The 115,343-nt window shown below is 48.0% G+C and carries 100 protein-coding genes, 7 tRNA genes and 2 rRNA genes; 56 read left to right on the forward strand and 53 right to left on the reverse strand.

Features of this window, described 5'->3' with window-relative positions:
• The 6 genes from rrf (at position 1) to ACKX2L_RS00030 (ending at position 4,158) form a co-directional block, all read left to right on the forward strand.
• Positions 1 to 117, forward strand: a 5S ribosomal RNA gene (gene rrf, locus ACKX2L_RS00005).
• Between the two features lie 6 nt (positions 118 to 123).
• Positions 124 to 197 (forward strand) — tRNA-Ile (locus ACKX2L_RS00010).
• A 48-nt stretch (positions 198 to 245) separates the two neighbouring features.
• A tRNA-Ala gene (locus ACKX2L_RS00015) sits at positions 246 to 318 on the forward strand.
• 300 nt (positions 319 to 618) lie between these two features.
• Positions 619 to 3,518 (forward strand): 23S ribosomal RNA (locus tag ACKX2L_RS00020).
• Between the two features lie 143 nt (positions 3,519 to 3,661).
• Positions 3,662 to 3,734, forward strand: a tRNA-Trp gene (locus ACKX2L_RS00025).
• Positions 3,735 to 3,927: 193 nt separating this feature from the next.
• On the forward strand, positions 3,928 to 4,158 hold the full coding sequence (locus ACKX2L_RS00030) for an HPr family phosphocarrier protein (RefSeq protein ID WP_497551926.1): 231 nt from the start codon (positions 3,928 to 3,930) through the stop codon (positions 4,156 to 4,158).
• Between the two features lie 95 nt (positions 4,159 to 4,253).
• On the opposite strand, the gene ACKX2L_RS00035 is transcribed toward ACKX2L_RS00030, so the two are convergent.
• Entirely contained in the window at positions 4,254 to 5,246 is a 993-nt protein-coding gene (locus ACKX2L_RS00035) for a LacI family DNA-binding transcriptional regulator (protein ID WP_497551925.1), read from the reverse strand.
• Between the two features lie 257 nt (positions 5,247 to 5,503).
• Here ACKX2L_RS00035 and ACKX2L_RS00040 point away from each other — a divergent pair, with 257 nt between their 5' ends.
• The 6 genes from ACKX2L_RS00040 to ACKX2L_RS00065 all read left to right on the forward strand — a co-directional run bounded on the left by ACKX2L_RS00040 (position 5,504) and on the right by ACKX2L_RS00065 (position 13,796).
• Positions 5,504 to 6,778, forward strand: coding sequence for an extracellular solute-binding protein (locus tag ACKX2L_RS00040; RefSeq protein WP_497551924.1), 1,275 nt, complete (start codon positions 5,504 to 5,506; stop codon positions 6,776 to 6,778).
• A 75-nt stretch (positions 6,779 to 6,853) separates the two neighbouring features.
• Complete coding sequence (locus ACKX2L_RS00045; RefSeq protein ID WP_497552364.1) at positions 6,854 to 8,278, forward strand: carbohydrate ABC transporter permease; 1,425 nt, start codon at positions 6,854 to 6,856, stop codon at positions 8,276 to 8,278.
• Complete coding sequence (locus ACKX2L_RS00050; protein WP_497551922.1) at positions 8,275 to 9,123, forward strand: sugar ABC transporter permease; 849 nt, start codon at positions 8,275 to 8,277, stop codon at positions 9,121 to 9,123. The genes ACKX2L_RS00045 and ACKX2L_RS00050 overlap by 4 nt, the downstream gene beginning before the upstream one ends.
• 2 nt (positions 9,124 to 9,125) lie before the next feature.
• Positions 9,126 to 10,859 (forward strand): glycoside hydrolase family 13 protein, encoded by a 1,734-nt coding sequence (locus ACKX2L_RS00055; RefSeq protein ID WP_497551921.1) that lies wholly within the window; start codon positions 9,126 to 9,128, stop codon positions 10,857 to 10,859.
• Positions 10,860 to 10,887: 28 nt separating this feature from the next.
• Positions 10,888 to 11,073, forward strand: a complete 186-nt coding sequence (locus ACKX2L_RS00060) for a carbohydrate-binding module family 20 domain-containing protein (RefSeq protein WP_497551920.1) — start codon at positions 10,888 to 10,890, stop codon at positions 11,071 to 11,073.
• Positions 11,074 to 11,240: 167 nt separating this feature from the next.
• A complete protein-coding gene (locus ACKX2L_RS00065) occupies positions 11,241 to 13,796 on the forward strand; it encodes an ATP-dependent DNA helicase (RefSeq protein ID WP_497551919.1) in 2,556 nt (851 codons plus the stop codon).
• Here ACKX2L_RS00065 and ACKX2L_RS00070 read toward each other — a convergent pair.
• Positions 13,759 to 14,667: a LysR family transcriptional regulator gene (locus ACKX2L_RS00070; RefSeq protein WP_497551918.1), complete on the reverse strand. Its 909-nt coding sequence runs from the start codon at positions 14,665 to 14,667 to the stop codon at positions 13,759 to 13,761. The two genes, ACKX2L_RS00065 and ACKX2L_RS00070, sit on opposite strands and share 38 nt — an antisense overlap.
• An 856-nt stretch (positions 14,668 to 15,523) precedes the next feature.
• Between ACKX2L_RS00070 and ACKX2L_RS00075 the strand changes: the two genes are divergently transcribed.
• The 3 genes from ACKX2L_RS00075 (at position 15,524) to carB (ending at position 24,115) form a co-directional block, all read left to right on the forward strand.
• Positions 15,524 to 19,354: a phosphoribosylformylglycinamidine synthase gene (locus ACKX2L_RS00075; protein WP_497551917.1), complete on the forward strand. Its 3,831-nt coding sequence runs from the start codon at positions 15,524 to 15,526 to the stop codon at positions 19,352 to 19,354.
• A 380-nt stretch (positions 19,355 to 19,734) separates the two neighbouring features.
• A complete protein-coding gene (locus ACKX2L_RS00080; protein WP_497551916.1) occupies positions 19,735 to 20,904 on the forward strand; it encodes a carbamoyl phosphate synthase small subunit in 1,170 nt (389 codons plus the stop codon).
• Positions 20,897 to 24,115 (forward strand): carbamoyl-phosphate synthase large subunit, encoded by a 3,219-nt coding sequence (gene carB, locus ACKX2L_RS00085; RefSeq protein ID WP_497551915.1) that lies wholly within the window; start codon positions 20,897 to 20,899, stop codon positions 24,113 to 24,115. The genes ACKX2L_RS00080 and carB overlap by 8 nt, the downstream gene beginning before the upstream one ends.
• Positions 24,116 to 24,128: 13 nt before the next feature.
• Here the strand turns inward: carB and ACKX2L_RS00090 are convergent, their stop codons facing one another.
• The gene (locus ACKX2L_RS00090; protein WP_497551914.1) at positions 24,129 to 25,283 is read right to left on the reverse strand and encodes a transglutaminase domain-containing protein; all 1,155 of its coding nucleotides are present in this window, start codon (positions 25,281 to 25,283) and stop codon (positions 24,129 to 24,131) included.
• 319 nt (positions 25,284 to 25,602) lie between these two features.
• On the opposite strand from ACKX2L_RS00090, the gene ACKX2L_RS00095 reads away from it, so the two are divergent.
• The 8 genes from ACKX2L_RS00095 to ACKX2L_RS00130 all read left to right on the forward strand — a co-directional run bounded on the left by ACKX2L_RS00095 (position 25,603) and on the right by ACKX2L_RS00130 (position 30,810).
• Positions 25,603 to 25,675: transfer RNA gene (locus ACKX2L_RS00095), tRNA-Val, on the forward strand.
• A 65-nt stretch (positions 25,676 to 25,740) separates the two neighbouring features.
• Positions 25,741 to 25,814 (forward strand) — tRNA-Met (locus ACKX2L_RS00100).
• Between the two features lie 53 nt (positions 25,815 to 25,867).
• Positions 25,868 to 25,940: transfer RNA gene (locus ACKX2L_RS00105), tRNA-Val, on the forward strand.
• Positions 25,941 to 25,972: 32 nt separating this feature from the next.
• A tRNA-Met gene (locus ACKX2L_RS00110) sits at positions 25,973 to 26,046 on the forward strand.
• A 145-nt stretch (positions 26,047 to 26,191) separates the two neighbouring features.
• Positions 26,192 to 27,877 (forward strand): GspE/PulE family protein, encoded by a 1,686-nt coding sequence (locus ACKX2L_RS00115; protein ID WP_497551913.1) that lies wholly within the window; start codon positions 26,192 to 26,194, stop codon positions 27,875 to 27,877.
• A gap of 36 nt (positions 27,878 to 27,913) precedes the next feature.
• Positions 27,914 to 29,017 carry a type IV pilus twitching motility protein PilT gene (locus tag ACKX2L_RS00120; protein ID WP_497551912.1) on the forward strand — a complete coding sequence of 368 codons (1,104 nt, stop codon included), beginning with the start codon at positions 27,914 to 27,916 and terminating at the stop codon, positions 29,015 to 29,017.
• On the forward strand, positions 29,014 to 30,231 hold the full coding sequence (locus ACKX2L_RS00125; RefSeq protein WP_497551911.1) for a type II secretion system F family protein: 1,218 nt from the start codon (positions 29,014 to 29,016) through the stop codon (positions 30,229 to 30,231). The genes ACKX2L_RS00120 and ACKX2L_RS00125 overlap by 4 nt, the downstream gene beginning before the upstream one ends.
• 132 nt (positions 30,232 to 30,363) lie before the next feature.
• A complete protein-coding gene (locus tag ACKX2L_RS00130; protein WP_497551910.1) occupies positions 30,364 to 30,810 on the forward strand; it encodes a type II secretion system protein in 447 nt (148 codons plus the stop codon).
• A gap of 130 nt (positions 30,811 to 30,940) precedes the next feature.
• Here ACKX2L_RS00130 and ACKX2L_RS00135 read toward each other — a convergent pair whose 3' ends face one another.
• On the reverse strand, positions 30,941 to 31,180 hold the full coding sequence (locus tag ACKX2L_RS00135) for a hypothetical protein (protein ID WP_497551909.1): 240 nt from the start codon (positions 31,178 to 31,180) through the stop codon (positions 30,941 to 30,943).
• Between the two features lie 382 nt (positions 31,181 to 31,562).
• Between ACKX2L_RS00135 and ACKX2L_RS00140 the strand changes: the two genes are divergently transcribed.
• From ACKX2L_RS00140 to ACKX2L_RS00210, 15 genes are all read left to right on the forward strand, one after another.
• Entirely contained in the window at positions 31,563 to 32,015 is a 453-nt protein-coding gene (locus ACKX2L_RS00140) for a pilin (RefSeq protein ID WP_497551908.1), read from the forward strand.
• A gap of 34 nt (positions 32,016 to 32,049) precedes the next feature.
• Positions 32,050 to 32,547 (forward strand): type IV pilin protein, encoded by a 498-nt coding sequence (locus ACKX2L_RS00145; RefSeq protein ID WP_497551907.1) that lies wholly within the window; start codon positions 32,050 to 32,052, stop codon positions 32,545 to 32,547.
• Between the two features lie 54 nt (positions 32,548 to 32,601).
• The gene (locus ACKX2L_RS00150) at positions 32,602 to 33,120 is read left to right on the forward strand and encodes a prepilin-type N-terminal cleavage/methylation domain-containing protein (RefSeq protein ID WP_497551906.1); all 519 of its coding nucleotides are present in this window, start codon (positions 32,602 to 32,604) and stop codon (positions 33,118 to 33,120) included.
• Between the two features lie 20 nt (positions 33,121 to 33,140).
• A complete protein-coding gene (locus tag ACKX2L_RS00155) occupies positions 33,141 to 33,731 on the forward strand; it encodes a type IV pilin protein (RefSeq protein ID WP_497551905.1) in 591 nt (196 codons plus the stop codon).
• A gap of 188 nt (positions 33,732 to 33,919) precedes the next feature.
• Positions 33,920 to 34,453, forward strand: coding sequence for a type IV pilin protein (locus ACKX2L_RS00160; RefSeq protein WP_497551904.1), 534 nt, complete (start codon positions 33,920 to 33,922; stop codon positions 34,451 to 34,453).
• 50 nt (positions 34,454 to 34,503) lie between these two features.
• Complete coding sequence (locus ACKX2L_RS00165) at positions 34,504 to 34,815, forward strand: hypothetical protein (RefSeq protein ID WP_497551903.1); 312 nt, start codon at positions 34,504 to 34,506, stop codon at positions 34,813 to 34,815.
• Between the two features lie 46 nt (positions 34,816 to 34,861).
• A complete protein-coding gene (locus ACKX2L_RS00170; protein WP_497551902.1) occupies positions 34,862 to 35,320 on the forward strand; it encodes a GNAT family N-acetyltransferase in 459 nt (152 codons plus the stop codon).
• A 230-nt stretch (positions 35,321 to 35,550) separates the two neighbouring features.
• The gene (locus ACKX2L_RS00175; RefSeq protein ID WP_497552365.1) at positions 35,551 to 37,710 is read left to right on the forward strand and encodes an HD-GYP domain-containing protein; all 2,160 of its coding nucleotides are present in this window, start codon (positions 35,551 to 35,553) and stop codon (positions 37,708 to 37,710) included.
• Positions 37,711 to 37,820: 110 nt separating this feature from the next.
• Complete coding sequence (locus ACKX2L_RS00180) at positions 37,821 to 38,783, forward strand: alpha-hydroxy-acid oxidizing protein (protein WP_497552366.1); 963 nt, start codon at positions 37,821 to 37,823, stop codon at positions 38,781 to 38,783.
• Between the two features lie 256 nt (positions 38,784 to 39,039).
• Positions 39,040 to 39,882, forward strand: coding sequence for a type IV pilin protein (locus tag ACKX2L_RS00185; protein ID WP_497552367.1), 843 nt, complete (start codon positions 39,040 to 39,042; stop codon positions 39,880 to 39,882).
• 36 nt (positions 39,883 to 39,918) lie between these two features.
• Positions 39,919 to 40,896, forward strand: a complete 978-nt coding sequence (locus ACKX2L_RS00190) for a type IV pilin protein (protein WP_497551898.1) — start codon at positions 39,919 to 39,921, stop codon at positions 40,894 to 40,896.
• Between the two features lie 438 nt (positions 40,897 to 41,334).
• Positions 41,335 to 42,024, forward strand: a complete 690-nt coding sequence (locus tag ACKX2L_RS00195) for a type I restriction-modification system subunit M N-terminal domain-containing protein (protein WP_497552368.1) — start codon at positions 41,335 to 41,337, stop codon at positions 42,022 to 42,024.
• A gap of 181 nt (positions 42,025 to 42,205) precedes the next feature.
• Positions 42,206 to 42,670 (forward strand): hypothetical protein, encoded by a 465-nt coding sequence (locus tag ACKX2L_RS00200; RefSeq protein ID WP_105305024.1) that lies wholly within the window; start codon positions 42,206 to 42,208, stop codon positions 42,668 to 42,670.
• 48 nt (positions 42,671 to 42,718) lie between these two features.
• Positions 42,719 to 42,880, forward strand: coding sequence for a hypothetical protein (locus tag ACKX2L_RS00205; protein WP_167836627.1), 162 nt, complete (start codon positions 42,719 to 42,721; stop codon positions 42,878 to 42,880).
• A 13-nt stretch (positions 42,881 to 42,893) separates the two neighbouring features.
• Positions 42,894 to 43,130: a cytochrome C gene (locus ACKX2L_RS00210; protein WP_105305025.1), complete on the forward strand. Its 237-nt coding sequence runs from the start codon at positions 42,894 to 42,896 to the stop codon at positions 43,128 to 43,130.
• A gap of 93 nt (positions 43,131 to 43,223) precedes the next feature.
• Here the strand turns inward: ACKX2L_RS00210 and ACKX2L_RS00215 are convergent, their stop codons facing one another.
• The 9 genes from ACKX2L_RS00215 to ACKX2L_RS00255 form a co-directional block, all read right to left on the reverse strand.
• The gene (locus tag ACKX2L_RS00215; RefSeq protein ID WP_105305026.1) at positions 43,224 to 44,810 is read right to left on the reverse strand and encodes a recombinase family protein; all 1,587 of its coding nucleotides are present in this window, start codon (positions 44,808 to 44,810) and stop codon (positions 43,224 to 43,226) included.
• Positions 44,789 to 46,576, reverse strand: a complete 1,788-nt coding sequence (locus tag ACKX2L_RS00220) for a recombinase family protein (protein WP_497552369.1) — start codon at positions 46,574 to 46,576, stop codon at positions 44,789 to 44,791. The genes ACKX2L_RS00215 and ACKX2L_RS00220 overlap by 22 nt, the downstream gene beginning before the upstream one ends.
• A gap of 50 nt (positions 46,577 to 46,626) precedes the next feature.
• The gene (locus ACKX2L_RS00225; protein WP_167836628.1) at positions 46,627 to 46,797 is read right to left on the reverse strand and encodes an SHOCT domain-containing protein; all 171 of its coding nucleotides are present in this window, start codon (positions 46,795 to 46,797) and stop codon (positions 46,627 to 46,629) included.
• The gene (locus ACKX2L_RS00230; RefSeq protein WP_497552370.1) at positions 46,794 to 47,213 is read right to left on the reverse strand and encodes a helix-turn-helix domain-containing protein; all 420 of its coding nucleotides are present in this window, start codon (positions 47,211 to 47,213) and stop codon (positions 46,794 to 46,796) included. Before ACKX2L_RS00230 ends, ACKX2L_RS00225 begins: the two co-directional genes overlap by 4 nt.
• Before the next feature lie 90 nt (positions 47,214 to 47,303).
• A complete protein-coding gene (locus tag ACKX2L_RS00235; protein WP_497552371.1) occupies positions 47,304 to 49,286 on the reverse strand; it encodes a DNA polymerase in 1,983 nt (660 codons plus the stop codon).
• 75 nt (positions 49,287 to 49,361) lie between these two features.
• Positions 49,362 to 49,625 carry a hypothetical protein gene (locus tag ACKX2L_RS00240; protein WP_441486425.1) on the reverse strand — a complete coding sequence of 88 codons (264 nt, stop codon included), beginning with the start codon at positions 49,623 to 49,625 and terminating at the stop codon, positions 49,362 to 49,364.
• Between the two features lie 18 nt (positions 49,626 to 49,643).
• The gene (locus tag ACKX2L_RS00245) at positions 49,644 to 50,204 is read right to left on the reverse strand and encodes a DUF2815 family protein (RefSeq protein WP_105305031.1); all 561 of its coding nucleotides are present in this window, start codon (positions 50,202 to 50,204) and stop codon (positions 49,644 to 49,646) included.
• A 2-nt stretch (positions 50,205 to 50,206) separates the two neighbouring features.
• Positions 50,207 to 51,340: a DUF2800 domain-containing protein gene (locus ACKX2L_RS00250; protein ID WP_331347904.1), complete on the reverse strand. Its 1,134-nt coding sequence runs from the start codon at positions 51,338 to 51,340 to the stop codon at positions 50,207 to 50,209.
• Positions 51,330 to 51,653: a hypothetical protein gene (locus tag ACKX2L_RS00255; RefSeq protein ID WP_497552372.1), complete on the reverse strand. Its 324-nt coding sequence runs from the start codon at positions 51,651 to 51,653 to the stop codon at positions 51,330 to 51,332. Before ACKX2L_RS00255 ends, ACKX2L_RS00250 begins: the two co-directional genes overlap by 11 nt.
• Before the next feature lie 526 nt (positions 51,654 to 52,179).
• Between ACKX2L_RS00255 and ACKX2L_RS00260 the strand changes: the two genes are divergently transcribed.
• Entirely contained in the window at positions 52,180 to 54,321 is a 2,142-nt protein-coding gene (locus ACKX2L_RS00260; protein WP_497552373.1) for a diguanylate cyclase domain-containing protein, read from the forward strand.
• Positions 54,322 to 54,428: 107 nt separating this feature from the next.
• On the opposite strand, the gene ACKX2L_RS00265 is transcribed toward ACKX2L_RS00260, so the two are convergent.
• The 37 genes from ACKX2L_RS00265 to ACKX2L_RS00445 form a co-directional block, all read right to left on the reverse strand.
• A complete protein-coding gene (locus ACKX2L_RS00265; protein ID WP_497552374.1) occupies positions 54,429 to 55,397 on the reverse strand; it encodes a GH25 family lysozyme in 969 nt (322 codons plus the stop codon).
• Positions 55,398 to 55,514: 117 nt separating this feature from the next.
• Positions 55,515 to 55,784, reverse strand: coding sequence for a phage holin family protein (locus ACKX2L_RS00270; RefSeq protein ID WP_066647697.1), 270 nt, complete (start codon positions 55,782 to 55,784; stop codon positions 55,515 to 55,517).
• 4 nt (positions 55,785 to 55,788) lie between these two features.
• Complete coding sequence (locus tag ACKX2L_RS00275; protein ID WP_135358250.1) at positions 55,789 to 56,115, reverse strand: hypothetical protein; 327 nt, start codon at positions 56,113 to 56,115, stop codon at positions 55,789 to 55,791.
• A gap of 14 nt (positions 56,116 to 56,129) precedes the next feature.
• Complete coding sequence (locus ACKX2L_RS00280; RefSeq protein ID WP_497552375.1) at positions 56,130 to 57,665, reverse strand: hypothetical protein; 1,536 nt, start codon at positions 57,663 to 57,665, stop codon at positions 56,130 to 56,132.
• Positions 57,665 to 58,462: a hypothetical protein gene (locus ACKX2L_RS00285; protein WP_331347910.1), complete on the reverse strand. Its 798-nt coding sequence runs from the start codon at positions 58,460 to 58,462 to the stop codon at positions 57,665 to 57,667. Before ACKX2L_RS00285 ends, ACKX2L_RS00280 begins: the two co-directional genes overlap by 1 nt.
• A 21-nt stretch (positions 58,463 to 58,483) precedes the next feature.
• On the reverse strand, positions 58,484 to 60,082 hold the full coding sequence (locus tag ACKX2L_RS00290; protein WP_497552376.1) for a discoidin domain-containing protein: 1,599 nt from the start codon (positions 60,080 to 60,082) through the stop codon (positions 58,484 to 58,486).
• Between the two features lie 10 nt (positions 60,083 to 60,092).
• Entirely contained in the window at positions 60,093 to 62,897 is a 2,805-nt protein-coding gene (locus ACKX2L_RS00295; protein WP_497552377.1) for a hypothetical protein, read from the reverse strand.
• A 15-nt stretch (positions 62,898 to 62,912) separates the two neighbouring features.
• Positions 62,913 to 63,281 (reverse strand): hypothetical protein, encoded by a 369-nt coding sequence (locus tag ACKX2L_RS00300; RefSeq protein WP_178262707.1) that lies wholly within the window; start codon positions 63,279 to 63,281, stop codon positions 62,913 to 62,915.
• Positions 63,282 to 65,933 (reverse strand): phage tail tape measure protein, encoded by a 2,652-nt coding sequence (locus ACKX2L_RS00305; protein ID WP_497552378.1) that lies wholly within the window; start codon positions 65,931 to 65,933, stop codon positions 63,282 to 63,284.
• Between the two features lie 57 nt (positions 65,934 to 65,990).
• The gene (locus ACKX2L_RS00310) at positions 65,991 to 66,149 is read right to left on the reverse strand and encodes a hypothetical protein (RefSeq protein WP_497552541.1); all 159 of its coding nucleotides are present in this window, start codon (positions 66,147 to 66,149) and stop codon (positions 65,991 to 65,993) included.
• Between the two features lie 8 nt (positions 66,150 to 66,157).
• Positions 66,158 to 66,532: a hypothetical protein gene (locus ACKX2L_RS00315; protein WP_066647718.1), complete on the reverse strand. Its 375-nt coding sequence runs from the start codon at positions 66,530 to 66,532 to the stop codon at positions 66,158 to 66,160.
• A 15-nt stretch (positions 66,533 to 66,547) separates the two neighbouring features.
• Positions 66,548 to 67,183: a major tail protein gene (locus ACKX2L_RS00320; protein WP_066647720.1), complete on the reverse strand. Its 636-nt coding sequence runs from the start codon at positions 67,181 to 67,183 to the stop codon at positions 66,548 to 66,550.
• 1 nt (position 67,184) lies between these two features.
• Entirely contained in the window at positions 67,185 to 67,502 is a 318-nt protein-coding gene (locus ACKX2L_RS00325) for a hypothetical protein (RefSeq protein WP_497552379.1), read from the reverse strand.
• Positions 67,502 to 67,873, reverse strand: a complete 372-nt coding sequence (locus ACKX2L_RS00330; protein WP_497552380.1) for an HK97 gp10 family phage protein — start codon at positions 67,871 to 67,873, stop codon at positions 67,502 to 67,504. Before ACKX2L_RS00330 ends, ACKX2L_RS00325 begins: the two co-directional genes overlap by 1 nt.
• Positions 67,870 to 68,202 (reverse strand): phage head closure protein, encoded by a 333-nt coding sequence (locus tag ACKX2L_RS00335; protein ID WP_178262715.1) that lies wholly within the window; start codon positions 68,200 to 68,202, stop codon positions 67,870 to 67,872. Before ACKX2L_RS00335 ends, ACKX2L_RS00330 begins: the two co-directional genes overlap by 4 nt.
• Positions 68,202 to 68,471: a head-tail connector protein gene (locus ACKX2L_RS00340; RefSeq protein ID WP_066647728.1), complete on the reverse strand. Its 270-nt coding sequence runs from the start codon at positions 68,469 to 68,471 to the stop codon at positions 68,202 to 68,204. Before ACKX2L_RS00340 ends, ACKX2L_RS00335 begins: the two co-directional genes overlap by 1 nt.
• A 69-nt stretch (positions 68,472 to 68,540) precedes the next feature.
• The gene (locus ACKX2L_RS00345) at positions 68,541 to 69,737 is read right to left on the reverse strand and encodes a phage major capsid protein (RefSeq protein ID WP_497552381.1); all 1,197 of its coding nucleotides are present in this window, start codon (positions 69,735 to 69,737) and stop codon (positions 68,541 to 68,543) included.
• Between the two features lie 13 nt (positions 69,738 to 69,750).
• Positions 69,751 to 70,599: a head maturation protease, ClpP-related gene (locus tag ACKX2L_RS00350; protein ID WP_497552382.1), complete on the reverse strand. Its 849-nt coding sequence runs from the start codon at positions 70,597 to 70,599 to the stop codon at positions 69,751 to 69,753.
• Entirely contained in the window at positions 70,523 to 71,860 is a 1,338-nt protein-coding gene (locus ACKX2L_RS00355) for a phage portal protein (protein WP_066647736.1), read from the reverse strand. The genes ACKX2L_RS00350 and ACKX2L_RS00355 overlap by 77 nt, the downstream gene beginning before the upstream one ends.
• Before the next feature lie 17 nt (positions 71,861 to 71,877).
• On the reverse strand, positions 71,878 to 73,485 hold the full coding sequence (locus tag ACKX2L_RS00360) for a terminase large subunit (RefSeq protein ID WP_497552383.1): 1,608 nt from the start codon (positions 73,483 to 73,485) through the stop codon (positions 71,878 to 71,880).
• Between the two features lie 105 nt (positions 73,486 to 73,590).
• Positions 73,591 to 73,863 (reverse strand): DUF7678 domain-containing protein, encoded by a 273-nt coding sequence (locus ACKX2L_RS00365; RefSeq protein ID WP_497552384.1) that lies wholly within the window; start codon positions 73,861 to 73,863, stop codon positions 73,591 to 73,593.
• Positions 73,864 to 73,997: 134 nt separating this feature from the next.
• The gene (locus ACKX2L_RS00370; protein ID WP_441100587.1) at positions 73,998 to 74,228 is read right to left on the reverse strand and encodes a hypothetical protein; all 231 of its coding nucleotides are present in this window, start codon (positions 74,226 to 74,228) and stop codon (positions 73,998 to 74,000) included.
• Between the two features lie 64 nt (positions 74,229 to 74,292).
• A complete protein-coding gene (locus ACKX2L_RS00375; protein ID WP_497552385.1) occupies positions 74,293 to 74,727 on the reverse strand; it encodes a DUF7698 family protein in 435 nt (144 codons plus the stop codon).
• Between the two features lie 126 nt (positions 74,728 to 74,853).
• The gene (locus tag ACKX2L_RS00380; protein WP_497552386.1) at positions 74,854 to 75,033 is read right to left on the reverse strand and encodes a DUF5049 domain-containing protein; all 180 of its coding nucleotides are present in this window, start codon (positions 75,031 to 75,033) and stop codon (positions 74,854 to 74,856) included.
• Positions 75,030 to 75,254, reverse strand: a complete 225-nt coding sequence (locus ACKX2L_RS00385; protein WP_178262722.1) for a DUF4314 domain-containing protein — start codon at positions 75,252 to 75,254, stop codon at positions 75,030 to 75,032. Before ACKX2L_RS00385 ends, ACKX2L_RS00380 begins: the two co-directional genes overlap by 4 nt.
• On the reverse strand, positions 75,251 to 75,961 hold the full coding sequence (locus ACKX2L_RS00390) for a virulence protein (RefSeq protein ID WP_497552387.1): 711 nt from the start codon (positions 75,959 to 75,961) through the stop codon (positions 75,251 to 75,253). Before ACKX2L_RS00390 ends, ACKX2L_RS00385 begins: the two co-directional genes overlap by 4 nt.
• A gap of 110 nt (positions 75,962 to 76,071) precedes the next feature.
• The gene (locus ACKX2L_RS00395) at positions 76,072 to 77,322 is read right to left on the reverse strand and encodes a site-specific DNA-methyltransferase (RefSeq protein ID WP_497552388.1); all 1,251 of its coding nucleotides are present in this window, start codon (positions 77,320 to 77,322) and stop codon (positions 76,072 to 76,074) included.
• Positions 77,323 to 77,904: a P27 family phage terminase small subunit gene (locus ACKX2L_RS00400; RefSeq protein WP_066647753.1), complete on the reverse strand. Its 582-nt coding sequence runs from the start codon at positions 77,902 to 77,904 to the stop codon at positions 77,323 to 77,325. It lies immediately after the preceding gene.
• Between the two features lie 108 nt (positions 77,905 to 78,012).
• Positions 78,013 to 78,384 carry an HNH endonuclease gene (locus ACKX2L_RS00405; RefSeq protein WP_497552389.1) on the reverse strand — a complete coding sequence of 124 codons (372 nt, stop codon included), beginning with the start codon at positions 78,382 to 78,384 and terminating at the stop codon, positions 78,013 to 78,015.
• Between the two features lie 165 nt (positions 78,385 to 78,549).
• On the reverse strand, positions 78,550 to 78,978 hold the full coding sequence (locus tag ACKX2L_RS00410; RefSeq protein ID WP_497552390.1) for a DUF722 domain-containing protein: 429 nt from the start codon (positions 78,976 to 78,978) through the stop codon (positions 78,550 to 78,552).
• Positions 78,975 to 79,193, reverse strand: a complete 219-nt coding sequence (locus ACKX2L_RS00415) for a hypothetical protein (protein ID WP_066647761.1) — start codon at positions 79,191 to 79,193, stop codon at positions 78,975 to 78,977. The genes ACKX2L_RS00410 and ACKX2L_RS00415 overlap by 4 nt, the downstream gene beginning before the upstream one ends.
• Positions 79,180 to 80,550: an SNF2-related protein gene (locus ACKX2L_RS00420; protein ID WP_497552391.1), complete on the reverse strand. Its 1,371-nt coding sequence runs from the start codon at positions 80,548 to 80,550 to the stop codon at positions 79,180 to 79,182. Before ACKX2L_RS00420 ends, ACKX2L_RS00415 begins: the two co-directional genes overlap by 14 nt.
• Positions 80,547 to 80,837 (reverse strand): VRR-NUC domain-containing protein, encoded by a 291-nt coding sequence (locus ACKX2L_RS00425; RefSeq protein WP_066647764.1) that lies wholly within the window; start codon positions 80,835 to 80,837, stop codon positions 80,547 to 80,549. Before ACKX2L_RS00425 ends, ACKX2L_RS00420 begins: the two co-directional genes overlap by 4 nt.
• A complete protein-coding gene (locus ACKX2L_RS00430) occupies positions 80,834 to 81,355 on the reverse strand; it encodes a hypothetical protein (protein WP_497552392.1) in 522 nt (173 codons plus the stop codon). Before ACKX2L_RS00430 ends, ACKX2L_RS00425 begins: the two co-directional genes overlap by 4 nt.
• 263 nt (positions 81,356 to 81,618) lie before the next feature.
• Positions 81,619 to 83,970: a virulence-associated E family protein gene (locus ACKX2L_RS00435; protein ID WP_497552393.1), complete on the reverse strand. Its 2,352-nt coding sequence runs from the start codon at positions 83,968 to 83,970 to the stop codon at positions 81,619 to 81,621.
• Positions 83,967 to 84,299 carry a DUF7768 domain-containing protein gene (locus ACKX2L_RS00440; RefSeq protein ID WP_066647773.1) on the reverse strand — a complete coding sequence of 111 codons (333 nt, stop codon included), beginning with the start codon at positions 84,297 to 84,299 and terminating at the stop codon, positions 83,967 to 83,969. The genes ACKX2L_RS00435 and ACKX2L_RS00440 overlap by 4 nt, the downstream gene beginning before the upstream one ends.
• Positions 84,300 to 84,369: 70 nt before the next feature.
• Positions 84,370 to 85,005: a hypothetical protein gene (locus tag ACKX2L_RS00445; protein ID WP_497552394.1), complete on the reverse strand. Its 636-nt coding sequence runs from the start codon at positions 85,003 to 85,005 to the stop codon at positions 84,370 to 84,372.
• A gap of 438 nt (positions 85,006 to 85,443) precedes the next feature.
• Between ACKX2L_RS00445 and ACKX2L_RS00450 the strand changes: the two genes are divergently transcribed.
• The 17 genes from ACKX2L_RS00450 to ACKX2L_RS00530 all read left to right on the forward strand — a co-directional run bounded on the left by ACKX2L_RS00450 (position 85,444) and on the right by ACKX2L_RS00530 (position 109,707).
• Positions 85,444 to 86,358 carry a hypothetical protein gene (locus ACKX2L_RS00450; protein ID WP_497552395.1) on the forward strand — a complete coding sequence of 305 codons (915 nt, stop codon included), beginning with the start codon at positions 85,444 to 85,446 and terminating at the stop codon, positions 86,356 to 86,358.
• 4 nt (positions 86,359 to 86,362) lie between these two features.
• Positions 86,363 to 87,022 carry a hypothetical protein gene (locus tag ACKX2L_RS00455; RefSeq protein ID WP_497552396.1) on the forward strand — a complete coding sequence of 220 codons (660 nt, stop codon included), beginning with the start codon at positions 86,363 to 86,365 and terminating at the stop codon, positions 87,020 to 87,022.
• A 40-nt stretch (positions 87,023 to 87,062) separates the two neighbouring features.
• Positions 87,063 to 87,314, forward strand: a complete 252-nt coding sequence (locus ACKX2L_RS00460) for a helix-turn-helix domain-containing protein (RefSeq protein WP_497552397.1) — start codon at positions 87,063 to 87,065, stop codon at positions 87,312 to 87,314.
• 7 nt (positions 87,315 to 87,321) lie between these two features.
• Complete coding sequence (locus ACKX2L_RS00465; RefSeq protein ID WP_497552398.1) at positions 87,322 to 89,598, forward strand: AAA family ATPase; 2,277 nt, start codon at positions 87,322 to 87,324, stop codon at positions 89,596 to 89,598.
• 78 nt (positions 89,599 to 89,676) lie between these two features.
• Entirely contained in the window at positions 89,677 to 91,779 is a 2,103-nt protein-coding gene (locus ACKX2L_RS00470) for a type I restriction-modification system subunit M (protein WP_497552399.1), read from the forward strand.
• A 10-nt stretch (positions 91,780 to 91,789) separates the two neighbouring features.
• A complete protein-coding gene (locus ACKX2L_RS00475) occupies positions 91,790 to 93,034 on the forward strand; it encodes a restriction endonuclease subunit S (protein WP_497552400.1) in 1,245 nt (414 codons plus the stop codon).
• Complete coding sequence (locus tag ACKX2L_RS00480; protein ID WP_497552401.1) at positions 93,031 to 96,069, forward strand: type I restriction endonuclease subunit R; 3,039 nt, start codon at positions 93,031 to 93,033, stop codon at positions 96,067 to 96,069. Before ACKX2L_RS00475 ends, ACKX2L_RS00480 begins: the two co-directional genes overlap by 4 nt.
• Before the next feature lie 15 nt (positions 96,070 to 96,084).
• Positions 96,085 to 98,493: an AAA family ATPase gene (locus ACKX2L_RS00485; RefSeq protein ID WP_497552402.1), complete on the forward strand. Its 2,409-nt coding sequence runs from the start codon at positions 96,085 to 96,087 to the stop codon at positions 98,491 to 98,493.
• Positions 98,490 to 99,578, forward strand: a complete 1,089-nt coding sequence (gene mcrC / locus ACKX2L_RS00490) for a 5-methylcytosine-specific restriction endonuclease system specificity protein McrC (protein WP_497552403.1) — start codon at positions 98,490 to 98,492, stop codon at positions 99,576 to 99,578. The genes ACKX2L_RS00485 and mcrC overlap by 4 nt, the downstream gene beginning before the upstream one ends.
• 72 nt (positions 99,579 to 99,650) lie before the next feature.
• Entirely contained in the window at positions 99,651 to 101,054 is a 1,404-nt protein-coding gene (locus ACKX2L_RS00495) for an HsdM family class I SAM-dependent methyltransferase (protein ID WP_497552404.1), read from the forward strand.
• Positions 101,051 to 102,133 (forward strand): restriction endonuclease subunit S, encoded by a 1,083-nt coding sequence (locus ACKX2L_RS00500; protein WP_497552405.1) that lies wholly within the window; start codon positions 101,051 to 101,053, stop codon positions 102,131 to 102,133. The genes ACKX2L_RS00495 and ACKX2L_RS00500 overlap by 4 nt, the downstream gene beginning before the upstream one ends.
• Before the next feature lie 33 nt (positions 102,134 to 102,166).
• A complete protein-coding gene (locus ACKX2L_RS00505) occupies positions 102,167 to 105,319 on the forward strand; it encodes a type I restriction endonuclease subunit R (protein WP_497552406.1) in 3,153 nt (1,050 codons plus the stop codon).
• 228 nt (positions 105,320 to 105,547) lie between these two features.
• On the forward strand, positions 105,548 to 106,045 hold the full coding sequence (locus tag ACKX2L_RS00510) for an SHOCT domain-containing protein (RefSeq protein WP_497551892.1): 498 nt from the start codon (positions 105,548 to 105,550) through the stop codon (positions 106,043 to 106,045).
• Between the two features lie 245 nt (positions 106,046 to 106,290).
• Positions 106,291 to 107,340 (forward strand): DUF4236 domain-containing protein, encoded by a 1,050-nt coding sequence (locus tag ACKX2L_RS00515; RefSeq protein ID WP_497552407.1) that lies wholly within the window; start codon positions 106,291 to 106,293, stop codon positions 107,338 to 107,340.
• A gap of 506 nt (positions 107,341 to 107,846) precedes the next feature.
• Complete coding sequence (locus ACKX2L_RS00520) at positions 107,847 to 108,422, forward strand: GNAT family N-acetyltransferase (protein ID WP_497552408.1); 576 nt, start codon at positions 107,847 to 107,849, stop codon at positions 108,420 to 108,422.
• Positions 108,423 to 108,464: 42 nt separating this feature from the next.
• Complete coding sequence (locus ACKX2L_RS00525; RefSeq protein WP_497552409.1) at positions 108,465 to 109,277, forward strand: TIGR02452 family protein; 813 nt, start codon at positions 108,465 to 108,467, stop codon at positions 109,275 to 109,277.
• A gap of 166 nt (positions 109,278 to 109,443) precedes the next feature.
• Positions 109,444 to 109,707, forward strand: a complete 264-nt coding sequence (locus ACKX2L_RS00530) for a GTPase domain-containing protein (protein ID WP_497552410.1) — start codon at positions 109,444 to 109,446, stop codon at positions 109,705 to 109,707.
• On the opposite strand, the gene ACKX2L_RS00535 is transcribed toward ACKX2L_RS00530, so the two are convergent.
• From ACKX2L_RS00535 to ACKX2L_RS00545, 3 genes are all read right to left on the reverse strand, one after another.
• Positions 109,704 to 110,783 carry an IS30 family transposase gene (locus ACKX2L_RS00535; protein ID WP_497550437.1) on the reverse strand — a complete coding sequence of 360 codons (1,080 nt, stop codon included), beginning with the start codon at positions 110,781 to 110,783 and terminating at the stop codon, positions 109,704 to 109,706. The two genes, ACKX2L_RS00530 and ACKX2L_RS00535, sit on opposite strands and share 4 nt — an antisense overlap.
• A gap of 257 nt (positions 110,784 to 111,040) precedes the next feature.
• Positions 111,041 to 113,674, reverse strand: a complete 2,634-nt coding sequence (gene ppdK / locus ACKX2L_RS00540) for a pyruvate, phosphate dikinase (protein ID WP_497551214.1) — start codon at positions 113,672 to 113,674, stop codon at positions 111,041 to 111,043.
• 186 nt (positions 113,675 to 113,860) lie between these two features.
• Positions 113,861 to 115,234: an MATE family efflux transporter gene (locus ACKX2L_RS00545; protein WP_497551213.1), complete on the reverse strand. Its 1,374-nt coding sequence runs from the start codon at positions 115,232 to 115,234 to the stop codon at positions 113,861 to 113,863.
• Between the last annotated feature and the right edge of the window lie 109 nt (positions 115,235 to 115,343).

Below are 115,343 nucleotides of genomic sequence, written 5' to 3' on the forward strand. Positions count from 1 at the left end.
CTGGTGGCGATGCGGCTTGGGGGAACACCCGTAAACATCCCGAACACGACGGTTAAGCCCGAGACGGCCGAAAGTACTATGCTGGAGACGGCATGGGAGGATAGGTGGCTGCCAGAATCAAATGGGCTTGTAGCTCAGCTGGTTAGAGCGCACGCCTGATAAGCGTGAGGTCGGAAGTTCGAGTCTTCTCAAGCCCAGTACCCGAAAGGGAGACCTGTCGGGAGAACATTAGAAAAAGTAAATATGGGGATGTAGCTCAGTTGGGAGAGCACCTGCCTTGCAAGCAGGGGGTCGAGAGTTCGAATCTCTTCATCTCCACTGGATCGAAAGATCCTGATGTGTACCTTGAAAACTTCATATAGATAAGAAAAGATATCGTCATAAAGAAGATTTTAAGAAGACGAAAGTTTTATTAAGATCTGAAGTATGACACAGACATCCGAGAACAAACAATAATGTAAACCGAAGATCTTTTTTAAGGAATCAGGGAATTGACGAAAGTCAAGGAAATGATTTTTTAAAGAGATCGGGAACTGTGAATTGTTAACGCTATAACAGAAAGCAGTTCCGTCATAAGGAAACGATAAGAGAGATCTTATTTAAAGACTTATGAAAACCGATCAAGCAAAAAAGAGCGCAGGGTGGATGCCTAGGCACTAAGAGCCGAAGAAAGACGTGATAAGCTGCGAAAAGCCACGGGGAGCTGCAAATGAGCTGTGATCCGTGGATATCTGAATGGGGAAACCCGCCATGAGAAACTCATGGCACCGTTTACTGAATCCATAGGTAAACGGAGGGAACCCGGTGAACTGAAACATCTAAGTAGCCGGAGGAAGAGAAAGAAACATCGATTTTCCAAGTAGCGGCGAGCGAACGGGAAAGAGGGCAAACCGGAGCGCGTGCGTTCCGGGGTTCGGACTGCATTTATCATTTCAAACGCGAGCAGAACGGTTTTGGGAAAGCCGGCCGAAGAGGGTGAGAGCCCCGTAAGCGAAGCGAGAGAAAGAGAGCAGGATCCAGAGTACATCGAGACACGAGAAACCTTGATGGAATAAGCGGGGACCACCCCGTAACCCTAAATACTCCTTAGTGACCGATAGCGCATAGTACTGTGAAGGAAAGGTGAAAAGGACCCCGGGAGGGGAGTGAAAGAGAACCTGAAACCCTGTGTTTACAAGCTGTGGAAGTACGATCATTGCGACGTACGACCGCGTACTTTTTGTAGAACGGTCCGGCGAGTTACGTTCACTGGCAAGGATAAGGGCAATGAAAGTCCGGATCCGAAGGGAAACCAAGTCTAAAGAGGGCGAAAGAAGTCAGTGGAGGTAGACCCGAAACCGGGTGACCTATCCATGTCCAGGTTGAAGTTGCCGTAAAAGGCAGTGGAGGACCGCACACACATCCGTTGAAAAGGGTGGTGATGAGGTGTGGATAGGGGAGAAATTCCAATCGAACCCGGAGATAGCTGGTTCTCCTCGAAACAGCTTTAGGGCTGTCCTCACGTATGTCCCATGGAGGTAGAGCACTGAATTTCCGCAGGGGCGTCAAAGCTTACTAAAGAATATCAAACTCCGAATGCCATGGAGATGAAGCGTGGGAGTCAGACTGCACGAGATAAGTTGAGTGGTCAAAAGGGAAAGAGCCCAGACCGCCGGCTAAGGTCCCAAAGTGCGTGTTAAGTGGGAAAGGATGTGGGATCTCGAAGACAACTAGGATGTTGGCTCAGAAGCAGCCAAGCATTCAAAGAGTGCGTAACAGCTCACTAGTCGAGAGGTTCTGCGCCGAAAATGTACCGGGGCTAAAACACGACACCGAAGCCGCGGGATGTAATTTATTACATCGGTAGAGGAGCATTCTTATGTTAGAGAAGCCTGACCGAAAGGACAGGTGGAGAGATAAGAAGAGAGAATGCCGGAATGAGTAGCGAGAGAAAGGTGAGAATCCTTTCGGCCGAATATCTAAGGATTCCAGGGTAAAGCTGATCTGCCCTGGGTAAGTCGGGGCCTAAGGCGAGGGCGAGAGCCGTAGTCGATGGACAACAGGTTGAGATTCCTGTACCTTAGTAAAACAGAACTGTGGGGACGCAGGGTAAAGATGCGAGCCGGGAATGGAGAGACCGGTCGAAGCGCCGAGGGAGGCAGCAGGGAAAACCGCTGCAGGATCTTGAAGCGTGAAGGGAGCGAAATCAAAGTAGCGAAGCGCAAGGATACACTGCCGAGAAAAGCCGCTATTGTTTTTACTAAGCCCGTACCGTAAACCGACACAGGTAGATGAGGAGAAGATCCTAAGGCCGACGGAAGAAGCATTGTTAAGGAATTCGGCAAAATGACCCCGTAACTTCGGGAGAAGGGGTGCCATCCTCCGGGATGGCCGCAGAGAATAGGCTCAAGCAACTGTTTAGCAAAAACACAGGTCTATGCGAAACCGAAAGGTGAAGTATATGGGCTGACGCCTGCCCGGTGCTGGAAGGTTAAGAGGAGAGGTTAGCGTAAGCGAAGCTTTGAATTGAAGCCCCAGTAAACGGCGGCCGTAACTATAACGGTCCTAAGGTAGCGAAATTCCTTGTCGGGTAAGTTCCGACCCGCACGAAAGGCGTAATGATTTGAGCACTGTCTCGACAATGCATCCGGTGAAATTGAAGTACCAGTGAAGATGCTGGTTACCCGCGCCAGGACGGAAAGACCCCATGGAGCTTTACTCCAGTTTGGTACTGGGATTCGATACTGCATGTACAGGATAGGTGGGAGGCGAAGAATTAAGAACGTCAGTTTTTAAGGAGCCGATGTTGGGATACCACCCCTGCAGTATTGGATTTCTAACCTGCGGCCGTAAACCGGTCGGGGGACAATGCCAGGCGGGGAGTTTGACTGGGGCGGTCGCCTCCGAAAGGGTATCGGAGGCGCTCAAAGTTTCCCTCATAATGGTTGGAAACCATTAGAAGAGTGCAAAGGCAGAAGGGAGGCTGACTGCGAGAGCGACGGTTCGAGCAGGTACGAAAGTAGGACTTAGTGATCCGGTGGTATAAAGTGGGATTGCCATCGCTCAACGGATAAAAGCTACCCTGGGGATAACAGGCTTATCACTCCCAAGAGTTCACATCGACGGAGTGGTTTGGCACCTCGATGTCGGCTCATCGCATCCTGGGGCTGCAGCAGGTCCCAAGGGTTGGGCTGTTCGCCCATTAAAGCGGTACGCGAGCTGGGTTCAGAACGTCGTGAGACAGTTCGGTCCCTATCCGGCGCGGGCGGAGGATATCTGAAGGGAGCTGGCCCTAGTACGAGAGGACCGGGCTGGACGGACCACTGGTGTATCAGCTGTCTACCAAAGGCATCGCTGAGTAGCCAAGTCCGGAAGGGATAAACGCTGAAGGCATCTAAGCGTGAAGCCCCCCCTGAGATGAGATATCCCGTCCATTAAGGACATAAGATCCCTTGAAGAGTACAAGGTAGATAGGTCAGAGGTGGAAGTGCCGTAAGGCATGGAGCTGACTGTTACTAATCGATCGAAGGCTTGATCAAGAAGGTTTACGACTAAGTTGGAAGGACAATCTTTTCTCGTTTGATCCGAAGGGTTAAACGGGGTCTCAATCCTAACGGATTGAGACCAGTCACGATTTCGAAGAAATCGTGACAAGCTATATGAAGTTTTGAAGGAACGATAGAGGGCTATAGTTCAGTTGGTAGAACGTTGGTCTCCAAAACCAAATGTCGAGGGTTCAAGTCCTTCTGGCCCTGTTAACCGGTGAGGTGATTCACCGGTTATTTTTTTGAAACAATTCGATAAATGGAAACTGTTTTTCTTGAAATCGTTTCCAAAACGTGTTATATTATTGCCCGGTGCGACGATTGATTATATCAACGTACTGTAATATATGTGGCAGTGGACATTCTTTATCTTCGTTCCAAGCTGCCGAAAGGAGTTCTATTTATGAAGAAATTTACTATTATGCTGAATTCAGCTGAAGATGCACAGGAGTTTGTAAATGCTGCTTCCCAGTGTAACTTTGATATCGATCTGTATAGCGGAAGCATTGCATTAGATGCCAAGTCCCTTCTCGGAGTACTGACAATGGGAACCAAACGGCTCCTTCAGGTTGTAGCCCAGAAGAGAGATGCAGAATTTGAGAGAGCTGCTTCGAAGTTTATGGTTGCTGCCTGATTTTTCAGAGTTGCAAGGATTAAAATTTTTTATCAAGCTTTTAATAGCCAGTGCCTTTTAAAGCACTGGCTCTTTGTATTTGAAGAAGATATACCTTAGATGATTTCCGGTAGAGTGGAATAGCTTTGAATCATTAAGGTTGGATTATTGATCTTGCGAATGATCATTTCGCCGACTTGTATTCCGAGTTCATAAACATTTATGTCTATAACGTCCGGACGTGGATCCAGAATTGTGGTATACGGATAGATATCAAATGTTAGGAATACAATTTCATTGGATTTTTCGTCTGAAAGTTCCCGAAGTGCTCGAGCTGCACCAACTGCAAGCGTGTTGTTTTCGGTTACAATTGCCTTGGGAATAGTTGATCTATTCAAAAATTCTTTTGTAGCCTGATACGCCATTTCCCACGATGAATCTGTATAAGCTACATCTGTTGTTTGAAGAGAGTATCCATTATGTCTAAGATACTTTCGAAATCCATTTTCACGCTCTTTTGAAATGAAATCAGTTTTTCGACCAGCTATAAAAACGGCAGGGAGAGCCTTGCGCTTAATCAGGTAAGCAGCAGCATGCTGGCCTGCCAGTGCGTGGTTTGTGTCGATCCAGCAGAGACGATTATCAAAGTCCGGATGACCGATAACGATATGTGGGAACTGATGATCAACAATCAAGTTTGCAACTTTTTGATTTATTACAGATCCGTGTATTACAATTCCATCGGCACTTTTTTCTTTAATAATGTTCTCTATTGTTTCATTAGGATGATCTTCGTTAGAAATATCCATAAGAGTCATGGTATAGCCATTCTTGGCAAGACTGGAAAATACACCGCACATGATGTCGAATAAATGTGGATTTTGGTACGCCGCTCCTCTTTTTAAATCAGATAGGTATATGACGTTATGCGTATTACCACGTGCAAAATTTACTGCTCTGGCATTAGGAGTGTAGCCAAGCTTTGTGGCAGCATCTTGAACCCGATCAACTGTTTCTTGTGAAATCGTTTTCCAATGATTCATTACTTTTGATACAGTTGAAATAGATACTCCCGCTTCTCTTGCAACATCGCGAATCGTAGCTTTCATAGTCAATCATACTCCATTAGAACACTTCATTTACTTAGATAACTATATCATAATAGTGCATATGAAACTTGCACAAAATCAAATTTTTGGTATAGCGTTTTCCTAATAAACATGGATGTAAAATTGGTTTATTCATTGACTCCTGTAAAACTGCGGTTTTATAATCAGACTTGTTAGGAAAACATGCAAGAAATAAGGAAAATTTTCTTGCATCCGCATTGGAAAACTGATGTTTTATTATGAGGAGGAAGTTGAGAATGAAGAAGAAACTATTAAGCCTTTTGCTTGCCGTTTCTATGGTAGGAACTTTAGGAGCATGTGGCAAAAACAGTACAGATAATACTGCTGCAAAGCAGAAGAAGACGTCTAAAGATCCGGTCCAATCTTTGATTGATAATACAAAGGGACCGGTAAACCTTACTCTCTGGTGCTCAGAGACAGATCAATATCAGTCTGTTATGAAAGAAATCACCGAAGACTTCAAGAAAAAGTATTCGAAGGTTAATTTTAACATTACGATTGGGTCTGAGTCTGAGGCAAATTGTAAAGATGATGTATTAAAGGATGTTGAGGCAGCAGCCGATGTTTTCGTTTTCCCGGATGATCAGCTGCAAGGTTTGGTAGATGCGGGTGCTTTGCAGAGTGTAGATGCAAGCTATACCTATGATCCGAAAAAGACGAATTCAAAGCAGACGGTTAAAGCTGCATCTGTCGATGGTAAACTTTATGCTTATCCTATGACAGCATCCAATGGATATTTCTTGTTCTATGACAAAAATGTTTTTTCCGATGATGATGTAAAAACCATGGATGGGCTTTTGAAAAAAGCAGGAGAGTCCGGAAAGACCGTTGGTATGGAGGCAAGCGGTGCCTGGTATCTCTATAGTTTCTTCAAAGGCGCAGGCTTGGATATGACCATGAATAAGGATGGTTCAAATTCCTGTAATTGGAACGCAACGGACACAAAGTACAAGGGCTCTGATGTTGCTAAAGCAGTAACGGATATTTGTAAAAATAGTGCTTTTGTGAATTGTAAAAATGAAGATGCTCAGGCCTATGCGTTGGATGGCAAGATGGCAGCAGATGTTAATGGTACCTGGGCATCAGAAGCTTTCAAAAAAGCTTATGGAGATGGATACGCTGCTGCAAAGCTTCCGACTTATACGGTAAACGGCGATCAAGTTCAAATGGCTTCTTTTGCCGGCTATAAATTTGCAGGTGTTAATGCGTATTCTAAGCAGACCGGATGGGCCATGCTTCTCGCTGAATTTATCACAAATCAGGAGAATCAGACAAAGATCTTCAATGCAACCGGTGATGGCCCTGCGAATATTGAGGCTGTGAAAGGAGCATCCTCTCCTGCATTGGATGCCTTGGCTGCACAGTCACCATATTCATCCCTTCAGCGAGTAGGTAATGCTTATTGGGATCCGGCCGCATCTTTGGGTGAATCCCTGGTAGAAGGTAATTATTCAGATGCACAGAAGTTGTTGGATGACGCTGTAAAGGGAATTTGCCAAAAGGCTCAGTAACAAAAATAATTTGAAATTTAATCAAAGCTGCGGAAAGAAATTTCCGCAGTTTTGATTAATAAGGATGGGGGACATATGAAGAAAGCAGTGACCGGGCTAAAAGATTATTTCTTGCATTTTGGTAAGGCATTTGCTAATGGAGATATTTGGACAAAAATGTCTGTCCTTCTTATGGGAGCCGGACATATTCGAAATGGACAGATATTCAAAGGTGTACTGGTACAGGCTGTTCAGATCATATTTTATTTGTTTACTGTACAGGTTACATTAAAATATTTGCCCAAATTGAGTACTTTAGGTACAGTGCAGAGAGAGGAACAATTTGATCCTCTGACAATGACTAAAACGGTGAATCACTATGACAATTCGCTTTTGATCCTTTTATTCAGTCTCGTAGGCATTGTACTTACTGTCATATTTATCCTGTTCTTTATCCAGAATGAGAAACATATTTATCAGGTACAAAGAAACAGAGAAGCGGGAAAACATATTAATAATTTCAGGGAAGATTTGAAGGAACTGATTAATGGTAAGTTCTATATCACTCTCCTAGGTCTTCCGGCGATCGGAGTCTTATTAGTAAATATTATCCCTATTTTATTCATGATTTGTATTGCATTTACAAATTATGATAAAAATCATCAACCCCCAACCTATTTATTTACCTGGGTGGGATTGAGTAATTTTAAAACGCTCTTTACTACAAGTATTACAGATTCATTTGGATATGTTTTCGTAAGAATACTTCTTTGGACTTTCATCTGGGCTTTCTGTTCCACATTTACAACTTATTTCGGTGGGATTTTTCTAGCCAAATTTATCAATGATAAGCGTACTCACTGGCAAAAAATGTGGCGGTCTTTATTTGTTATAACGATTGCAATTCCGCAATTTGTTTCTCTGCTTTTGGTTGGTAAAATGTTTAGCAACCATGGGATAGTGAATGCTTTCTGTAATACAAGCGGGCTAACTGGCTTTCTACAGAATATAGGTTTGGTGTCACGTGGCCTGAATTATGTACCGTTTTTGTCAAAGCCAATCTGGGCGCATATCATGGTGATATTAATAAATATTTGGGTCGGAGTTCCATATCAGATGTTGTCTGCTACAGGAATTTTGATGAATATTCCTCAGGATCAACTCGAAGCCGCTAAGATTGATGGCGCCAGTGAGAGGCAGATTTTCTGGAAAATAACAATGCCCTATGTACTGTTTGTGACTGGACCGAGTTTGTTGACGGCTTTCATCGCAAATATTAATAACTTCAATGTGATTTACCTTCTTACTACTGATTTTACGACTACTAACATGAAGTTTGCGAATGCAAATGCCAAAGAAGTAGATCTCCTTGTAACATGGCTTTTTAATTTGACAAACAACTATTCGAATTTCAAGATGGCTTCCGTTATAGGAATTTGCTGCTTTGTGATTTGCGTCTTTTTGACTTTGATTAATTTTGCCAGATTCATTCGGGATAACAGAGAGGAGGAATTTCAATGATTTCCAAAAAGGTTGTGAGACCAATCCTCAGGCATCTGGTTTTAGGAATGCTTGCCTTGCTTTGGCTGATACCGATCATTTGGTTATTTGTTACCTCATTGTCTGCTTATAAGGGCATCAATACGATGCATTTTTTTCCGACAGAATGGTCTCTGGGTAACTATTATCAGTTATTTTTTCGGCCGGATACCGTAGCTAATTTTCCTGCCTGGTTCCGAAATTCTATGATTATAGGTGTTTTTACCTGCCTGATCTCAAGTGCATTTGTATTAATGACAGCATATGCATTTTCATGCATGAGATTCCGTGGTAGAAAGCAACTGATGAGCTTTTCCATTATTCTCGGAATGTTTCCGGGTGTTCTATCTATGATTGCAATCTACTTTGTAATGAAGATGATTGGACTGACAAATAGTATTGTAGGTTTGATTCTTATTTATTCTGCGGGATCGGGTCTTGGATTTCTGATTTTAAAAGGATTCTTTGATACTATTCCGTCATCGCTGCGTGAGTCAGCAAAACTAGATGGAGCATCAGAGCTGACAATCTTTTCTGTCATTGTTATTCCTTTATCGAAACCAATGATTGTATACACAGTAATCAATTCTTTTTTGGCACCTTGGATGGACTTTGTTATGGCTCAGTTAATGATTCGATCCAGAGATCCTCGTGATTGGACTGTGGCAATGGGATTATACAATCTGGTTCAGAAGTCTTTGGTTGGTAAATACTTCTCACTGTTCTGCGCGGGCGGCATTGTGGTTGCTGTTCCAATTTCTATTCTTTTTGTTATCATGCAGAAATTTTATGTGGAAGGCGTTACAGGAGGAGCAGTGAAAGGATAATTATGAATTATAGTGCAGTATGGCATCAGCCGATTTCAAAAGATGCTTATATCAATTCAAATGGATATTTGACGATACGCCTTTCTGCTGCAAGGGGAGATTTAGAGAGTTGTGTGTTATTTTTTGGCGATAGAGTATGCCCGAGGAAACCAATTGAAATGACCCCCATTTCTATGGAATTAGTAGCGAGTGACCTGCTTCGCGATTACTATGAAGTTGAAGTGGTTTCAGATTATACCAGAATTTGCTACTATTTTGAGCTTTGTGATCGAAAAAGAGAAAAAATATATTTTTGTGAATATGGTTTTTCGAAAGAAATTGATTTCGATCGGACACAGTTTTTCCAATATCCTTATCTTCATAGAGATGATGCACTTCGTTTCCCTGAGTGGTCGAAAAATATGGTCATGTATCATATTTTTCCTGACAGTTTTGCTTCTGGTAGACGTGAGATTTCAAAACAAGGAAAAAGGATTGACCTAGGTAATGGCCTGGTCTCCGAATGTCGGAATGGAGGTACATTGCAGGGGATCATTCAAAATATGGATTATATTCGAAATCTTGGAATTACTTGTATATACCTTAATCCGATTTTTAAGGCAGCCTCCTATCACAAATATGACACGATTGATTATAAACAGATAGATCCTTGCATTGGGACAATAGAGGAATTAAAAGAACTGGTCAGAATCTGTCATAAGTCAGGTATCCACGTCATTTTGGATGGTGTATTTAACCATTGTGGAAGCGGATTTTTTGCCTTTCAAGATTTACTCAAGAATGGATTGGATTCAAAATATCGTGATTGGTTTTATAGAGTGGAATATCCCGTATCTTTTACAGACCCTCCTAATTATGAAACCTATGCCTATGTCAAGGAAATGCCAAAGCTTGACACGTCAAATCCTGAGGTTTTGCAGTATTTTTGTGAGGTGGGTCGATACTGGATCCGCGAAGCAGATATCGATGGATGGCGCTTAGACGTGGCCAATGAAATTAATCATAACTTCTGGAGGGAGTTTCGCAGGGCAATTCATGAGGAGAAAGAGGATACTTTTCTAATCGGAGAGATCTGGGAGGATTCGACGGTATGGTTGAGAGGTGATCAATTTGATTCGACTATGAATTATTCTTTTTGCTACAACTGCAGGGAGTTTTTTGCGAAAAACACAATTCAGGTATCGGAGTTTGATGCAAAAATGCAGCACATGTTTATGCGGTATCCTGATATGGTGATGAAAGCACAAATGAATTTTCTGGACACCCATGACGTTCCGAGATTTTTAAGTTACTGCAATGGAGACAGGCGGAAATTAAAACTAGCTGCATTTTATATGTTTTGCACCGAAGGCATACCATCTGTCTTCTATGGCGATGAATTGGGATGTCAGGGGGTTACTGAGGCTGAGTACAGAATGCCAATGCCATGGAACAGAATACAGTCTGAAGAATACCAATTTTACAGATCTTTGATTCATTTGCGAAATGAACATAGAGCGCTATCTGAAGGAATATATCGGACAATTTTATGTGATGATTCGACTGGCATCTACGCATTTATCCGTAGAAATGATGAAGAGACACTATTAGTTGTAATTAACAACAGTAATAAAAAAGAAAGATTTCAATTACCAAGGAATCTTCAGAGTAAGAAATGGGAGGCGTTGTTTCTAAAGACTGTAGAAATTGGCTTGTTAGATGCTTACAGTGGGAATATTTATAAATTGGAGGCATAGCATGAAAAAAGAAGATTGGGACTGATTCTTGCAAGCACCAGGAAGTTGCACAAATGATCCTAATTGGAAGGTAAAAGTTAAGCTTCCCCAAAATAAAGATATAGAGTTCAAAGCAATCAAGAAAGATGGTTCAGGTCATGTGGTATGGGAAAGCGGTAGCAACCATACTTTGCATGTAAAACAAGGTCAAAATAGCTATTCATTTGACTGGTAACCTGATCTTATCTCATATACCCTTCAAAGACCAGGGCAAACCAATGCCCTGGTCATTTTCTGACTTAAAATAGGACATTACGCACTGGCTTTTTTCTAGGAATCAAGCAGTCATTTCTGTATCCTTGTGCTATCATAACTATTATGAATACGCAAATGGATGCACAAATGGATGCACAAACGAGGCCTGTCCTCCATATTTCTGTTCGGAATCTCGTGGAATTTCTCCTCCGCTCCGGGGACATTGATGATCGTACCGGTTCTCAGGATCCCTATAAGTCCATGCAGGCCGGGAGTCGGATCCATCGGAAGATCCAGAAGAGCATGGGATCGGATTATCATGCCGAGGTACCGCTTTCCATCATCCGCTCCTTCGGTGATTATGACCTGATGATCGAAGGCAGAGCAGATGGAGTCTTTATGAATGAGGAGATCCCTTATGGCATCGATGAGATCAAAGGCGTTTACCTGGATCTCGACGCTATGCAGGAACCCATACCTGTCCATCTGGCCCAGGCGAAAGTCTATGCCTATATCATCGGCCAGGCCAATCAGCTTTCTTCTGTTTTTGTCCGGATGACCTATTGTAACCTGGACACCGAGGACATCCGTCGTTTCGAGGAGGACATCTCCTTCGAGGAGCTCAATACCTGGTTCTCGAATCTGATCGACTGCTACAAACGCTGGGCCGACTTCCAGATCCATTGGAAGAAGACATCTCTTCAGTCCATCCATGACATGTCTTTTCCTTATAAATATAGACCCGGCCAGCATCACCTGATCGGGTCGGTTTATCATACCATTTTAGAGAATAAGATCCTTTTCATCCAGGCACCGACCGGTTCGGGCAAAACCCTGGCAACCATATATCCTGCCATCAAGGCAGTGGGAGAGGGGCTAGGCGAGCGAATCTTTTATTTAACGGCAAAGTCTGTCACCAAGAAAGTTGCCATCGATACGATCGAACTCCTTTCCAAGGGCGGTTATCGGGGTAAGACCGTAGAATTGACTGCCAAGGACAGGATCTGTCCTTTAAAAGAGCGCTCCTGCAACCCGGACGACTGTCCCTATGCACTGGGACATTTCGACCGCGTCAATGATGCTGTCTATGAATTTCTGACCGGATCCGACCTCTTCACCAGGGAAAAGATTCAGGAATATGCCATCGAGCGCAAGGTTTGTCCATTTGAGTTTAGTCTGGACCTCTCTTCCTGGTGCGACAATATCATCTGTGACTATAACTATGTCTTCGATCCCACAGCTTATCTCAAACGCTTTTTCGGCGAGGGCGAGCGGGCCAATGCCATTTTTTTGATTGATGAAGCCCATAATCTGGTGGACCGGAGCCGGACCATGTATTCAGCGACTCTTGTCAAGGAAGACCTCCTCCATATCAAAAAGATCCTGAAGAACCGGGCCAAAAAGGTTTGTACCCAGCTGGATCGGGTCAACCGGGCGATGCTGGAGTGGAAGAGGGATTGCGAGAAAGTCCTTCTCCTGCCTGAGATCGATGCCTTTACCTTCAAATGCATGAATTTGGCCTCTGAATTGGAAAAATTCCTGGAGAAGCGGATCTCTTTCCCGGAACGGGATGAAGTGGTCGAATTCTATTTCAATCTGAGGAATTTTCTGGACAGGACCGAGGAAATGGACGAGCGCTACCGGATCTATTGTGACTACGGTGAAGACGGGACCTTTCGCATCCATCTCTTTTGTATGGACCCCTCCAGACAGCTTCAGACCCGGCTGGACCGCTCCAAAGGAACGGTCTTCTTTTCAGCGACATTCCTGCCGGTCCGCTATTATAAAAACCTGCTCTGCACCGAGGAAAATCCCTATGCCGTCTACGCAGAGACCGTTTTCCGCCGGGACCAGTCCTGCATTCTGATCGGGACGGATGTCACAAGTCGTTACAGAGAACGCGGGGATCATATTTATTTGCGCTATGCCCTATATTTAGCCGCAATGGTCAAAGCAAAGCCCGGGAATTATATGGCCTTCTTTCCTTCCTACCGTTTTCTGGAAAATGTATACCAGGCCTTTCTTCTTCATTGTCCGCCGGGCCTTCTTACGATCGCACAATCCTCCGGTATGGGGGATTCAGAGCGGGCAGAATTTCTGGCCAATTTTGAGGAAGATCATCCTTCGGGACTTCTGGGCTTTTGTGTCATGGGCGGGCTCTTTTCGGAGGGGATCGATCTGACTTCGGACCGCCTGATCGGGGCGGCTATCATTGGCACCGGCCTGCCTCAGGTCAATATCGAGCAGAATCTTCTGAGGGATTATTTCGATCAGGCTGAGGAGACCAGGCAGGAAGGCTTCTCCTATGCCTATGTCTATCCGGGCATGGCCAAGGTCCTCCAGGCAGCCGGCCGCGTCATCCGAACCGAAGAGGACCGGGGTGTCATCCTCCTTCTGGACCAACGCTTTCTCTGGAGTGACTATAAAAAAATTCTCCCCAGAGAGTGGGGAGAAATCGAGACTTGTACTGTGGATACGGTGGGAGGACAGCTGGAGAATTTCTGGAAGCAGGTGGAAGAGGAGGATCCCGGGCTTTCTTCAGATTCGGCAGTAGAAAAACCCGGTCCTGCTCCAGATTCAGCAGTAGAAAATCCCGGTCTTGCTCCGGATTCTGCAGTAGAAAAACCCGGTCCTGCTCTGGATTCTGCAGGAGACGATTCCACGTTTATCCAAGATTCGGAAGTAAGCCTAAAAAAGCTTTGACAGAGGCATTCTGAGGCAGGTTGGGATCTGCTGCGGCAACGATGCGGCGGGCCGGAATTGTCTCGGTGAGAGGAAGAATCTTCAGGTTGTGCTTGTCCTGCATGCTTTCTTCCTCCCGCTCCCGGATGCAATAGTCCGGAACGAAGGAGATGCCAAGGCCGATCCGTGACAAGTCGATCAGAAGGTCATTACTGGACAGGCGGACATCCGGGACAAGCTCCAGCTGGTGCTTTAAGAAAAGCTTGTGGAGATAGTCGCTGGTGGTACTTTTCCGGTCCAGCATGAGAAGGGGATATTCACTGACCTGTTTTAAGGTCATGGGCTTGTCCGGGAAGGAAAAGAAGTTCGGATTTCCGATGAAGACATCCCGAAATTCTGCGACCGACTGGGTGATGCAGGACGGTGAGAGAGAAGCATTGGGGTAGTTTACGAGGATGAGGTCTACATTTCCCTGCTCGAGAAGCTCGACACAGCCGAAGGAGGTGGCATTGGTGATCCTGATCGGCACCTGGGGGTAGGCTTTATGGAACTGCTCGAGGTAAGGTACCAGGAAATAGCGGCAGATCGTGTCGCTGGCACCGATGTGGAGCTGGCCGAACTGCATGGCAGCGTCGTCCGACAGGGTCTCCTCGCCGCGGTGGATGAGGTTGATCGCAGGTTCGATGTGCTTCATCAGAAGCTCGCCGGCCGGCGTCAGGCTGACTTTCTTCGTGGTGCGGTAGAAGAGGGGTTGGCCCAGCTTTTTCTCCAGGGTCTTGATGGACTGGGAGACCGCCGACTGGGAAATATAGAGCGCCTTGCTGGCTTCCGAGAAGCTCAAGGAAGATGCAACATAATAGAAGACCTTGTACAGTTCGTAATTTACGTCCATGTGAAACCTTTCTTATTCTTTCTTATTTAAACTTTAAACCTCTTTTTTTTTAAACTTTAAACCTCTTATTTACGATAGCGCCAGTCCGGGATTCAAGTGCAATTATCGTAATACAGCCTGAATTTCAAAATCGCGATAGTGAAAGCAGCCACTTACTATCGTAAAAAACAAAGTCAGCTTGTATTACGATATTTCAAGCAAAAAAGCCGCCTTTTCGAGGCCATTACTATCGTATTTTGAAAATTTTCCTTCTATTACGATAATTTGTCCGCCATGCGTCCCTGCTAAGTAGTGCCAGACCGGGATTCAAGTGCAATTATCGTAATACAGCCTGAATTTCAAAATTACGATAGCGCCAGACCGGGATTCAAGTGCAATTATCGTAATACAGTCTGAATTTCAAAATCACGATAGTGAAAGCATCCACTTACTATCGTAAACAATAAAGTAAGCTTGTATTACGATATTTCAAGCAAAAAAGCCGCCTTTTCGAGGCCATTACTATCGTATTTTGAAAATTTTCCTTCTATTACGATAATTTGTCTGGCATGCGTCCCTTCCGGCATGCGTCGCCAAGTGTCGCCATGTATCGCCATGTGTCGCCATGCATCCCTGCTAAGGATTGTTTGCATGTCCTATATTTGTCCGCCATGCGTCCCTGCTAAGGATTGTTTGCATGTCCTTTGCATGTATTATATTAGTAACAATAATATAATACAAGGTATCATATAAATTCAACTTATAAATTGATTTATTATTAATAATTTCTTCCCCAACTTTTTCTGTGCTATACTTTAGAAACAGATGGGTTAAAATCCCACCGCGTATCTGATAATAGAATCAATGGAGGTAAGCCATGGGGAATGTCAGACGTATTTATGTAGAGAAGAAACCGGCATATGCAGTCAAGGCCAAAGAGCTGATACAGGAATTCAAGAATTTCCTTGGAATCACGGATGTCAAGGCCATTCGGGTCCTGAATCGTTATGACATCGAGAATATCTCAGATGATACTTATCGGAAGGCCATCCGGACCATTTTCTCCGAGCCGCCGGTCGACGACGTCTATGAAGAGACCTTTTCTTACGAAGGACGAACCTTTTCCGTGGAATCCCTTCCGGGCCAGTTTGACCAGAGAGCAGACTCCGCTGTTCAATGTGTAAAGCTTCTGAAAGAAGATGAGGAGCCGGTCATTAAGACCGCTATTACCTATGTCATAGAAGGTGATATTTCTGAGGAAGAGTTTGCTGCCATCAAAAAGCACTGCATCAATCCGGTCGACTCCCGAGAGACCGGCTTAGACAAGCCTGAGACCCTCCGCGACAATTATAAAGAACCGGAAGATGTGAAGATTCTGACCGGTTTTAAAGACATGGCAGAGAAGGATCTGAAGGATCTCTTTGATTCCCTGAATCTCGCCATGACCTTCAAGGATTTCCTTCATATTCAAAATTACTTCCAAAATGACGAGAAGAGGGATCCGTCGATGACGGAAATCCGCGTGCTCGACACCTACTGGTCCGATCACTGCCGTCATACGACCTTCTCTACCGAGCTTACCTCCGTGAAATTCGACGAGGGCTATTACAGAAAGCCGATCGAAGAAACTTTCCAGGATTATAAAGACACCTTCAAGGTTCTTTATAAGGATCGAAACGATAAATTCGTTTGCCTCATGGACATTGCCCTGATTGCAGCCAAGCGCCTCAAGGCCGAAGGCAAGCTGACCGACCAGGAGAAGTCCGATGAGATCAATGCCTGCTCTATTGTAGTCCCGGTCAAAGTGGACGGCAAAGAAGAAGAATGGCTGGTCAATTTCAAAAATGAGACCCATAATCATCCGACCGAAATCGAGCCCTTTGGTGGTGCAGCCACCTGTCTGGGCGGCGCGATCCGGGATCCTCTGTCCGGCCGTACCTATGTCTACCAGGCCATGCGGATCTCCGGCGCAGCCGATCCGACCGGCTCCGTGAAGGACACCCTGGAAGGAAAACTCCCTCAGAAGAAACTGGTCCGTGAGGCCGCTCACGGTTATTCTTCCTATGGAAACCAGATCGGTCTGGCCACCGGCTATGTTCATGAGATCTATCATCCGAACTATGTCGCAAAGCGGATGGAACTTGGCGCTGTCATGGGCGCCGCACCCCGGAGAGCCGTTCAGCGATTGAATTCCGATCCCGGCGACCGCATCATCCTGCTCGGCGGCCGGACCGGCCGTGACGGAATCGGCGGCGCAACCGGTTCTTCCAAGGCCCACAACACCCAGTCAACCGCAGAATGCGGCGCTGAGGTCCAGAAGGGCAATCCTCCGACCGAGCGTAAGATCCAAAGGCTTTTCCGCCGCGAGGAAGTTTCCTATATCATCAAGAAATGTAACGATTTCGGCGCCGGCGGTGTCTCTGTTGCCATCGGCGAGCTGGCTCCCGGTCTTCGGATCAACCTCGATAAGGTACCAAAGAAATACGCCGGCCTGGACGGCACCGAGCTTGCCATCTCCGAATCCCAGGAGCGGATGGCTGTTGTTGTCGCTCCGGAAAATGTAGACCGATTCTTAGCCTATGCAGCAGAAGAGAATCTGGAAGCAGTCGAAGTTGCAGTCGTAACAGAAGTGCCCCGGATGATCCTGACCTGGAGAGGAAAAGAGATCGTCAATATGTCCCGCGCCTTCATCGATACCAACGGCGCTCACCAGGAGACCAAGGTCGAAGCCGAGATGCCGCGCGTCGAGGACAATTTCTTTGAGACCGAGACCATCGAAGCCGTAAGAGATGCTTTGGATGCCGATGATATCAAGGCCGCCTGGCTTTCAACGCTTTCCAATCTCAATGTCGCATCTCAAAAGGGCCTGGTCGAGATGTTTGACGGTTCCATCGGAGCCGGTTCTGTCTACATGCCTTATGGCGGTAAGTACCAGCTGACGGAGACCCAGTCCATGGTGGCAAAACTCCCGGTCGGAGAGCACAAGTGTGATGCCGTCACCATGATGGCCTATGGCTATGATCCCTATCTCACCAGCTGGAGCCCTTACCACGGCGCCCAGTTTGCAGTCCTTTCTTCTCTGTCGAAGATCGTGGCAGCCGGTGGTGATTACAAGAAAGTCCACTTTACCTTCCAGGAATTCTTCCGCAGGATGTCCGAGGACCCCAAGCGCTGGAGCCAGCCTTTCTTAGCCCTCCTCGGCGCTTACCGGGCACAGATCCGGCTGGGTCTGGCTTCCATCGGAGGCAAGGACTCCATGTCCGGAAGCTTCAATGATATTGATGTTCCTCCGACTTTGGTTTCCTTCGCTGTTGATGTTGCAGATGAACATGATATTATCACTCCGGAATTCAAGGCGGCAGGTGACAGGATCGTTCTCTTCCGTCTGGCTCATGATGAGTACGACCAGCCGGATTTCGACCAGGCCATGAAAACTTATGATAAGATTCATGAACTGATTCAGAAGGGCATTATCGTATCGGCCTATGTTGTGGAGGGTTACGGTCTGGCAGAGTCCCTGTCCAAGATGGCTTTCGGTAATGGCATGGGCTTTACATTAAATGCAGACCTTCCGAAAGAGATGCTTTTCCGCCCTTACATCGGAGAGATCGTGGCAGAACTTGCACCGGGCCATGAAGATGCCCTGGAAATCCTGCCGGATGGAGTGGTGGTCTCCCATGTCGGAGAGGTCACAGACGATGGAACCTTCAGCTACGGATCGGTCAAGATCTCTTTGGCAGAGGCAGTATCTTCCTGGAAGAAGCCCCTGGAGAAAGTCTTCCCGACCATCGCAGTCGATGGAAAAGAAGCTGTCGATTCGCCTTTGTATGATGTGAGAAGGAATGCGGCATGCCCGGATTCCAATCAGGAAAACATTGGTAAGGTTTATATTTGTAAGCATAAGGTTGCAAAGCCGAAAGTCTTCATTCCGGTCTTCCCGGGAACCAATACCGAGTACGATTGCGAAGCTGCTTTCGACCGGGCCGGAGCAGAGGCCCACTCGATCGTCTTCAGAAACCGCAATGCCGAGGACATCGTCGAGTCTGTCGATGCCTTCGCCAAAGCAATCCGCGAATCCCAGATCGTCTTCTTCCCGGGCGGTTTCTCGGGCGGCGACGAGCCGGAGGGATCCGCAAAATTCTTTGCAACGGCTTTCCGGAATGAGAAGATCAAGGAAGAGATCCAAAAACTCCTGGATGAGAGGGACGGCCTGGCACTTGGAATCTGTAACGGTTTTCAGGCCCTGATCAAGCTCGGATTAGTGCCTTACGGCGAGATCCATACCCAGAAGGCGGATTCTCCGACCCTGACCTATAATACGATCGGCAGACATATCTCCAAGGAAGCTTACTTAAGAGTGGTTTCGAACAAGAGCCCCTGGCTGATGCAGGCCAAGCTCGGCGGCGTCTATGTGAATCCCGCCAGCCATGGCGAAGGCCGTTTCGTTGCCAATGAAGAGTGGCTGGACAAGTTGTTCAAGAACGGACAGGTTGCTCTCCAGTACTGCGATCCCGACGGCAACGTCTCCATGGATGAAGAGTGGAATATCAACGGATCCTATCGCGCGATCGAAGGCATCACAAGTCCGGACGGCCGGATCCTTGGTAAGATGTGCCACAGCGAGCGCCGCGGCGACCATGTTGCCATCAATATCTACGGCGATCAGGATCTGAAGATCTTCGAGAGCGGAGTAGAGTACTTCAAATAATAAGGGTATAGAAAAAGAAACATCCCCGCCGGTTTACTCGGCGGGGATCTTATGATATTATTTTATAAGTTTAGGTTCTTTTTTGATTAAAGTAAGGGCATATTAAAAAGAATAGGCTTCTATATTAGCATGTCCTGTCTATAAAGACAAGATTCTGATTGCATTTTTTTGTGAACAAAATAAAATTATGAATATTAATTCCATAATTCAGCAATATGTTCTATAATGCGTATAAATATACATACGCCAGGCAATGACTTTATTGCAGCCAAGCAATCACTTTATAGCAACCAGATAAGCAATCAAGTACAGAAGCAGGCAAATAAGCATACAGGCATCCAAGCACAAAAAGACATGCACAAAAAGAAAGGAAAGCGTCCATGAAAGCATTTCTGATTCTGGAAGACGGGACGGTCTTCACCGGGAAAAGCATAGGCTCGACCCGGGAAGTGATCAGCGAGATCGTCTTCAACACCTCCATGACCGGTTATCTGGAGGTCCTGACCGATCCGTCCTATGCCGGTCAGGCGGTCACCATGACCTATCCCCTGATTGGAAATTATGGAGTGACGGACGATTATGAGTCGGAGAGATCCTGGGTCGACGGTTACATCGTCCGGGAGCTTTCGCGGATTCCTTCCAATTTTCGCTGCCGGGGCAGTCTGGAAGACTTCCTCGTAAAGCAGGATATCCCTGGCATCGCCGGCATCGACACCCGGGCCCTGACCAAGATCCTTCGGGAAAAGGGCACCATGAACGGCATGATCACAACCAATGCAGACTATAAGCTCGAGGAAGTCCTTCCTAAGCTTCGAGCCTATGAAGTCGGCGACGTTGTCAGTCGTGTCACCTGCACGGAGAAATATAAACCAAGCGAACCTGTCCTTCAGTCGCCTTACCTTCATCTCGGTGGTTATCAGAGCGAGATCCTGGGCTATGAAGGAAGAGAGGGCGAACCCTATCGGCCGGGCAAAGGCTTATCGGTTGCCCTGATGGATTTCGGCGCCAAGAGAAATATTGCAAGAGAGCTGATCTCCCGCGGCTGTCAGGTGACCGTTTATCCGGCCCATACGTCGGCAGAAGAGATTATAGCTTCCAAACCGGACGGCATCATGTTATCGAACGGCCCCGGAGATCCCAAGACCTGCACCGATATCATTGCCAACGTGAAGAAACTCTATGACAGCGGTCTCCCGATTTTTGCCATCTGCCTGGGCCATCAGCTCATGGCACTTGCAACCGGCGGCGACACCTATAAGATGAAGTACGGCCACCGGGGAGGCAACCATCCGGTCAGAGATGAAGAGACCGGCAGGGTCTATATTTCTTCCCAGAACCACGGCTATGCCGTCGATCCGAAGACGATTGATCCGGAAATTGCACTGCCTGCTTTCAGCAATGTCAATGACGGCACCAATGAAGGATTACGGTATCAAAAGAAACCGGTCTATACCGTTCAGTTCCATCCGGAAGCCTGCCCGGGACCTCAGGACAGCGGCTTCCTTTTCGACCGCTTTATTAAGATGATGAGAGGAGAAAAGAATGCCTAGAGATAACAGTATCAAGAAAGTCCTTGTCATCGGATCCGGCCCCATCGTCATCGGTCAGGCGGCGGAATTCGACTACGCAGGCACCCAGGCCTGCCGTTCCCTCCACGAAGAGGGCGTTGAGGTCTGCCTGGTCAATTCCAACCCGGCGACCATCATGACGGATAAGCAGATCGCAGACGAGGTTTATATCGAGCCTCTGACCGTGGAAACTCTGGAAGAGATCATTCGGAAAGAAAAGCCCGATTCCGTGCTTCCGACCCTGGGCGGCCAGGCCGGGCTGAACCTCGGCATGGAACTTTCGGACAACGGCTTCTTAAAAGAGCAGGGCGTCCGCCTGATCGGAACCAGCCGCGACACGATCTTCCGGGCGGAAGACCGTCAGGCCTTTAAGGACACCATGGAGAAGCTGGGTGAGCCTGTCGCTCCCTCCAAGGTCGTTCATAATATCGAAGACGGCGTTCGCTTCACCAATACCATCGGCTATCCGGTCGTTCTCCGTCCGGCCTATACCCTGGGCGGTTCGGGCGGAGGCATCGCTCACAACGAGACCGAGCTTCGCACCATCTTAGAGAATGGTCTTCGTTTGTCCCGTGTCCATGAAGTTCTGGTAGAGCGCTCTATCGCCGGCTGGAAGGAAATCGAGTATGAAGTCATGCGGGATTCCAGGGGCAACTGTATCACCGTCTGCAACATGGAAAATATAGACCCTGTCGGCGTTCACACCGGTGATTCGATCGTTGTGGCTCCCTCCCAGACCCTGGGCGACAAGGAGTACCAGATGCTTCGGTCCTCGGCCCTTCGGATCATTACAGAACTTGGTATCACCGGTGGCTGCAATGTGCAATATGCCTTGAATCCGGATTCTTTCGAATACTGCGTCATCGAAGTCAATCCAAGAGTTTCTCGTTCCTCTGCTCTGGCATCCAAGGCGACCGGTTATCCCATCGCCAAGGTTTCCGCCAAGATCGCCCTGGGCTACACGCTGGATGAGATCCCCAATGCCATCACGGGTAAGACCTATGCCAGCTTTGAACCCATGCTGGACTACTGTGTGGTGAAGATCCCCCGTCTGCCTTTTGATAAATTCATCACGGCGAAGAGGACATTGACCACTCAGATGAAGGCAACCGGCGAAGTCATGAGTATCTCCAATAATTTCGAAGGTGCCCTGATGAAGGCCATCCGGTCTCTGGAGCAGCATGTGGACAGCCTTCGAAGCTATGATTTCACCAAGCTTTCCATGGATCAGCTGGAGGACCAGCTTCGTGTCGTCGATGACCGGAGGATCTGGGTCATCGCAGAAGCTCTGCGCCGCCATGTTCCCAAGGAACATATTCATGCCCTGACCAAGATCGACCTCTGGTTTATTGATAAGATCGATATCCTGGTCGGCATGGAGTATCGCCTGGGATCCGAGCCTATGACAGAGGAGCTCCTTTCAGAGGCCAAACGGATGGAATTCCCGGACAAGGTCATCGGAGAACTTTCCGGCAGAAGCGAAGAGGAGATCCATGACCTGAGAAAGAAGTGGGGCATTCTGGCCGGCTTCAAGATGGTCGATACCTGTGCAGCTGAGTTTGAGGCCACAACGCCTTATTATTATTCCGTCTTCGGCTCGGAAAACGAAGCCATTGAGACCAATGACAAAAAGAAGATCCTGGTTTTAGGATCCGGTCCCATCCGGATCGGCCAGGGCATCGAGTTCGATTTCTGCAGCGTACACGCCACCTGGGCCTTCGCCCGGAGAGGTTATGAGACCATTATTATCAATAATAATCCGGAGACGGTTTCGACCGACTTTGATATTGCGGATAAGCTTTACTTCGAACCCCTGACGGCAGAAGATGTGCAGAATGTTGTCGATTTCGAGAAGCCGGATGCGGCGGTTGTCCAGTTTGGCGGACAGACTGCCATCAAGCTGACCCAGGATCTCTTGAAGATGGGTGTGCCCATCCTCGGGACCAAGGCAGAGGATGTCGATGCGGCGGAAGACCGGGAACTCTTCGATGAGATCCTGCAGAAGACCGGCATTCCCAGAGCTTCCGGCGGAACCGTCTATACGGCAGAGGAAGCAAAAGAAGTCGCTAACCGGGTCGGCTATCCGGTCCTGGTTCGTCCTTCTTATGTCCTGGGCGGTCAGGGCATGCAGATCGCATTCAATGACGCTGAGATCGAAGAATTCATCGGCATCATTAACCGGATCGCTCAGGATCATCCGATCCTGGTCGACAAATATCTGCAGGGAAAGGAAGTTGAGGTCGATGCGGTTTGCGACGGCAAGAATATCCTGATCCCCGGTATTATGGAGCATATCGAACGGACCGGTATTCATTCCGGCGATTCGATCTCTGTCTATCCGGCACCGACCATCGGTGATGATATTAAAAAGAAGATCGCCAGGGATACCGAGCTTCTGGCTCAGGCACTTCATGTCAAGGGCATGATCAATATCCAGTTCATTGTGATGGATGGAGAAGTTTATGTCATTGAGGTCAACCCGCGGTCTTCCCGTACCGTACCTTACATCAGTAAGGTGACCGGCATTCCGATCGTCGATTTGGCCGTTCAGGTCATGCTGGGAAAGACTATTCAGGATCTTGGCTACGAGCCGGGGCTCCAGCCGGAAGCGGACTATTTTGCAATCAAGATGCCGGTCTTCTCTTTCGAGAAACTGCGGGATGCAGAGATCGCCATGGGACCGGAAATGAAGTCCACAGGCGAGTGCCTGGGGATCTCCGGGAATTTCGAAGAAGCGCTATATAAGGCCTTCCTCGGAGCCGGGGTACGTTTGCCGAAATATAAGAAGATGATCATGACCATCAAGGATCAGGACAAAGCCGAAGCAGTCGGTGTCGCAAAGCGCTTTAAGAAGCTTGGCTATACCATCTATGCGACCCGGTCCACGGCCCGTTATCTGAATGAGCACGGGGTCGATGCCCTCTGGGTCAACAAGCTGGATCAGGAATCGCCGACCGTGATGGATCTGCTCTTAGGTCATAAGATCGACCTTGTCATTGATATCCCGACCCAGGGACACGGCGACAAGACCCGTGACGGTTTCAAGATTCGCCGAACCGCAATCGAGACCGGTGTCTACTGCATTACCGCTATCGATACAGCAAATGCTCTGGCCCGCGCCCTGGAAACTGCCATTGATCAGAGAACCTTAAGCACGATCGATATTGCTAAGGTACAGACGAGAGGAAAGTAGTTTATTCATTGGCTTATTCATTGGCTTCTTTGATAAAGACGTGATCCTGGTTGATCGCCTCGGGGGACAGGAAATAGGTATCCCGCATCTTTCCCGAGGTGATCGTTCCGCCACTGTAGCGATTCCCGCAGTCCCAGGTGACATCCAGGGGATAGTAGATGCCATCGATTTGAACCAGATTCCAGGCATGGTTGACCCGGTGGAGCGTATTGTCCTGGGAACTGTTGACACCAATGCCATTCACCTGCAGGCACGTAATGCCCATGGCATTTAGAATATCAGCCGTCCAGCGGGCGTAATTCTCACAGATCCCCCGCCGGCTCTCCCAGGAAGCTTTGTCATCGTCGATGAAATTTTCCTGGGTGGGTGAGGCTGCCAGGTCCTCATCATAGGAGAAATTCTGACAGATATAGTCATGAATTGCTCGCACCCTGTCCGTGGCAGACCTGTTCGTGGCACCGGCCTGAGACAGGATCTCATTGCCAACTTCCCGGAAATAATCCTTATGCTCGGATCGCATGGCATCCGGATCAGACGGAATTCCCTGATTGACAGCGGAGAAGTCCATGAACTGATAGCCCTGGCCTGTGAAGATGACAGGCGGCACTGTGATAAGATCCCTGTCACCGGGCAGATAGATCACATATTGGTTTAAAATGACGCCGGGCGAAGTAAGTTTTATCTGATTACTTCCCTGGCCAACGGTGATCGAACCATTATTATTTGCTTCCGAAACGGAATGGATTTCACATCTTTTTGCAGAGGCAGAGGAGTGGCTGGCGGATGTAACGGACAGGATATCTCCGGAGATGGTGAGCTCGGCCTCACCGGCAGAAGACTCCACGACGGTCTGACTTTTTCCTGAGAGATAGGAGAGGAGATCATAATCCGTCTGCATAACTTGATTCCGCCGGGCATTTTTCTCCAGCATGACCTGGCCCAGAGAGGAAAGGGATTGGACCGTTTCCTTCGTCTGCTGATCGACCAGGAGCTTTTCGGACAGGCTGCTGCCGGTTTTCTGAAGCAGGGCCTGGACATTCTGAGGCAGGATCAGATAGATCTGCCGGGAAAAATTGGAAACAGAGCCATAATGACCATGGATCAGAAGGATCAGGGCCAGAATGACGATAAGTAATTTGAAACTGTGATGTCTTTTATGTCTTTTCATGGAATTAACTCTCTTTGAGATTGACTTTCCTGCCGCAAATGGTTTGAAATTGGAAGCCTGTTAAAATTGGAAGCCTCTTGAAATTGAAAGCCTGCCATGGACAGGCTAGGGATGACAGGCTAGCCAAAATAAAGCCTGCCATGGACAGACAGGCTAGCCAAAATATAGCATAAAAGAAGCGAAGACTCCAGCAGATTCTGGCAAGGGCAGAATCAGAGATGGCAGGATTTGCCAAAAAACTTTAAAAAAGTAGTTGACACGCCTCGGCGGTTTTAGTATTATAAATTTCAGCTGTTGATTCGAAATATTTTCAGCTTATGGAATCTTAGCTCAGCTGGGAGAGCATCTGCCTTACAAGCAGAGGGTCATAGGTTCGAGCCCTATAGGTTCCACTAAGGATGAGATTCCTCATGGAATCCATTCATTATATTACATTGCCGAGAGGCATGTAATGTTTGGCGAAGTAGCTCAGCTGGCTAGAGCACGCGGTTCATACCCGCGGTGTCGAGAGTTCAAGTCTCCCCTTCGCTACTTGCAGAATAATCTGCATTGGATTTTGAAAATATCATAATCCAAATGAAAATGGGATCTTAGCTCAGCTGGGAGAGCATCTGCCTTACAAGCAGAGGGTCATAGGTTCGAGCCCTATAGGTCCCATTCTTTATGTCTATAAGACATAAAGTACATATGGCGAAGTAGCTCAGCTGGCTAGAGCACGCGGTTCATACCCGCGGTGTCGAGAGTTCAAGTCTCCCCTTCGCTAGCGTAGACATCACTCAGAAAGAGTGATGTCTTTTTTTTGCCTTCAAATAATGCTATGATATGAAAAATACTATGATATGAAAAATGCTATGATATGAAAAACACTATGATATGAATAACTGATTCATTCTATAAAGAGGAACCCTATGAAGAACAAAAAACTGGGAGAGATGCTGATCGACGCAGGTATTCTGCAGCCGGAAGAACTGGACCGCGCACTGCAGGACCAGAAGACCTCCGGCAAAAGACTCGGTCAGGTTTTGATCGACAACCACTATATCACAGAAGAAGACCTGGTCACCACATTAAAGAACCAGCTCGGTATCGGTTTTGAGGATCTGAACACCACCAAATTCGACCCTTCCGTTGCCAAACTTGTGCCCAAGGCCGTCGCTGTCAAGAACCGGGTCGTACCGGTCCGCATGGATCATGACAAGCTCGTTCTTGCCATGGAAGACCCCATGAACTTCAACGCGACCGAGGAAGTGCGTAAAATCACCCGCCGCCGGATCATCCCGGTCATCGCCTACTCCACAGCCATCACCCGTGCCCTGACCGCCCTCTACGAGAATGAGGGCGCCAACCTCGCTATCCAGGAGATGCAGGAAGAAAGGAATGTTACACTGGGGGAGATCGCTCAGCAGGCGGAGGCGAATGACACCGACCTGAATGCTCCGACCGTCAAGCTTGTAAATTCCATCCTCGAACGAGGCGTCGGCGACCGGGCATCCGACATCCATATCGAGCCCCGCGCCAGCCAGATGGTTGTCCGCATCCGTGTCGATGGCCAGATGAGAGAGATTCTGACCATTCCAAAGGACCTGCAGAATGCCGTCATTTCCCGGCTCAAGGTCATGTCCGATATGAATATCACCGAGCACCGGATCCCCCAGGACGGCCGTGCCGTCTACCGTTCCTCCAATGGGGAAAAGGTAGACCTCCGTCTCAGTTCCCTGCCTACGATTTTCGGAGAAAAAATCGTCATACGAATTCTCTGGCGGGACGAATCCAGACTCAACCGGGAAGGCATCGGCATTACCGAAAGAGATAATGCCAAGTTTGACCGGATTTTAAAGAACTCCTCCGGCATGATCCTGATTGTCGGCCCCACCGGATCCGGAAAGACTTCCACCCTCTATACCATGATCCGAGAATTGAACAAGCCTGAGGTCAATATGATCTCCCTGGAAGACCCGGTCGAGTTCCAGATGGATGGCGTCACTCAGGTCGCCATCAATGAAAAAGTCGGCTTGACCTTCGCATCCGCCCTTCGTGCCTGCCTGCGACAGGACCCCGATATCATCTGTGTCGGAGAGATTCGAGACGGCGAGACCGCTGAGATTGCCCTTCGGGCCGCTATGACCGGACATCTGGTCCTGTCCACCATCCATACCGAGGATGCGGTATCCGCAATCGACCGTCTGAAAGACCTGGGCATGGAGCCTTATCTGATTGCCGGCTCCATTCGAGGCATTATTTCCCAGCGCCTGGTTCGGACGATTTGTCCCAACTGCCGCGAAGAGATCCAGCCGGATCCATATCTCGTGGATCTGGCAGGGATCAAACATCCGGAGACCATGCATTTCTATAAAGGGGCAGGCTGCCCTCAGTGCAACAAGGGTTACCGCGGCCGAATCGGTGTTTTCGAGATCTTGACCATGGATTCCGACATCCGAGACGCCATCGCATCCGGAGCCAATGGAACCGAACTTCGGAAAAAGATTACAGCTGCCGGTGACTTTACTTCCATGATGACCAATGCCATCGGACTGGTCAATGAAGGCCGAACCACACTGGATGAAGTCATCCGAACCGTAGCAACCATTGATTAATGTAATAATGTAATAAAGACAGGTGGATCAGACGATATGAAATCAATCGAAGAACTCATCCGCACAGGAAAAGCCGCCGGCGCAAGCGACGTCCACATCGCGGCTAATGTCCCGGTCAAGTACCGGATCGATGGCCAGCTGACCAATCTGGATCCCGATATCATAAGCCCCGACGACTGCGAAAACTATGCAAAAGAACTGTCCGGAAGAAATTATGACAAGATCAGGGACATCGGCGAGTGGGACGGATCCGATACCATAGCAGGAGAGCGGATCCGTATCAACGCCTTCCGCGCAGCCGGCCATGTCTCCCTGGCCCTTCGAATCCTGGCTGACCATATCCCGGAGCTCGACAGCCTGGGACTTCCGCCCGTAGTCAGTAAATTCTCAGCTTGGGAAAAGGGCATTGTCTTAGTCACCGGCGAGACCGGATCCGGTAAGTCCACAACCCTTGCTGCGATTTTAAACCAGATCAACCACAGCAGGAGAGAGCATATCATTACTCTCGAAGACCCGATCGAGTATGTCTACCAGCCCGACCTCTGTCTCATCAATCAGCGGGAGATCGGCACAGACACCGAGAGTTACGCCAACGGTCTCCGCGCCATCCTCCGGGAAGATCCGGACGTCATCCTGATTGGTGAGATGCGGGATACCGAGACCATGGAAACAGCCATGACCGCAGCTGAAACCGGCCATCTTGTTTTCGCAACACTCCATACCAATTCCGCCGTCGACTCGGTCGACCGAATCGTCGGCTCCTTCCCGGCAGACAAGCAGCCCCAGATCCGGATGCAGCTTTCGACCACCTTAAAAGCAGTCCTTTCCCAGCAGCTCCTTGTCAAAAAGGGCGGCAAAGGCCGTGTCTGCGCCTGCGAAGCCATGATCGTAAACCAGGCCATCAAGAACCAGATCCGCGAAGGCAACACTCCGCAGATGCAGTCCTCCCTCCTGTCATCCGCCGACATCGGAAGCCTGACCATGGATAACTGTCTGATCAACCAGGTAAGACAAAATCTGATCGATCCGGAGACCGCCATTGCCGCAGCCTTTGATCCGGATTTTGTTGAGAGAAATGTAGGCCATCCCGTTACTTCGCATGTCATGCCTCAAACATCCGTGAAGAGGAGATTTATATGAATACTTACCGCTACACCGGTCTGTCCGAAGGCGGAGCCAAGATTTCAGGCGTCATAGATGCCGTTGACGAATTCGCCGCCGTAAGTCAGATCAAACCAACCTGTCCGGTCATTACAAGTATCCGGGAAGTGAAGGAAGCCAGCGGACCCTTCGCCTTCCTCTTTACTGATATCGGCGGAAAGAAAATGAACCAGAAAGCACTGTCTGTCATGTGCTCTCAGTTCTCCATTATCTTATCCTCCGGTGTCCCCATTGACGATGCCATGCGGCTGGTTTCCACTCAGACCGAGGACAAAGTCTTGAAGAAGATTCTTATGCGGTCTGCGGAAGACATCAGCCATGGAAGCTCCGTCGCCGATGCCTTTGTGAAAAACGGTGCCAATCTGCCCCAGCTCTTTATCGAGACCGTCCGGGCAGGAGAAGTCTCCGGTACCCTGGTCCATTCCTTTCAGACCATGGCAGAATACTATGAGAAAGCCTATAAGATGCGGCAGAAGATCCGGACCACCATGACCTATCCGATCTTCGTACTGATCATCGCTGTTGTTGTTCTGATCATCGTGATTGGATTCGTTATGCCGACCTTCACCCGGATCTTCGAAGGCTTGAATGCAAACCTTCCTGCGCCGACCGTTGTTTTGATCAATATCTCCCACTTCTTTGCCAAATGGTGGTGGGTCATGGCAGCTGTGATCGCAGGACTTCTGCTTGGCCTACATTTCTGGAAGAAATCAGAGAGCGGGAAAGAGAAGTGGGCACAGTTCGTTCTCCATGCGCCGGGCATCGGAAAAATCAATAACCTCCAGGCCTGTACGGAATTCTCGTCGACCATGTCAGCCCTTTTGAGCTCCGGCATGAGCGTGGCGGATTCGCTGGAAATCACTTCAAAATGCATGACCAATGAGTACCATAAGAGGAATGTATTCAGCATGGTCGAATTGATCCGGACCGGACATACCCTGGGTGAAGTCATGAAAAGCAAGGGCTATTTCCCGGACGTTTTGAATGAAATGACAACCGTCGGCGAAGAGACCGGTGAGCTGTCGAAAACGCTGAAAGTTATCGGCGACTACTACAGTAACGAGTACGACTATGCAACCCGGCAGGCTCTTGCAAAACTGGAACCCGCTCTTCTCATCTTTCTGGCGATCTTTGCCGGATTTATTGTTATCTCTCTGTATCTGCCGATGTTTACTATGTATAATAATATGTAATGAGGATCCGGAAATGAAAAAAAACTTAAAAGTGTAATTCATAGTAGCATTTTTTGTGAATCCGTATTATTATGTTATTAGGATTTATTATCAAAAAGGCTTCAGATTATCTGAACCGAAGGAGGAAAAAATATGTTGAAACTGATTCAAAAGAGAAACAATAAGAAAGGCTTTACCCTTGCTGAGTTGTTGATCGTCGTAGCAATCATTGCTGTGCTGGTAGCGATCTCGATTCCGATCTTTACATCGCAGCTTAGGAAGGCCAAAGTGTCAACTGATCTAGCCAATATTAGGGCTGCTAAAGCTGCTGCGGCATCGGAGTACTTAACATCGGATCAAACCGGAACAATTAGCTATAACTACGATGCAGCCAAAGGCGTAGTTTATCAGAGTACGGATTCCGCACATGGAGCAGCTACCATAGAAGCTTATGGTAAGACAACTGATCCAAAAACTGCCGATGGATTTGCATCAAATGATGATAAAACTCATGTAGGCAAGATTGTTCAAATTACTATTACAGGTGAAGATAAAAACAATGCAGAAACGACGTATAGCTGGACAGAGGGCAAACAATAAGTGATGCTCTTTTCGTAACGGCATTATTAATTTGCATATTGAAAGACAGAACTGTATTATTGCAAAAGCCTCCATCATGACGATGGAGGCTTTGTTTCCATTATTCATGTGTAAACCTAATTGCCATCAGTTAAAATGTAGCTGAATATTCAGTAACCGTACCATCTTTGTCCAGTATTACTGTCCACGTCTTGGCAGTTTTATCACCAAGAGCAGTGCTATTAACTTTGGTCTCTATTTTCCAAGTAGAAATATCGGTTGAAGTTTTTGTTTCAAGTCCAGGTGTGCCAGCTGTACTGTCTTTTGTAGCGGTTTCCTCATTATAGGAAATATCTTCATCAGGCGCTGCTGTGTCCGCATAATCAAGCATGTACTGCGTAGTAGCAACCGCATACGCAGCTCTAGCGTTTGCCTGTTTAGTTGCTAGCCTTGCTTTCTTTAGCCCGTCTTGTAAAGATCGGAATCGAGATGGCCATCAGAACACCCCTGAGGCATATATTCGTGTAACCTGCTCTGTACTATTACGCGCGCCGTTCCATCGCTTGTAATGACCCTGGACTATTGCGCAGAATGAGGCCATTTTCCGCAGATTTCGGAACCTGCGTGCGTAATATAAGAATGCGGTTCATCATCCCATAGGGAGACGACTAGGATGGACCACCTGACCTGCAATTTACAACATGCACATTTACGCGTAATAAGGTCGTTTTCCGCAATTTTAAGAACCTGTGGGCGAGAGGGAGTGATGCTCTATGAAAAAGAATAAGAAGGGTTTTACATTAGCGGAGCTACTGATCGTTGTTGCCATAATCGGAGTACTCGTGGCGATATCCATCCCAATCTTCAATAATCAGCTTCGGAAGGCTCGACTTGCAACCAATCAGGCAAACGCAAGAGCAGCTTATGCGGCATGGGTGGCCATGTTTTTTGATCAAGGGATGCCTGTGAGAGCAGATAGTACATATTATAGATATGATGCAACGACTGGCAAAATCCAATACTATGGTCCGACCCGAGCCAGAAATTTTGGCGCTACAGTCTGTACTACAGAAATATCGCATCCAAATACAGATATTTCGTCTTGGAATACAACAACAAAAGTCGGTGTTTATTATGATTTAGGATCAAGAGTTTGCAAGTATTGGCAGATACAAGTTAAGAATGGGAAAGTAATCGCATATTATGCGTATACAACACCTGAATGAAACTTTTAAAAGCAAATTATAAAGGAGTATCGGTATGAAGCACAGAGCCAGAAAACAGAATAAAGGCTTCACCATTGCTGAGCTCCTCATCGTGGTCGCCATCATTGCTGTCCTTGTCGCAATATCCATCCCGATCTTTACCTCCCAGCTTAGAAAAGCGAGAGTTGCAGTAAACCAGGCAAATGCGAGAGCGGGAGAGGCCGCGGCGTATGCTGCATATCTCGAGGATCCTTCTTTCTATATCATTGCGTATGATATACGCTCTGGCAAGGTTGCAAAATCGAAAAGTACTAATAATGTACAGATAACGACAGAGTTACATATTAATGGCACTTATAGTCCTGAATATAATATAGTTCCCACTGATATTTCGTTATGGAATGTCAATACTGCTTTGGAGCAAAATGACGATTATAAGTTTGGAGATTATTATTTCTACCGCTACATTTATACATTCGATAATAATGGATCCATTACAAAGATCCAGGCGAACGATAACTACAAATCGAACCCATCGGATCCATACTGTTAGAATAAATCCGGTGATACAGTACTGATCTATATCAAACGGAAGGAGTGATGCCCAATGAACAAGAATAAGAAGGGCTTTACATTAGCGGAGCTCCTGATCGTGGTTGCCATCATTGGAGTACTTGTTGCAATATCCATCCCGATCTTTACCGCCCAGCTAAAGAAAGCTAGACTTGCCACAAACAAGGCAAACGCGAGATCTGCTTTATCTGCAGCGATGGCTGAGTTCATTGATGCACCGGAGGACGCTAAGGAAAAGACGATAGCGAACAAGTCACTACATATGTACTTCAGGTACGATACCGCAACAGGGAAATGTGCTTATCTGGGAGTCAGTGACACGAGCCCATTTAAGGGAACGGTTTATAATAGCTTTGCAAACATAGGGTATAAACCTGACAATAATGGCCTAGGTATAAGTGATGTTTCAAAATGGGATGAGAATACAACAAGCCAAGTAAAATATGATGCGAAACAACATCCTAATACCGTCCTCACCGACCGAACTTACCGTTATTGGGATGTTGCCATGCAGGGAGATGGAACTTTCCTAGCAATCGTATGCTTGTGGTAATGAAAGGCAGGCGTTTGTAGATGAAGGAAAAACAGAATAATAAAGGCTTCACCCTTGCGGAGCTCCTGATCGTGGTTGCCATCATTGCTGTTCTTGTCGCAATATCCATCCCGATCTTCCATGCTCAGCTTAGGAAAGCAAGACTTGCTACGAATCAAGCAAATGCAAGAGCCGCGTTTTCTGCTGCAGAAGCGACATATCTGGATTACGTCGCGAGGCATGGAAGCGTTCCAAAAAATACAGATTCAGGCGATGATGCTGTTACATACACGTATTTTCCGGCAGCTGGGAAGGGAATTTTAAATTTCAAAATTTGTAATGGTCAGTGGATTCAGGGCAATGTAAATGAACCAGACTATATAAAGGTTTCCACAAATATTGACATATCCAGTTGGACGGTAGATACGATTCTCAGCGATGTTAATGTGATCGGTGATAAAGTTGAGACGATCTGGACAATTCATATGGACCCATCAAATGGACAGATCAAAGGATACTATTGTGCTGGTGCTAGACCTGGTGCGTATGGCTACGACGACTATAAAAGTATTGTAAATACATTATCCAGTGGAGGAGACATATCAAAGTGGCAACAAGAGAATACACGATGAGAGATAGATGAAGAAAGGTTACAAGGACCTAACACTCCTTGGTCTATTTATCGTGACAGACATCAATTTGAGCGCTTGTCGTCACCAGTATTTCAATGATCAGTTTAGGGAAGAAAGAATGAAAATAGGGGGAAGCAAGATTATAGAAGCAAGATTATAGCAAGATAGCGACCGGAGGTGAACACAACATGAGAAGAGAAGACAACAAGGGATTCACTCTTGCGGAACTTTTAATCGTAGTAGCAATAATTGGAGTGCTCGTTGCAATATCCATCCCGATCTTCAGTAAGCAGCTGGAGAAGGCAAGGGACGCAACATCGGTGGCAAATATCAGGAGTGCATATGCTGAGGCGATGACAGCAGCCATAGATTATAACGGAAAAAAGCTTTCTGCGAATAGAATCACGGAAACATCCAATGGCATAACTATGGATCTAATTGGGACGAATGGCGTTGTGACGGCGGTAGTGGTCCATGCGGTCTATCTGCATAGCAAGTCTGCAAATAACTGGAGTGGAATGGCTAGCAACCTTCCCTTTTATAATCTGCTTTCGTCCAAATCTAACTATGAACCCGATTCAGCCAATCATGCTGACTTAGGCAATTACGATGGATACTATAATATATATTTTTATTTATACTCAAAGGACCTAAGCGGACAGTTAACAGGTGTTTACATCGATAAGCAAAAGCGAGATGCTAAAGGAAATACTGTGAAGTAACCATAAACACAATGCTTATCAGATTAAATATATAAAGGAAGTACACGATAATGAATTTAGAAGATTTCACAGATAAAGAACAGAAACAAATCGACGCTGGCCTTTCCACCGCTGAGATCAGTAATAAAGAGGCCGCTGATAAGATTCTTGCCCTCGTCCCACAGGAGTGGATCAAGAAGATCCCTTTCTTCGTGAGAAAGCACGCAACGACGAAAACCATCGAGCGGATCGCCAATCAGTATCCTGAGCTGTATGCAGTCGCAAAGAACCCGGGAGAACTGCCGGAAAAAGAGCGTGAAGAGCTTCGAACGATCATCACGGATATCTTCAAAGAGAAGATGAACAAGCACAATATCAAGTAATAATTCTGATTGTAACCCGGACTGCATACGCATATGGAGGACACTTATGATTTCTGCTCAAATGAATGGCTTCCATGTTCGTTCCTTCGATGCCTTAACGACGCATGAGCTTTATGAAATACTAAGAGCCAGGGCTGATGTGTTTGTGGGAGAAGAGAAGATCCTTTATCCGGATGCGGATGGACTTGATTACAACAGCCTTCACGTGTTTAGTACCGATTCCACGGGCTTTGTCACAGCATACCTGCGGATGTTCTCGAAGGAAGATGAGCCGGGAACGGTTCAGATGGGACGAGTGCTGACAAGGGTCCATGGAACAGGAGCCGGAAGGAAACTTTTGAATGCCGGGATCCAGGCGGCAAGGGAATGCCTGGATGCAAGAGAAATATACGTCGAGTCGCAGAAGCATGCAGAAGGGTTTTATGCGAAGGCAGGCTTTAAGGCGACTTCTGAGGATTTTATTGAGGCAGGAATCCCACATGTTCAGATGCGCCTTATGTTTTAATGATTGGATTGCTTGCCCTTCTATCCGAGAAGATGAGCAGGGACAACGTAAACCACGACATAAACGTCAGCGTCAGCAGCAATATAAACCACGTCATAAGCACCAACGTCAGCAACAACATAAACCACGACAAAAGGACCAAGGTCAGCTATAATATAGAAAACAACATTAACTAAACATTAAATATGACGCCTCTTGTTCAGCACGATATCACTATTGAGGTTTGAACTATGAATAAACGCCTCCTCGAGAAAACTGTACGCTGGATCCTGTACGTGATGCTGATGGTCACGGTTTTGACTGCCCTTATTGCGCTTGTTGACAAGAGGACCGGTTCAGAGACAACAGCGGCAGATGCACCAGTCTCAGAAGCCCCTGTCGGATCTTTTGAAAGCACTGCCTTTAATGAAGGCTGGGTGATGACGGAAGGTGGGAAGGACAGGACAATCACTCTTCCCTATCGGGAAGCCTCCATACACTCCAAAGAGCTGACGATCAGAAATACCTTGCCTTCCGATCTCAAGGATGGTATGAGCCTCATCACATTCTCCTCTATGGCGGACATCTACATTCGGATCAATGGAGTGCTCCGGGAATCCTATTCCTCGGAGACCATGAAGAATATGCCCTATTTCATTCCGAGCGCCTACAACGTCGTTGAACTCACGAGAGAAGACGCAGGAAAGGAGATCTCGATCACGGTTGTGCCAAAGGCAAGTATCAACCTGAATGAGGTCTACTTTGGCTATGGCAATAATGTGTGGTTCAGAATCGTAAGAAATAATGTGGCGAAGATCGCCATCGCATTTGTGGTGATCATTCTCGGCATTATTCTGGCGATAACATCTAGAATCATGCAGCGCATATCGGCAAGCGCCGAGGCGGGCTTCTTCCTTGGCCTCTTCATGGTCGATTTCGCAACATGGATTTTCAGCGAGTCGGAACTTCGTCAGCTGATATTTCAAAGACCTTCCATGTCCCAGTATTTTGCATACTGGGCAATGGAACTGTTTGCTCCGCTTGCTGCCACTTATTTCGATGCGGTTCAGCACAAAAGACATCATAGGGCCTATTCCATCATTATCACGCTGTCTACGCTGCAGATTATTGTCAACGTAGTGCTGCATTTCACAGGCTTACTTGAGTTTTACCAAACAATGGCTGCATCGCATGTGTGGCTTGCCATTGGAATTATTCTGACCGCTGTCAATGTGATCCGGGATATACAAAGCGGTATGATACGGCAATACCTCGCAACGGCAATAGGGATGATCCTCCTTCTGTTCACGGGTGTCTTTGAGCTTGTGCTCTTCTACAGAGTACGTTTCTACAGCTTAGGGGTCGTTTCCAGCCTGGGACTCATTTTCCTCGCGGCAGCGACTCTGGTTCAGAACCTGATGGATCAGATCCGCATTGCCAGACAGCGGGAGGAGAAGCACAGCCGAATGGTCATCAATATGATTGAAAGTATCGCGGTGGCAATCGACGCAAAGGACGAGTACACGGGAGGTCATTCGGAGAGAGTGGGCTATTATGCTGCGATCCTTGCAAAAAACATGGCGGCAGACTGGGGCTTTACTGACGAGGATATTCGGAGAATACACTACATAGGCCTGATGCACGATATTGGGAAAATGGGCGTTGCAGATTCGGTTCTCAACAAACAGGGACGCCTCAATGATGACGAGTACAGCCTCATGAAGAAGCACGCAGAGGTTGGCTCAGAGATTCTCTCCGGAATGGACATGGATATTCCGGGATTAAGCGACGGTATCCGCCACCATCACGAGAGATATGATGGGACTGGCTATCCGGATGGACTGTCGGGGAGTGAGATTCCGCTTGTTGCCAGGATTCTCTGTCTGGCTGACAGCTATGATGCCATGACTTCTGATCGGGTTTACAGAAGACGCCTGTCTGACCAGGATGTGCGCAAGGAGTTTGTACGCTCGAGTGGAAGCCAATTTGATCCGGCGATCACGAAGATCTTCATCGATCTTCTCGACAGCGGCATCATTCATCCGGTAACGATACAGGGCATGGCGGCGAAGAGGGACGGAAGTCTATTAAAGTCTGCTTTCCTTGAAAAACGTATGCTGGAGCTCACAGAAACAGGAACACACATCGATCATCCTGACTATATCCGCATGATCAGCTTCCTCATAAAGCTGGATGAAAAGAGAAACAGGAATGTGGATATATTCCTGCTCACTTTCAAGGAGAAAGCCGGATTGAGCGAGATAAAGTCAAGGCTATCCATGAAGGATCTCTGCATCGCCCTCGATGATAGATTTGCCATTGTCACCCTGTCTGGAAAAACGCCTGAATATGTGAGTCAATTTGAAGAGTTCCTTCAACATCTGGAGAAAGTGAATGTAGAGCGGATCTGAATATGGACATATTCGCATATCGCGGCATTCGAGAGATTCGGCAATTCCAAATGGTCGTATCTTTGCAGAAAGCATGGCTGACCGTTTTTTCATAGTATGGAGGTTAACAGATGGAAAAAGAAGCAAACTGGCCGGGACCAGAGGGACTTATTCCGGCACTGCCAAAAGATGCATCGAACGCAAGCTGGCACACAAGGCATTTTTTGGATGAAATTCTCATAGAAGAGCGCATTATCGGAACGCATACGGCAGATATCTCGATGATGCTTTGGGGGCGGAAATTTACATCTCCGATCATGATGCCGGCATTTTCGCATTTAAACAAGGCAGGGCTCGATCACCGGCCAATGGAAGAGTATGCGCAGGCGGCAAAGGATCTGGGACTCGTCAACTGGGTCGGCATGGAGTCCGACGCGGATTATGCGGACATTGCCGCAGTCGGCGCTGATACCATTCGCATCATCAAGCCTTTTGCCGATCATGAAAAGATCAGGAGGCAGATGGCCTTCGCGGTGAAACATAAGGCATTTGCGGTTGGCATTGATATCGATCACAGCATCGGAAATGATGGAAATGTAGATGTGGTCGATGGCGAAAAAATGGGCACACTGACGGATCAGGATATGGAAGGATTTGCAGAGACTGCACATAAACTGGGAGTTCCGTTTGTTGCCAAGGGAGTCCTCAGCGTAAAGGATGCCGCCATCTGTGAGAAGGCAGGCGTGGATGCAATCGTAGTCAGTCATCATCACGGCAGACTGCCATTTGCCGTACCGCCGGCGATGATACTTCCTGATATCAGGAAAGTCTCAGGGAAAATGAAGATTTTCGCGGACTGTTCCGTGGATGATGGAAGAGATGCATACAAACTCATGGCGCTGGGAGCTGATGCTGTTTCGACCGGGCGAGCCATCCTGCCGGGGCTGTTGAAAAACGGGACACCGGCTGTGAAGGAAAAGCTGCAGCAGATGAACAGACAGTTGAAAGAGCTGATGGGGTATACCGGTGTGGCAGCGCTGGGTGAATTTGATCCAACGGTCCTCTGGTACCACGGAAGACACCTTCTTGCATGATTGTGAGCAGGACAACGTAAAGCACGATATAAACGCCAAAGTCAGCACCAACATAAACCAAGACAAAAGGATCAACATCAGCTATAATATAGAACACAACATCAACCAAAACATCAAATAATGGATGCCGTATCACAATACTGAATGAGCGGTGCAGAGACTATACCTGTCCCAATGACTTCGATGAGACCCGGAATAAACGGACAATCCAGCCCGCTTGCTTCGGGATTTCAGTAATCATAGGAGGTGTGATCCCATGAGGACAAAGAACAAAAAAGGCTTCACACTGGCGGAACTTTTGATCGTTGTTGCCATAATCGGAGTACTTGTCGCGATATCCATTCCGATCTTTAATAGTCAGCTGGAGAAGAGCAGAGTTGCCACGGATCAGGCAAATGTGAGATCCGCCAAGGCTGCTGCGGCAGCGGAATATATGAGCAATGGAGAGAGTGGCTCTGTATCCTATGTGTACAATGATGGCTCCGTGACGAAGATAGATCTAACAAATACGATGAATTTGGACAAAAAGGTATCGGAGTCCGGATATGGGAAATCTACAAAAGAAGATGCGGATGGTTCCATCACCGGAGCAACCGGGATGCCGAAGGATTCCGTGATTGAGGTGACTATTGACGGTTCTGACATTACTGCCCAGTGGATTCAAGGATTGCTGTCCTATGATTCCTCTACGAAGACACTGACATTTTCGGAAAAGAATCTAAGCAACAAGTTGATCGGGGATGAACTTAAGCGACTCGGTGTTTCAGCGGACGAAATAAAGCAGATTGTTGCGCCGGAAGGATCGAGAATAGAAGACAATACGAAGAATCTGTTCAGGGGTTTTACAAATTTGCAAAAGGTGGATCTTTCCAAAGCGGTGCTGGAGCATTCGAGCTTTGCTATGTATGCCAATATGCCTGATTCGGTAAATGAAATTGTTTTGCCAAAGCTATCGAATGGAGGATATGATATTCAAGGAAAATGGTACACGGCAGATGGAACTTGGAATCCTTCAAAGTATTACGATAAGGGAAACGGGACTAGAATTTCTGCTAATCAAAGCGGACAGACGATTTATCGGAAGAATCCGAAAGGGTAATATGATAAAAGTAATGTTATGAAGAGGTAATCACAAATGAAGAAAAACAAGAATAAAGGTTTCACACTTGCGGAACTCCTCATTGTGGTCGCCATAATTGGAGTACTGGTTGCAATATCCATCCCGATCTTTACCTCACAGCTTGAAAAAGCCAGAGAAGCGACGGACGCGGCGAACATTCGATCACAGTATGCAGAGGTGATGGCAGAGGCAATAACCGATGGCGGTAATGTAAACGGCCAGGATAAGTTCGGTGCCGTGGAGCTCAAGCAGAAAAAGGATGGGTGGCAGAGCAGCGGGCTGAAGAAAAGCCTGGAGGGCACGTATCAGGAGATAGAGGGAGGCGATCCGAAAGCAGGCGGCACAGCATGGGTTGAGTATAAGGATGACAAGGTGATCCTTCACTATGGAGACGGAAGTGGAAACTCAGGTAGCGGAAGTACCGGTGGTGGAAACACTGGTGGAAGCACTGGTGGAAGTACTGGAGGAAGTGCCGGTGGCAGTACTGATGGAAATACTGGAGGTGGAAGTACTGCCGGAAACACTGGTGGAAGTTTAGGTGGTGGATCTGGTTCTTTAGCAAATCCAGATGATATAAACATGACTACAAACCTTCCTAATGTTTTTAATTCTTCGATAAATGATTGGGAGACAGTTGCTCTTAGAGATAGATATCCAGACAATTCACACTTTTGGTATAATATTGTGCCAGGAATGGTATATCGCTATAATGGGGTTATTTATTTTGGTGCCCGTAGTGAAGCGGTAGAATATGATCAGCCTTTGAAAGTTACTCCGGATAAAATATTAGGCTGGTATGCCATAGAAAAGCCTACTGGCAAGATTTGGAAACAGTCTGATTTCAATAACAAGAGACTAAAGGTTAATAGGGGGGATCTCTGCAAGGTTGGCGATGATTACTATGTTTACAATGATGGAGGAACTGAATCGTCTGGACCATTAACAAATGATGGCATATGGGTGAAAATCAACTTAAAACCTGAGGCAGAATAATATAACAGCCTCATATCCCGGATCCCCGTCATCCTTTTGACTCCGAAATCCCGGACTACTGCCCGATACTGGGGTCTGGCATCATTTATCTGCCTCCTTTGCCTTAGATGAAAACAACAATGTGAAAAACTACATGCTGATAACACTGGAAGCGGTCTATTATCCTCCGGACGGCGGAGAAACGTGGACACAGAAATAAAGGACACAGATATGGCGATGCGGGTTGAATGCCTGCATCGCTTTTTCGTTCTCATCGGATTACAAGTCTATCGGTCAACTTTTCATGACAGGACTGTAGAAGAAATGGTATTATAAAAATATCAGAAAACTGGTTAATATCATACTAAGGGCGGTAATAGTTTAGGCATGGAGCAAAGTTGGATTACTCTATGCCTCGTTTTTAGTGATGTAAACCATACAAGGAGGAGACAGTACGGCATGGACAATAAGAGCATCAAAAAGCTTGAATCAGACTTGTGGGAATCAGCAGACTTGCTTCGTGCAGGTTCGAAACTCACCTCGAATCAGTACTGTATGCCTGTGCTTGGCCTGATCTTTCTCAGATATGCATATTCACGCTTCAAAAGGGTTGAAGCAGAGATCCTAAAAGATCGTCCGATGCGGAATGGGCGAGTAATACCTGTAGAGGCGATTGATTTTGCAGAGAAGTCGGCGCTCTTTCTTCCTCGCGAGGCACAGTATGATTATCTCGTCAACCTTCCCGCGGACATCTCTGCGGCAACTCTAATCGATAAAAATGGGGATCCCATTACGTCCCTTGGTGCAGCCGTAAACAACGCAATGTCGCTTGTAGAAGATCAGAGCGAACAGTTAAAGGGCGTACTTCCAAAAGAATATACCATCTTTTCAGATGAGCTTCTCTCAGAGCTTCTCCGAATCTTCAATAACAATGCGCTGGATGATGTTGGCGGAGATGTTATTGGACGTATCTACGAATACTTCCTGAATAAGTTTGCAAAGAACGTTGCTCAGGACGACGGCGTTTTCTTTACGCCTAAATCACTTGTGAAAATGATCGTCAACATACTGGAACCGACATCCGGGATACTGCTGGAAAACATCCGACCGAAAATGATACAATTTAACATTTCCAGAATGTGCGCATGAAAAAAGGGTGCAAGGTCGAAAATAAGGGTGCAATGTAGATGTCGGGTTATAGCCCGATTTTTTTTGAGCCCAAATATTTTACAAATCACGCTGAAAGTATTTACATCTGGCAACAAGCGTGATATATTTAGAACAAATTTACAAGTAACTCCGAATGTAGATACAAAAGGAGACCTGAAATATGAAGATGGTATCTAAGTTCATACAGATAGAATTTGCTGATTCGAGCATCAAGGCAGCAGACTGTTTACGGGACATCCGCGATGCGACAGAAAGCGCATCTCTTAACCTGTACTCCAGATACAATGTTCAATTGGAAGTTCCGATGTTAATCGGAAACAATGTGGTCCTTGAGGTAAGGGTTCCCGTAGATATGGTTTCCAGTTTTGCAATTGGGAATCATTTAAGAGGTGTTTCTGCCTACCTCACTAAAAACTGTAACGGAAGATACAACAGTCACTTAGTTGGAAATCGCCTTCTGGTGTACACGGAAATTCCATCTCCTGAAGTAAAAACACAAGAAATGTCTACTGTTGATCGTCTAGAAGTGGTAAGAAAGGTCGCAAAACTTCTTGAGCGTTCAGATGAAGAAGCAATGGATTACATCAGTCAGATTCTATCCATTCTAAACGATGCAGGCCAATGAGGCATAAATATAGCAACCGCAAATAAGCAGCGGAGAAAGGATAGCAACATGGAAAATGGGATTGAAAACTTAACAATGGGAGCACCGGAATTAGCAAAGCATTCAACTGTAAATGTCAGTCTTACTGGTTGGCCAGCTGCTGTTGCCTTGATGAGCATTCCGGCAGCAGTAGTTGCTGTTTATGCTATCAAGGCATTTGCACATTGCTAAAGGAAGCGAAGCAATGAAGAAGATTACAAACAAGCAATATGAAGAATATCAGAAGTTGCTGGATGACACGAGGCATGGTCGTATGTTGACGCCAGATGGGCTGCGGCTCATTTGTTCCGCGTGCAATTATGATCCGACCGAGATCGGAAAGATAATGCTGGAGAATCTAGCCAATTTACAGGCCAAGGGTGCTGTCAGTATGCATCCCGGACAAGATGTAGATCCAGAAGCAGACAATAGTGAGGTCTGACGAAAAGAATACGTGAATTGCTGCAGAACGAATAAAAAACGTCACCTCCGGTTTTGTCGTAGGTGGCGCATTTTGTTCTATGGATATTTGGTTTCAGGCTTTGATTTCCATCCCGTTCTTGAAGTTTATCCGGATGTCATCTTTGCTGTAAACCGTGATGAAATCAACGAGGCTCTGGAATTGTACGGCGTCGAATGTTGTCACAAGGTCTTTTTGTTTGCCAAGCGTAGCCAGAAACTGCCGGATAGAAGAGCGGGCGAGTTCTTTTCTGCTGATTTCAGCTTCGGTGTCGGCGAGACTCTTTTTCGCTGCATTGAAGCGTTCTGTCAGGGTGTCATACCGCTTCTGGTATTCTGCCTGATTCTGCGGTTCCAGAGCGTTCTTCTTGATTTCCTTCTGCACCAGTTCAGCTGCGGTACTCATTTCGTCTTCATATTCTGTCCTTTTCCTTTCCAGTCCGGAAGTATCGTAAAGCGGTCCAGCGAGGATCTCGTTATAATCTGCCAGAATCGATTTCTTGTCGGCAAACAGCTTGTTGACTGCTGAGATGTATTTTCCCTTGAGTTCATCATCCGTGAGGACTGGCGTTTTGCATTTCTCACCGCCATCGTACTTATGATTACACTGCCAGATCGTCCGGCGGTATTTGTCATTGGAATGCCAGACCTTAGAGCCGTACCAGCTCCCGCACTGTCCGCATTTTACCTTGCCGGAGAAAACATGAACGCCACTGTAGCGGTTTCTACCGGGGCAGCGGCGCTTCAGTTCATCCTGGACCTGATCGAAGATCTCCGGATCAATGATTGCTTCGTGGTCCTTTTCGACATAGTACTGCGGGACCTCACCTTCATTGATTTTTGTTTTCTTGGTCAGGAAGTCGACGGTGAAGGACTTCTGCAAGAGTGCGTCACCCTTGTATTTTTCATTGGAGAGGATAGCCTTTACCGTTCCGGCATGCCATTTCTGCTTGCCACTTGGTGATGGAATATTCTCCTCCGTGAGCTTAGTGGCAATTCCGTAAGGTGTTGTGCCTTCCATAAACATCCGGTAGATCCGTTTTACAAGTTTGGCCTGTTCTTCATTGACTACCAGCTCGCCGTTAGGCCCTCGGTCGTATCCGAGGAAGCGTTTGAACGGCACGGTCACCTTTCCGTCGGCGAACCGTTTCCTCTGGCCCCAGGTGCAGTTCTCGGAAATGCTGCGGGATTCTTCCTGCGCGAGGCTTGACATGATTGTGATCAGAAGTTCTCCCTTACCGTCGAAGGTCCAGATATTCTCCTTCTCGAAATAACATTCGACGCTGTGCTCCTTCAGCTCACGGATGGTCGTAAGGCTGTCTACCGTGTTTCTTGCGAAGCGGCTGACGGACTTCGTGACGATCAGGTCGATCTTTCCGGCAAGGGCATCATCGATCATGGTGCGGAAGCCGATTCTCTTTTTCGTTCCGGTGCCGGAAATTCCCTCGTCTGTATAGACCTTGACGAATTCCCAGTCACTTCTCGATTTGATGTATTTCGTGTAGTAGTCGATCTGAGCTTCGTAGCTTGTGAACTGCTCATCATGATCGGTGGATACACGGGCATAGGCTGCGACACGGCGTTTCTTGTTCTCGCCAATCGGAGTGGCGGTAATAGGCGTCAGCGTCGCCGGGATGGTTTTTACTTTCCGCTGCTGTTCCAAAATTTCTCACTCCTTATCTGTTTCATCTTCCTGCTCATCTGAGCCTTATATTCCGGAGTCCATCTTTCCTTCATGAGCTGCCGCATGTGTTCTCTAGATTCTTCGCTGCGAGGCGTGAAGGTCTTTTCCGGAGGAGCGTATTGCGTAGTTTCGACCCGTCCGTCTTTAAAGTGAATTTCCAGAAGATCTTTGTCTTTCACATAGATCAGCGGAATCTGATTTTTGAAAAGATCCGCATCATATTCAGGAATTCCCATGACCTCGGCGATCTGCTTCTTCAGGACGTCCTCGCGTAATCCAATAGTTATGCAGCCTTTACCATGAGCTGAGCAGCGCCAGTAGTGCATTTTCGGCTTGTTCGGATTGGAAGCAGGCTGCGTGCAACGACGGAAATTACAGCCGCATGCAGTGCATTTGATTCTTCCGGAAAGCTCTGTTGTGCCTTTGGCGTAGGGATGCTCACGGCGCTTCTTTGAAGTCTCAGCCCGATATTCAGCTGTCCAACAGTCCTGATGGCCGGTATTCGGAGCAGGACGGGTGATCTTCGTTCCATCTTTTAAGAAGAATTGGAGCGTGTATTTCTCCGGCACTTCGATATGGTCAACCTTTTCAAGAAATACAGCCTCGTTAAATTCGGAAAGCCCAAGCACTTCACAGCAGGCTTTCTCGAGCGCCTTCTGGCTGATTGTGCCACCGACCGGGCACTTCTTATCGGGTTCCTGTTTTTTCTTCTTGCTGCCGCAATTCCAGTATTCCTGAGGGTGACCGTTCTTGTTGCGATGGTTGTGCATGTAGCTGAATCCACAGTATGGGCATTTTATTTTTCCAGTGAAGCAGCAGGTGTTCAAGCTCTTGTTCGCCAGAGCTCCGAGTTCCCGTCGCCGTTCCATCTCGTCCTGCACATATTTCCATGTGTCGTAGTCGATGATGGCTTCATGCGTGTTTTCAATGTAATACTGTGGAAGCTGTCCTTTGTTTTTTCGGCGTTTTTTCGTGATTGGATCCTCTACGAATTCCTTCTGCAGAAGAGTGTTACCCGTATAGGTAATATTGTTAAGGATGTGCTTTAGCTGGGAGTCTCGCATGACGTTTCCGTTCACGGAACGAATACCTTCCGCTTCAAGCTCGCGTTCTGTTTCAAGTCGGGACTTTCCGTCAAGAAAATTCTGAAAAATGCGTTTGACTACTGCGGCTTCTTCCGGGACAATCTCCAGATGATTTCCCACCCATTTATATCCGAGAATGGGCGGCTTTGCAGTCGGGATGCCTTGTTCCATCCGCTTTTTCACGCTCCACTTTTCATTCTCAGATATGGAACGCGACTCTTCCTGCGCGAAGGAAGCGAGCAGCGTGAGCATCAGTTCTCCGTCATCACTGAGGGAGCGGATGTTTTCCTTTTCAAACCGGACTTCCACGCCAATGTCTTTCAGGTGCCGGACCGTTTTCAGAAGGTCAACGGTGTTTCTCGCGAACCGACTGATGCTTTTCGTCAGTACAATGTCGATCTTTCCGGCGTCACAGTCTGCAATAAGACGCATGAACTCCGGGCGCTTTTCCGCCTTTGTCCCGCTGATGCCCTCGTCGGCGTAGATCCCGGCGAACTCCCACTGTGGATTGCTCTGGATCAGTTCGCTGTAACGGGATACCTGCGCCGAGAGGGAATGGTGCAGCCGTTCTGTTTCCATGGATACACGGCAGTAGGCAGCGACCTTTTTCCGCTCCGGCAGGACCGGTTTCATCTTTTTGATTTCTGTAATTTTCTTCATGAAATCAGCTCCTTTCCGTGTCTATTCATCACTCAGACCCGCCGATGGTATCAAGCGTTATCTGAGAATAAAGTGCCGAAAACAGGGCGGTATTTGCGGAGCAGGATTGTATCAATTTCGTCGTATTCCTTCCGGGTGATGATGCCGGATTTCAGCATGGATTTTGCTGCCGACAGGCTCGCCTGGTAGTGGCGCTCGGCTTCGCATTTTTCTTTATTCACTGGTCAGCGCCTCCTTTGAATCTCGCTTTGATGTAGCATGCGTGAGAGCAGTATTTCCGGTGTGCGTTGCCATAGGCGGAAAAGGGTCTGCCGCAGCATGCGCAGGTGAAGTCATATACCGCTTTCCGATGCACCTGGTCCAGATGGCTGTTCCACCATTCCTGACGGCAGGCACTGCTGCAGAACCGGATATGTTTTCTTCCCGGAATCTGCCGGACAGGCTTTCCGCAGTTCGGGCAGAACTCAGCGGGTTCTTCAGCGGTTTTCTGCGCCGGGACACGCTTTCCGGCGAAGCCGTTTCTGCGGCAGTAAGACTTGACGGTATTCTTGGAAAGGGAGAGGGCTTCGGCAATCGCGTCATAGCTCATTCCCTGTTCTCTCATACGGAAGATACGGGTTTTCTGTTCATCTGTCATGATGAGCACCTCCTTCATGTCTTCCGTCCTCAAAAAGACGGGCAAAACGCACCCCTTCGGATTAAAAAGTGCGTCTGCCCGTCAGAAACGTCAGTCTTTCTTATAAAATTCGCATTCGTAGCCGTCCGCACGGAGCAGAAGGCCGGGTGCCCACGGAGGAGTTCTGCCCATCTGCTCGCAGACCGCGTCGACGGATACGTCCATGCCGCATTCGATGATCAGCTCATCGTGCACATGAGCGCAGATAAAGCAGTGGGAGAGCGTCCGCATGGCGTAGCAGAGAATGTCGCGGCTGATCGCCTGGGTAATGTTCTCCACGATCTTCGGACCGTATGATTCGATGCGTTCCCACTTCTTCGTGGATCCAATGCCCATGTATGTGATGGATTCGCCGCCATACTGATTCGGCTGGATCATCGGCTTCACGTAGGCCAGATCTCTGCCGGAAGGAAGATGGATAAAGAGCAGCTGGCTTTTGTAGAAGAACCGGATTCCTCTGACTTCCCGGGTTCCCTTTGTCCGGATGACCTCCTTCACAGCACGGTCGACGTCCCACCAGAACTTTGTAATATGCGGATTGGCGGCACGCCATGCGTCCACAATCGGCTGAAGTTCCTCTTCCTGCAGTCCCATGTCGAGCGCTCCCATCGCCTTCAGAGCGCCGACGGAGCCGCCATAGCCGCAGGCGAGAACCGCGATCTTACCTTTCTGCCGGAGCTCACCGTTGATGCCGTGTTTGACGACCGGCTTATGGAACATCGCTGATGCCGTAGCACAATAGATATCTTCTCCTCTGGCAAAGGAGTCCATCGTATGCTGTTCACCAGAGAGATAAGCCAGGACTCTTGCCTCGATGGAAGAGAAGTCGCTGACGATGAATTTCATGCCAGGACGGGGAATAAAAGCAGTCCTGATCAGCTCGGACAGAACGTTCGGAACAGAATCATAGAGAAGATCAAGAGAGTCATAGTCACCGTTTTTTACGAGGGCTCTTGCCTCCGCCAGATCCGGCATGTGGTTCTGAGGAAGGTTCTGTAACTGAATCAGCCGCCCGGAAAATCGTCCGCTGCGGTTTGCTCCATAGAACTGGAACATTCCTCTTGCTCTGTGGTCCCGGCAGGCAGCGTTCTGCATGGCCTGATACTTCTTTACAGAGGATTTGGCAATCTGCTGACGGAGCTTTAACACTTCCTTCAGATCATCCGGAGCAGTTTCCAGAAGGGATGCCACAGCCTTCTTGCCAAGGGTATCTGTCTTAAGGCCGTGGGCACTCAGCCAGTCCTTCATCTGCACGACAGAGTTCGGATTGGAAAGACCGGTCAGCTTCTTGAGCTTCTCGGTAAGAGAGGCTCTTGACCGGCTGTCAATTGCAATGGCCTGTTCTGCCATCTCAAGGTCTACAAGAATGCCCCTGTCGTTGATCTCCTGATCGATGTGGTATTCCTCCCAGACCGATTCCGGGACAGGGAAGTTACGCAGGTGCTTTTTAATGGACATTTCCACCTCGACATCGCGGCGGTTGTATTTCTTAAAGACCTCCCATTTATCCGGTGCGTCAGAGGGAAGATTCCTTGTTCTGCCGCTGTTCGCCTTTCTCGGCTTGCACGGAGTGCAGAAGTAGCGGAGGAGTTCCTTGCCTTCTGCCATTTTCTGTTCTTCGAGATCTAATGCCTCGCCGACGCCTTTCAGAGAGAGGGGAAGGCCAAGATAGGCAGACCAGATCATGGAACAGCGCCAGGATGCCGGGTCGAGGTAATTTCGGACGCTGTCTTCCGGAATACTGTAGGTGACAAAGCGCTCCGGGTAATATTTCCTAAGATATGCGGAAAGACAGATCCGTTCAAAACTTGCATTAAATGCCCACTTTGTCACTGTTTCGTCTGTTAGTGCATCCAGAACATCTTTAGGAACAGTATCGCCGGCAGTCAGATCCAGGACGGTTACCGGATCATCATCTCTGGCAAATCCGAAGAGAAGAATCTCAAAGGCCGGACTTTCCGTGTACCGGTACACACCAGACTTGTTCAGATCGACGTCTGAGAATGTTTCGAGATCGATACTAAGTGATTTCATAATGTGTCTCCATAAAAAAATAAGCGGCGGGAATTCTGCCTCCCGCCGCCGTTACATGTTGCCGTTATTCAGTTGTCAGTGCTTCAGATCTTCGAGAGCAGCCATGCGTCTTTCGTGGTATTCCTTGTCCCATTGCTGTTTTTCCGCTGCGAATTCCTTGTCACGCTCTGCAGCGGCTGCCTCGTTTTTCATCTTCTGGTCGTGCAGTTCCTTCTCAAACGCATCGTCGCGCTTTGTATTCCGGATGGAAATCACGACCATAATGATCGTGAGTCCCAGTCCGCCGAGCCCGAAGAGGGCGTAGATGATGTAGAGAACTGTATCAAGAATGTCTTTCATATCGTTGCCTTTCTGCTATTAGCCAAGAAAATCATCATCGCCGTTGTTGTCGGAGAAGTCGGAGAAATCATCAGCTGCGCTGCTGTGAGCACCCAGAGGCTCGCCGTCTCTGATCTTCTGGATATTTCCAAGACCACAGGCCACGCCCTTGTTTCCGTTGGAGTTGAAAGCGTAGAAAGTGACAGATACCCTTGCATAGCAGCCGCTGTAAACTTCGCTGCGATCAAGAATCGGCTGAACATGAGCATCAACGATCTGGGGCGGAGTGGTGCTGTTGGCATTGACGAAGAAGCTGTCCTTGTAGGCCTCGTCATCACGCTCAATATCACCGTCGCGGAGAGGGAGCTTGATCGCAGCCTTGTTCGGCTTCTTGCCGCCGAACTTGCTGATGCCGTCCTCGATAGCGGCATCGACTGCCTTGTTGATGGCGTCAATCGTCTTCTTGTCGGACTTCGGGATGATCAGCGAAACGCTGTACTTTTCCTTGCCGCCGTTGATGGACTTCGGTTCCCATACATTTGCATAAGAGAGTCTTACGATACCGGTTACGACTTTTGTAGAATGATTGTTAATAGGCATAATTAAATTTCCTCCTTGAATTCGTTATGAACATCATCTGCCATTATTTCCGGTCGCCCGTCCGATCTCGGTACGAGCGTCGGTTTGCCCGGCGGCTTCATCACAAGTCCGCCAAGGACTTCATGGAACGTTTTCTTACCCATCAGGCGTTCCATTTCCGTGATGGGGATGAGGCTTCTCCTGTAAATGTCGGTATAGCCGGCATTCTTCGCGGCCTCTGATACAGCCTGCTCATCTGTGTACTTTCTCTTTGAGCGCCCCTCGACAAGTTTGTAGGTTTTCCACTTCTTCCCATGTTCGGCAGCTTCATCTGTGGCATACTGCATCAGATCTTCAGCCCATTTCATCAGTGGATCGAGATCGGGAAGGATCTCATCAATCTCTTCATCCGAGAGGAGGGGTGGCTTCTGGAATTCGTACTTTGCGAGAGCGAGCTGCTTTTCGGCTCTTGCACGGCACTTGACTGCTGCTTTGCAAAAGCGGCACCAGTCGCCGGAGCAGTAATCGCCGAGTCCTTCATTGGCCAGAGCAACTTTAGGTTTTAAGACTTCATCTGCCCATTCCCTGAGGTGTGATACCGTGGTGTTCCAGGTCGAAATATTGTCCCGTCTCGGCTGGAAGATGGTCAGCGATACTTCCTCGAAGTTGTACAGATCTCCGAAGAGATCCAGTGCGCCGAGTGCATAGAGCATCATCTGCGGGTTTTCTTCTGACTCCACGAGCACTCCCTGACCGTACTTCAGATCAATGACATGCATCCTGTTATCGGAAACAATGATGCAGTCGCTGGTCCCGAAGCCATGCGGAATGTAAGCTGAAAGGTCAAGTTCGATCTCCGTGTAAGCCTGAGCATCACTGCAGGTCTGTCTTTCCTTGCCAAGCTGCTCCATGACAAAGTCGCGGTAATCGTCAGTGCATTCCTCCATCTCGTCTGTGTTGTAATCAGACACCGGACGTTTGCTGCGACGCTTGAGAGCTCGCTTTACTTTGTGGTCAGCAAGGGCATGGGCGGCAGTTCCTTCCGCTGAAGCAGGAGAGCTGGTATCACTGAAGGACTTCTCGAGCAGTGCAGAAGGCGTGCAGTGAAGCCACCTGTGTGCACTGGAAGGAGAGAGCATTGCGTGATTAACCGGCATTCCCGATCACCTCAGCTTTCTTCAGCATTTCCCTGTAGTGTGAGGGATCGACCGCGCTGAGCTTCTCTGCACCGAATGAGTGGATGAGATCGCGGACCTGGCTTCCATAGCCTTCGCTGCTCTTTGCAGAGAGAACCGTGCGAACTTCCTCGAGTGTCACCGGCTTTTCATCCGGTACGTTTTCTGCAGACGGGGCCGTTTCCGCTTTAGGATCGGCGGGGCTTTCTACACCTGCACCTGTGAGCTTTTCAATGTGGTCGGCTGTTCTGCGGAAATCTTCTGCGATTGCCTTAAGCAGTTCTTCCTGAGGCATTTGTTTCGCCTCCTTTCATTTCATGGATTTCTACTGACTGGACGCTCTGACCAGGAGAGAGGATTAGTACTTCCGTGTTTTCCCCGAAGAGAGCTGTGAGGAGTTTCATCGGAAGGTGGCGGACACCGCTGCTTACTACCTTTGTCCTGCGTCCGGAGCTGTCCGTGACGTTGATGCGGATTCTGTGTCTGAGTTTCATGTCATCACCTCGATTCTTTGTTGTTCTCCCTTCATGTCTTCCGTCCTCGAAAGGAGGGGAGAAACGCACCCCTGAATGAGAAAAAATAAAAAAAGCCTGCGGGCATTCGAAGAGGATACCTTCAGGCAAGGAACAGATATTTATTGAACGGTATAGACAGAGTGGTATAGAATCAGATTAGAGAACAACAAATCGGAAGTTGCAGAATTGATAAATTTACCTTTCGAAGAAAAAACAGTAATCTTGTATAAGAATAAAAAAACAAGCATTATCCATCAATTCAAATATAAGGTAAAAAAGAGTATCAACCGACGAGGAAAAAAATAGATGAATATTACAAGTCTTGAAATTGCACAGGCAACAATGGATATGTTCTTTTGTTTGTTCTGTCTAATAATTTTTGTTTCAATTAAAGCAAATAATCCAAAACAGAAGAGTATGAGGATGTTCGTTCGATTATTTCTTATTGCTACAGTTCTGTTTTTTGGAGAGACTTTGGCCTATATTTTTAGAGGTAACCTGGGTCCTTTTAATATTTTAGTAACTAGAATTGCGAATCTTATGGTATTTGCTATGAACATAGCAATGGCAAATACCTATGTTAGGTATGTTAGTTCTGTTTTTGTTGAAAAAGGTGCTGAAGTAAGTGGCAATAGTGTTAAAATTGCCAATATCTTTTCGTGCATTAATATTTTCATTGTTGTGGTTAATTTGTTTTATCCATGGATGTATTATTTCGATGAGGCAAATTATTATCACAGGAATAATTTTTGGTATGTATATACACTAATATTACTTGTCGTCATATTTATAGGAGCAGGTATGGCGATTAAATATAGAAAGTATTTGGAAAGACGAAGCTTCATTTCAATGATGCTGTTTTCGTTTATTCCAATAATTGCAACAGTTGTACAGTCCTTTATTTATGGATTTTCTATAACCAATTTAGGACTGGGCATAGGTTCATTCGTAATGTTTGCTGCATATATGTATGATTGGTCTCATAAGAGGGATGAATATACGAATATGATTAATGGCAGCAGATTTGATGCTGTTATTATGTTTATCATAATGCTGCTTAGCATGAGTGTTTCCATCATAGCATGTGTGAATGTGATTCAGCAGGTAACTAAGGAAAACTCTGAAATACAGAGCAGAACAATTGCGCAGATGGTTTCAGCAAAGATTGAGAATGAATTTATTAAGCCAATTACTGTTTCTCAGACGATTAGCAGTGATATTGATATAAGAACCTACATAGAGGGGAAAACCAGAGAAGAGGAGGATAGTGTAAAAGATGATATAACTAATCGTCTGGTATCCATTGGTAATGAATTTGATTATAAAATGGTATTTGTTGTTTCGGATAAAACAAGAGCATATTATACATATAATGGAATAAGTAGGTATCTTGATGTTGAAAATGACAGCCATGATATATGGTATAAGGATTACTTGGATTCAGGGAAAAGATATGTAATCAATGTTGATACTGATGAAGATAATAACGGGAGTCTTTCGGTGTTTATTAATTACGGTATTATTGACACGAATGGAGACATTTTGGGAGTATGTGGTATCGGAATTGATATGAATGACCTTGTAGACATACTTGCCAGGTTCGAGGAAGAATACAATATCAAAGTATATTTAGTTAATCATGATGGACTTATACAGGTTGATACGGATGTAAGTTCTATAGAAACAGACTACTTGGATAATTCATATTTTGGCAATATATCAGATGATGATTTTTATTATCAGTTATCGGAGAATGGCTGTTATATGACCAAGTATCTCGAAGGATTTGATTGGTATATAGTAATAAGAGATAATAATCCTGTTAAACTGGATGTAAATAAAATTATACTTCCAATTGTTTTAATCTTTATTGCAGGCGTATTAATAATGGCAACTTCATTTGTTATTATTAGTATGAGAGAGAAGAAGGCAAAGGATGCATACAACAGAAGATATGAAGCATCTATAAAGGATGAGCTTACAGGCTTATATAATAGACGAGGGTTTGAAGTTGACTGTGAAAGAATCAAGAAAAATAATAACTTAACAGAATACGTTCTTGTTATGATGGATTTGAACGGTTTAAAAGCAGCTAATGATAATATTGGTCATGAAGCAGGGGATGAGTTAATTATTGGCGCTTCGAAGTGTATGGATAATGCATTCTCAGGTCTTGGAAGGACGTATCGTGTAGGTGGCGATGAGTTTGTTGCATTACTGAGAGGAACGAGAGAAGAAGCACAGGATGCAGTTAAGACATTTGATTATTTAACTGAAAACTTCCAGGGAAATCTTATTTCTGAACTTAGTGTGTCTAAGGGAGTAGTTGTTTGTTCAGAACATATAGAACTTAATTTTGAAGAAATTAAGGCAATGGCTGATAAGTTGATGTATGCAGATAAGGATGAATATTATAGACGAACAGGAAAAGATAGAAGACGAGTTTGATTTATAAATTGATATTTAATCTATGTAAAGAACCCAACAACTTCCAGTTTGTAGAGAAAAAAATAAGGCCAGAGGATAGCTCATAAGAGTCGTCTTCTGGCCATTTCTTACTTTACGCGGATTTTCCATCCAACCTGGATCAGGTTCACATTTCGGATCAGCGTAGGATTGAGCTTCTGGATTGTGCCGACAGATGTGCCGTACTTCCTTGCAATGGCAGAGAGCGTATCACCGGAACGCACGGTGTAATAGATCACCTGCGGCTGGCTATGGGCCCCCATCAGCTCATTTACTCTGGTCTGAACAGCGTCATAGCTGTATCCAGCGGCAGCAAGACGGTTCTTCCTGTCGTCTCCGTTTCCCCATGAACCGCTCAGAACTTCATGCGCGATTTCATCCACGCTCTTTCTTGCCGGCGCTGGTGCCGGAGTGGGAGCAGGAGCCTGCTGCTTTGCAAACCCGTTGAATCCACCGGTCTTAATAGTGGACGGATAGTCGATGTAGGAAATATCCATATCGACGTTTCCGCTGATGCCGTTTACTGAGCCGGTGGAAGAATACTGCCAGATCCCGTAAGCCCCGCAATAGGTACATTTGGAAGCATACTGAGCGACCCAATGTGTGAATGGCGTGAGCTTGGAATCATCCAGTCTCTCACGGAAGCCGGAATCGGTGGAGCTGTAAATCCCTGCAAAATATCCAGCCGCTTCCAGTGCTCGGCAGAATGCAATCGTAGCTTCCGTAGCGCCTGCCTTGGCAGAAGGAGCAGTGGCTTCCAGATCAATAAAGACAGGATATTCGAGCTGCTTTCCCTTGAGCTGTGCAAGGAAGCGTTCTGCATCTGCCTTTCCGTCTGCTGCGGAAGTGCAGCCAGGCCCGACAAAATAATACGCTCCGACAGCGACGCCGTTAGCCTTCGCATTTCTGTAGTTTTCTTCCCATCTGGGATCTGTGTAGAATCCGTCATCCGATCCGCCAGACTTGATAATGGCGAACTGAATACCGGCTGCTTTGACTCTTGTCCAGTCAATGGCTCCTTGCCAGTGGCTGACGTCAATACCTCTGAACTCACTCATGTTCTTACCTCCTTAAGATTTGTGACAATAAGAAAGGCTCCCTGGGTTTTGAAGCCCAAAGAGCCGGAAGCGCTCCTTTGACGGAAGGAGCAGCCGAGATATGAGGATCACCTCCTCTCACTGATTCGTTTTGGTCAGCTGCTTGTAGATCTGGTTTACACCGGTTGCTGCAAGACCGGATACGATGCCGACTGCGAGGGCGTTGATGATATCCTTGGCTGGGAAGTCCGGCATGAGATACAGCCCGGCGATTCCGAGCACGGCACCGACGCAACCGCAGATCACCGGGATCAGCTCATCCTTCACGGAGCCAGCCGCCTTGCAGCCGATACCGACGAGATAGGCGATCACCGTGATTGCTGCCACACTAGCGATTCCAAAGTCCATAGCTTCATTCCTCCTTTTCTTTACTGTCTGCCGAGAGGGGCAGTTCCTGACACTTTTTGTACAGGGTTTCTCCGGTTCCGTTGCCGCCAAGTGCCTTGTATGGCTTGTACAGGTACTCCAGATTGCTCCGATCTTCCGGAGTGCAGTATCCCCGAGCAATAAAAAAGCTGCAGGCCTGATAAATCCGGTCGTGCAGCAGTGCCATCATTCCTTCTCTGATCTGTTCGTTTTCCTGTTTCCTTCGCAGAAGTGCTCGCCAAAGCCATGTGATGATGGCGATGACCAGAGCGAACAACTCCTGAATCCAATACTTCAAAATGAAGTCTATCAACGGTATCACCTCCTTCATGACACATGCTTTGCAATGTCATAGACTTCTGTTGCAGCCGTAAACTTGCCGGTCGATTCACCGGTCCGATAAAAAGAGACGCATTCTCCTTCGTTTATGGAGAAGGTCGTGCCAAAGAAAGAAAACGTGCCGTCCGAGGTCGATTTCTTCTCCATCCGAATCATGGCATCACCATTTTCAAAAAGATAAAGCTCCCAGATCTGATTCACAGAGGAACTGCCACTGTAGTATTGATATCCTTCCCATCGGATCTTGTAGCAGGTGATGCCGATATCAGTCAGCTTGTAGTTCCCGTGTGAGAGGAGATGCGCCTTGGCGTCTTTTCGGTTTACCTTGACCTCTTCTGAACCGGAACCAGTGACTCCGATCCACGAGTTCGTGCTGACGTAGAACGTGGTGTAAGTCTTACCAGCCAGCGGCCACGAGAAGTTTTCGTTCCCGACGGTATAGGTCTGATCATCTACATCACTCTTCAAGATGTAGGAAAGGCCATCTACATCAGCGAGGACATCGGTTAAGCTGATGCTTTTCAGAACCTCGTCAGCCCCGGAGTGGTGTTTTGTAATATCGTATTTCTCAGTTACGATATCAAACTTCGTTCCATAGTAATCTTTCCGGTAAAACGAGACATATCCACCAGCGCCGGGATTCGTGAAGCTATTCCCGTTGATCTGGTATGATCCGCTGCCGTTTGTGCCGAGTGATGTAATCCGGATATAAAAATCGCCGTTGCCAAGGAAATACAGGTCCCACATTCCACGGTTGGATTCGTTCTGGCTATAGGGCATGTAGCCGTCCCATGTGATTCTCGTGGATGAAATGGCATCATCTACAGGGACCTCCTGAAGGCTGATTGTTTTGTAGCCGTTATCTCTCTGGTTGATACCGAGCGTACAGCCGCCGGCATTAAATAGGCAGTTACCGGTAACTGAGCAGGAAGTGTACAGCGATCTTGCCTTTGAAAGCGTCGCCTGCAGATTCGGAAACTGAATGATACCGAATTTTGAAGTGGTAATGCTGCAGGTTCCCTCATCGGAATAGGTATTGGTTATGGTATTTCTGCCCAGATCGGTGTTATCAAAAAGATCCAGCGTATTGATGATCGGGAGCTTTCGCCGGATGGAGTTTCCGTTGTGGTTCAGATATCCATCGCTGTTTATGCGGATAGAAAATTCCTCTCCTTTTTTCACCTGGCTGGTATCGATTGTGAGTTTTAACATCAGCCGGTTCACATAGGAAACCGCCGATACCACAGAGCAGTCGATATCTTTCAGCTCAATATCCGGTGACAGGATGGTATCGGAGAGGAGCCAGACAGTGCTGATGTCGTGCGGAAACTCAGAAATCACAGTCTCTTTGGAATCCGTAATGAATACGTAGTTCTTACCACCGGCGCCTTCCGAGCCATCTGTCGGGAGAGTAAGAATAGCAGCCGGCATTTCTGACACCTTATATTTTCTGGTCTCACCGTTCTTTTCCCGGATGGCATCGGCGATGAGCTGTATGTTTTCTTCGGTATATAGCTTCTTCATTAATATTCCCCTATGTCTCCGTCTTCGAGCTTTGCGTTGAGAGCAGCAAGCGCATCGTCGATTTCCTTCTTCGAGTAAGTATCAGCAAGCCTTATCTTCAAAGCATCCAGATCATCCTTGGAATAATAGGGTTCCTCATAAGTGCTTTCTTTTCCAGTGATGGAAAGCCGGATCACGTTGCTGTCCTTGGAGCAGTACTGGCCTTCATCCGGAAATCCGATACAGAAACAGTCATAGGTTCCCGAGACAATCGGAGGATCCACGGCAAATGTCAGATCATAGCTGATATGATCCACGGAGAAAGCACCGTCCATCATCACAAGACGATAGCAGCGGTATTCCGTCTTTTCCGGAGGCGTGATTGTGAAAGTAATCGTGCCATCACTGTTCTGGACAGCAGAAAGTTTCGGAGCATCGGTCTTTTCATTTTTGGGATTTACAGGTGCGACAATTCTTGAGATGTCACGAAAAGCAATCTTATAAAAGGCAATGGCTCCAACATCCGGAAACGTCTTCACGCCAAGCCTCTCCAGACGGTTTCCTGCAATTCTCTGTCCCGGAGTATTCCACTGCACTTCGTCGTAGTCTGTATAGGACCACGATTTGTTTTCTTCATCGTAGATTCCGATTGCGTGAGTGTTTTTATCCTCTTCGGTCATAGAGGAGGGGAGAACATAGTACTGGACCAGCTCTCCGTCAGTAGCCTCATGAGTGATGGATAGCTGCCGGACAAACTTCGGAGATGGGTTCTTGTCATACGCTGTCAGATTGATCGTCTTATCAAAGGTAAGTGCCATGAACACATCTCCTCCTTTCTGTCAGACTGTAATTTCAAGAGTCGCTGAGTAATCGATGACTGTTTCTCCTGTCTTGAACGGGCGATCCATCGTAACATTCATTGTGATCGCAGCTCCGCTTGCCGGAGCCTCCTTGAAGTGAATGTATCCGTCCTGAACCTTGCCAAGGAAAGGAACCGCTGCCGGATCTGCACTGAAATCCACCGTCGATGTATCTGCTGTGGTTTCCAGTTTCCAGTAACGTCCCGTCGCATCGAAGTCCTTTTCCAGAACCGTGTTTGCGGCCTTTGCTTCTGAGAAAACTTCTGTATAAGTCTCTCCGTCGGTAGAAACACTTAACGTGAAAGTTGCCGCCGTAAAGGAAGCGGGGAGTCTAAACTTATTGAGTTCATAAGAATCACCCAGATCAAAGATCACTGGGTTGCCCTTATAGATCCGGGAGACAAATTCCGAATCCTTGTAATTGGAATACCAGCCATTGGTGTTTCCGAAATCCGTCGGATAGTTGGAAGGCCACTTGTAGAGGGGCCTTGTGAAGAGGCCGACTCCGGACCGGTTTTTCTCCCGGTTGCCGCCGGATGCTTTGGCTCTTGCAAAAGGTGTCAGCTCCTGCAGCATTTCATGGTTGTTGTCATTGATAACCGTGTAATCTACGCCACGAGTTAGAGTATTGCCACCCACGGTAATAGAATCCGTGTCCTTCACAAAATAACTGAACGGGCAGAGAAAATCTTTCGTTGTTCCGTCGCCGGTACCCACCGGATATCCGGTGATCGTATAATTCGGCACAAGCTCGGAATTGGGAAGTTCTGCATAGCAGACGCCACCGATCAAGATGGTATTGAAGTACACCGGATAATCAAGCAGTGTTGCAGGCGCACGGAAGTCAAACTTAGCTGTCCGTTTGCTGTCTGCATAGGAATTGCTGCTCTGCGCTTTTCCGTAGCCGTAGCAGGAGTTCGTGCAATAGTAGCTGCCATAACTCGTGCCGATGTACGAATAGGTGCTTGTCATTTCGCCGTCGCCGATAGCCGCATTGCTGTTCGTGCAGAGCTCCAGAAACAGCGATCCAAGATCGCCCCAGCCTCTTTCTGTTTCCTGTCCCTCGTCATCCTTTGCTTTTTTCATGTAAAGCTGAGTGTGGCGGACAGGCACTGCGATCCAAGGACTGGATGCAGAGAGTGTCATGGTAATTCTGGCAGTTACGATCACGCGGGTGAGATCATCCTTTTTAATCGTGATCGGGTTGCTTTCGGCGTCCTTGATGAGGGCATGGGTGACAACCGTTGAGCTTACCAGAACGCCAAGCTCCGTGATGGTTCCGACATGGTCGGTATCCGGAGGAACTTCGCCGACCAGCGTATGGATGGCAGCTTGTTTCTCTTCATCAAGCGAAACGGTCTTTGTGCAGGTGATATCCCAGAGCTTTGTAAATACGTCAGTATCTGAGCTGGCCGGAGTTCCCGTGCCGGAGCCAAGACGGACTCCGGTGAAGTTGAAGCTCACGTTCAGCATGTTCGAGAGAACCACATTTCCGAAGTGGTATTCTTTTTTCTTGCCGCACCGCTCTACGGTGACGGTATATTCGTTTTGAAAACGGATCTTACATTTACTATCCATCTTATCCTCCTTAGATCGGTGCGTCGCTCGTCATGTAAGTCTTGATCTCTGCGGTGACAGAAGCTTTAAGCTCTCCCTCATCGGAGACGGTCATTTTTGTTTCCTTTACCTGTCTTGTGATAAAGGAAGAAGTCATGGCTGCGTGAAGGGTTCCTTCATCTGGCTGGATGCTTGCCTGATTCTGAACCTGATGGGTTGTGATAGCAGAAGTTGCGGCAATGTGAATTCCTACCGTTTCTTCGATTTCAATATTCTTAACAGTGATATTTCTCTCAATGGTCCAGCTGAAGCTCTGGTCATAGAGTAAAAGACGGTTTACACCATTTCCGTTTGACAGGTAAAAAGGTGTATCTTCCGCAGAAATATCAACTTGCAATACAGCTTCCTTGGCTCTTGTAGCCGCCACTTCATCTTTCGTGGTAATCACGAGATCCGTACCGTCGAGACTTAAGGTATAGCTATTGCCAGAGAGCTCTTTGCCGTTCAATGTCACTGTGACGGCACTTCTATAGGAAGAATCAAAGGCTTTGATATCATACGGATACCGGATACGGAAAACTTTCTCCGGAGCAACCGGGTCGTCAAAGAGCACGGCCTTGCCCGTAAAATCAATCGTATCGCGATTACGGAACATGCTGATGCCGATCTTATTGTTGTCATTAAAGTCTGCATTCTCCGGATAGACGGACTGGCCGACATAAGTTCGTCCGGTGATCATCCAGTGATTTTCGGAAGCGCTCGTCAGTTCAAAGCTTAGGCGATAGTCATTGAGACGATGCACATTGGCTTCCAGCCATTCCGTTCCTTTCCCGATCTCTGTTTCATTGGACCAGATCTTCGTCTTGGTTTCGGTATTCAGCGTGTACTGACGATAAAAGACAGAGCCGTCCGTCTTTACGTAGAGAAGAACCAGTCCCTGATCCTGTTCCGGATACATTTCCGAACTGTAGCCTTTGCAGGCGTGGACGGATTTCACACCTTCTGCGGCGACAAATCTTGTCGTTTCATCGTCACCTTTCTGGGCATAAAGGGTTCTTGTCGTTTTATCCGTAATCCAGAAGATCCACGGCTGATCATCTGTTTCAATCGTGAACTTCTCGGCTCCGGTCCGAAGAACCCAGGATCCATCAAACTCAATGGCAGCATTCAGTGCTTCTCCGGGTGTATAGACACCTTCCCATTTAATGACACTTTTTGAAGAGGACTTGTATTCCCGGCGGCTGATGAGAAGTTTCCCGTTCTCGATTCCGGCACACCAGATCTGATCTGGGCCGTCTGATTCGGATAGCTGCCGCATGGAAATATCACGAATGTCCATGCCGATTTCATCGACAGCCTCTGCGAAGTTTCCAGCGTTAATGGTAAAAAAGATACCTCTTGGCTGAACTTCAATCGTGCCGATTGTGCACTGAACAGTGATAAGCGCCTCATGATTTCCGGCCACTCGATGAAGGTAGGAGTGAGGGATTCCGATGGTGCCATCACCGGCAGGAAGGTCATAAATCAGAGGAGAATAGAGCTCTTCAACAGTCGTATCGTAGACTCGGACGATCATCGTTGTGGACTGATCCGTCCGGTAATGCATGAGAAAATGTCCCTCGACGTCTGCTTCCTTGGAGATGTAGTAGGAAATGCATCCGGCGATTCGTTCAGACTGGCCAAAGCATAATGTTCCGGTATTGTAATCGTAGAGCAGGCTGTTGATGGAACTCGTGATCGAATTTACTTCATCAACAAGGCCAGAGATGTCCTTATCGCTCTTACTGTTTCTGGTAATGAGAGCCGGATTCTTCCCGACGCCAGACATTTCATATTTCTGGTTGTAGGAGAACACGAACTTCGTCATACAGAAAAGCCGGTTATCATCTGCATGTCCACCTGTGAATCGGAAAACGTCCATAAGATCATAAGCGGGGTTCCCGATCATCTCAGCCTTGAACGGCACATACTGAATGCTGCCAAGAGCTGTGAGGATGCTTTTCCGCATCGCATCTACATCACCGTTCTGCAGGAAGGGATTCTCGCCAAGGTTATAGGTCAGGGCATCATCGGTATCTTCTCCGTAGTATTTCGTTTCCTGAACAGCAATATCCACGCAGGAAAGTCCGGTATATCTCGTTACATAATCGCCGAAGGTACAGCCGGTAAATCGATGAGCCGCATCAATCGTATCGACCGGAATCTGATCGTAGGGACGAAAGATGATCTTTCCTTCACGGTCTGCAAAAACGTTACAGGCCACAGCCTGCGCAACCCACGAGAGGAAGGTTCTCCAGCTCTCGATGTTGTTGTCAGCATAGAGACTGAAGGTCATATTCCCGTTTGCAAAGGAAGCAAACTCCTCTGCAGAAGTGCCAAGTTCTAGATCGCAGGAGCGGCAGGCGATAGAGGCGAGCCGGTAGGCGGTCCCCGTCAGCGTCGATGCGGAAAAACTCCGGTCAAGCTTTGACATGTTGTCATAGGCTGTGATTTCAACTCCGCTGTTTCCCCAGTTCGCTTCCGAGATGGTAAACACGCCAAGCGGAATGTCCTCATAGCTTCCATCCGCAAGACGCATTCCGAAGAATGGACGGATACCAGCATCCTTTAAGGCATAGCGCTCATCCTCCATGCCTAGAAGCGTTATTTTAAGCTCTGCGATATACACCTGACCGATTAGGACCTGCGTCTCATCCGAGCACTGGTTTGTAATGGAAAACGAGCCCGAAAGGATGTGGGAATCATCAAATACCGTGTTTCCGATGATTCCCCGCATCCGATAACTCTGGACAGGCCGCTGCATGGCTGCTTTATACTGTTCACTTACTTTGTACATGGCAGCCCTCCTCCTTTAAAATTCCTGCAAATCAAAATTCACGGTATAAAGTCCGTTCGTGCCTCTGGTCTTTTCCGAGTTCTTCTCAGGACCGGTTTTGAAATTTCGCATCCGCATTGTCCGGGTCTTATAGTCCTGTGTTTTCAGGTCATATAGCTTCACCTGAATGGAATCCTTGTCCCGGAACTCAGCGAACTTTGCAGCCCAGCGGCTGGAACATTTAAAAGAAGCAGAAACGGAGAGCTTGTCATATCTTGTGACAATCACCTGATCCGTTCCTGCCTCGGTTTGATTGGTATTTTCGATAACAGCGTAGCTTTCTTCCCAGCTTTCCGGAGTGAAGAGCTTAACGTCATCGAAATAAATCGGATATTCGCTCAGCATTTATCTCCCTCCTGACCGGTAGTTCACTTTCTGCTGTGCTTTTACGACCAGTTCCTCGATTCGTTCATTCCCGATATAAACCGGGATCACGATATCTCCCCCGCCAGCTCCGACAAGGGCTCCCTGCACAATCTCAGCCAGTTTGTCAGTACCGACGACCGCTTCCTGCCCGGCTTCACCACCACCGAGAAGTCTGCCACCTGCAGCGCCGAAGATGGTGGGGCTGTTTAAGATGTAGGCATCGTCCATGGCCTTCTTGTACCAGTCAACTGACAGATGCGGCACAGAAGGAGGATTCAAAGAGAGACTGCCACTGATGGAGAAATGTGGAAGTTTGATATGCGGAAGCTGGAGATGGCATCCGGCAAAGAATCCTTTGATTCGGTCAAGACCGCCGCTTACGATGCTCTTGGCGTTTTCAATCATCGAGGAGAAGGCTCCCTTGATATCGCCAAGTTTGCCTCGGGCAGCAGATAAAGCATCACCGAGTTTGCCGCCAGTCAGATCATTGATCTTGGAAAATCCTGCTTCCCAGATCGATTTATAAGCATCCACAGCTGTCCCGATGATGCCTTTGATGCCGCCGCCATGTGATTCAACGGAAGACTGAATGGCATCCCAAGTGGTCCCGGTTTTGGTCTTTACCGTATCCCATGCAGTGCTGATGGTCGTTTTGACATTCTCAAAGGCAGTGCTGGCTGTTGATTTAATGCCATTCCATGCACCGGAGAGGGTAGTGGTAATTCCACTCCAAGCAGAAGATGTTGCTCCACTGATTGTAGTCCAGGTATTTCCGAGGAAGTCGGAGATGCTGGTAAAAACCGTCGTTGCCGTAGTGCTGATTCCACTCCACAGGCCGGAGAAGAAACCACTGATTCCATTCCAGACCGTTTCCGTTGTGGATTTGATTCCGTCCCAGAGCCCGGAGAAGAAGTCACCGAGCGCACTGCCGACGGTTTTTACACCATCACAGAACGTAGACCAGACTCCGCCAAACCACTCGGAGATTTCTCCCCAGTGTTTCACGATCTCAATGACGCCAATCACTGCTGCAACTACAGCCGCGATGATGGTGATGATCGGAAGAATCGGAACGGAGACCGCACCGATTGCCGGGATCACGGTACCGGAGATAAAACCGACAAAGGTACCAAGCGTCGAGGTGATTCCACCGATTGCTGAGACAACCTTTCCAACACCGACAAGAACAGGACCAACCGCGGCAGCAATGAGCGCTGCTTTTACGATGGCTTCCTGCATGCCCGGGGATAATCCGTCCCATGCATCCTTGAGTCCGGTCACCACGTCTTTGATCTGCGTCATGGCTTCAGTGATCATCGGTGCAGAAGCATCGACGATTTCTGCGCCGAGGTCTTTCAGGTTGTTCATCACAACCGTCATCTGATCCAGAGGATCCAGCGTTTCGTTGAAGGTATTCTCTACGGATCCTGCATAATCCCCGAGAGTAGAGGACAGGTCATCGAGTGAGAGCTTGCCACTCTGCACAGCGTTATAGATGGCACCACCAGCACGAGAGCCGAACAGGTCGTATGCTGCCTGCAGCTTCTCCGTGTCACTCTGGTTGCTGTTCATCGTTTTGGAGAAGTCCTTCAATGCATCACTGAGGGATTGACCATTCTTCGTTGCAACCTTCTGCGCTTTGGTGAGGCCAGTGAGCATTGTCGAGGTATCCAGACCAGACATCTCGACGGCGCCCATGAAGCCTGCTGCCTGTTCTGCCGAAAGTCCCATCGCCTGAAACTGTCCGGCATTCTTCGAGAGATCCTGCGAGAGTGTATCCATCGATACACCAGTTGCCTGCCCGACCTGGTTTAAAGCATCGAGAAGGTTTCCGGCATCGGAAGAATCCTGCCCGAAAGCATTGAGGACGGACGAGACGTTATCGACCGAGGTGGATACATCCGTCGAATTCAGCGTGGCGAACTCTACGAACTTTGTGGAGAGCTCCTCGAGTGCATCTCCGGTAAGCCCGAATCTCGTGTTCACTTCGCCGATGGCATCACCAGCAGTCTGAAAATCAGTCGGGATCGTCTCGGCGATGGACTTGGCACGTTTCTGCATGTCCTCGAGGGCAGCACCTGAAGCTCCGGTTTTCTCGGTGACCGTATCGAGAGCTTCATCGACTTCTTTCCATGCTGCAACCGAAGCGCCTGCAGCGGCAGCGACCGGAACGGTTATTCCTTTAGTAAGTCCGCCTCCGACGTCACTGATCTTGCCGCCGACCTCTTTCATCTTGTCACCGGCGACCTGAAGCTGCTGGTTGGCAACGGAACCGAACTTCTTATATTCGTCCTCGAGTCCTTCGAGCGACTGCTTGGTGGCCTCGATCTCGCGAGTCAGGGCTTCCTGCTGTTTCTGCGTCTCCTCGGTCTGAGGACCAGCTTTGAGCTGGGCGAGGGCTTCCTTCTCCTCGGCAAGTTTCTTCTTGGTTGCGTCAATGGCGTCGGTTAGATACTTCTGTTTCTGCGCGAGCAGGTCAGCGTTGCCCGGATCCATCTTCAGGAGCTTGTTTACATCCTTCAGATTGCTCTGGGTATCACGGATTTCCTTGTTTACACCTTTCAGGGCGTTGGAGAGCTTGGTAGTATCGCCGTCCAGCTCAATCGTTATGCCCTTGATACGATCTGCCATAGCTCATCACCTCCTGAAAAACGGCATGAAAAAAGCACCGGCTTTTACCGATGCTGATTAAAACGAATCGAAATCCTGCTGCGTTGCAACCTGCCTGTACTCGTCATCACAGAGATCATTTCCGGATTCAATGATCATATCCATCACGAGTCCTTCCTCCACGTTGTCGAGTTCCTCTAAGGAAAAGCCCAGCTGTTTGGCACGCAGCATAAACACAGCCGTGTTTACTTCCCGTTCAGTTGGGCGACTTCTTTTTTTGGCTTTGAGGTTGTCCTTCTGGAGCCAAGATAGAGAGTAACGAACTCCTGCATGTGAAGGAAGAGTTCTGCGCCATCGAACTGGTCTGCCCAGGTAAGGAAAGCATCTACGCTCAGATGATTCATATCCTTCTTTTCTGCCTGTGCATTCATGATGAAAGCGAGTTTGTCACCGACTGTCATATCGGTTTGATCATCCTCGCTGTTTTCCATCTTGTTCAAGAGGATCATCAGATCCTGATGGAATACCTGCTTAAAGCGGTAGGCTGTTGTTCCCGTTGCGAGAAACGGGAAATTCTGCTCCGACCCATCACTGAGCCGGAGCGAAATCTCCTGATACATGATCGTTCCTCCTTATTACTTGCTGGAACCAGATGTCGAAGTAGTGGTGCTCGTTGTGCTGGCTGCCTTTACTGCGGCAGGCGTGTACACCTTGCTGTACCAGTTCTGGTAAGTGGCATCGGCTGTATCTGCTCCAGACCTAGCCTTGACGATGTTCTTGCCAAGGGTTGCATCCTTGATGCTGGTGGCATTAATGGTAAGACTCTCGGTCTGGACCTCGATGGAATCCTCCTTCGTGGAAGATGCTACGGAAGGTCTCGTCGCCGTGCAGTTATACATGACGTGACGGATTTCATTCACATCGCCGTCAAACTCAAAGAGCAGGGCAAAGTGAATCGGCTGCGCATCCGCGTCTTCAATCAGAACACCGTTGCCGTCCTTGATCTCTCCGAGCACATTCTCCCGAAAGTCCTCGGGTACCATTGCAGACTCAAAGTCTCCGTTATATCCACTGTTTGCAGTGGTGACGAAGTACTGCACACCGTCTGCCCAGAAGATAGTCTGGTCTCCCTGAGCATCCAGAGAGAGGGATACAGCACCCGGCCACGCTACAGGGTCTGCGAAAGTGGCAGTGCCGTCTTCCGCGATTGTCGCAATGGCATAATGTACATTTTTAAGGTTGTACTTGACCTTATTCTTTTTATTTGCCATTTCAGGCCTCCTGTTCAAATGAATACAGGACCTCGTAGAGCTTTTCCGACTCTATCCAGGTCTCTGTTTTGTCAAAGAAGATTCCGCTTTTCACGAGCAGATCTTCCAGTTTCTTTTCGATCTTTGGATCCTTCTTATCCGTGTAGAGCTCGATATCGATCTCGGTAATCGGGAAATACACGGTTCCATCCGCAGCGAAGTTATCACTGTTCGGACAGCGATAGCAGAGAAAAGGTGGATCCGGTCCTTCACCCTCGGTAAAGTGATCGTAGGCAAAGGGAAGACCCAGCTCCTCCAGAATGGTGATGATCTTGTCCATCAGCTTTTCAACTCCTTCTCAATCTCGTCGGATAGCTTTCCGGTGATGTCTTCCTCCACAGTCGAGATATGCGGGATCCCATCAACGCGACCTCCGCCACGCTTGGCATGACCTTTTTCCAGAAGATGGGTGAGTCCATAGATCTTGTTATGAACGACGACTTCAGCGCCGACAGCCGTTTCCTTCTGAACTGTGGATCGCCAACTCTTGGCGTACTTGCCTCTGCGCTTGGGTGATTTTTCCTTCAGTTCCTTTAGAGCTTCCTTGCCGGCATCCTTGATTTCCTGCTTTACAACATCGTTCACATCCTCCACGTAGTCGGAGAGTGTCTTCTCAACCGTTGCAGCAAGATCGTCTGCTTTTATCTTCATCGCTTCACCTTCTCACATCGGAATTTCAGACTTCGGTGATGGAATCCCATCGGGTCTATCGCCGTCACGTTGTAGAGATCATCGCCGTGTCGGATCCTGAGCTTCGTGGAGTCGAGCCCTTCGAGGCATTCCGCATACCGGACCGTGAAATCAAGTGCCTCCGTACTGTTCGTGGTTCCGGCTTCCTGTTTCTCTGAGCCGCCGCTTTGAACTGGCGTTGCCCAGCAGGTGAAAAAGTCCGTCCACGCATTGGTGTGGTTTCCGTACTTGTCCTTCACGATTTCATTTTTCTGAATCGTGATGCGGATGTTCATGCCTGCAATGTTCATCAGAATCCAGGGCTCCTTTCTCCAAACAGAATGGCGCGGAGGGTAAGAATCAGTGCGTGATGGTCTGCTTCCTCCCGGTGCTCATTTAAGTAAGCGAGGGCATAGAGAACAGCAGCCATGACGAGAGGGCTGTCACTGTCGTCGAGCGAGTCCTTCCTCAGCACATCAGCTACCAGACGTTCTGCTGCGGAGATCTCGCTTTGCAGGAGTGCATCTTCATCCGAATAATCAATCCGGAGATATTTCTTGGCGTCCTCAAGCTTTACCATAAGCACCTCCATAATGATATGGACCGGAGTGATTGGCTCCGGCCCCTTTACTAGTTAAGAGGGAATCCGTCAGGCGGATGCTCCAGCCTTCAGAATCTGTACAGCCTCCGGAAGAACGAGCTTGCCGTCAACACGCTCCTTGGCGACGTAGCCGATCATTCCGTTGCCTGCGAAAAGCTCACGGAGTTCCTGAACGGAACGAGTGCCACGGTCTCCGATGTTGTAGTAGGAGAAGTCGCCGAATGCGATGGCAGGCTTTCCAGCTTCCAGCGCCGGAGCATAAGCAGAGGTCAGAACGGAATATCCGCAGAGACGATCCGGCTCACCGGCCGTGTAGGAAGGCTGCCAGATGTACGCACCGTTCGAATCCTTGAGCTTGCGGAGAACTGCAAGAGTGGAGTCGTTCAGAATGAAAAGGGCATTCTTTCTGTACGGACGCTTGAGGGCGTAGATGAGGGAGATCACATCATCGGCAGTAATCTTAGTGCCGGAGATGGTCACACCAGTCTGGCCGCCACCGGTCTCAGCGAAGATGCCGGTCGGCTTGCCCTTGCCGTCACCGTTCAAGAAAGCATCCTCCTCGGCATTGCCGATGGCCTTTCCGAAGGTATCGATGATATAGTTCTCAAGATTGAAGGCGTTGTCGTAGAGCAGTTCCTCCGTTACCTTGATGGCTACGTGCAGTTTGTGGGCATCGAGGATCACCTGGTCGAAAGTAGCGTCGCCGAAGGTGAGCTCCTGACCTTCCTCAATCCATGCAGCCGCGGGCTTAGTCGCAGCAATGTTGATCTTGTGCTCGCCGGATGTGGTGATGGTAGTCGCAAGTCCGCGGAAGATATTCTCATCCTCGAGTCTGTCGATCAGACGGGAATCCCATTCCTCCGGAACAAGGTAGCCGCCGTTCGCGTCATTGCCTTCTTCCAGAACATCGGATACCTGGTGGAATCCGGTACGCATGGCAGCGATCATTGCCTTGGCGTATGCGTGAGAAGCACGGCCTTTTTTCTCCGGCTCGTCCTTTACGCCGGCTCCCGGCTTTCCAGTGAGGGGAGAAGCGGTCGGCTTTCCCATCTGCTCCTCAATAGCTGCCTGTCTGTTCAGACGGTCGATTTCCTTGGTGTAGTCGGTGATTTCCTTCTCCATGCGGTCGTAGGTTTCACCGTCCTCCTGAGAGAGAAGTCCGTCGGTGTTTCTGTGAGAGTCAAGGAAGGCTTTTGCAGCTTCCCATGCCTTTGCTCTCTTGTTCATAAGCTCCTGTAAAGTCATAATATTTTCCTCCTTAGATGAACTGTTTCATGAGATCGAGTCTCTTTTCGAGGTCATCGACCCTGTGTAAGTGAGTGGTATCTTTGGCCTGCGGGGTTGCAGGGTGGTTCCTTGCGTAGTCGCAGAGTTTCTTATTGATCGCTGCTGCCACCTGGTAGCGGGAGAAAAGCATGCCGGAAGGCTGCTCTTCAATCTCCTCTGACGACTCGTCCGGTTTCTCATCGCCCTCGGATGGCTCATCCTCTTCGTCAGGCTCAGGTACTGTTTTGGTACCGTAGAGTTCATCGCGCTCGATCATGCCGTCTGCAAAGTGAAGCTCCACAGCCTTGCCGGCATCCATCCAGGTCTCCTCATCCATGAGTTTCGAGAGCTTGTTTCTCGAAAGACCGGTCTTTGCCTGATAGGCATTGATGATGGAATCCTTCACCTCGGAGAGCATCTGGATGGCTTTCTGCATTTCTGCCGTGTCACCCATCGCAACAGTGCTCGGGTTATGGATCATGATCATCGAGACAGGAGAGACGAGAACCGTATCGCCTGCCATTGCAATGACGGACGCTGCCGATGCAGCAAGACCGTCTACCTTGACGGTGACCTTTCCCTTGTAGTCACGGAGCATGTTGTAGATCTGAGCTGCCGCGAAGCAGTCGCCTCCGGGGCTGTTTACCCAGACGGTGATGTCGCCGGTTCCGTTCTCAAGATCGGAACGAAAAAGAGCCGGGGTGACGTCATCGTCAAACCACGACTCTTCAGCGATTGTTCCGTTTAAGAACAAGGTTCTTGATTCAGTTGTTTCGCTTGGATTTTCCGGTACGGGCGTTTTGTTTCTTACCCATTTCCAGAACTTCTTCTGTGGATTCATCTGAGTCCTCCTTATTTTCTGATTCTGTATTCTTCTCATACGCGGATCCTGCGTCAGCGAGTTTTACGACATTTCCGTTCAGGACGTGAAGGTTGCCGCCTTCCTCATCAGAAAGCAGGTCCATGTTTTCAAGCTCTCTCACATCATTGATGGAGTAGATGCCGTTCTGAATGCCGGTGGCGTAGCCGCTCATCCGGCTGCCGTAATCTCCTCGAAGCAGGCCGTCCACGTTGAAGCGGATGAAGTAGTTTTCCTTTTCCTGCGGAAGCAGGAGAGAGCGCTGCATCGACTGTTCCCAGCGGACGAGCCACGGCTCCAGCGTATAAGTGACAAATTCCAGTGACTGCTCCTCAATGTTTGAGAAGGTTGCATGCTCCAGATCACCGATGAGGTGGGGTGGAATCCGGAAGATCCTTGCGATCTCATCCAGCTGGAATTTCCGAGTCTCCAGAAACTGCGCCTGTTCGGGCGAGATGGAGATCGGGGTATAAGTCATGCCCTCCTCTAAGATCGCGACCTTGTTGGCCTTGTGGCTTCCTCCGAAGCCCGCTTCCCAAGAGGAGCGGATCTTCTCCGGATCCTTTACCGTCCCGGGCATGGAAAGCACGCCGGACGGATTCGCACCGTTCTTAAAGAAGGACGCGCCGTATTCTTCGGTTGCCATTGCCATGCCGATGGAGTTCTTCGCCATCGCGATAGGGGAGTAACCGACAAGGCCGTCAAAGCCAAGACCGGGAACATGCAGCACTTCCTCCGGGGAGAGCCGGACCGTTCCGGTTTTCATCGTGGGAGCATCCGAGGTATTCATCTGGTACTCATAGTAGATGTGGCCGTTCTCATCACGGTCCACACGCATCCGGTTTGCCATCAGAGGATATAGCCCTACGACTTCACCGCGTCCGTTCCTTATGATCTGTGCGTAAGCGTTGCCCCAGAGGAGCAGATGCGTCATCAAAGTCTCCCGGAAGATATACGATGTCATTTCCGGATTCGGCTCATCATGTAAAAGTCGGTAAAGCGGATGTTTCACAGCTTTCACCTTGCTGCCTTCCTCTGTGTATTCATAGAGGTGAAGCGGCAGGCTTGCGATGGCCTCCGAGAGAACACGGACGCAGGCATAGACTGCTGAGATCTGCATGGCAGATCGTTCCGTTACGGTATTGCCGGAAGTCGTGCCGCCGAAGTAGTAGCGATAGCCGGACCCGTTCGTGGAGTTCTGCGGTTTATCTCTGGATTTAAATAGTTTTGAAAAGATGCTCATTCATACCTCCTACATGATCAGAGGAAGAGGATGCCGCGGTCGTCGTAGACGGATTCGCCGCTATCGTTGCCGCACCGGATTGCCCGGTCGAGGCCCATGATCATAGCGACCGCGCCATCGATCTTCTCTGTGGACTTTTCCTTGTCTGCCTTGATGTTTCCTGCCGGATCACGACGGATGAAGATGTTATCCATCATCCAGCGGAGCACCGGATGTCCTCCGTGGGCGATCCGCTTTTCAAGAACGAGGTTCATGAGTTCCTTGGTAGGCGGGGACATATCTTTAAAGCCCTGCCCGAAAGGGACGACGGTAAAGCCCATGCCCTCAAGATTCTGTACCATCTGGACAGCTCCCCATCGGTCGAAAGCAATCTCACGGATATTGAACCGGTTCCCGAGATTCTCGATGAACTTCTCGATAAATCCGTAATGAATGACATTGCCTTCGGTCGTTTCGAGATAGCCTTCCTTCTCCCAGAGGTCGTAAGGAACGTGATCACGCCTCACACGAAGATCAACGTTGTCCTCCGGAATCCAGAAGTAGGGGAGAACCACATATTTATCCGTCTCATCCCTTGGCGGGAAGACGAGGACAAAGGCTGTGATATCCGTTGTGGACGAAAGGTCAAGACCGCCATAGCAGACACGGCCCTCCAGCTCATCCGGATCCACAGGATAGGCACAGGCGTCCCATTTGTCCATTGGCATCCAGCGGACAGCCTGTTTTACCCATTGGTTCAGTCTCAGCTGCCGGAAGGCGTTCTCTTCGCCGGGATTCTGTTTGGCGGAGTTGCAGGCATCTTGCACCTTATCGATGCCGACCGTGATGCCAAGCGACGGATTCGCTTTCTTCCAGACCTCCGGATCTGTCCAGTCGTCGGATTCCGCTGCGCCGTAGATCACAGGGTAGAAGGTCGGATCAATCTTTCTTCCGGCGATAATATCGAGTGCCTTCTGGTGGACCTCGTAGCAGATGCTATTCGTATCCGTTCCTGCAGTCGTGATCAGAAAGTAAAGCGGCTGGGTTCTGGCATCGCCGGAACCTTTTGTCATAACGTCGTATAATTTCCGATTCGGCTGGGTGTGAAGCTCATCGAAGATCACGCCGCTCGTATTAAAACCGTGTTTATTGGCGACATCTGCAGAGAGCACCTGATAGGTACTGTTCGTCGGAAGATAGATGAGTTTCTTCTGGGATTCCAGAATCTTCACTCGTTTATCCAGAGCGGGGCAGAGCCGCACCATATCAACGGCCACGTCGTACACGATCTTGGCCTGATTTCTGTCTGCGGCACAACCGTAGACTTCTGCACGCTCTTCCCCATCGCCGCAGGTGAGAAGCAGAGCGACCGCCGCGGCAAGCTCGGACTTTCCTTGTTTCTTTGGAATCTCGATGTAGGCTGTATTGAACTGGCGATAGCCGTTTGGCTTCAGAACACCAAAAAGATCTCGGATGATCTGCTCCTGCCAGTCAATCAGATCAAAGGGCTTCCGGTACCAGCTGCCTTTGGTATGCCGGAGGCTTTCGATAAAGAGCACGGCATAATCTGCAGCCTCCTTGCTGTAGTGGGAGGTCTCCGCCATAAAGCGTGTCGGCTTGTAATTCTTCAGTTTTCGCATCGCCATCAGGCGACCTCCTTTCCTTGCATCAAAAAAGGACCGCCGAAGCGATCCAGACCATGTGGTTTGTGTACGAGAGAAAGAGCCTTGCGGCTCCCTCTCGGTGCTTTCTTATCTGAAGTTGTTCATGATGGCAAGAACCGCAAGCTGTGCGTTTTCTGTTTCCGGCTCGATGTCCCAGCCTCTGTCGTATCTTGCGACCGGGAAGTCTCCGAGGCAAATCTCAAGCTTGCTGATCTTGCCGCCTTCGATGCCGTAGTCCTCGCTAGGCTCTCCGTATACCTTTGCGCAGTAGGTGAATGTCTGGTTCTCGATCTTAATGCTTCCTTTTTTCCACATGGTCTTTTTCCTCCGTTTCTTTTGTGTGCCCTTTTCCTTTGGCATGTACATATATCACTCTGCGCCGGATATAAAGCAAGGAGAACCAACGCATATATGTGACAAAGATCAGCGGAAGAGATTGTGTGTATTTGTACGAGGAACAGGGCCTTTCATAAGGGCTCCGTTCCCGATTCTTTTTACTTGAATGGCACCTCCGCTCCGGCGATGCCTCTCGGATCCATCTGCATCGATATGGCATCCGGGTAATGGCTTAAGTGCGCTAGTTCTTCCCAGAGCCGGTTCTCTTCCTCGTACAGAGAATCGTAAGCACCGGGAGGCGCCATTCCGCATCCAAGCTCATCATCGACGGCAATAAATGTTTCGATTTCGTCAATCTTCTTCAGGATTTCCTTTTTCTGTCTTGTCATGGCCTTCGTCTCCTTTCCGTGTTCCAGAATTGGAAGGCCCCTCTTCAGGGCCCTCCCAATTCCCTTAATTCAGGATCATCTTGAAGGCGTGGCCCTTCTCATAGCCTTTGCCGAAAAAGTCCTTCCGGAGGTTGACCTCGACCATCTCGCCGATCGTGCAGCCTGCCTCTTTAAAAAGCCATAAGGTTTCGATTGCATCCGTTGCCCTGCAGGAGTAGGTGAAGGCCTTAATGCCGTTCTCCTTCATGCAGGCGGTGAGGGCTTCCACATCCCGGTCCCAGATGATGTCGTCGAAGTCGAGGATCTCGTTCTCGTTGTCCCTTGATTTCTCGTAGGCTCTCCAGATCTTCCAGGCAATGTCGCCTAGCTCGTCGATCCTGTCCTCGGCTGCCTTCGCCGTATCCCTTGCGGTGTCCCTCTCCTCTGCGGTGGTGGCTGCCTTGTAGGCTTTCTTTGCTTCTGCGATGGTGTTGTAGGTTTCTTCAAAAATGTTCGTCATGGCTTTGTCCTCCTTGCTTTGTGCTTGTTTTCCTTTGGCATGTGTATTAATCACTCTACCGGGAAGATATAGCAAGGAAATGTAGATCATAATTTGCACAAGATTTGAGGGCAAAAGCTGTGTAATTTATGCCTCGCCGTGCAGGATGAAATGGGCATATTCATCGCGGTGATCCTCGAGGTAGAGGACCAGCTCGAAGTAGCCTCTCTCGTAGGCAAGGCGCTGAACCATCGGAAGATCGAACATGTTCGTAAGTCCCGTATCGCGGATCGAAAGGATCTGCTCCTTTACTTTCGGGTCCATCATCTTGCCACCTTTCTTACGACATCTTCGCCGTAGATCACGTTGAGGCCGGAGCCGTTGTCCCAGTTCACCAGAAGGCTCCCCGTATCATCGACTCCGATGACGGTTCCGAGGGTTCCTGCAGGCGGCGCCTGAATATCATCCATCTGCACCAGTTCGATTCGTGTGCCCTGCGGGTAATTCTCCCGCAGAGCCTTGAGTGCTGTCTCGCTTATCATTCTCATGCCTTTGCCTCCTTTGCCGGAGCTCCGTTTCGGAAGGCTGCGCTTCCGGTCAGGTTCTGAAGCAGGATCTTTCTTGCTTCCTTGTACTCCGGTCCGATAAAGCCGAGGCGGAGAAGGAAGCAGCGGAAGGCGTATTTCTCATTGTCCGTTTCTACCGGCCTGCTGCTGGCGTGTTTCAGCTCTTTTGAGAACTTGCAGAGCAGGGAAAGGAAAGTGGTGTAAGCTTTTGCTTCCTCGGCGGTAAGTTCCCGGGTAAACCATGGGAATTCAATCTTGTCCTCGGTGACGTTGATTCGAAGGTCCGTGACCCCGAGGGCGTGCCGGATCAGGTCCCCCTTGGAGGAGAGGATGTTCGTCAGGGTTCCGACATTTGCGGCTGTGAGCGGGAGGCTCACTGTAAGCTCCGGCGCTTTCTCATCTGCTTCCGTCTTCTCGTCTGCGGCAGGTGTTTCTTCCTGTGGCTCAGCTTCCGGGGCGCCCTTGGCTTCAAGCAATTCATACCCCTGAGCTTTCAGGGCTTCGAGCAGGCTCCCGAGCTCCTTTCCGTCCGGAGCCGTCAGGGTTGCATCTCGGTTTACGGTCAGGTCGCCGATCTGGAAGGCGTAGGTCGGTGTGAACTGGTAGACTGCTTTTTCTCCGGTGATCTCTCCGATGGCCTTTGCGAAAGCCTTCTTGTTTTCCTTAGTAACGTTGAATGTAAGTTTCATGGTATGTACCTCCTTTGTTTTGGTAGTACATACATCACTCTGTGCCCGGAATATAGCAAGAGAATCTAAATGAAATAACTACCAAAGAGAAGCCGAAGAAACGCAGCAGTTTATGTGGTTTCGACTTCCTTTACGAGGTCGGAGTAGGGGATCTTCTTGCCGCCACGTTCTACATACACACCATCCGCATCACCGGTATCCTCGACATAGCGGCGGAGGATCACAGAGGCATATTTCGGATCAAGCTCTGACATGTAGCAGATTCGATTCATCTGTTCACAGGCCATCATCGTGGAACCGGAGCCACCGAAGGTATCGAGCACGATGGCATTCTCCTGACTGGAATTCTTGATCGGGTAGGAGAGAAGATCGAGAGGTTTACTGGTCGGGTGGTCCTTATTTCGCTTCGGCTTATTGAAGTTCCAGATGGTCGTTTGCTTTCGGTCGGAATACCATGGATGCTTTCCATTCTGAAGGAAGCCGTAGAGGATCGGTTCATGCTGCCACTGGTAATCGGAACGACCGAGAACCAGAGAGTTTTTTACCCAGATACACACTCCTGCCAGATGGAAGCCGGCATCAATGAAGGCTTTTCGGAAGTTAAGCCCTTCGGTATCTGCGTGGAAAACATAAGCCGCACCACCTTTCTCAAGGTGAGCGGCCATGTTGGTAAATGCAGAAAGCAGGAACTTATAGAATTCATCGCCCTTCAGGCTGTCGTTTTCAATCGTGAGCCCGTCGGATGCTTTGAAGGAAACTCCGTAAGGCGGATCTGTAAGGATCAGGTTTGCGGTCTTGCCTCCCATCAGGCGCTCGACGTCTTCAGGAGAAGTAGCATCGCCGCAGAGCAGTCGGTGCTTTCCGACCGTCCAGAGATCACCTTTTTCGACGAAGGATGCCTTCTCAAGGGCAGCGGAGAGATCAAAATCATCATCTTGTGCGCCGCCATCGTCTGGGCCTGCCATCAGCTTTTCCAGATCCTTTTCATCAAAGCCGAGGAGTGACAGATCAAAGGATTCATCTTTCAAATCGGACAGTTCCACAGAGAGCATCTCTTCATCCCATCCTGCATTCAGAGCCAGCTGATTGTCGGCAAGGATATAGGCACGCTTCTGAGCGTCGGTCAGGTTTTCGGCAAAGACGCAGGGGACGGTCTTATATCCTTCCTCGCGTGCTGCCTGCACACGTCCGTGGCCGACGAGGATGTTGTATTTACTGTCGATCACGGCAGGGGAGACAAAGCCAAATTCACGAAGGCTTGCTCTTAGCTGTGCGATCTGTTCCTTGGAATGTGTTCTGGCATTCCTTGCATAAGGCACCAGCTTATCAATTGGTACCTGCTCGAGTTTTACGGTATCCATTTATCGTCCTTTCCTTGAACGAAGAAGCTGCTCCATCGTGTCATTCGGATTTCCATCCTCAAACTCCTCGGTGCAGTTCTGTTTCACAATGTCGTAGATTTCCATCCAGATGAGATTGGCAGCCTTCTGAAACTGGCTGGCCATCTGGACGAAGGGAGAGCTCACAACACCACCTGTCGTCGGATGCTTGCCTAGAAGGCCGTAGGTACTGATCGCATCCTCGCACTGAATGTAACGAGCGAAGTTCTGAGCGTAGGATTCAATGAGACGCTTGTTTACGAGATTTTCGCAGTGGCGGCGCTTCAGCCAGAGCCAGGTTTCCTTGTAGATAACGTCGGCCCCGAGAGGCTTGCCGTTCTTCTGTTTGGCAGAGAGATATTCATCCGGCTTCGGCATATCTGCGCCTTCGAGCACAGCTCCCTCAGGTAGATCCACTGCCTCAAGTTCATCCGGCTCCAGATCAGGAATGTCATTTCTCATGATCTGCACCGGCTTTCCATTTGCTATCTTTTCCGCAGCAGGAGTGGGTTTGCCACCGGCTTTTATTCGCCTGCCGCCGCGGTATGTTCCGTCTTTTGCCACGGGTTACACTTCCTTTCCTGCAGGCGGCTTGGTTTTATCCCCTGTTTGAACCGGAAAAAACGCACACGAGAGGGGCCGGCGGTCTTTTAGCCTTTTGGTTTTAGAGATTCAGACCGCCCCTCCCGGTTTCCTGTCACCACGTTTCTCGTGGATTTTTTCATGACAGCTCCGGCATAAACTCTCGAGGTTGCTCTCGTCATTGGTTCCTCCTTCGGAGATCGGAACGATGTGGTGGACTTCCTCGACCGGAACGAATCGTCCATGCTTTAAGCACTCCTCGCAGAGCGGGTGCTTATGAACGTAGCGTGTCCGGATCTTTCTCCACTGGCTGCCGTAACGCTTGTGTCCGTTGTAGCCTCGGGTGAAGTCGTCGTAGTGCTTCTCCATCAGTTTCTTATGCGTGGAGCAGTACTGTTCACCGTCCTCACAGAGCTCTCTGCATCCCGGATACCGGCAGGGACGTTTCGGCTTCCTTGGCATGCCTGCCGCCTCCTTTCTGGCATAACAAAAGCCCCGGAGGAATCTTCCTTCGAGGCTTCGGTTCAGCCGCCTGCGCGACTTTGTATCATTCATTTTTGCTGATTCTACTATAACATATAGGGGTCGTGTGCGTCTTGTTGCAACGTGTGGTATTGCGTGCAACTTTTAAATCATTACAGGATTTTCAGGTACCTTCAGGTGATCGAGTGCATTGTCATGCCAACGGCAGGCAGTGGTCCGGTCGATGTGAAGTTCCGTTCCGATCTCTTTCCAGGTCATCCCGCAGAGATAGCGGTAGGAGAGAATCAACTGCTCGTCCGTGGAAGGAAGGGAACGGATCATTTCGCCGATCTGTTTTTTCAGCTTGGAAAGGAGATTCAGTTCATCTGCAATCTTTCCTTCTAGTTCTTCCAACCGATCTAGTGCCTGCACGAAAGGTGCATCCGATGGATGGGAGGCCTGCACGTGTTCCTTGTCATAGCAGATCGCAGAAACGCTGCAGGACAGCTCCCGGATTCGTTTTACTTCCTCGGTGTCCAGACGTATGCGCTGGTCGAGGCGATATGCCTGCTGGAGATATTCTTCTGGGGTCATTCGAGAACCTCCTTTCTTATGTTTTCTATCAGGTACTCTCCATCTACAGAGGTAAGAGCCGAATACCATCCGGAGCGGAAGAACCGCTCCAGATCAGAGGCAGCAGCCTTGGCTTCCCGGTTCCTCGGAGTTTTCTTCAGACGCTTTAGGGCACTCCGGTAATCCTTCGCTGCCAGAAGGACGATGGCGTTGGCGAGTTTTTCATAAGGATCCATTCGCATCTCCTTTCAGGTTTGCCTTCACTGCATTAATCAGTGCGGACTGCGTCTTGTCCTTAGTCCGGAGCGCCTTCATGATGTTCTCGTCGATGGTGCCCTCGGTAATGATGTGATGGATGACCACGGTTTCGGACTTCTGTCCCTGTCTCCAGAGGCGGGCGTTCATCTGTTCGTAAAGCTCAAGACTCCAGGTCAGAGTGAACCATACGATGGTGCTGCCGCCGGACTGAAGATTGAGGCCGTGACCAGCGGAAGCCGGATGAATCAGGGCGATGGGAATTTGCCCTTTGTTCCATTCCGTAAAGTCCTCGTGACTCTTCAGTTCTCTTGCTGAAGAGAAGCGCTCTTTGATGCGGTCCAGATCATGGCGGTACCAGTAGCTCACCAGCACCGGCTTTCCATTAGCACCTTCGATCAGATCTTCCAGCGCATCGAGCTTCCTGTCATGGATCTTCACGACTCCGCCGTCGTTGTCATAGACAGCACCGTCCGCCATCTGGATCAGCTTTCCGGAGAGAGCAGCAGCATTCCCGGCATCGATTTCCTTGTCCCTTAAGGAAATCGTCAGTTCCTTTCTCATCGTGTCGTAGAGCTTCTGTTCCTTTTCATCGAGCTTTACCCTGACTTCGTTCATGATCCGTTCCGGCATTTTCAGGTAGTCGGTACTTTTCATGGAAATCGTGATATCGGAGATCTTGTTGTAGATCTGTTCTTCAGCTCCGGGTAGCGGCTTGTAAGAGTAAACGACAGGGCCGTTGTACTTGTCTGGTCGGAAATATTGAAGGCGATATCTGGAAATATATCTTCCGAGCCGCTCTCCAAAATCCAGAATCCGGTACTCGGCCCACAGGTCCATGAGCCCATTGGAGGAAGGGGTACCGGTGAGCCCGACAATCCGTGTGATTGTCGGACGGACCTTCATCAGCGCCCGGAAGCGCTTGGCCTGATGATTTTTGAAAGAGGAGAGCTCGTCGATTACGATCATGTCGTAGTCAAAGGGAATGCCTGATTTCTCAATGAGCCACGGAACGTTCTCGCGGTTAATGATATGGATGTCGGCAGATTTCTTCAGGGCGGTGAGTCGTTGCTTCTCGTTTCCGACAGCAACCGTAAAGGTGAGGTCCTTCAGGTGATCCCACTTTTCAATCTCAGATGGCCAGGTATCCCGGGCTACCCGAAGAGGGGCTACGACGAGAGCGGATCTTACTTCGAAGCGGTCATGGATCAGCTCTTCGATGGCAGTGAGCGTGATCGCCGTTTTGCCAAGACCCATATCAAGCAGGACCGCAGCAATGGGGTGGTCGATGATGTATTGAATGGCGAATTTCTGGTAGTCATGCGGTACGAATTTCAATGGCCAGTACCTCCTTCCATCTTCCGGAGGACCTCGCCGATCTGTTCCGGGTCGTCAATGACGAATACGGTAAAGCCAAGGTGTTCGAGCTGGATCTTTCTCCGTTTCTGGAGCGGACGGAGGTGTTTGCCCGGTGCCTTCAGTTCAGCAAAGGCCATCCGCCCGGAAGGGAAAAGCAGGATGCGGTCAGGCACGCCTGCCGTACCAGGAGAGGTGAATTTCCAAGCCTTCCCGCCGGCAGCACTCACTGCCTGCACCAGTTTCTGCTCGATATCTTTTTCTCTCATAAGGCCTCCTTCGGGTCCGCCAGATCAAAGGCAGCATAAGCAGCGGAGAGGAAGTTGTCGATGGGTCTTCCCTTGTAGCGGTAGCTTTTATCATTGCCACACCGGGCATAAAACCTTCCATTTCCGAGTTTGTTGATGAATACGCCCTGATCGTGATAGTTGAGGTAGTAATTTCCGTTTCGGAGAGTTCTCCATTTCCGTCTCGGAAAGTTCAGCTTCCGTTTCTGACGATTCTTGAAGCGGCGCTCACGGTCCTTGGCCTCGAGAATGTCGCCTTCCATGATTCCGGCGCAGATACAGCCAACACGGAAATCATCGAAGTAGTCGTCATGGCGCATCACATGGACGTAGCGCACTTTCTGGCAGCCGCAGAGTTCACATTCGGTTGTTGCATCCTCGTCATCCATTTCATCTGCAATGTCGATCACCTCTACGCAATACCAGCCGGAGAGAGGCGCACCATATTCTTTTAATTTCCGGTGGCACCGGGCGATATACTTTTCATCAAGTTCTTTCATAAAAAATCATCCTTTCCATAGCCTGACCGGAGCTTGTCCCCGTGAAAAGGAGTCTTTTCATAGGGAGCCAAATGTCCGGAAAGCCGCTAAAATCAATTGTTTTCATGCCATAGGGGATTCAAATTTTCTTTTGGACAAGGGGACAGAAAGGACAAGAACTCCCTATATACCCTTACGCGTGTGTTGTTATTACCTACTCCTTTTTGTTACAAGGATTTCGAATATATATAGAAATCTTGTCCTGTCCACGTATCTTGTCCCAATCAAATCCTGCGATAGAGCCTCTGCCTTCCGTAGAAGGCCTGCTTTTTCCTGTCATTGGTGCGTTCCCAGCCATCAACCTGTGTCATAAGGGCAGCAATCAGATAGCTGTCGGATGATTTGAGTTCCGGCAGGTTCTTGTTGAAACACTCGCACCAGATTTCCGCATTGGAGATTTCGTTCCGAAGATGAAGTTCCCCATGATCCGGATTTCCGAATTCAGAGCCCTGAAGAAAATTCTTTCTGGCATAAAGGTCCATGTCGTCCCAGTTGGCGGGAACAGGGGTATTCAGGTACTCCTCGACCATGCCAACACGCTCATCCGCCTCCATAGCGCCGCGCTGCTCTTTCTCGGCGGCTTCCAGTACGTCACCCTCAAGGTACAGCTTTTCGCCAGCCTTCCAGATCTGCTTTGCCTCCGCCCAGAACTGGGCACGGTAGTTCTCGTCGAAGTTCCATGCCTTCCTCTGCTTTTTCTGATGGCATTTGATGATCCAGAAACGACGGTTTCCGGTGATATCACGCAAGTATCCGCGCTCGCCGTTGACGGTCGCAATAATGACGCACTGCCTCGGATGGCTTTCTACGACCTTGCCGTAAGAAGGACGGTACTTGTCGTCGGATGTTGAGAGGAAGGCCTTGACCTTCTCGATGTCGGCTTTCTTCATTCCGGCAAGTTCTCCGATCTCGACGACCCAGAATCCTTGCAGCTTTTCTGCGCCGGACTTGTCGTCCATATCAGTGAGGGAGAGCGTCTCGCTGTAGTAGTCCGAAGTCACGAGATCTTTTACGATGGAGGATTTTCCGATTCCCTGATCGCCGTCCAGAACAGGCACGCAGTCAAATTTCGTTCCGGGTTCATAGATTCTTGCGACTGCAGCAGCGAAGGTCTTTCTGGTGACGGTCCGGACATATTCCGTATCATCAGCCAGAAGGTAGCGGATGAAGAGATCCTCCACGCGCTCGATCCCGTCCCATTCCGGCAGACTGTCCAGATAGTCGCGGATGGGATGGAAGTGGCGGTCGTCTGCAGTCTTTGTAAAGGAAACATCGTAGTTTCTGCTGGAGAAGGGCAGATAGCGGATGTCGATGATGGATTTCAGCTGCGCCGTATCGGCATCCCTCCAGAACTCATTTCCTTCGGGTCTGTCCCACGGCAGTGGCCCGGTTACCTGGATGCGGTTTGCCATCTCGTTGAAGGCAAAGTTCTGGAAATCCGGATCATTGGCCAGAATCAGATTGAGGTTGTACACGGTGTTCTGGAGAAGCGTGGAACGGGACATGTACTTGAGCTTTTTCTTCCAGTCATTGTTCTCATCCCCGGCATCGGTAAAATCGGACTGGGCATCCTTCATGCGTTCCTCGGAGGCAGCCAGCTTCACGTCGTCCTGCTGCATGGCAAAGTCGCACATTGCGCTGAAGGATTTCTTTTCATCCAGGTTGCCGAAGCGGTGAATCCGCACAATGTCGAAAGCATTACAGAGCTGCAAATATGCCGGGTCCTTGGCGTGGTGGGAGTAGACGAACTTGTCCTCCTTGATCTCGACGCCTGCCATGGAGTTTGATTCGATTAAGTGCCAGCGGTCCGGATTTGTCGTCGGCTCATACACATCTGAGAGAAAAGTCTCCAGAGCCTTGCTAATGGGGTAATAGGTACGATTGAAAAGCCCGACGACACCGGACTTTGAAAGCGGATCCTGCACCTTTTTCTGCTGGGTGGTATTGGCCTTGCTTTCCCTCGATGAGGTGGGCAGTCTTGTCGGATCCTGCCACTCCGGGTGAGCGGAGAGAATCACATCCGGTTCCAGCCATCCGCCGTCCGTCTCCTTGTAGACGAACGTTCCGTTTGACGGGCACGACGGCCAGTACATCAGCTGATTGGGCTGATAGCTGCACTCGTCGAAGTACTCAATGTTCAGGGACTGAGCGAGGTATCTTGCGACCGCGACATATTCCTCCGGAGCCACATCTCGGGTCAAAGGGAAGACCAGACGGACTCTTGGGTTGTCGGGCGTGCTACTGTGCGTAGTGTAGAGCACTGAGGTGTACGGGCAGAGATTCTCGTAGTTATCAAGGAACTCTGGCGTAATGCGGTCGCCGTCCAGAGCCACCATGGAACGCTTCTCGACCGTGTCGATCTTCCTGCGTCCGCCGATCAGGGAGCCGCCGACAAAACCGCCGTGGTCCTTGGCGGCGTCACGGGCCGACTTCGCCATTTTCGAATATTCCTCGACAGTCTCAGTCGTGCGGATCGGAGTCTTGAGACGAGCCTTCAGGTCATCAAAGGTTGTTGTTTTATTGGTCCATGTTTTTGCCTGACGGGAATTTCCGTAAGCAATGGCAAGATCCCTCATAACGTCACCTCCCGGCAGTCCTCAGTGAAGTGCCTGATCTTCATGCGGCGCTTTCTGGCGCGTTCCAGTTCAATGTCCATGCCGGAAGTGATCCGGTCTCCGAAGAACCAGATTTCCGAGCACTTGCCAAGCAAAACCAAATCCATGAACATCGCCTTTCTGCGCTCTGTTGCTTCATCCATAAAGGAGAGCAGGAGATGAGGCGAGATCGGAATGTACCCGCTGTCCGTTGCAAACCGGGCATACTTTTTGGCTTTTTCAGTATTGCCTTCTGGATCATCTGCATAAGGAGCGCAGATGTAGATGACAGGCATATAGCTGTGTTCCATAAAAACCTCCTTAATCTGTAAAGAAAGACCTGGGGAGAGTTAGTTCTCCTCAGGTCTTCCGTCCTCGTTTTCAGACTGTTTTCGCACCCTTGTGATGCATTTTTCTAAGCACGGGATCTTTTCCGATGGCATACGTGATTTTGCCCAGAGTCTTCCGGATGGCGCTTTCCGTCACGCCACGCATTTTTGCAATATCGCAGTTACTGTATTTTTCGATGTATTTCAGCTGATAAATTTTCTGCCAGCTTTCCGGCATTGCAGCAATGACCTCGTTCAGCCTCTCCACATCCGCCGGCAGCTTTTTGTCGTGCTCATCGATGGTGTAGAGGAATCTTGCCTTGTCACCGACGCCGTCCTCATCGCCGTCACCCATCATCTCTTCAATGGAGCCAAGCCAGTTCTTCGGTACAGCTTCTTCCATGGCGACGGCAAGTTCGTCTTCAGTCGGCATGCGGTGATAGGCGGATTCAAACCATGTGACGTAGTCCTTTTTCCATTTCTCGACCATGGCTTTCTGTTCCTTCTGATTCCCGTGCAGATACTTAAGATTGCTTCTGACTTCACTGTCATCCAGAAGATGAAGAGTGCGGATGTCTGCTTCCGTTACATCGTTTTCTCCGGGTTTCAGTTCGATTACGAGCTTTCCGTTTGCGTCGTAATACTTGTAGGTCTCACGCTGGTTCCGCCTGGTCTTGTGTAATTTCATAAAAAACCTCCTGTTCTTCCCGTTGCCGAGGAGAACCGGAGGCATGAAAAAAGCATGGCGGTACCATCGGAACGGGGTAAAAAACTCGCTCTGTTGGTCCGCCATGCTCGTAGCCGGACTTACATATTTACTTGTGACCATCACATCCGCTCGAGCCACTCTGTGCACCGGGTGAACGTCTGTGAAAGTGAAGCTGACAAGAGCAAAAATTTCTGACAATACAATGCCTTTATTGAGAGCTGTATTGTCACGTGGTATAATGTTTTAGTGGGGTTTGTTACGGGTTGCTGATCCATATCCCCAGAGTAGATAAAAGCATTCCACCAACTGAAAATGACTCTTGCTTTGCTTACAAGAATCATTAAGAAGTAGAAGTTGCTTTATTTCATGTTGTCGGGATTGTCGCTTTTGTCGAAGTTTTTGAAGTGAGGACAATCTATGGATAACAGAGATAAATGGAGACTGTGCGGGGGAACATTTTTTATATTGATATCTAATGCTCGCAAACAGATGATTTCTAAAGGTGAGATGTACGCGGGAAAGAAAAGCGGCATAACTGAGCCGGAGACACTTATGGCTTTGGCAAGAATCATTACGCCAGACATTCAGGACCCGGAAGATTCAGAAAATAAATCAATGCGAGATGGGACTTTAAAGTTCAAATCATGCGCTACTTGGGGATGGCGTCCATTTCTTTTCAACGATAAAGCAGCAAAGAAATCTTTTGATGAGCGAATAAAGAACGATTATCAGGGATGCTTAGCTCAGATGACAGAGTTTACAAATAAATATTTGGACTTGAGAACAGACACCCATAAGGATTTTTTTCTTGTGAAAGCATTACTAGAGCTGTTGGATGCAGACAGAACAATAGATGGTGATACAAAGTTCTACACTGAAAAATCAGGTGAAACTATTACCAAAGATGAACTGCTGGGGCAGACAACTATTTGCCTGGAATCATTTCTTCTTGGACTTTGGCATTACTGCATCGTCGAGGTAAAGAAAAACTCCATAGGGCAAGAGACTTATAAAGAATGGTGTCCGCCCACGGAAGGAAATAATGAACGTCCTTATGAGGCCTGTGTCGGAGAAGACAGTGATCGGCAGGTGAAACTTACATATAGCATGCCTTCGGAATTTATGAATTACGAGGATAAAAAGGCACCGGATGAGGCAAGTGATCCTGAGCCGGAACGTATAGGTTCTGTTTATGAATCAAAAGAAAACGCGCAACAGAACCTGGAACAGACAATCAATCAGCCGAAGGTGTTCAATTTCCGTTTTGAGCAATCGGGTAATGGCACGCAGATCGGATATGTAGAGCATTTTCACGGGAAGAAGGAGGACTGAGCCTGTGGAGAAAAATGAACTTCAGAAGTCCTCTTCTCAGCTTCCAACGATGGAACAGCCTCAGCAGGTTGGTATCCATATGGAACAGTCCGGCGAAGGCGAGCAGATCGGATATGTAGAACATTACGAGGCGAATAACACCATTCAGGTTGTTATTCCGGTGAGCCATACCGGCAGACGAGGCATGGGCCAGCAAGTCATCACCATGAACACGGATTGTTACAATCTGTTTGTAGTCGAGGGCGAGATGTATGAGAACACTACTGGAACATTTACCATCGATACAAGTCTTGCTTTGACAGAAAGCATCGATGACGATTTGAAGGCTAAGTACGCCCGGCTTGATGAGGAAGCGCAGCTTGCTGTGAGGGCGTTCCCAGCGATATTTGCCAGCAAGAATCACCATTACGGATATACAGACGCAGATCATTATGCTGCCTATGGGATTGTGACGAATATCGAAAGAGATGGTCATCAGCTCATCATCTCGTATTTCATTCTGTCGGATGTTCCACAGCAGGTTCTGAATGAAATGGCGACAGAACTTGACCTCAAACGAGCAGCACAATACAACGAATTGAATGATCCGCATTGGACAATCAAGAAAGCAAACTTGATCGCGTTGTTAAAAAGCAGAGGAATAAATGTAGCGACAATTTCATAGCATTCAGCTCATGAGAAGCACGGATATACGGAGGTAACAAATGAGTGTTGAATACGAAAACATGAACGTTGAAAAATGGGTAAATCTTGAAGATATCGCAGATTATCTGAGCGTTAGCCAGGACACGATTCGCACATGGATTAAAGAAGGAAAGCTGCCGGTATACAGGGCCGGAAAACGATACAAATTTAAAATTTCTGAGGTCGATGAATGGATCAGAGAAGGCAAAATAAAGAATGGAGACGCAGTTATGAAAGGAGCAGACAAGGCACATGGGGACAAGCGAAACTAATGAAAAAATGCCAGCATCTATACGGAGAATCACTCTGAATAGCGCCACATTCGAGGGGCAGAACGAACATATCACTCCAACCTTCATCAACTTCTTTTATGGCAGGAACGGAGCTGGAAAATCTACGATTGCCAAGGCTATAGATGCGGATGATGGTGTTGAATGGGACGAGGGACTGAGTGCGGACAAGTTTGATGTGCTTGTCTACAATCAGCAGTTCATCGACGATAATTTTTCTGATTACAGTGAAGTCGCAGGTGTCTATACGGTCTGCAGCGACAATAAGGAAAAAGAAGAAGCCGCACGACAGAAGGGCGAAGAAAGGGATAAGGTTGAAGAAAAGAAAACAGCAGCGAAACAGGTAGTCGACGGCAAAAAGCAATACCGCGACGATCTTCTCCCGACGCTGCAACAGACACTTTTCGATATTGTGAAACCATTAAGGACGCAATTTAGTAAGGTCGCAGACGGCACCGGACGGAAAGAATCATTATACAAGCTGATCAAAGATGTGAAAAAGCCTGTTGCTCATAAGCTTGAAGAAATACAGAGAATCTATGATGTCGCATACAAGGGAGAATTGAAAACATACAGACTGTTCGACCGCGTCAGTACGTCCTCTACATATGGCAGGCTTCCGGGCTATGCACTTATGGATAAGGTGATCATCAGCAGCGGCGACACTCCGTTCTCCAAATTCATGAATGCTCTTGGAGCGTCCTCCTGGGTACGTGAAGGGCATATTCACTATGTCCCCGGGTCAGAAGGAAAGTGCCCTTTTTGCCAGCAGAAGCTGCCGGTTAATTTTGAGGTAGAAATTGCTGCGAGTTTCGATGAACAGTACCAGAATGACCTGGCGGATATAAAATCGTTCCAGACAGCTTACGATAATGAGACTGCCGCTATTCTGCGGACGCTCAACGGTAATCTAAGCGGAAGCATTATGCCTTCTCTTGATCTGGATGAGTACAGAGACAAGCTGAGCCTTCTGGAGAAAAGCATCGCTATCAATAAAGACCGTATTTCCACAAAGGTGGAAAAGCCAACAACCGAGGTTTCGCTGGAGGATACGGATTCACTTCTGCTTGAAATCGGTTCTCTTATTGACGAGATCAATAAGAAGATAAAAGCCAACAATGACGTAGTAGACGACATTGGCAATCAGAAGAAGCTGTGCAAGCGCATGTTTCAGGAGTATATCGCATCGCTTGCCCAGCCGCACATTGCTGCATACGATGCCAATTACGCAAAAGCCGATGAAGAAGTCAAAAAGGCAGAGGAAGAATGGAAAAAGCTCGACAAGCAGAGCCGTGAAATCGGTTTTGATATTGCCGAGTTGAATAAGAGCATCAAGAACACATCTGATACCGTCAACAGGATGAACGAGACGCTCCGTGAAACCGGATTTCAAGGATTTCATCTGAGAGAACGTGAGGACATTCCGAACCACTATGAAGTCATCCGCGAAAACGGCGAAGTGGCCAAGAACCTGAGCGAGGGCGAGCGCAACTTTATCTCGTTTCTTTACTTCTATCATCTTGTGCGTGGCAGCCAGAGCCGCACAGAAGAAAAGCCGAAGATCGTCGTTATCGATGACCCGGTGTCCAGTATGGATTCGAGCACGCTGTATATCGTCGGTTCTCTTGTCCGTGAAATGATCGAAGTCTGCTACAACAACACAGATTACAAGGGAGACACGGAACTCGGAGATTACATCAAGCAGATCTTTATTTTGACGCACAATGTCTACTTCCACAGTGAAGTAACCTATAAGCAGGAGAAGAACTTCAGGAGTACGAGCTTCTTTAAGATTCTGAAGACAAATAACACATCTTCTGTTGTTCCGTGCGTGCGGCCTGATCCGAAGCGCCCGAGCGAGGATGAGAATTACAATCCGATCCAGAATTCCTATAAGGCTCTCTGGACGGAACTGAAAGAGACCAAGACAGCCATTCCGGCGCTGAATGTCATCCGGCAGATTCTTGAGTACTACTTCATGCAGATGTGCGGGTACGACAGGAAGGAGCTGCGCCAGCGTGTGCTTGAAGGTGAGCACAAGAATCTGTTTATGTCACCTGCTCCAGACGGTGGTAGGCCTGATCCTACCAAGTATCATCTCGCAGATTCTCTGCTCCGCTACATCAGCAATCCGACCGGCTTTGGAAGCGAAATTCATCTGATTGAGGATTACGCTGATGCGCAGCCATACATCGATGTATTCAAGCTTATCTTCGAAGCAATGGAACAGGGCGAGCATTACAAGATGATGATGGAAATGGACTGATGTCCGTTTTATCGGACACCTGAAAATATTAAATACAGACAGCAGGACGAACTGCTGCCGTGAATGGAGAAGAATCAAATGTCAGAACATCAAATGATCGACGCAATGTGGGACGACTCCCCGGTTGACGTTTCAGAAGAAACCAGCATGATCTGGTCTATCGCAAACAAACTGCGCGGACCGTATCAGAGCGACAAATATAAGGATGTCATCATCCCGATGACGATTATCCGGCGCTTCGAGTGCGCTCTTGAGCCGACGAAAGAGAAGGTCGTCGAGCAGTATGAGAAGAATCCGAATTATCCGGCAAAAGCAATGTACCGTATCTCCGGATTCCAGTTCTACAACACGAGCCGCTTTACGCTTACGGAGCTGTGCAATGATCCGGATCATCTTGCAGACAACTTCGTGTCATACATTCAGGGCTATTCATCAAATGTACAGGACATTCTGCTTTCCGAGGCGAAAGGTCTGGATTTCAAAAAACAGATCACAAAGATGGACAAGAACAACCGTCTGCTCGCTGTCGTGAAGGCGTTTTCCGAACTCGACCTGAACCCGAGAACTATCGACAACGTGAAGATGGGATATATCTTTGAGGACCTGATCCGCCGCTTTTCTGAAAATGCCGAAGCGGGCGATCACTACACAGGCAGAGACATCATCAAGCTCATGGTCAATATCCTGCTCGCAGAAGGGTGCGACGATATCTTCGACGACGGCAAGGTCATCACAATTTTGGATCAAGCCTGTGGCACGGGAGGCATGCTTTCCACGGGATACAACTTCATCAAGCGTTACAACCCTACTGCCGATGTGCGTCTGTTCGGGCAGGAAATCAATCCGGAGTCCTATGCGATGTGTCTTGCAGAGATGCTGATCAAAGGCCAGAACGAAGAGAACATCGTCTATCAAGATACTATGAAGGCAGACCGCTTCCCGGATATCAAAATGCGATTTGTGCTGGAAAATCCGCCGTTTGGTCAGGCCTGGGGAGGCAAGGATGCAGCCGAAGGTGTAGAAAAAGCCGTTCTGGATGAGTATGCGAAAGGCTTTGATGGTCGCTGGGGCGCTGGACTTCCTGGGTCTGGGGATATGCAGATGTTATTCCTACAGTCTGCTGTCGATAAAATGGACGACAATTTCGGACGCTGTGCGATCATTGAGAACGGCTCGCCTCTCTTCACCGGCGGCACGGCTTCCGGCGAGAGCCAGATCCGCCGCTGGCTTCTGGAGAATGATCTGATTGAGGCCATCATCGCGCTGCCGACCGATCTTTTCTACAACACCGGCATAGCGACATACATCTGGATTCTCTCGAAGAACAAGAGTTACAAACGGAAGGGCAAGGTGCAGTTGATCGACGCATCGAATATCTGCCATAAGCTGCGCAAGGCTCTCGGCAACAAGCGCAACGAGATCAGCCCGGAAGACCGTACAGCCATCACAAAACTGTATTCGGATTTTCAAGAAGGCGAGAACGTCAAGATATTCAAGAATACAGAGTTTATCTATCGGGAATACACCGTCATGCAGCCGTTGCAGAGGAGTTACGCCATTACAGAGGAACGCATCGACGCCATGCTCAGCAAAGGCGCATTGTCTTCCCTGTACGATGAAGCAAAGGTAAACGAACTGGAGAATGCCGAGGAACTTACCGGCAAGGACGAGAGAAAACTCAAGAATTATAAGAAGAACCAGCCGCTCTATGAGCAGATCATTGACACACTGAAAGCCGCTGCGAATGATACCGTTTACCCGTCTCCTGAGAAGTTTATGCCGGTTCTTAAAAGCACGCTTACAGGCGTGACGGATGATAAGAAGCTGCTGGATAAAATCGCTGACGGTCTTTCCGTCATGGACAAGACCGCCGAGATTCAGCGTGACAAGAAGGGCAACGTCATCTACGACAAGGAGACCAAGGATACTGAAATCGTCAAGTGGGATGAGAACATCGACGACTATATGCAGCGCGAGGTCCTGCCGCATGTGCCCGATGCGAAGGCTTTTTTTGATGAGGATCTAAGTAAGAAGAAACCGGTCATAAAGACCGGCGCAGAGATTCCGTTCACGCGCTACTTCTACAAGTACCAGCAGCCGGAGCCGAGTGAAAAGCTGGAGCAGCGGTTCATTGATCTTGAGAAATCCGTTAGCGACAGGATACAGAAGCTGTTCGGGTGAGGTGACGGTTATGAGAGAAATGAAAGACAGCGGGATTGAGTGGATCGGGGAGATACCGCTTGATTGGCAAGCTATCAAATTAAAATTTGTGATGGATAATTTCGACTATGAACGTATTCCCGTAGACTCCACAAAGCGTTCCCAAGATGGAGAGCAACTTTATGACTATTATGGAGCATCTGGAGTAATTGATCAGATTGACGGATATACTTCTGAAGGAGAGAGAATACTTATTGGAGAAGATGGAGCTAATTTGCTGTTAAGAAATCTTCCTGTTATTTATATTGCTAATGGTAAATACTGGGTAAATAATCATGCGCACATCCTGAAGCCAAAAGGAAATGGGAATCTACATTTTTTCGCTAATCAGATGGAATGTATTGATTATACAGAATATATAACAGGATCTGCGCAACCAAAGCTATCACAGAGTAACCTGGGACAGGTTTGGCTCGTGGTTCCACCAGTAGAAGAACAAAACCTCATCTCCGCCTACCTCGACTCCAAATGCGCCGAAATCGACGCTCTGACCGCTGACATCCAGTCACAGATTGACACACTCGAGCAGTACAAGCGTTCCGTCATCACAGAGGCGGTGACAAAGGGTCTTGATAGGGATGCGGAGATGAAGGAGAGCGGAATTGAGTATGTGGGCAAGATTCCTGCTTCATGGGATATGCACCCGGTTTACTATTATTTTGGAGAACGGAAACACAAGAACAGTCTCGGCGAGGAACAAAACCTGCTCTCACTAAGCTACGGCAATATTATTCGCAAGGATATCAATACACGGGAAGGATTACTGCCGGAGAGTTTTAATACATACAACATCGTAGAAGCGGGGGATATTATCATCCGGCCGACTGATTTACAGAACGACAAGCGCAGTCTGCGGACGGGACTTGTACGGGAACACGGGATCATCACATCAGCGTATATCGATCTGATGCCCGTCCGCAATATAAATACAGAATACTATCATTATCTGCTCCATGCCTTTGATGTTATGAAAGTGTTCTACAACATGGGTAACGGCGTAAGACAGGGATTGAATTTCGCCGAGTTTTCTCGGCTTATGGTTTTTGAACCGTCTCTGGCTGAGCAGAACTCTATCGTCGATTATTTGAATGACAAGTGCGGACAGATTAACACGGTGATTTCTGAAAAACAGGATCAACTTGCCACCCTGGACGCCTACAAAAAATCCACCATCTACGAATATGTCACAGGAAAGAAGGAGGTGCCTGCCGTATGAGTACGAAAAAAGAACAGGCCGAGCGTGTGAAGGTCTATGCCGACCGAATCGCGGGCAAGGCTTCCGTCCTGTCTGAAAAAGAATATCAGCACTTCATCATGCATTATCTGGAGAAGCAGAACGGTTACCTCATCCGTAACGCGAAAAATTATGACAGATTGCATGCAATTGACCGGGAGCTGCTGTTTCAGTTCCTAAACGATACGCAGCCGGATGCCATGGAACGATTAAGCCGTATCTACAAGGGCGATCTGGAGGACACAATCGTCGGCCTTATCAATACTGAAGTGACGAAAAGCCGCGGCTGTCTTTTGAACGTCCTGAAGCATGGCATCGAGATCTCCGGCGAAACCTTGCAGTTTATGTACACAAAGCCTGCGACGAATTTTAACCGCGAGCTGACGGAGAAATATCAGCAGAATATTTTCTCTGTGATGGAGGAAGTCTGGGCTAGCGATAAGGAGAGGATCGATCTGGTTATCTTCTTGAACGGTCTTGCTATCATGTCGTTTGAGCTCAAATGCAATGCCGCTGGTCAGTCCGTAGAGGATGCTATTTATCAGTACCGGACTGAGCGTGATCCAAAGACGAGACTCTTCCTGTTCAAGGCAGGTGTACTCGTAAATTTTGCCATGGACTTAAACGAAGTCTATATGACAACCAAGCTGACGGGGAGCGATACCTTCTTTCTTCCATTCAACATGGGTAACGGAACCGGCGTAAACGCGGGCAAGGGCAATCCGGTATTCCCGGATAAATACAGTGTCTACTATATGTGGGAAGATATTCTCACAAAGGATACGGTGCTTGACCTCATCGGTAAGTTTATGTTCCTTGAAGTGAAGGAAAAGACCGACGAGCTGACCGGTAAGACAAAGCGCAGTGAAAATCTGATTTTCCCACGCTATCATCAGCTTGATGCTATTCGGAAAGTCCTGGCGGATGTGAAGGTAAACAAGTCATCGCAGAACTATCTGATTCAGCATTCAGCGGGTTCGGGTAAGACGAATTCCATCGCATGGCTTGCTCATAGGCTTACATCACTTCACGATGATGAGAATAGGATTATCTTTGACAATATTGTGATCGTGACAGATCGTGTCGTAGTCGATCGTCAGTTACAGCAGGCGGTTATGGGACTTGAGCATAAGGCAGGACTCATTCGTGTGATGGACGACAAGTGCAATTCACAGGATCTGGCAAAGGCTCTGACCGGCAATACAAAGATCATTGCGACAACAATTCAAAAGTTTCCTTACATTGTTGATACGGTCAAGGAGCTCAACAAGAAGCATTTTGCCGTCATCATTGACGAGGCTCATTCCTCTACAGCAGGCAAGGACATGGCAGCTGTCACAAAATCGCTCGGATCTGATTACAGCATTTCCGAGGACATCTCCGAGGATGCGGAGGATCAGATCTCACGCGAGATTGCGAAGAATGGCAAACAGCCAAACGTGTCTATGTTCGCCTTTACCGCTACGCCGAAACCGACTACACTGCAGCTTTTCGGACGTATTAATACAAAGGGACAGCGCGAGGCCTTTCATATCTACTCTATGAAGCAGGCAATTGAAGAAGGCTTTATTCTGGATGTGCTCGCCAATTATACAACCTACGATACGTTCTACCGGATCAATAAGGAGATCGAGGAAGACCCGCGCTGCAAGACCGTGGATGCGAAGAGGCAGATTGCCCGTTTTGTCGAGCTGCATGATACGAATATCGCACAGCGAATCGAGGTGATCGTCGAGCATTTCCGTACAAGCGTTATGTCAGAGCTTGGCGGTATGGCAAAGGCAATGGTTGTAACACCTTCCCGACAGGCTGCGGTGAAATATCGTCAGGCACTGGAGAAATATATCGAAAAGAAGGGCTATTCGGATATCCATGCACTGGTTGCTTTTTCGGGGAAAGTAAAGCTTCCGGATGCCGATACAGAATATAGTGAAGCCGGAATGAACGGTTTCCCGGAAGACAGACTGACAAAAGAGTTTGACAAGGACGATTACAATGTCCTGCTCGTGGCAAATAAGTATCAGACCGGATTCGACCAGCCCAAGCTCTGTGCGATGTATGTCTTAAAGAAACTGAAGGGTGTATCTGCGGTACAGACACTTTCACGTCTGAATCGTATCTGTCCGCCGTTTGAGAAGCATACCTTTGTGCTGGATTTCGTGAATTCCTACGACGACATCAAGGCTGCGTTCGCTCCATATTACACGACGACGCTTCTCTCGAACTCCGTCACGCCAACAGCTATTTATGATCTGGAGGCCAAGCTTGACGCCTACGCGGTTCTTGATCCGGACGACATCGACAAGGCAAACGAGCTGCTCTACAAACCGAAGGTCACCGGAAAGGATAAACAGAAGCTGACATTCTACTTTCACAAGACGGAGAATCTGATCAAACAATATGATCTCATCAAGCAGGCTGAAATCGTAGCGACCATGCGGCATTTCGTGCGGTTCTATGAATTCCTGCTACAGGCGTCCTGCTTTGAGGATGTGGAGCTGCATAAGAAATACAACTTTGTGACTTATGTCCTCGCCTATATCAATATCAAGCATCCAGGCGGCGGATACAACCTCGATGGCAAGATCAAGGCGACAAACTTTGTCCAGAAGAAGGCCGAGGAGCACGTAAAGCCGGATCTGGTGGCGCAGCCGGTCGTGAAGCTCGCCACAGCGGAGAACTTCTCCCTGACAGAGGCAAAGGAAGAACGCCTCAGTCAGATCATTGCGGAGATCAATTCCCGGACGGGTAAGTCTTACGATAACGATGTGGCGGTCAAAGCCATGCTGCAGATCCGGGATATTATGCTCAAGTCTGACAAGCTGAAGACCAGCGCAAAAAATAACAGCGAGAAGGATTTTGAATTCTCGTATTTTGATAATATCGACGACGCTTTGATTGAGGGGCTGGACCAGAATCAGGACTTCTTTACTCTGCTTCTTGGAAACGACGAGATCAAGCGTGAGGTGCTGGGAATTTTTGCAGAGGAAATATACCAGAGTCTGCGTGACGCATAATGGAGGGCTGCTGGAATGTTTGACAAATTTCGTTTAAAAGAAGTGCTCATCCAGTACAAGAAGGATTTCATTCCAATGCACTGGAAAGACGAAAAATATAAGTGGGAAGCCGTCAAATGCTTTCAGGATAACTGGGATGTAAAGGCAGAGGACTTCGCTGATATGCTCAGCCGGTCTCTTTCTAAGACCTCTAACCTGCTGGCATCAATGAATAACTTCCCGGCACGAATGATCATCGGTTTTGCCAAGACCGCACCGGAAGAAGTCCGGGCAATGTATATCGAGCTATTTGATGAAAGCAGAGACGTTTATGAGCGTATCAACAGCTTCAAAATGAAGTCATCCATCTTACTCGAAAAATATGGGAATGGAGCTGCCCAGCATTATCAATACGAAAATGCGATCAGTGTATACCTATGGTTACGTTATCCGGACAAGTACTATGTTTATAAATTCGGTGAAGTCAAATCGGTATCCGATGAACTTGAGAGTGATTACCGATTCAAAAAAGGAGCCTACGCCGACAACATTCGAAACTTCTTCAAGTTCTATGATGAAATCTGTGAAGAACTGAAGCAGGACACAGAACTGGTGAACCTATTCCGTAGCCAGTTGACCGCAGATTGCTATCCTGATCCGGAACTGAAAACGCTGACCTTCGATGTTGGATTTTACATTTCAAGGGAGTATTCAAAAAAGGGAGATAGCGTTTCCTCCGACAACGAGTGGTTCCCTTCTCAGGAAGAATATACGCCTGGAATAACGGTTCAGGAATGGGTTGCTCTCTTAAATGATAAAGATGTCTTCACACAAAGCAGCCTTGAAATCATGAGACGGTTCAAGGACTATGGCGGTGAGGCCACCTGTACTCAGCTTGCGGTAAAATACGGTGAAAGCAAGAACTTTTATAATGCTGGGTCAGTCGGACTGGCAAAGCGGGTGGTCGAGAAAACCGGCTGTCCGGTCATGCCACGTGATTCAGATAATTCCAGATGGTGGCCGGTTCTTTATGTTGGCAGGCATGCTACAAAAGATGAGGATGGCGGCTATATATGGAAACTCCGGGGCGAACTTTCTGAAGCTCTGGATCAGGTCGATTTGAAGGATGTCGATCTTTACGCAAAGTCGGAAGACGGCGAGGAAGAACATGGACACTGGTGGCTGAATGCTAACCCGAAGATCTGGAGCTTTTCGGATCTGCAGGTCGGTGAAGTTCAGGACTACACGCTCTTTAACGAGAACGGAAATAAGCGCCGTGTGTTTCAGAATTTCATCGATGCAAAGGCGGGCGATCTTGTCATCGGCTATGAATCTAATCCTGTCAAGCAGGTCGTTGCTCTTGTAAAGGTCAGTGCGGCAAATGACGGCCAGAAGATTTATTTTGAAAAGACAGAGTCGCTCGCGAATCCGATAGATTATCAGACATTAAAGGAATGCCCGGAGCTGGAGAAAATGGAGTTCTTCCAGAATCCAAACGGCAGCTTCTTCAAGCTTACCAAGGGCGAATATGAATTCATCATGGACATGATTCGTGATGAGAATCCTCTCAATACCGAAGTTAAGATTCCGCCTTACACAAAGGATGATTTCTTGTCTGAGGTCTATATGACTGAGGAGAAATATGACAGGCTCACCGGTGTGCTCCTGAACAAGATGAATATCATCCTTCAGGGTGCTCCTGGTGTCGGGAAAACCTTTGCTGCAAAGCGTCTCGCCTATTCCCTGATGGGTGAAAAGGACGACAGCCGGATCGAATTCGTGCAGTTCCATCAGAATTATTCGTATGAGGATTTTATGATGGGCTACAAGCCGTCCGGCGATACCTTCGAGCTGAAATACGGTGTATTCTACCGCTTCTGCAAGAAGGCAGAGAATCAGCCGGATAAGAAGTTTTTCTTTATCATTGATGAGATCAACCGCGGCAACCTGAGTAAGATTTTCGGTGAACTGCTGATGTTAATCGAGAAGGATTACCGTGGCACGAAAGCTACGCTCGCTTATAATGGCATGCCTTTTACTGTACCGGAAAATCTCTACATCATTGGCATGATGAATACAGCGGATCGCAGCCTTGCAATGATTGACTATGCTCTGCGGCGGCGGTTCAGCTTCTTCGAGATTGATCCGGGATTTGAGTCGAAGGGATTCAGCGACTACCAGAAGACGTTGGAGAACGATACATTCGATGAACTGATAAAGAAGGTCATCGAACTGAATGAAGAAATCAGCCGGGACAAGTCCCTCGGAAAAGGATTCTGTATCGGGCACAGTTATTTCTGCGGCAGGACGAAGGAAACCTGCACGGATGAGTGGATGCAGTCGGTCGTGGATTACGACATTCTTCCGATGTTGCAGGAATACTGGTTCGATGACGACAGCAAGGTACAGCGCTGGGACAACATCTTGCACGGAGTATTTCAATGACAAAGGATAAAAGCATATTCATCAAAAACATTTACTATATGCTGTCCTATGCGTTTACCACGTTGAAGGAATCCGTCTACGACGATATTCAGAAGGAGTCGTTCGATAACATTCACAACCTGTTTGCTGCGATTCTGGCAAAAGGTATCGGGCTGCAGTTAAAGCAGGGGCTCTACCGGGAATACATCAACCGCGTAGAAAACCTGCCAGTCGTCCGAGGCAAGATCGACATGCCGGGAACGATAAAAAACAGGCTGGAGCACCGAATGGTCGTGACTTGCGATTATGACGAGCTCTCGGAAAACAACCTGCTCAATCAGATTCTGAAATCGACGGTTTTCCTTCTTCTGCGTCAGAAGGATGTACAGGAAAAGTACAAGGCCGAACTGAAAAAAGAAATGCTCTTTTTCTCGGAAGTGGATCAGATCGAACTGCAGCATATCCGCTGGTCGGATATTCGATTCCAGAGGAATAACCGCACTTATCAACTGCTGCTTGCAATATGTCAACTGCTGATAGAGGGCTCACTTCTGACAACGGAGAGCGGTGAGTATCGGCTCGCAAGTTTTGTGGATGAGCAGCGAATGAGCAGACTTTATGAGAAGTTTATTCTGGAATACTACGCGCAGGAATTCGGCAAGCGGCTGAAAGGATTCTCTTCTCGAGCATTACAGATTCCGTGGCAGCTTGATGATGGGTATGATGCCTTGCTCCCGGTTATGCAAACAGACATCACGCTGACTTATGGGAATCAGACGCTTATCATCGATGCTAAATATTATGAGCGGACGCTGCAGACGAACTTCGATGTGCAGACGTTGCATTCCGGCAACATGTACCAGATTTTTACATATGTGAAGAACAAGGAAGCTGAGTTACAGGGCACCGGACATAAGGTGTCCGGGATGCTTCTGTATGCAAAGACGGATGAAGATCTTGTCCCAGACAATGTTTATCAGATGAGCGGTAATCAGATATCGGTCAAAACACTTGATTTGAATCAGGAGTTTTCGGAAATTCAGAATCAGTTGAATAAGATCGTGAGGGACCATTTTGGGATAAGCATCAGGCAAGAAACGATTTAACGAATTAACACCTTTTAACGATAACTATACATTTTAACGATTACAACATCTCACAGGAAGGAGGGGTGCAAAATGCCAAGTGCAGTAACAGCAGGAAGGACATCTTTCCTTCCTTTTGCTTACAGTTCAGCCACAACCGGACCCGCTACAAACGCCGGAATCCCTTTATTTCAGGCTTTTTCGCCCATTCCTGTGCAGAAGTCTACATACTGCGATTGTATCAAAGACGGTAGGAAGATAGACCCCGCTTGCGGCTCCGGCGGCATGTTCGTCCAGACCGGAGATTTTGTAAATCAGAAAGGCCTTCAGGCAAACAACACCATGACCTTCTATGGACAGGAGAAGGTGGAATATAATGCGCAGCTTTGTTTGATGAACATGGCGGTCCACGGGCTTACAGGTGTGATTAAGTCAGGAGACGATGCAAACACCTTTTATCATGATGCACACAATCTCGCGGGGTCCTGCAATTACGTGATGGCGAATCCGCCGTTTAATGTCGATAAGGTAAAAGCGGAATCAGCGCAGGCGGCAGGGAGATTGCCGTTCGGAATTCCGGGAGTGAATAAAGCCGGAGAGTTCGGAAACGCCAATTATCTGTGGATTTCTTATTTTTACGCTTATCTGAATGAGACAGGCCGCGCTGGCTTCGTTATGGCCTCGTCTGCGACAGACTCCGCTGGGAAGGACAAGAATATTCGAGTAAAACTTGTTCAAACCGGAAACGTCGATGTAATGATCAGTGTCGGAAATAATTTCTTTTACACAAGGAGCCTGCCCTGTACACTTTGGTTTTTCGATCGCGGGAAGAAGGAGAAAGTCAAAGGTAAGACCCTCTTTATCGATGCCAGAAACTACTATACCGTTGTAGATCGGACGCTTAACGAATGGACGGATTGGCAGATCAAGAATTTGACTGCGATCGTGTGGCTGTATAGAGGCGAGACGGAAAAGTATGCGGCTCTTCTGAATGAGTACAGGGATGCGCTGAAAAAGTATGCGAATGAAGTTGAGAGTACAGACCCGATCAAAGCTGCGATCACGGAGAATTTTACTACAACTGTAGACAATCTGAAGAAGTACCTGAAGGATCAGCAGAAACAAGCCAAGAAGGATGTAGACAGTGCTGAGCGGAAAGACAAGAAGGTTGTCCAGAAGAAGTGGGATGAAAAACTGGAATGGGATCAAGAGGTACTGACCACAGCAAAAGACGCTCTGTGGTTGTATGAGAAGTTTGGTGATGGGGAATATCAGGATATTTCAGGCCTCTGCAAGATCGCAACTGAGGAAGAAATCAAAGATAAGGGCTGGAGCCTTACTCCCGGTGCATATGTTGGCGTCGCGCCGGTCGAGGATGACGGTGTGGATTTTGAAGAACGCATGAAAGAGATCCACAAAGAGTTATTGACGCTTCATGATGAGAACGATCGACTGATGGATACCATTTCCAAGAATCTGGAGGAGATGGGGCTATGAGTTGGGAACGTCATATATTGGGAGAACTGATCTATATAAAAAAAGGAAAAAGTATTACAAAGAAAGATTCCAAAGCTGGACCTTATCCAGTAGTCCTTGGTGGGAGGGAACCAGCATATTACATTGACCAATTTAATCATACAGGTAAAGCAATCGTTGTTTCGCGAAGTGGCGCGTCGGCAGGCTTTATTTCACATTGGAATGAACCCATTTTTGTAACAGATGGTTTCTTGATACAGCCTAAAGAAAACATAAATCATGATTTTTTATATTATTTGATGAAAAGTCACGAATCTGAATTACAGGGGTTACAAGGAGGCTCTGCAATACCTCATGTTACGCCTAACATAATAAATAATATTATAGTTTACATCCCTAACATTTATATTCAGGAAAATATTGCAAACATTCTTTCCACCTACGACGACCTCATTGAAAATAACAACCGTCAGATCAAGCTCCTAGAAGAAGCAGCACAGCGTCTGTATAAGGAATGGTTTGTTGATCTGCACTTCCCTGGACATGAGAATTGCAAGATTGTTGATGGTGTTCCGGAGGGGTGGAGAAAGAAGACCGTTGGGGATTTAATTGGGAAAGTGCCAAGAACCACTCAAATCCCTGCTTCGTGCTACAAAAAGAATGGAGAAATACCGGTTATCGATCAGAGCAAAGTATTCATTGCGGGATATACTGATGAAAAAAGCGCATTAGTTGACTTACATATGCCAGTCATAGTTTTTGGAGATCACACAAGAATTCTTAAGTACATTCAGTTTCCTTTCGCAAGAGGCGCTGATGGAACTCAGCTTATAGTTAGTAGGACAACAAATATGCCCCAATCTTTATTATATTATGGTCTTGTTAATATTGACTTATCAAATTACCATTATGCAAGGCACTTTAAGTATTTAAAAGCAGAAAGCTTGCTCGTTCCAGACAAAAAAAATGCTGAACTATTTGACGGGTACGTAAGCGTGCTGCAAGAAAAAATACAAGATTTACGTGATGAAATGTATCTATCTGCAGAAGCCCGTGATCGCTTACTTCCTAAGCTGATGTCCGGTGAGATCGAAGTATAGTAAGTTTACTGAATGGAAGGGAGGGGACCCACTGTGGCATATGACTATTCCGAAAATAAATTAGTGCAGGATAGCTCTGCGGCCCTTCTGCATGATGAACTTGGGTGGGATACCGTTTTTGCATATGACAAAGAAGTGCTCGGGGGGAACGGTACTCTTGGACGTACGTCCTATCATGACATTCTCCTTTACAGGGACATTACTGCAGCCCTGAAACGCCTGAATCCGTGGATTACGGATCAGCAGATCAAAGAAGCGGAGGATAAGATTTCTTCGCATCTTTCAACATCGTCACTTCTACAGATCAATGAAGAGAAGTACATCATGCTCCGCAACGGGATTCGGGTGACTGTGAAGCGCCCAGATGGTAAGACGGATAGCAAACTCGCCATGGTGATCGATTTCTCCAATCCTGATAACAACCGCTTCCTTGCCGTGCAAGAACTGAAGATTTATGGGGATCTGTACAGAAGGCGGACAGATATCGTCGGCTTTGTTAACGGCATCCCGCTGATGTTTATCGAGCTTAAGAGAACCGATGTAGATGTCGAGGTTGCTTATAACAAGAACTACACAGATTATCTGGATACAATCCCGCATCTCTTTTATTACAATGCCTTTCTGATTTTGGCTAACGGTCCAGAAGCAAAGGTGGGCACACTCGGCAGCAAGTATGAATTCTTCTCAGAATGGAAGCGCCTGAAAGAGGGAGATAAAGGAAATGTAGCCCTGGAAACGATGCTCCGGGGAATTTGCCGGAAAGATAACTTCCTTGATCTTTTTGAAAACTTCATTCTCTTTGACCATTCTTCCGGAAAAACAGCAAAAATTCTCGCCAGGAATCACCAGTACCTGGGCGTGAATGAAGCAGTGCAGGCGTATGCGGACCGGAAGCTCCGTAATGGAAAGCTCGGTGTTTTCTGGCATACACAGGGATCCGGGAAGAGCTACTCTATGGTTTTTCTTGCCCAGAAGATAAGGCGGAAGTTCCAGGGCTCACCAACAATCGTAGTACTGACCGACCGCGATGAGCTCAACAGGCAAATTAGTGGAACATTTGAAGGCTGCGGGCTTCTTGGGAAAGCTAAAGCAACAGAGTATATCGCGACCAGCGGTGATGATCTGATCAACAAATTGAAGGGAAATCCCAGCTTCATTTTCACTTTGATCCAGAAGTTCAACAAGCCGGACGCTAAACCAATTAAAGTGGATCACGACATATTGATCATGTCAGATGAAGCACATCGCAGTCAATACGGCATCTTCGCCAACAACATGGATCGTCTACTCCCGGATGCTTCGAAAATTGGATTTACCGGAACGCCGCTCCTTGCGGATGACAATATCACCGAAAGAACATTCGGCGGCTATGTTTCTATCTATGACTTTAAACGCGCCGTAGAGGATGGAGCGACAGTACCTCTTTATTACGAGAATCGTGGAGAACGACTGCAAGTCAATCAGGACGAAATGCTTACAGACAAAATCCTGGATGCTGTGGAGAGGGCTGATCTCGATCCAGAGCAGGAAGAAAAGCTGGAGCACGAGTTTGAAAAAGAAATCCATGTTCTGACAGCAGAACCGAGACTGAGAAGAATAGCAAAAGACTTTGTCGAACACTATTCTGATCTGTGGACAAGCGGTAAGGCTATGTTCGTCTGCCTGAATAAAGTGACCTGCGTTCGGATGTATAACTATGTTCAGGAGTATTGGAAAAAAGAGATCTGTGCTCTCGAAGAGAGGGAAAAGACCCTCACGCAGCAGGAATCGGAAGAGCTCCAGAAGAAAATTAACTGGATGAAGCAGACGGAAATGTGTGTCGTAATCAGCCAGGAGCAGAATGAGATCAAGACCTTCCAAAAGTGGGGGCTCGATATTAAGTCACACCGTGAGAAGATGGAAAAGCGCGAACTCGATAAAGAGTTCAAGGATCCCGCCAATCCATTCCGAGTGGTATTCGTATGTGCCATGTGGCTGACTGGTTTTGATGTAAAGTGCCTAAGCTGCTTATACCTTGATAAGCCTATGAAGGCCCACACATTGATGCAGACCATTGCAAGAGCGAATCGTGTGGCAGAGGGAAAAGAAAACGGGCTTATTATCGACTACATTGGAATTGTCGGCGCGCTTCGGAAAGCCCTGGCAGCGTATACGGCCAACCCTTCCGGGAGAGGAGGATCCGATCCCACAATCGATAAAGAGAAGCTGGTGGAACAAATAGCAGAAGCCATCACAAAGGGCAGGGCTCTCCTGAAAGAAAACAACTTCGATCTTGAAAATCTGATTGCAGCAAAGAACTTTAACAAGATGTCGCTTCTCCTGAATGCTGCAAATGCTATGTGTGGCGACCAGAAGGTAAAGAAGACTTTTACGACCTATGCGGATGAGGTGAGGAGGCTGCTGAAGTATCTGGATCGGGATGATATATCAGATCATCTACGAGAAGAAGCAGAAGCGCTGATCGCGATCCTGAATCAGATCTATAAGAAAAGGGCGCATGTAGATAACACGGACCTGATGGTCGAGATCGACCGTATTATCAGTGAATACATCTCGGTTGAGGATGCTGCTGGTCAAAATGATCTGATTCCAAGCAAGAGATTTGATATCAGCAAGATTGATTTTAATCTTCTTTCAAGGGAATTTGAAAAGGCAAGAAACCAGAACCTGCTTTTAAGAGACCTCGATGAAACGGTTTATGACAGAATTCAGAAAATGATGGCGGTGAATCCGAGACGGATCGATTATCTGAAGCGGTATCAGGAGATTATCGATAACTACAATCAGGAACAGGACAAGGCCGCAATTGAAAAGACTTTCATGGATTTGATGAACCTTGCCGGAAGCATGAACACCGAGCAGCGGCGATATGTTCGTGAGGGGTTTGAAAATGACGAGCAGCTTTCGATCTATGATTTACTCTTCCGGGATGATTTGTCAAAGGAAGACATAAAGAAGATCAAAAGGGTGTCTATAGATTTACTGGCAAAGATCAAGAAGAAAATAGCGGAGCTTGATCACTGGACCGATAAACAGGAAACCCGTGCTGCTGTTGATATTCTCATCCGTGACACGCTCTGGGAGGAACTTCCAGATAGCTATGATGACAGTCGGATCAGAGACTACCGAACCAGAATCTATGAGTACGTATACACACATTATCCGGAAGTTAGCGTTGTGGCGTAGTACCAGTCTTTTATAAAGAACTTCAGATTTGCCCTGTATAGGAATTTTGGTGACAGGCACCGTTAATAAGAGTGGCAAGTGAATAAGATCAGGAGATGAAATTATGGGAAGATCTTGGTGACAGGCACTGTTGACACGGTTTTGAATGTGAGTGTGTCGGTCAAAGGTGACCGGCGCTTTGTGCACGTGTGACAGGCACCGTTAATTAAATCTGGCTTTTCTAAAGAAGTGACCATTGATGATACTCATAGGTTATTTTATATCGGAAACGAAAAAATCTGGAGGAAAAGTATTCAAAATCCGGTAGTTTACAGCTTCGATGAAGTAGTCTCCTACAATAAAGAGATCGTTGGTCAGAAAATTCAGACAAAAAAGAAGGGTGGAATCACTCGTGCTCTGGTCGGAGGTGCTATCGCCGGACCTGCCGGAGCACTAATTGGAGCGGGAACTGCTAAGACAGAGACAAAGACTACAGGCGGGCAGGAAAAACTTAATATTGAGGTTAACGCTTATGGCGGTCATAAAACAGTAAGTATATTTCAGGCACCTGCTGGACTTACAAATTTTCTTGATAACATTATTGCTCAAGAAAAACATCCAGAAAGTACTGTTGCATCGTCTGGATTTTCCGTTGCAGATGAGCTTCTTAAATATAAGCAACTTCTTGATGCAGGCGTTATCACTCAAGAAGAGTTCGATGAACAAAAGAAGAAGTTATTGAGTTAACTTAGCCTTGACGGTGCCTGGCAGCTCCTTCTACATGCTTCTTTCGGCGAAGACGTTGCAGAGCTTATATTTGAAGATCTGAAGGACCGGAACTCCTTTTTTATTGCCTACATTATTGAATTTTCAGCACACCTTTTCGGTGTGGGAAGTTTTAGTAACTTATAAGCACTCTCGGTTAATGCTAGGTATAACATGTGGGTGCCTAATACAATGGTGGAATATAACTGAATATGGAGGAAAAGAATATGGGTATGCGTTATAGGAGGAGCATCAATCTTGGTGGAGGATTTCGCGTAAATATCAGTAAAAGCGGCATTGGATATAGCTGGGGTACGAAAGGTTTACGTTACACAAAGACAGCTCGTGGAACCACAAGACGCACATATTCAATTCCTGGTACTGGCCTTTCATACGTTGAAGAAAAAGGAAGGCAGAAGCGTACTAATAATGTTCATAGTAATGGAAACATAAATCCAAGCCAACAGCAAGCGGTTATCAGTAATGCTGTCAGCACAGAGAAGGTGAACGTAAATGATTATCAACCTGCAGAATATGAAGAACTGTTAGGCCAGATGAAGAAGGCACTTAGACTTAATTATCTTGGTAATTGGCTTATAGCTACTATAATATTTGCAGCCTTCCCGTTATTCATATTTACAACGATTGCCGGCGTAATACTTAAAATCGTAGTTCATACGAAGATGAAGGTGCCAATGGAGTATTCATTTGATACCGAATCGCAGGCTGCCTATAATGATCTATCTGCAATATGGATGAGTCTTAACAAAAATAATTGTTTTTGGCAGACGATTTCAGAGAGTGGTTTAAATTGGAAAACAAGTGGTGGTGCGTCGCGTGGGATTAGTAGAATACCAGCCAAGGCTATTAATAAATTGCCATTTTTTGTGGATTCGAATGTACGTCCATTTGGTTTGAAATTACGAAGGCAGAAAGTTTATTTCCTGCCAGATAAGATTCTAGTTGTTTCGAAACTGAATGTCGGTGCCATTAGTTATTCGGATGTTAATATGGGATTTGGTTCGACCAACTTTATAGAAACAGGGTTTGTGCCAAGAGATGCTAAGGTTATCCGACAGACATGGCTCAAAGTGAATAAAAATGGTACGCCAGACAGACGATTTAAGGACAATAGACAAGTTCCTGTTTGTCAATACGGTGAGGTGCTTATAGAATCTGGCAGAGGACTTCATATTGAATTAATGTGTTCAAATAATGAAACAATAAATGAGATGAGGAACTCAGCCGAAAGGTTTAAAGAATTTATGAACCGATAAACTAAGCATTTTAATTTACTAGTATAGAAACAAGGAATCCTAACCAATAAACCAATACAGAAATAGAACGTACTAGTACAGAAACTCAATGTACTGGTACAGTGAAGAAAATAGTATCGGTAAACAGAACCTGGATCTGACAGAAAATTAAGCGAAACTGAACAAAAGCTGCTGTCATTGACCAGCTCAATGCGTTTCCTTCTGGCATGTTTTGGGCTCTGGAACTCATTGTCAGCCCCTCACAAGTAAATAGAGTAAAATGCTTACAATCTCACAGTTTAGGAGGCTTTCTGTTGGCGGTATATCCGCCCTTTAATAAATCGCTTACTTTCTTTGTACGAAAGATTGGAAAGAGTAGAGGACGGTCTATATTTGGCAGAGGAGCCGAAAGCAAAGCTGATGCTTAAGGATCTTTATATGACTGCGAAGAAGGATGGGAAGATACACAGGGAGCTGTCATAAGAAGACGACGCAGGGGCTTTGAAGATGAAGAAGTGGGCGATAGGATGAAAGATACTTTTGAGACGAAGAGACTGCTTCTTCGCAGATGGTCGGAAGCGGATGCGGAGGATTTATATCAGCTGGCCTCGAATCCGGCAGTCGGACCGGAAGCCGGATGGCCGCCTCACAAGTCTGTAGATGACAGCAGAGGGATCATTCGGGATGTCCTCTGCAAGAAAGGAACCTACGCTGTTCTGCAGAAGGAAGACGACAGGATTGTTGGAAGCGTCGGGCTGAAATTTGGCATAGACTCGGTTTCTGCAAAGGCGGATGAACCGGAGCTCGGCTACTGGATCGGGCAGGAGTTCTGGGGCAGAGGCTATGCACCGGAAGCATCGGCGGTTCTGATTTCCTATGCTTTTACGGAGCTTCATTGTCCGAGGGTCTGGTGCTGTCATTATGAGGGCAACGAAAAGTCCAGGAGGGTGATGGAGGATAAGCTTGATTTCCGGTATGTGAGGACCAATCCGCTAGGTGAGACACTTCTTGGGTATACGCGGCCGGAGAGGATTCTGGTGCTGGAGGAAGGTGAATGGCTGCGGGAGATTGATGAAGAAGGCAATTTAGCCGAGAATCTGTGAAGTCCGCCAGGTGGTTGAATGATGTAGGTTAGGGGGATTAGGTTGATTATAAATCATAGGGTTAGGAATATTGAGGTTTGCCAAGAGAATGCCGGAATCGTGAAAGCCAACGGATATACGAATTCGCTAGGCGAAGAAGTTGGCTTTGATCATTCGTTAGAGGACCATCAGAGGGTTCTTGTTTATTCTCCGGATGGATTGAAGGAGCTTGTTGAGAGATTCGGGAATTCTGGGAGTGCAGTATCGACGAAGTCGATTGAAGTCCGTGATGAGGACAGCTTTGCTAGGTCTACGGATTGCGTTCTGAATTTCGCGAATTCGCGTCATCCGGGCGGCGGATATCTGAGTGGGGCGTCTGCACAGGAAGAAGCCCTCTGCCGGCAGTCGACTCTTTATGCCTCGATTTCTTCTGAGGAAGCCAGGCAGATGTATGACAGTAATCGCGACGTGGAAGACTTCGATACGGACTATCTTTTACTGTCGCCATGCGTGGAGGTCTTCCGCAATAAATCGCTGAATTTTCTGGAGCATCCGCATACGACGGCGGTGATCTCTGCTGCTGTGCCGAATCTATATGGAAGAGCCAGGGATGTGAGCCTATCTGAATTACAAGAATATTACAGACATCGGATCCGGCAGATTCTATGTGTAGCCGCTGAGAACGGCTATCGAACGATTACGCTGGGAGCCTGGGGATGCGGAGCATTTGGCAATGATCCGGCAGAGGTCGCCGGAGCCTTTAAGGATATTCTGGTGGATGAGGGATTTGCGGAGTGTTTTGACAGGGTGATTTTTGCGATTCCGGAAGGGAAGGATGGGAATCTGCAGGTGTTTCGGGATGTGTATGGGATTTGATAGAACTGATTTCTGATGGCTGTTCAGCTAGTGATCAATTGATGAAATCCTTTCGCAAGTATTTCATATTCTATAATGGTAACGCTGCAAATAGTAGTAGAATGTAGACATAGGATATGACAGATAATCAAATGACGAGTTATTTTAATAAGGACTGGGGGATGAGATGATGAATAAGGGTAATATTCTTCTTGTGGGTAAATCAGGAGCAGGTAAGTCTACGCTGATTAACGCAGTACTCGGCGATAAGGTTCCGGAAAATGAAAAAGCCAAGACAGGCTTTGGGATCGTTGGTACAACTGTACATTTACAACCCTATGAATGCGATGGGATTCAATTCAGGTTGATTGATACCATAGGTTTTGAACCCAATTTTTTCCAGGAACAAAACCTAAATTGCAATAACAAATTGAACACTGATGATAACTAGGCCACCACATGCACCTTGTCAACTGAATACACCTGATCCAGGAAAGTATCGAAGACCTCTTCTGGTGTACTGTATCCCAAATGCCTCCTCGGAAGAGCATTGATCTCATCGGCATACTCGAGGATCTGTTCAGCAGAGAAAAGCTCTATGGAGACTCCCTTCGGAATGAAGCGTCTCAGAATACGGTTATGCCGCTCGTTCTGAGCCCTTTCCCAGGAAGAATACGGATGGGCAAAGTAAACCGTCGTTCCATAGTCTTCCAGTTCTGAAAGCCGTTCGAACTCACTCCCGTTATCGGAAGTAATCGTCCGGAAGATCTCTGGAAAGTGCTCGGCCCCGAACTCTTCCCTAAGAACTTCCAGAGCTGCCATGACCGCATCCGCGTTTTTCCCTGGGATTTTGATCGCCAGGTAATAGTCACTGGCCTTTTCCAGAATCGTCAGCACAACGGATTCCCGGCCTTTTTTGCGCCCGACCACGGTATCGATTTCCCAGTGTCCACAATGGATCCGTTCCATGACTTCCTCCGGACGTTCTTCAATGCTTGTTCCATAGATCCGCTTGTTCTTCCGCAGAGACTTATGTTTCCGTTTTCTGGACAGTGCCTCCGGGATATCAAAAGGATCAATGGGAAGCCTGCCTGCCCAGAGGTCGTTATACAGCGTCTTGGTACAGGGAATCGTCTCCTCCGGGAAGAGGTGATGCTTCTTCGCATAGCCGACACAGGCGTCCAGAGACCATCCGTGGGCTTTTACCTTTTCAGACATCCACCGGATGAACGGAGAAGCATAATCGCCTTTACAGGGCCTGTGACAGCGGGCACGATTGACCTCATAGTTCTTCTGACCACGCTTCGCCGAGTACTGCGGAAAGCGTCCGCGGGAGCCGTTCCTTGTTCCTGTGCCCCGTCGGAGCTCATACATGACCGTCGACGGAGAACAATCCAGTTCCTCCGCGATACGGCGGAGGGAGTAGCCAAGCTTCCGGAAGATCTGGATACTGCATCGATCTTCAAATTTTAGATGCTGACCTCTTTCCCGGTCTGGTGTAATCATGGTAGAATAAGTTTTGCCCATAGTAGACTCCTTTCGGCGATTGTTTTGTGGTGATTCAATTCTACCAGAAGATCTGCTATGGGTCTTTCTTTATTCAGTTGTTCAATTTGATTTTACAATCTACCGTCGAATATTTAACACGAAACCAGGCTTTCTGACCGTTTTCTCGACCTGCAGTTTCATTCCGGCCACCGGCCAGCTCGCCTGCCTCAAATCATATAAGTATATAAAAAAACCGCCCCGGTAAACTACCGGGGCGGTACTTGTAATTCGATCGATTATTTACTCTGTTTCAGAACAGCCTGTGCTGCTGCAAGACGAGCGATCGGAACTCTGAACGGAGAGCAGGATACATAGTCAAGACCGATTGCGTTGCAGAACTCAACGGAAGAAGGATCTCCACCGTGCTCACCGCAGATACCGATGTGCATATCCGGACGAGTCTTGTGTCCAAGTTCTACAGCCATCTTCATCAGCTTGCCGACACCATCCTGATCCAGCTTTGCGAACGGATCGTTCTCAAGGATCTTGTTGTCATAGTAAGCATTCAGGAACTTACCTGCATCATCACGAGAGAATCCGAAGGTCATCTGAGTCAGATCGTTGGTACCGAAGCAGAAGAACTCTGCATCCTTAGCGATCTCATCAGCGGTCAGAGCTGCTCTCGGGATCTCGATCATGGTACCAACCTTATAAGAAAGGTCTACACCAGCTGCCTTGATCTCAGCATCTGCAGTCTTAACGATGATGGACTTAACGAACTTCAGCTCCTTCTCAATACCTACCAGAGGTACTTCGATCTCAGGAACGATGGTCCAGTCGCTGTGCTTCTTCTGAACATTGATTGCTGCACGGATAACAGCCTTGGTCTGCATTACAGCGATCTCCGGATAGGTGATCGGAAGACGGCATCCTCTGTGGCCCATCATAGGGTTAGCCTCTACGAGACCGGCGATGACAGCCTTAACCTGCTCCGGAGTCTTACCGGTATCAGCGCAAACCTTTGCGATATCTTCTTCAGTCTTAGGAACGAACTCATGAAGAGGCGGATCCAGGAAACGAATGGTGACAGGATCACCTTCCATTGCCTCGAAGAGCTGTTCGAAATCACCCTGCTGCAGAGGAAGGATCTTATCGAGAGCCTTTTCACGATCTTCCTTGGTATCGGCAACGATCATCTCACGAATAGCGTTGATACGATCACCGGCGAAGAACATATGCTCGGTACGGCAAAGGCCGATACCTTCTGCGCCAAGCTCTCTTGCCTTCTTAGCATCTGCAGGAGTATCTGCATTGGTACGAACCTTCATGGTACGGATCTCATCTGCCCACTTCATGATGGTTGCGAAATCCTCATCCTCGATCGCACCTTCCTGTACGGGAAGAGCACCATCATAGATGTTACCGGTAGAACCGTCGAAGGAGATGACATCACCTTCCTTGTAGGTATGTCCGCCAAGAGTGAAGCTTGTTTCATCTTCAGAGAATACGATGTCGGAGCATCCTGCTACGCAGCAAGCACCCATACCACGGGCAACAACGGCTGCATGGCTGGTCATACCGCCACGAGCGGTCAGGATACCCTGAGCTGCCTTCATACCTTCGATATCTTCCGGAGAGGTCTCACGACGAACGAGAACGACCTTCTCACCCTTTGCAGCCTGAGCCTTTGCCTCTTCTGCAGTGAAGACGATCTTACCGCATGCAGCACCAGGAGCTGCAGGAAGTCCCTTACCGATCTGAGTTGCGTTCTTAACAACATCCTTGGAGAAGGAACCGTGAAGCAGAGTATCCAGGTTACGAGGCTCTACAGAGAGAACAGCCTGCTTCTTATCGATCAGGCCTTCATTTACCATGTCATGAGCGATCTTCAGAGCAGCCTTAGCGGTTCTCTTACCGTTACGGCACTGCAGCATGTAAAGCTTACCATGCTCGATGGTGAACTCCATATCCTGCATGTCTCTGTAGTGATCTTCCAGCTTATTGGAGATCTCAAGGAGCTGCTCATAGATATGAGGCAGAGTCTTCTTGATCTCTTCGATCTTCATAGGAGTACGAGCTCCGGATACAACGTCCTCGCCCTGTGCATTCATCAGGATCTCTGCATAGAACTTGTTTTCACCGGTTGCAGGATCACGGGAGAATGCAACACCGGAACCGGAATCATCACCCATGTTACCGAATACCATCTCTACGATGTTAACAGCAGTACCCCAGGAATAAGGGATATCGTTGTCACGACGGTATACATTGGCACGAGGGTTGTCCCAGCTTCTGAATACGGCCTTAACTGCCTCAAAGAGCTGTTCCTTCGGATCGGTCGGGAAGTCCTTGCCGATCTTTTCCTTGTACATAACCTTGAACTGCTCAGCCAGATCCTGAAGATCCTCAGTGGTCAGCTCAACGTCCTGAGTAACACCTCTCTCAGCCTTCTTCTTGTCGATGATCTTCTCGAACTCGCTCTTGGAAACTTCCATAACGACATCGGAGAACATCTGGATGAATCTTCTGTAGCAGTCCCAAGCCCATCTGGGGTTGCCGGACTTCTTTGCTACAGCCTCAACAACATCTTCGTTCAGACCAAGGTTCAGGATGGTGTCCATCATACCAGGCATAGAAGCACGTGCACCGGAACGAACGGAAACAAGAAGCGGGTTCTCTTTATCGCCGAACTTCTTGCCGGTCTCTTCCTCAATCTTCTTCATGTACTCAACGATCTGACCTTCGATCTCGTCATTGATCTGACGGCCGTCCTCATAGTACTGTGTGCAGGCTTCGGTAGTGATAACGAAACCAGCAGGTACCGGAAGACCAATGTTAGTCATCTCGCAGAGGTTTGCACCTTTGCCGCCAAGGAGCTCACGCATGTCCTTGTTACCTTCGCTGAAAAGGTAGACCCACTTTTTTGCCATTACTCTTTTCCTCCTAGAAAAAATTTAATTGTTACTGAAATTGATGGATGCCATGGAAATGTGCCCAGGCAACCTTAATAATTTTACCATACTTTGCCAACGATTCAACTATAATTTCCATGGCAATTTCCTGCTTTTTCTATTCTCTCTATCCTTCCCTATTCTCTCTATCCTTTTCCATTCACTCTATTCTTCCATTCTCTCCCTCGTCAGATTCCGAACCCACTTTTCTTTTTTCATACGGACCATGACCCAGGGAAGTTTCCCGACCTCATCCAGACAGGTACAGAAATAGACAAAAAGAACCGGCCAATGGAAAACAAAGGCTCCAAGCAAGGCCGCAGGGATAGCAAAGCACCACATCATGACAATCAGGGAATAGAGATCGAATTTCGTATCTCCGCCGCCATCCAGAATACCGTTGATCGTAACCGTATTCACACAGCGCCCAATCATATAGACCGACAGGATCAGCATCATGCCGAAGAGATAGCCATGTGCCTTTGGTCTAAGTTTCATAGCATTTAAAATCAGGGGCGTCACCAGGAGGACGATGCCCATGGAAAAGAAACCGATGACCCAGGAAATGTTCCTGAGGCGATAGCCATAGGTCCTGGCCCGGTCCAGTTCGCCCGCACCGAGCTCATTTCCGATCATGATTGCGGCTGCTGCCCCGATACCGTTGCAGAGACAGCAAACCAGGTCACGAACAACTGCTGCTGCAGAATTGGCTGCGGCCGCATCCGTCCCCATATGACCGAGGATGGCTGTATATGAGGTGAAGCCAATGCCCCACAGAAGAGATGCTCCCAGGATCGGAAGAGAAAGCTTGATGAAATCGCCGGTCAAAAGGCGGTTTCGGCGAAAGGCATTTCTGAAAAAAGGATGCAGGTAACCGGGCCGATAGGACAGAAAAAGGCAAAGCAGGATCTGGATCAAACCGGAAAGCGTCGTCGCAAGAGCTGCACCCTTTGCCCCCATGGCCGGTGCTCCCAGATATCCGAAAATGAAGACCGAATTCAAGACGATGTTCAAAAGGACCGTCAGGAAAGAAACAAAGGCTCCGGCTGCTGCATGATCTGAGATTCGAAACATGCTTAAATAGAGCTGGCTGAATCCGACAAGGAGATAAGAGACAGCGGCGACCCGAAGATAGTCGCAGCCGATCCGGTTCAGACCCGGGTCATTGGTAAAAAAAGCCATCAGATATTGCGGAAGGAAGAAACAGATCAGGAAAAAAAGAATGTCAATGATCAGAGTCAACCGTAAGCTGATATGGAAAATGTCATCCAGAGATTTCCTGTCCCCTTTTCCCCAGTACTGAGCACCCAGAATGCTCGCCGGTCCCGTCACAGCCGCCGTGAACATGGACAGAATAAACTGAACCTGAGAGGCCAGAGAAACCGCTGCCATGGAATCCTGGTTCAGCCGTCCCAGCATGAAAGCATCTGCCGCAGCCACCATGGCAGCCAGAAGGCTCTGTAAACCGATTGGAAGACTAAGTTCCCATAGTTTTCTAAAGAATACCGGGTCCCCAAGGACCTTTTCTTTCCATTTCATAGTAACCCCCATAAGCCGTCATTTATAAAAAAGCGGATTGCAGCAGGTGATACTGCAATCCACTTTTTATTCTATATGGTTCCATACAAATATTTCTTGTTCAGGCTAA

The sequence above is a fragment of the Porcibacter vitabionis genome (assembly GCF_046263795.1).
Lineage (GTDB): Bacteria > Bacillota > Clostridia > Lachnospirales > Lachnospiraceae > Lachnocurva.

Coding starts and splice junctions, on each gene's coding strand:
- ACKX2L_RS00030 (WP_497551926.1), top strand. CDS start 3,928: ATGAAGAAATTTACTATTATGCTGAATTCAGCTGAAGATGCACAGGAG.
- ACKX2L_RS00035 (WP_497551925.1), bottom strand. CDS start 5,246: ATGAAAGCTACGATTCGCGATGTTGCAAGAGAAGCGGGAGTATCTATT.
- ACKX2L_RS00040 (WP_497551924.1), top strand. CDS start 5,504: ATGAAGAAGAAACTATTAAGCCTTTTGCTTGCCGTTTCTATGGTAGGA.
- ACKX2L_RS00045 (WP_497552364.1), top strand. CDS start 6,854: ATGAAGAAAGCAGTGACCGGGCTAAAAGATTATTTCTTGCATTTTGGT.
- ACKX2L_RS00050 (WP_497551922.1), top strand. CDS start 8,275: ATGATTTCCAAAAAGGTTGTGAGACCAATCCTCAGGCATCTGGTTTTA.
- ACKX2L_RS00055 (WP_497551921.1), top strand. CDS start 9,126: ATGAATTATAGTGCAGTATGGCATCAGCCGATTTCAAAAGATGCTTAT.
- ACKX2L_RS00065 (WP_497551919.1), top strand. CDS start 11,241: ATGGATGCACAAACGAGGCCTGTCCTCCATATTTCTGTTCGGAATCTC.
- ACKX2L_RS00070 (WP_497551918.1), bottom strand. CDS start 14,667: ATGGACGTAAATTACGAACTGTACAAGGTCTTCTATTATGTTGCATCT.
- ACKX2L_RS00075 (WP_497551917.1), top strand. CDS start 15,524: ATGGGGAATGTCAGACGTATTTATGTAGAGAAGAAACCGGCATATGCA.
- ACKX2L_RS00080 (WP_497551916.1), top strand. CDS start 19,735: ATGAAAGCATTTCTGATTCTGGAAGACGGGACGGTCTTCACCGGGAAA.
- carB (WP_497551915.1), top strand. CDS start 20,897: ATGCCTAGAGATAACAGTATCAAGAAAGTCCTTGTCATCGGATCCGGC.
- ACKX2L_RS00090 (WP_497551914.1), bottom strand. CDS start 25,283: ATGAAAAGACATAAAAGACATCACAGTTTCAAATTACTTATCGTCATT.
- ACKX2L_RS00115 (WP_497551913.1), top strand. CDS start 26,192: ATGAAGAACAAAAAACTGGGAGAGATGCTGATCGACGCAGGTATTCTG.
- ACKX2L_RS00120 (WP_497551912.1), top strand. CDS start 27,914: ATGAAATCAATCGAAGAACTCATCCGCACAGGAAAAGCCGCCGGCGCA.
- ACKX2L_RS00125 (WP_497551911.1), top strand. CDS start 29,014: ATGAATACTTACCGCTACACCGGTCTGTCCGAAGGCGGAGCCAAGATT.
- ACKX2L_RS00130 (WP_497551910.1), top strand. CDS start 30,364: ATGTTGAAACTGATTCAAAAGAGAAACAATAAGAAAGGCTTTACCCTT.
- ACKX2L_RS00135 (WP_497551909.1), bottom strand. CDS start 31,180: ATGCTTGATTATGCGGACACAGCAGCGCCTGATGAAGATATTTCCTAT.
- ACKX2L_RS00140 (WP_497551908.1), top strand. CDS start 31,563: ATGAAAAAGAATAAGAAGGGTTTTACATTAGCGGAGCTACTGATCGTT.
- ACKX2L_RS00145 (WP_497551907.1), top strand. CDS start 32,050: ATGAAGCACAGAGCCAGAAAACAGAATAAAGGCTTCACCATTGCTGAG.
- ACKX2L_RS00150 (WP_497551906.1), top strand. CDS start 32,602: ATGAACAAGAATAAGAAGGGCTTTACATTAGCGGAGCTCCTGATCGTG.
- ACKX2L_RS00155 (WP_497551905.1), top strand. CDS start 33,141: ATGAAGGAAAAACAGAATAATAAAGGCTTCACCCTTGCGGAGCTCCTG.
- ACKX2L_RS00160 (WP_497551904.1), top strand. CDS start 33,920: ATGAGAAGAGAAGACAACAAGGGATTCACTCTTGCGGAACTTTTAATC.
- ACKX2L_RS00165 (WP_497551903.1), top strand. CDS start 34,504: ATGAATTTAGAAGATTTCACAGATAAAGAACAGAAACAAATCGACGCT.
- ACKX2L_RS00170 (WP_497551902.1), top strand. CDS start 34,862: ATGATTTCTGCTCAAATGAATGGCTTCCATGTTCGTTCCTTCGATGCC.
- ACKX2L_RS00175 (WP_497552365.1), top strand. CDS start 35,551: ATGAATAAACGCCTCCTCGAGAAAACTGTACGCTGGATCCTGTACGTG.
- ACKX2L_RS00180 (WP_497552366.1), top strand. CDS start 37,821: ATGGAAAAAGAAGCAAACTGGCCGGGACCAGAGGGACTTATTCCGGCA.
- ACKX2L_RS00185 (WP_497552367.1), top strand. CDS start 39,040: ATGAGGACAAAGAACAAAAAAGGCTTCACACTGGCGGAACTTTTGATC.
- ACKX2L_RS00190 (WP_497551898.1), top strand. CDS start 39,919: ATGAAGAAAAACAAGAATAAAGGTTTCACACTTGCGGAACTCCTCATT.
- ACKX2L_RS00195 (WP_497552368.1), top strand. CDS start 41,335: ATGGACAATAAGAGCATCAAAAAGCTTGAATCAGACTTGTGGGAATCA.
- ACKX2L_RS00200 (WP_105305024.1), top strand. CDS start 42,206: ATGAAGATGGTATCTAAGTTCATACAGATAGAATTTGCTGATTCGAGC.
- ACKX2L_RS00205 (WP_167836627.1), top strand. CDS start 42,719: ATGGAAAATGGGATTGAAAACTTAACAATGGGAGCACCGGAATTAGCA.
- ACKX2L_RS00210 (WP_105305025.1), top strand. CDS start 42,894: ATGAAGAAGATTACAAACAAGCAATATGAAGAATATCAGAAGTTGCTG.
- ACKX2L_RS00220 (WP_497552369.1), bottom strand. CDS start 46,576: ATGAAGAAAATTACAGAAATCAAAAAGATGAAACCGGTCCTGCCGGAG.
- ACKX2L_RS00230 (WP_497552370.1), bottom strand. CDS start 47,213: ATGACAGATGAACAGAAAACCCGTATCTTCCGTATGAGAGAACAGGGA.
- ACKX2L_RS00235 (WP_497552371.1), bottom strand. CDS start 49,286: ATGAAATCACTTAGTATCGATCTCGAAACATTCTCAGACGTCGATCTG.
- ACKX2L_RS00240 (WP_441486425.1), bottom strand. CDS start 49,625: ATGAAAGACATTCTTGATACAGTTCTCTACATCATCTACGCCCTCTTC.
- ACKX2L_RS00245 (WP_105305031.1), bottom strand. CDS start 50,204: ATGCCTATTAACAATCATTCTACAAAAGTCGTAACCGGTATCGTAAGA.
- ACKX2L_RS00250 (WP_331347904.1), bottom strand. CDS start 51,340: ATGCCGGTTAATCACGCAATGCTCTCTCCTTCCAGTGCACACAGGTGG.
- ACKX2L_RS00255 (WP_497552372.1), bottom strand. CDS start 51,653: ATGCCTCAGGAAGAACTGCTTAAGGCAATCGCAGAAGATTTCCGCAGA.
- ACKX2L_RS00260 (WP_497552373.1), top strand. CDS start 52,180: ATGAATATTACAAGTCTTGAAATTGCACAGGCAACAATGGATATGTTC.
- ACKX2L_RS00265 (WP_497552374.1), bottom strand. CDS start 55,397: ATGAGTGAGTTCAGAGGTATTGACGTCAGCCACTGGCAAGGAGCCATT.
- ACKX2L_RS00270 (WP_066647697.1), bottom strand. CDS start 55,784: ATGGACTTTGGAATCGCTAGTGTGGCAGCAATCACGGTGATCGCCTAT.
- ACKX2L_RS00280 (WP_497552375.1), bottom strand. CDS start 57,665: ATGAAGAAGCTATATACCGAAGAAAACATACAGCTCATCGCCGATGCC.
- ACKX2L_RS00285 (WP_331347910.1), bottom strand. CDS start 58,462: ATGGCACTTACCTTTGATAAGACGATCAATCTGACAGCGTATGACAAG.
- ACKX2L_RS00290 (WP_497552376.1), bottom strand. CDS start 60,082: ATGGATAGTAAATGTAAGATCCGTTTTCAAAACGAATATACCGTCACC.
- ACKX2L_RS00295 (WP_497552377.1), bottom strand. CDS start 62,897: ATGTACAAAGTAAGTGAACAGTATAAAGCAGCCATGCAGCGGCCTGTC.
- ACKX2L_RS00300 (WP_178262707.1), bottom strand. CDS start 63,281: ATGCTGAGCGAATATCCGATTTATTTCGATGACGTTAAGCTCTTCACT.
- ACKX2L_RS00305 (WP_497552378.1), bottom strand. CDS start 65,933: ATGGCAGATCGTATCAAGGGCATAACGATTGAGCTGGACGGCGATACT.
- ACKX2L_RS00315 (WP_066647718.1), bottom strand. CDS start 66,532: ATGTATCAGGAGATTTCGCTCCGGCTCAGTGATGGGTCGGAGCAGAAT.
- ACKX2L_RS00320 (WP_066647720.1), bottom strand. CDS start 67,183: ATGGCAAATAAAAAGAATAAGGTCAAGTACAACCTTAAAAATGTACAT.
- ACKX2L_RS00325 (WP_497552379.1), bottom strand. CDS start 67,502: ATGGACAAGATCATCACCATTCTGGAGGAGCTGGGTCTTCCCTTTGCC.
- ACKX2L_RS00330 (WP_497552380.1), bottom strand. CDS start 67,873: ATGAAGATAAAAGCAGACGATCTTGCTGCAACGGTTGAGAAGACACTC.
- ACKX2L_RS00335 (WP_178262715.1), bottom strand. CDS start 68,202: ATGAACATTGCAGGCATGAACATCCGCATCACGATTCAGAAAAATGAA.
- ACKX2L_RS00340 (WP_066647728.1), bottom strand. CDS start 68,471: ATGGTAAAGCTTGAGGACGCCAAGAAATATCTCCGGATTGATTATTCG.
- ACKX2L_RS00345 (WP_497552381.1), bottom strand. CDS start 69,737: ATGACTTTACAGGAGCTTATGAACAAGAGAGCAAAGGCATGGGAAGCT.
- ACKX2L_RS00350 (WP_497552382.1), bottom strand. CDS start 70,599: ATGAATCCACAGAAGAAGTTCTGGAAATGGGTAAGAAACAAAACGCCC.
- ACKX2L_RS00355 (WP_066647736.1), bottom strand. CDS start 71,860: ATGAGCATCTTTTCAAAACTATTTAAATCCAGAGATAAACCGCAGAAC.
- ACKX2L_RS00360 (WP_497552383.1), bottom strand. CDS start 73,485: ATGGCGATGCGAAAACTGAAGAATTACAAGCCGACACGCTTTATGGCG.
- ACKX2L_RS00365 (WP_497552384.1), bottom strand. CDS start 73,863: ATGCCAAAGGAAAAGGGCACACAAAAGAAACGGAGGAAAAAGACCATG.
- ACKX2L_RS00370 (WP_441100587.1), bottom strand. CDS start 74,228: ATGACAAGACAGAAAAAGGAAATCCTGAAGAAGATTGACGAAATCGAA.
- ACKX2L_RS00375 (WP_497552385.1), bottom strand. CDS start 74,727: ATGACGAACATTTTTGAAGAAACCTACAACACCATCGCAGAAGCAAAG.
- ACKX2L_RS00380 (WP_497552386.1), bottom strand. CDS start 75,033: ATGATGGACCCGAAAGTAAAGGAGCAGATCCTTTCGATCCGCGATACG.
- ACKX2L_RS00385 (WP_178262722.1), bottom strand. CDS start 75,254: ATGAGAATGATAAGCGAGACAGCACTCAAGGCTCTGCGGGAGAATTAC.
- ACKX2L_RS00390 (WP_497552387.1), bottom strand. CDS start 75,961: ATGAAACTTACATTCAACGTTACTAAGGAAAACAAGAAGGCTTTCGCA.
- ACKX2L_RS00395 (WP_497552388.1), bottom strand. CDS start 77,322: ATGGATACCGTAAAACTCGAGCAGGTACCAATTGATAAGCTGGTGCCT.
- ACKX2L_RS00405 (WP_497552389.1), bottom strand. CDS start 78,384: ATGCCAAGGAAGCCGAAACGTCCCTGCCGGTATCCGGGATGCAGAGAG.
- ACKX2L_RS00410 (WP_497552390.1), bottom strand. CDS start 78,978: ATGACCCCAGAAGAATATCTCCAGCAGGCATATCGCCTCGACCAGCGC.
- ACKX2L_RS00415 (WP_066647761.1), bottom strand. CDS start 79,193: ATGGATCCTTATGAAAAACTCGCCAACGCCATCGTCCTTCTGGCAGCG.
- ACKX2L_RS00425 (WP_066647764.1), bottom strand. CDS start 80,837: ATGAGAGAAAAAGATATCGAGCAGAAACTGGTGCAGGCAGTGAGTGCT.
- ACKX2L_RS00430 (WP_497552392.1), bottom strand. CDS start 81,355: ATGAAAGAACTTGATGAAAAGTATATCGCCCGGTGCCACCGGAAATTA.
- ACKX2L_RS00435 (WP_497552393.1), bottom strand. CDS start 83,970: ATGAGGGATCTTGCCATTGCTTACGGAAATTCCCGTCAGGCAAAAACA.
- ACKX2L_RS00440 (WP_066647773.1), bottom strand. CDS start 84,299: ATGGAACACAGCTATATGCCTGTCATCTACATCTGCGCTCCTTATGCA.
- ACKX2L_RS00445 (WP_497552394.1), bottom strand. CDS start 85,005: ATGAAATTACACAAGACCAGGCGGAACCAGCGTGAGACCTACAAGTAT.
- ACKX2L_RS00450 (WP_497552395.1), top strand. CDS start 85,444: ATGGATAACAGAGATAAATGGAGACTGTGCGGGGGAACATTTTTTATA.
- ACKX2L_RS00460 (WP_497552397.1), top strand. CDS start 87,063: ATGAGTGTTGAATACGAAAACATGAACGTTGAAAAATGGGTAAATCTT.
- ACKX2L_RS00465 (WP_497552398.1), top strand. CDS start 87,322: ATGCCAGCATCTATACGGAGAATCACTCTGAATAGCGCCACATTCGAG.
- ACKX2L_RS00470 (WP_497552399.1), top strand. CDS start 89,677: ATGTCAGAACATCAAATGATCGACGCAATGTGGGACGACTCCCCGGTT.
- ACKX2L_RS00475 (WP_497552400.1), top strand. CDS start 91,790: ATGAGAGAAATGAAAGACAGCGGGATTGAGTGGATCGGGGAGATACCG.
- ACKX2L_RS00480 (WP_497552401.1), top strand. CDS start 93,031: ATGAGTACGAAAAAAGAACAGGCCGAGCGTGTGAAGGTCTATGCCGAC.
- ACKX2L_RS00485 (WP_497552402.1), top strand. CDS start 96,085: ATGTTTGACAAATTTCGTTTAAAAGAAGTGCTCATCCAGTACAAGAAG.
- mcrC (WP_497552403.1), top strand. CDS start 98,490: ATGACAAAGGATAAAAGCATATTCATCAAAAACATTTACTATATGCTG.
- ACKX2L_RS00495 (WP_497552404.1), top strand. CDS start 99,651: ATGCCAAGTGCAGTAACAGCAGGAAGGACATCTTTCCTTCCTTTTGCT.
- ACKX2L_RS00500 (WP_497552405.1), top strand. CDS start 101,051: ATGAGTTGGGAACGTCATATATTGGGAGAACTGATCTATATAAAAAAA.
- ACKX2L_RS00515 (WP_497552407.1), top strand. CDS start 106,291: ATGGGTATGCGTTATAGGAGGAGCATCAATCTTGGTGGAGGATTTCGC.
- ACKX2L_RS00520 (WP_497552408.1), top strand. CDS start 107,847: ATGAAAGATACTTTTGAGACGAAGAGACTGCTTCTTCGCAGATGGTCG.
- ACKX2L_RS00530 (WP_497552410.1), top strand. CDS start 109,444: ATGATGAATAAGGGTAATATTCTTCTTGTGGGTAAATCAGGAGCAGGT.
- ACKX2L_RS00535 (WP_497550437.1), bottom strand. CDS start 110,783: ATGGGCAAAACTTATTCTACCATGATTACACCAGACCGGGAAAGAGGT.
- ppdK (WP_497551214.1), bottom strand. CDS start 113,674: ATGGCAAAAAAGTGGGTCTACCTTTTCAGCGAAGGTAACAAGGACATG.
- ACKX2L_RS00545 (WP_497551213.1), bottom strand. CDS start 115,234: ATGAAATGGAAAGAAAAGGTCCTTGGGGACCCGGTATTCTTTAGAAAA.